Source organism: Agrobacterium sp. CNPSo 2736, assembly GCF_004005385.1.
GTDB classification, from domain to species: Bacteria; Pseudomonadota; Alphaproteobacteria; order Rhizobiales; family Rhizobiaceae; genus Agrobacterium; species Agrobacterium leguminum.
Genome location: NZ_RZTX01000005.1, coordinates 283416 through 370034, shown reverse-complemented (window position 1 = coordinate 370034; position 86619 = coordinate 283416). Strand labels below are relative to the sequence as shown.

Here is an 86619-nt window from a genome sequence, read left to right as displayed (position 1 = left end):
CCCCGGGCTCTCCGGCCTCCGCAGCGTCAAAAAGATCGAGACCCTTATCAAGGGCAAAATCGAGGGCGATGACGCCACCCAGTATTCTTTGCGAACGCGACAAACCGAGAGTGCCTATCGTGTATCGGCGGCTTCCAACCTCAATCCGGTTGCCGAGAAGAAAATTGTTGGTTTGCTTGTAGGTGAGGCCGCCCCTGAGCGTCGTGATCGAGTCCTTGTCTCGCCGGATAACGCGATCGATGCCAAATCCAATCTGACCGGAATCACCCGAAGTTTCGATCGGCCCGAAATTGCCGGGAATAGTGCTGTCATATTCGTACCAGGAACCGTTCGCCGAAAATGTCCAGTAGCCATAGGGTATACTTGTATTGACCGAATAACTGTTACTGCGCCCGCGACCCTCATCATCCCAGGGGTAGTCCGGGCCGCTACGCCCATAAGATAGCCCCAACTGATCATTGAGACCCAAGAGGTCATCGAAACCCAAGGAAATATTGCTTTGGGAGTAGCCGGTGCTTTGCTGGCCGAGACTATTATTGGAAATGCTCACGTACCAAGGTTTGCCCGGCTTGTTCTCGACGTTGAGAATGGATGTACCATCCGTTTTTCCCGGCAACATCGAAGTCTTGGCGTTATTGGACGACAGACGGTTGATCTGGTCCAGCCCCTGCTCAACATCGCGAATATTAGCAACCTTTCCTTTCATGCCGGGAAAGGCCGTAGCGAATGAACCGTTCTGCTCGGCCGGTTGACCATTGAAGTAGATATCCTCGATCGTGCCTTCGACAACGACCAATCTCAGCAATCCTGTTCCGGCAATATCCTGCGGCGGAACATAGGCGCGTGACGTCACGAATCCCTTGTCTAGATAGATGTCGGTGATGGCCTTGAGGAGAGACGTGATATCGGCAACGCCGACGCAACGATCGTTAAAAGGCCGCGTCAGTGTTCCAAGCGTAGCGGCAGAAAGGTTCGCCGCACCTTCGATCTCCACACGGGAGATATCGAAGCATAAATCATCGGGCTTCGCGTCGCCTCGCGGTGCCCCGCCCTCACGGCCAGTGACACTATCAGGGGTTATCTGTTTCAGGTTTTCAAGCCGCTGCAACTGCTGTTGCTGATCCTGTTGGCGCGAAAAATCATCGGCGGGCGACTGAGCATTTGCCGGCTCTGCCGCGAGCAGGCCCGCCAAAAGCAGGGTGGTGACGGCCCATTTGGAACTGTTAGGCGCGGCCCTCGAATTACCCAAGGTATTCCGCTCTGCCTGGATAGCGATCGGGGAATAAGCGGAAACTCGAACCGCCGTCACAATTGCGAGACAAAAATCAGGAGGAAGTGGCGATCGGAAACCAGGAATGAAAGCAGCGAGGGACATGTTTAGGAGGCCTGCATTTGAAGCGAAGTTGGTCGCGGCAATGCCGCTCATGCTTCACTCTGCAGCTGTCCTTGCTGTCGATCCCTACCGGGTTAATAGATCAGATCATCCGATCCAAGAAGCGTTAAAGTAGTATATTTTATTACGAAACGATAGTCGCAAGTCATTTACTCAAAAGAACGCGGTAGCTAAAAAATCACGTAACACCCAATCTTACCAATGCCATGGCGAGATTATTATTTTTCATCCGTGAGTTTTAAGCGTGACCCCGCCTATTTCTAGCCCTTCGGCTCTTCGAATAAAACAACAACTAGAAGTTACCGCAATACGCATATCCCCGCAAGACCTTGATGAGGACCAAAGTTAAGAACAAACTAAAATTGTTTCTCGGATTAGGCATAGTCAGGCGACCAAGATCATCCAATCTTGTCTCACGGATTTCCAAATTCGTCGGTGATCGGATACGAAACTACGCGAGTTTCCAGGCTGACAACGCCCCTTGACGCCAAATCTCGTTGGAAAGGTCGCTGGAGCGGGTGAAGGGAATCGAACCCTCGTATTCAGCTTGGGAAGCTGCTGCTCTACCATTGAGCTACACCCGCGCCGCGCATAAGACATCGGATAGTTCGCAGCGGGTGTCAAGCACCCGCCGGGTAGGTTATTCGGCGCGAAAATGCTTGGAGAGCTTCAGCCCCTGCGCCTGATAATTCGAGCCGAGACCGGTGCCATAGAGGCCTTCCGGTTTCTGCAGCATATGCTCGTAAACCAGCCGGCCGACGATCTGGCCGTGTTCCAGGATGAATGGAACCTCATGGCTGCGGACTTCGAGCACGGCGCGGCTGCCTGTGCCGCCGGCCTGCGCATGACCGAAGCCGGGATCGAAGAAGCCGGCGTAGTGCACGCGGAATTCGCCCACCAGCGGGTCGAAGGGGGTCATTTCAGCCGCATAGAGCGGTGGAACGTGGACGGCTTCGCGCGAGACGAGAATATAGAATTCATCCGGGTCGAGGATCAGTTCGGCACGGCCGCGCGCGTAGAGCGGCTCCCAGAAATCGAGAACGTCGTGCTGGGCCTTCTTGTCGACATCCACCACCGCCGTATGATGTTTGCCGCGATAACCGATCAACCCGTTTTCGCCGAAACCCTTGAGGTCGATCGAGAGCGCGATGCCGCCGCCGGTCACGTTGGGCGTGTCGCTGGCAACCAGCGTTTCCGTCTCGTGCAGCTTCAGCAATTCACTTTCGTTGAGCAGCGAATGGCCGATGCGGAAGCGAATCTGCGACAGGCGCGAGCCGCGTCGGACCACGATGGGGAAGGTGCGCGGGCTGATTTCCAGATAGAGCGGGCCGGCATAACCCGCCGGTATCTTGTCGAATTCCTGCGCGCTGTCAGTCATGACGCGGGTGAAGATATCGAGACGGCCGGTCGAGCTTTTCGGATTGGCCGAGGCCGACATGTCCACCGGCAGCGCAAGGCTTTCCATCAAGGGAACGATATAGACACAACCGGTTTCCAGCACCGCGCCCTGGGTAAGGTCGATCTCGTGCAGGCTGAGACGATTGAGCTTGTCGATGACGCGGTTTCCCGGGCCGGGCATGAAGCTGGCGCGCACGCGATAGGCCTTCGAGCCGAGCCTGAGATCAAGGCTGGCGGGCTGCACCTGGTCAGCATCGAGGTCGGCCTCGCTCTTCAGCTTGCCGCCCGCAAACAGCGCCTTGATCGCGCCATCCGCCAAAATGCCCGTGGTTCTGGTCATGGTCATCATTCCTTTTTACGGCGACAAAACCAAAAGGAAAGCATTGACGCAAGCCGGTAACGGCAGTATGGCAAGCTTATCCCGTGGTGATTTGGCCGGTCGGCTTGCAGCCACGTTAAACAAGTGGCTAAAAAGACCGGGTGCTAGGAACCGGTCTGCTTTTGCGGCCGGTTTTTTGTTTTGAAGGTGATCACATGAGCAATAAATGGCGCCCGGCAACCCAGCTCGTTCACGGCGGTACGCTACGCTCCCCTTACGGTGAAACGTCGGAAGCGATCTATCTGACCCAGGGTTTCGTCTACGAAAACTCCGAAGCCGCCGAAGCGCGCTTCAAGGGTGAAACGGATGGGTTCATCTACGCCCGCTATGCGAGCCCCACCAATGACATGTTCGAAAAGCGCATGTGCCTGCTGGAAGGCGCTGAAGACGCCCGCGCACTTGCGTCGGGCATGGCCGCCGTCACCGCCGCCATCATGTGCCAGCTGCGCGCCGGCGACCATATCGTTGCCGCACGCGCCCTCTTCGGCTCCTGCCGCTGGGTGGTCGAAACGCTTGCGCCGAAATACGGCATCGAATGCACGCTGATCGACGGTCGCGATCTCGGCAACTGGGAAAAGGCGATCCAGCCGAACACCAGGCTGTTCTTCCTCGAAAGCCCGACCAATCCGACGCTCGAAGTGGTGGATATTGCCGGCGTGGCGAAGCTCGCCAACCAGATCGGTGCGAAAGTGGTGGTCGACAACGTCTTTGCCACACCGCTTTTCCAGAAGCCGCTCGAACTCGGCGCGCATATCGTCGTTTATTCGGCCACCAAACATATTGACGGCCAGGGCCGCTGCCTTGGCGGCGTGATCCTTTCCGACAAGAAGTGGATCGAGGAAGAACTGCAGGACTATTTCCGCCATACCGGCCCGGCCATGTCGCCTTTCAATGCCTGGACGCTTCTGAAAGGCATCGAGACCCTGCCGCTGCGCGTCAAACAACAGACGGCCAATGCCGGCAAAATCGCCGATTTTCTCGCCGATAGCGCCAAGGTCGCCAAGGTCATCTATCCCGGCCGCGCCGACCACCCGCAGGCGGACATCATCGCCCGGCAGATGTCCGGCGGCTCGACGCTCGTGGCTTTCGAACTGAAGGGCGGCAAGGAAGCGGCCTTCAAGCTGCAGAACGCGCTTGAGATCGTCAAGATTTCCAACAATCTCGGCGACGCCAAGAGCCTCATCACCCACCCCGGCACGACGACGCACAAGAACCTCACCGACGAGGCGCGTGCCGAACTCGGTATTTCCGGCGGCACCCTGCGCCTTTCCTGCGGCATCGAGGATACCGACGATCTGCTGGAAGATCTGGCAAAGGGTCTGGCGGCCGTTTCGGCCTGAAAATTCAATCGGCAAATTGCCATGGCCTGACCGCGTGTCGGGCCGTGGTTCGCCTGCACGGTTCGAAAAGACCGCTTCAGGCAACCAATATTTACCTTTCCCGTTATCCCTAACGGTGGAAAACAGCGCAACAGGAGACGCCTCCTGCCCGTCAAGTCATTCATTTTCTTGACGATAGCCAGAGCCTATAGTGTAGGATGCGACGGCAGGCATAATATCGAGGTGTGGCGCGTATGTATCGTGCTCTGACAAGGGATATCGAGGTAACGGTCGATCCGTATTATCTCGAGGAACAATCCGACCCGGATGACGATCGTTACGTCTGGGGCTACAAAGTCGTGATCGCGAACAATTCAGATATTCCGGTTACCCTCGTCAATCGCTATTGGCACATCACCGATCAGAACGGACAGGTGGATGAGGTCTATGGGCCAGGCGTCGTGGGTGAGAAGCCGCATCTGAAACCCGGCGACAGCTACGAATATTCCTCCGGCTGCCCGCTGGATACACCTTCCGGCCTGATGTTTGGCCATTATGAAATGGAAACGGAAAATGGCGAGGTGTTCAACGTCACCATCCCCGCTTTTTCGCTGGATTCACCCGGCCTGATGCGGGTCCTGAACTGACACTCATCCTGCAAGGAAAAAGCCGCGCCCTTCAGGACGCGGCTTTCATTCAGGCATTTTCAAATTCGCTGACATCGTAGCGATAGGTCGTGGAGCAGAACTCGCAGGTCACGGCAATGGCGCCGTCTTCCTCGCTCGCCTCGATCTCCTCGGCGGTGAAACCGGACAGCACGCCCTTGATCTTGTCCCGCGAGCAGCTGCAACGGTCGAAAACCGCCTGCGGCTCATAGATGCGCACACCGCTCTCATGGAAAAGCCGGAAGAGAAGACGTTCCACCGGCACCTGCGGATCGGTCAGCTCGTCGGTATCAACCGTGTTCAGCAGCGTGACGGCTTCGGTCCAGGCATCGTCTTCTTGCACCTCGTGACCGCCCTCATCGCCATCGCCGCCATGCAGGTCGCGCATGCGCAGCCGCTCGGGCGCCTGCGGCAGGAACTGCGCAATAACGCCCCCCGCACGCCAGCCATGGCGCGGCTTGCCTTCGCCATCACGGTCGAAGAATTCGGCAACGCCCAGCCGCACGCGGGTGGGAAGCTGTTCCGACTGGCGGAAATAAACCCCGGCAATGTCTTCCAGCGAGGAGCCATCGAGCGGCACGATACCCTGATAAGGCTGCATGCCCGCCCCCTGATCGATCGTGAAGGCCAGAATGCCGTTGCCGAGCAATTGCTCCGGCGAGGTCGCCCCGGCCGCAATCGCCTCCGCCAGCCGCTCCTCATCGAAACGGGCATAGGCGCGCATGCTTTCCGGCGCGGTGAAATCCGCAACCAGAAGGTCGACCGGGCCGTCACCCTTGGTCTGGACGGTCAGCTTGCCGGAAAACTTGAGCGACGTGCCGATCAGCGCCGTCAGAACGGTCGCTTCCGCCAGCAGGCGGGCGACCGCCGGGGGATAGTCATGCCGCTCGAGAATGGCATTCAGCAGCGGACCCACCTGCACGGCGCGGCCGCGCACATCCAGACCTTCGACCTGAAAGGGCACAACCTTGTCGTCGCCAGCAAAATCGAGATCGTCCAGTTCAACCGTTACATCTGCCATGTCATACTCCCTGGCGCAGCCGTGGCGCCGCTACCGTCCAAAAGTCCGGCTTTTAAAATGTGCTTTTTTCGCTTGTCGCACAGAGACCCGGGAAGAGAAACCGCTTCCGGGGAAAAACGTGCAAATCGTGACAATGGCCCGCCAGCAAAACCGACGAGCCTCTTCGAAGTCCCACAGATGGTAATCTATGCGGTCAAGTTCAAGCACCCGGCGTGACGCGTGTCAGGCCGGGCGATTGCTCAGATGACGCCCATGCACCATGCGATGATCGACTTCTGCGCGTGGAGGCGGTTTTCCGCCTCGTCGAAGACGACGGATTGCGGGCCGTCGATCACGGCATCCGTCACTTCCTCACCGCGGTGGGCCGGCAGGCAATGCATGAACAGCGCGTCTTTTTCCGCCTTGGCCATCAGGGCTTCATTCACCTGATAGGGCTGGAAGATGTTGTGGCCGCGCGCCTTGTGTTCCTGGTTCATGGACACCCAGGTATCGGTGACGACACAGTCCGCACCCACAACAGCCTTGTCGGCGTCGTGGCACAGCATGATTTCGCCGCCATTGTTGCGCGCCCAGTTCAGGAACTTGTCATGCGGTTCGGAGCCCATGGGCACGGCCATCGTCATGCGGTAACCGAAGCGCGCCGAGCCTTCGACGAAGGAATGCAGGACGTTATTGCCGTCACCCGTCCAGGCAATGGTCTTGCCTTTGACCGGACCGCGATGTTCTTCGAAGGTCATGATATCCGCCATGATCTGGCAGGGATGCGTGTCATCCGTCAGGGCGTTGATGACCGGCACCGTCGCGTGTTCGGCAAGCTCCAGCAGGCGCGAATGATCCGTCGTGCGGATCATGATGGCGTCGACGTAACGCGACAGCACCTTGGCCGTATCGCCGATCGTTTCGGCGCGACCGAGCTGCATTTCCGTACCGGAGAGGAAAAGCGTCTCGCCACCGAGCTGGCGCATGCCGACATCGAAGGAGACGCGGGTGCGGGTGGAAGGCTTTTCGAAGATCATAGCCAGCATCTTGCCGGCAAGCGGCTTTTCCGCCGTTCCGGCCTTGGTAGCAGCCTTGCGTGCGCGGGCATCGTCGAGAATTGCCCGCAGGTCCTGCGAGCTGACGGCCGACAGGTCGAGAAAATGTTTAGGTGAAGCCATTTCAAACTGTCCCATGCTCGCGAGCCTCGGGGAAGAGGCCCGCCCTTTATTGTTTCCTCAGGCGATTTTTGCCTGTTTCGCTGTCAGGGAAGCGGCAGCCGCTTCCACGCGTGACAGACCATCACGAGCCTCTTCCGCCGTGGTGACGAGCGGCGGCAGGAGACGGATGACGTTGTCGCCCGCCGGCACGCCAAGCAGATGCTCGGCGCGCATGGCCTGCAGCAGCTCGCCCGATGGAACCTTGGCCTTGATGCCGAGAAGCAGGCCTTCGCCACGGATTTCCTCGATAACGTCAGGATAACGATCCTTCAGCGAAGCAAGACCCTGGCGGAAGACCAGCGCGACATCACGGACCTTTTCCAAGAAGCCCTCGGAGAGGACGACATCGAGCACGGCATTGCCTACAGCCATGGCCAGCGGGTTGCCGCCATAGGTGGTGCCATGCACGCCCGCCGTCATGCCGGAAGCGGCATCCGCCGTCGCAAGGCAGGCACCTAGCGGGAAACCGCCGCCGATACCCTTTGCAACCGCCATGATATCCGGCGCAACGTTCGTCTGCTCATAGGCAAAGAGCTTGCCCGTACGGCCAACGCCGGTCTGGACCTCATCGAAAATCAGCAGCATGCCGTGCTCATCGCAGAGCGACCGCAGCAGCTGCAGGAATTCCTTGCTGGGTGCGCGAATGCCGCCCTCACCCTGAATGGGCTCGATCAGAAGCGCGGCCGTCTCGGCCGTGATGGCGGCTTTCAGCGCATCGACGTCACCGAACGGCACCTGGTCGAAACCTTCGACCTTGGGACCGAAGCCTTCGAGATATTTCTGCTGGCCGCCGGCGGCAATCGTCGCCAGCGTGCGGCCATGGAAGGCGCCTTCGAAAGTGATAATCCGGAACTTTTCCGGATGCCCCTTGGAATAATGATAACGGCGCGCGGTCTTGATCGCGCATTCCAGCGCTTCCGCGCCGGAATTGGTGAAGAAGACCTTGTCTGCGAATGTCGCTTCCGTCAGGCGCTTTGCAAGCTTTTCCTGGCCCGGCACTTCATAAAGGTTCGAGACGTGCCAGACCTTCTCGGCCTGGGTCTTGATCGCTTCCACGAGGTGCGGATGGGCATGGCCCAGCGAGTTGACCGCGACGCCGGCTGCAAAATCCAGATATCGTTCGCCGCTTTCCGTGAACAGCCAGACGCCCTCGCCTCGCTCGAAGCGCAGGGGGGCTCTTGCAAACGTATCGAACAATGGCGCGGCGGCTTCGGCCATGGCTGTATCACTCCTTGCGCGGATGCGCTGTCAGACGGTTGTCAATAGGCTTTCGGGGTTATCCCTTGCCTGAAAATCAAAAATGCCGCCTCGCGGCGGCAGGGGCACTATTGTCACTTCGCCTGCCGATGTCAACAAAAGTCCGCGTTTCCCGGGCTTCTCAAGCCCTAGTAGGTGGCGGCGGATGAGGCCCAAGGTGTTGCCTTTCAGACTCAACTCGCCAGCAAGTTGGGGAAAACCGGAAAATCGATTCGAGATGATTCCCGCGACTCTTGCCACGGAGTCTGCGTGGCACTAGGTTAATCGCTAATTACTAGACTGCATTGCGGCGGAACTAGTCACCAAAAATCAGGCAGAAACCACGCTCGCGGCACGCCCGCGAGGCGGAGAAGGATTCTGCCGACATTATACGCGACGAGCGGAGAAGCGGCATGAACTGGACAGACGAACGGGTCGAAAAACTCAAGAAATTGTGGTCCGAGGGGCTTAGCGCCAGCCAGATAGCAGCACAGCTGGGCGGCGTGAGCCGCAATGCCGTCATTGGCAAGGTCCATCGCCTCAACCTGCCGGGACGCGTGAAGGCCGGCGGCCCGGTTACTTCGGCGCGTTCCGCGCCCAAGCGCACTGCCGCCCCTGCCCCGCGCGCGACGAATTTCGCGGCCCGCGTCAGCGCAGCACCTGCACGCGCCCTGAACCGCTCGAGCGCGGCAACGGCGCTGCACGAGGAGATCGATATCGAGACCGCCGAAGTTCTCGATTACGTTCCGTCCAAAAATGTCGTGACACCGATTTCCCGCCGCCTGACGCTGACGGAACTGACGGAGCGCACCTGCAAATGGCCGGTCGGCGATCCGCTCAAGGATGATTTCCATTTCTGCGGTTGTGAAGCACTGGAATCTTCGCCCTATTGCAAGTTCCATGCAAAGCTTGCCTACCAGCCGGTAAGCGAGCGTCGCAAGGCTTGAGTGTTGCGGCACGCATTCGACACTCAAAAACTACGGGCCTTCGGGCCCGTTTTTTTATGGCAAAATCCAAGGTGGTTCTGGAATAGAGCGCACGCTGTCCAAGAGGCGCTCCCAATCCCTGTTCTTGGGCATTCTCCGGATGTAAAACCGCGATGCGCCTCGCGGCAAATGCTCTGAATTCGTCGGCGACGTGCCGCGCCCTTCCTACTGTCAGGTTTCACCGCGCAATCCGGCGTTTGCGGAAGGTTCAAAATCGAAAGGCCCGACACCGTTCCGGTCTCGGGCCTTCTGATTTTGGGGGAACTTATCCCGGGTGAAACCATCGGTTTCGGTTTTCTCAGGCTTCCATTGAATATCCAGCGCCGCGCACGGTGCGGATGACATCCTGCATATGCGAAAAATTGAGCGCCTTGCGCAGACGTCCGACATGCACGTCGACGGTACGTTCATCCACATAGATATCGTGACCCCAGACGCCATCCAGCAATTGCGAGCGGGAAAACACCCGGCCGGGAGAGGTCATCAGGAATTCCAGCAGGCGGAACTCCGTCGGGCCGAGGCGCACTTCGCGGCTTTTGCGGTGAACGCGATGGGTCTCGCGATCCAGTTCGATATCCCCGCATTTCAGCACCGAAGACAGAACCTCGGGGCGGGCGCGGCGCAGCATGGCCTTGACGCGGGCCATGAGTTCCGGCGTCGAGAACGGCTTGACGACATAGTCGTCGGCGCCGGTGGCAAGACCGCGAACCCGTTCGCTTTCCTCGCCGCGCGCCGTCAGCATGATGATGGGCAGGCGTTCGGTTTCCGGCCGCATTCTGAGCCGACGGCACAGTTCGATACCGGAAACGCCGGGAAGCATCCAGTCCAGGATAAGAAGGTCCGGAATACGTTCCTGCAGCCTGATTTCTGCCTCGTCGCCACGGGGTATCGTGTCGACGTCATATCCCTCAGCCTCGAGATTGTACCGAAGCAGGACGCTCAACGCTTCCTCGTCTTCCACAACTGCAATCTTGGGCACCATATACTAACTCCGCAAGCCGCTGCCTGTCTGTTACTCGGTCACCGAACCGAGGGTGTTGGAACTGTCGTCCTTCGGACGCTCGCCCTCCGGCTGGCTGCCGGTGGTCATGTAATAGATCGTCTCGGCGATATTGGTGGCGTGGTCGCCGATACGCTCGATGTTCTTGGCGCAGAACAGAAGATGCGTGCAGGTGGTGATATTGCGCGGATCTTCCATCATGTAGGTCAAAAGCTCACGGAAGAGCGACGTGTACATGGCGTCGATTTCCTCGTCGCGCTCGCGAATGGCATTGGCCTTCTCGGCGGAACGCGTGGAATAGACGTCCAGCACTTCCTTGAGCTGTACCAGCGCCAGTTCCGACAGGTGCTCGATGCCACGGGCAAGCTTGCGCGGCACGCCGGTGCCGGCAACCGCAATCACACGCTTGGCGGTGTTCTTGCCAAGGTCGCCGACGCGCTCAAGGTCAGCTGCAATTCGCAGGGTGCCGATGATCTCGCGAAGGTCTGCCGCCATCGGCTGGCGTTTGGCGATGGTGACGATGGCCTTGTCGCCGATCTCGCGTTCGGCGTGGTCGAGGATCGCATCGTCGGAAATGACCTTCTGAGCGAGCGCGGCATCGGAATTGACGAGCGCACGCACGGCGTCGGCGCACATCTGCTCCGCAAGACCGCCCATTTCGGCGATGCGGCGCGTCAGAAACTTCAATTCATCGTCATAAACGGAAACGATGTGCGAATGGGTCGTTGTCTGTGTCATGGTCTAGTCCTCCGGCTTGGCCTGCATGCGCGTACCCGGAAGCGGGTACGGCAGAAGCACCAGTCTTGTTCGGTTTCGATAAAGCGCCGGCCGGGATCAGCCGAAGCGGCCCATGATGTAATCCTGCGTGCGCTGGTCGTCCGGATTGGTGAACATCTTGTCAGTTTCGTTTTCCTCGACAAGATGACCAAGATGGAACATGGCCGTGCGCTGGGAAACACGCGCCGCCTGCTGCATGGAGTGCGTGACGATGACGATGGTGTAATTGGTGCGCAGCTCGTGGATCAGTTCCTCGACCTTTGCGGTCGCGATAGGGTCGAGAGCCGAGCAGGGCTCGTCCATCAGGATCACTTCCGGGCTGACGGCAACTGCGCGTGCGATGCAAAGACGCTGCTGCTGACCGCCGGAAAGACCGGTGCCGGATTCGTGCAGACGATCCTTCACCTCGTTCCAGAGACCCGCCTTCTGCAGGCTCTGCTCGACGATCTGGTCCATATCCGCCTTGTTGCGGGCGAGACCATGGATGCGCGGGCCATAGGAAATGTTTTCGTAGATCGACTTCGGGAAGGGGTTCGGCTTCTGGAACACCATGCCGACGCGGGCGCGCAATTCCACGACGTCAATCGCCTGGTCGTAGATATCGTCGGTGTCGAGCGTGATCTTGCCGGTGACCCGGCAACCGTCGATCGTGTCGTTCATACGGTTCAGGGTACGCAGGAAGGTGGATTTGCCGCAGCCGGACGGACCGATAAGCGCGGTCACCGTATTTTCCCGAACGTTGAGGTTCACGTCGTAAAGCGCGCGCTTTTCGCCGTAATAAACTGAAACGTCCTTGCCGATCATCTTGTATGAGACTTCATTCATTTTCTTGTCCAGCGCCTTTTCAACTGCTGCTTCCGACAACATGTTCATTGCTCAAGCTCCCTCTACCAGCGCCGTTCGAAGCGGCGACGCAACAGGATTGCGCCAACATTCATGACGATGAGGAACAGAAGCAGGATGATGATAGCGCCGGATGTCCTTTCGACAAAGGCGCGCTCGGCTTCGTTCGCCCACATGTAAATCTGCACCGGCAGGGCCGTGGACGGATCCATCGGCGTTGTCGGATAATTCGCAACGAATGCCACCATGCCGATCAAAAGCAGCGGCGCCGTTTCGCCCAGCGCGTGGGCGAGACCGATGATAGTGCCGGTCAGAATGCCGGGCATGGCGAGCGGCAGCACATGGTGGAAGATCGTCTGCATCTTGGAAGCGCCGAGGCCGAGGGCGGCGGCGCGGATAGACGGCGGCACGGCTTTGAGGGCAGCGCGCGTCGCGATGATGATCGTCGGCAGGGTCATCAGCGTCAGGACGAGGCCGCCGACCAGCGAGGCCGAGCGCGGAAAACCCATGAAGTTGATGAAGACCGAAAGGCCGAGCAGACCGTAAACAATCGAGGGAACGGCCGCGAGATTGTTGATATTCACCTCGATAAGATCCGTCAGACGGTTCTTCGGGGCGAATTCCTCGAGATAGATGGAGGCCGCGACACCAATCGGCAATGACAGCACGAGCACGATCAGCATCATGTAGAAGGAGCCGATCAGCGCCACACCCACACCCGCCGCTTCCGGACGGCTCGACGCGCCGTTGACGAAGATGCCGGTATTGAAATGTTTGCCGAGCTGGCCGCTTTCGGCGAGCTGGTTCATCCAGCCGAGCTGCTGGTTCGAGATACGGCGATTGGCTTCATCCGCCGTCAGGTCGACCTGGCCCTTGAAGGCGCTGTCGACATCGCCCGACGCCAGAAGCGTGACGGTGCGCGTGGTGCCGATGACGGCGGGATCGGCGACGACGATGTCGCGAAGCTGCGTGCGCACGCTGTCGGAGATCAGCAGGTTGACGGCGCGAAGGCCGGCGCGGTCAGTCGGCGCAACGCCAAGGACCTTGGCGACCGCATCGCGGGCGATGACGGGATAATTGGCCGTCATCAGCTTTGCCGGATTGGTGGCGCGCTCATTCTTCGGATCGATGATCTGTTCGGAGAACTCGACCGGAACGGTTATCATCGTCTGCTGAAAAGCGGTGTAGCCCTTGGAGACAACCGAGAAAAGCAGCAGGAAGAGGAAGATGAGGCCGAAGGAAATCGCTGCCATGCCGTAGGCACGGAAGCGACGTTCGGCGGCATAGCGGCGTTTGATGCCGATATCACGGCGCGTGGCCTTGTTGACGGCGCTCGCGCCGGCTGCGGGAGAGACGATGTCGGTCATTCATATTGCTCCCGGTATTTGCGCACGATGTAAAGCGCGTAGATATTCAGGCAAAGCGTGATGGCGAAAAGCGTGATGCCGAGCGCAAAGGCAACCAGCGTCTGCGGCGAGGTGAATTCAAGGTCGCCGGTGAGCTGGCTGACGATCTTGACCGTCACCGTGGTCATGGGCTCGAAGGGATTGAGCTGCAGACGGGCAGCAACACCGGCCGCAAGAACCACGATCATGGTTTCGCCGATGGCGCGCGAAGCCGTCATCAGCACGGCGCCGACGATACCGGGAAGAGCGGCCGGAATAATGACCCTCTTGATCGTCTCGGAACGCGTGGCGCCAAGGCCGAGCGAACCGTCACGCAGCGAGCGCGGCACAGCGGTGATGATGTCATCCGACAGCGACGACACATAGGGGATCAGCATGATGCCCATGACGAAACCGGCGGTGATGACGCTCTGCGCCTGGATGAAGTTGGCGTAGTTGCCCGTCGCCAGACCGTTGATCTGCGTGGAAATGTCTCTGAGGAAAGGACCGACCGTCGTGAGCGCGAAGAAGCCGTAGACGATGGTGGGAATGCCGGCGAGCACTTCAAGCAGCGGCTTTGCCATGGAGCGGAAGCGCGGCGAGGCATATTCCGCCATGTAGATCGCCGAGAAGAGACCGACCGGAACCGCAACCAGCATGGCGACCAGGCCGATATAAAGCGTGCCGGCGAGCAGCGGGATAAGGCCGAACTGGCCGGAGGAGTCGGTGGCGCCTGCCGCCGCAAAACGCGGATCCCAGACCGTTCCGAAGAAGAACTGGTGCGCCGGAACCATGGTGAAAAACTGGATCGCCTCGGTCAGCATCGAAAGGACGATGCCGATGGTCGTGAGGATGGCGATGGACGAGGCGACGAGCAGGGCCGCCAGAATGACTTTCTCAACCTGGTTGCGCGCCCGGAAACGCGGCGCGATTGCACGCAGCGCATAGGCGCCGCCGCCGAGCGCGGCCAGCAGCACGACGGCGATCATCGCGATACGGCTGGTGGAGGTCATGCTGTTGAGCGTGTGGGCGGCATCGACCATGAACCGCTCGGGATCGCCGGCGATTGCAACACCCTTCGATGCCAGAAGCGGCCGGACCGCAGCCGTATCGGCCTCAACCTGCGCGGTTTCCTCCGGCGTCAGCCGCTGGAGGCCACGGGCGATGGAGGTCACCATACCGTAGGTCAGGCTCTGCTGCGCTTCGGATTGCGCCCGGACATCCTCGGGGAAACTACCGCGCACCGCCGAGGTAACGAGCAATGGGCTGACAATGAGCCAGGCACAGAGAATGAACGCCGCGGGCAGCACCGCCCAGACGACCGCGTAGGAACCGTGATAACCGGCACGGGAATGCATGCTGGAGGGGCGACCGCCAGACAGGGCGACGGCACGGCGACTGCCGAGCAGATAGCTGCCGATGCCGATGAGCGCCAGTATCAGCAAAAGGATCGATGTGTTCATTAGAGTTCCCTCGGCGTGCCTCAAGAGCACGGTGCGATATCGGGCAAATCAAAAAGTCATCAAAACGAGACCGCTGGACCATCCCATGATGCCTGCCGCCTGACTGTATCATAGTCTGGCAAGCGTCAAGGTTGATACATCCTATCCATCTGTAATCCATCGACAATCATGTGGATGGCGATGGTTAGGAACTGTCAACCGCGGACGACGGCCCAAGCGAAGCCGAATGAGGGGTACGGCAAAGCCGCACCCCTCCTTCTTCATTACATCGTGGAGCCGGCCGAGAACTTCGAGCGGATCTCTTCGCGCTCTGCGTCCGGAGCGGCAACCAGGCCGTAGTTGGCGAGCGGGGAATCCGGGCCGATCATCTCGTCGGAAACGAAGAACTCGACATATTCCTTAAGGCCCGGGATAACGCCCAGGTGAGCCTTCTTCACGTAGAAGAAAAGCGGGCGGGAAACCGGGTACTTGCCGCTGGCAACGGTTTCGGTGGACGGAACGACGCCCGAAACGGTGGCGACCTTCAGACGGTCAGCGTTGTTTTCATAGAAAGCGAGGCCGAAAACGCCGAGGCCGGTCTTGTTGGCGTCGATGCGAGCAAGCGTTTCGGTGTAGTCGCCGTCGATGTCGACTGCAGCGCCGTCCTTACGGACTGCAACGCACTTGGCAGCAGCCTGCTTGGCGTCGGTGATGAGCGTCTTGATGGCGTCGGTCGCCTTAGCTTCCTTGCAGCCGTCAGCCATGATCTTCTCTTCGAAGACTTCACGCGTGCCGTGCTTGGAGCCCGGGATGTAAGCGGCGATCGCGACGTCCGGCAGTTCCTTGTTGATTTCCGACCACTTCTTGTAGGGGTTGGCAACGAGCTTGCCGTCCTTGACGATTTCAGCGGCGAGAGCGAGGTAAAGGTCCTTCGGCTCGAGCTTGATGTCCTTGTTGGACGAGTCCATTGCGAAGACGATACCGTCGTAACCGATCTTCACTTCCTGAACGTCGGCAACGCCAGCAGCCTTACAGGCGGCCAGTTCGTCGCTCTTGATCTTGCGCGAAGCGTTGGCAATGTCGATGGTGCCTTCGCCAACGCCCGAGCAGAATGCCTTCAGACCGCCGCCCGTGCCGCCGGACTCAACAACCGGAGCCTTGAAGTTCGGGAAGGTTTCGGCAAAGGTCTCGGCAACGATCTTGGCGTAGGGCAGAACCGTGGAGGAACCGGCAACCTGGATCTGATCGCGAGCAGCGGCGGCGCCAGCGAAGGCGACAGAAGCCACCAGAGCTGCTGCGGAAAATTTAACGATGTTCATTTGTCTCTCCCGTCGTGGGCTTTGTTGTGGACGCAGCCGATAGCGACACTCGCTCTTAGCTTGCGCTCGGCGACCTTTTCTTAACCACCGTAGCCCCATCCTTTTATGTCACTTTGACGAAAGATTTGTGACAATCTAAATTATTGATTTTATTTATAAATATCCACGACATTAAAAGCAGATGCATATTTTATGTCAGAATCTCACGGTGAAGTCCGTGCCGCTGCCCAATTCCGATTTAATGATGAGGCGGGCGCGGTGGCGGGTGAGGATGTGCTTGACGATGGCAAGCCCGAGACCCGTGCCCTTTTTCGAGCGGCTGTCGGCGACGCTGACACGATAAAAACGCTCCGTCAGACGCGGCACGTGTTCGGCGGGAATGCCCGGCCCCTTGTCGATGACGCTCACCTCCACCGGCTTGCCGGGTTCGGCCCGCAGCCAGACATCCACGACCTTGCCTTCCTGGCCATATTTGCAAGCATTTTCAACGAGGTTCTGGAATACCTGCACCAGTTCGTCGCGGTCTCCCTGCACCTCTGCCGGCCGGTCGGGCAGGTGCAGCGTGATGGTCACATCCAGCTCATCGGCAAGCGGCAGCAGGGTATCGCGCACGTGGCCGATGACGGGAACGAGATCGACCTTCTGGTCGGGTGCAATGTTTGCGCGCAATTCCAGCCGCGAAAGGGACATGAGATCGTCCACCAGCCTGCTCATGCGGGTTGCCTGATCCAGCATGATGGCAAGGAACCGTTCCTGCGCCTTCGGGTCGTTGCGTGCCGGCCCCTGCATGGTTTCGATGAAACCGCGCAGCGAGGCGAGCGGCGTGCGCAATTCGTGGCTGGCATTGGCGACGAAGTCGCTGCGCATGCGGTCGATGCGGCGAAGCTCCGAAACGTCGCGGAACGACAGGATGTAGAATGGCGGACCTGCCCCCTCCCCTACATCCGCACGGGCGATGCGGACGATGAAGACCCGTTCGGAAGGGAAGCGCTCCGAATGTTCGACCTGGTTGGGCTGGCCGGTGGTGATTGTTTCGCGAATGACATCCAGGAGGCCGGGAGAGCGCAGCCGGGCGGAAATATGCGCTCCGGCGGGCAACTGGCCGAAGGCGCGCTCGGCCGCGCCGTTCTGAAACAGCAGGCTGGCGTTCCTGTCCAGAATGAAAACGGGGGTATCCAGAACCGCGAGTCCCGCCCTTACGCCTGAAATGACGTTTTCACCGGGCGCTTCCGGCTCTTCCGTTTCCGGAGCAAGGTTCCCCCCGTCTTTTGCCGAAATCACCGCCGGCCCGTCCCGAACGGCAAGAATGGCAATGACGGCGCAAAGCCACAGGGCGACGGGCATGTAGGGCGTGTTGAGTTCGACAACGGCCACGATGGCGAGCATGCTGACGATGAGAATAGGCAACCAGTTCCGGCCAAGCTTCCTTCCCAAACGTCTTAATCCACCATCGCCTTCCTTGACTGCCATTTCAGCCTGCTCTTTCCATTCTCATCTTACAGCGCATCGAAATCTCATAGGCCAGCTTCATGACAGAGATTCATCATCGCGCATTTTCCACAACGTATATGCGCAAAATCGACGCCGCAATCGCTCCCGCCGCCGCACCCCGGTCAACCAGTCCTGTTTCACTTGAAATCTGGCAATGGATGTGAACTCATTGGCGGCGAGTTGCCTTTACACAACAACAGCCGGAGGAAAACATGGACGAAGAAACGAAGAAGCGGACGGTCGATATCACCATTGGCGGCAAGCTGCGCAGCTTCGACATCGACGATCCGGTTCTTCCTGACTGGGTCGAGGAAAAGGAACTTTCCGCCGGCAATTTTCCCTACGACAAGAAGATGAAGCGGGAGGATTATGACGCCACTCTCGAGGTGCTTCAGGTGGAACTGGTCAAGGTGCAGTTCTGGCTACAGGCCACCGGCAAAAGGGTCATGGCGGTTTTCGAGGGCCGCGATGCGGCGGGCAAGGGCGGCGCAATCTTCGCGGCCCGGGCCTATCTCAACCCTCGTTATGCCCGCGTGGTGGCGCTGACCAAACCGACGGAAACCGAGCGTGGCCAATGGTATTTCCAGCGCTACATCTCGCATTTTCCGACCGCCGGCGAATTCGTTCTCTTCGACCGCTCGTGGTATAACCGCGCCGGGGTCGAGCCGGTCATGGGTTTCTGCACGCCGGAAGAACACAAGCTCTTCCTCAAGGAAACGCCGCGTCTGGAAAAGATGCTTGCCCATGAAGACATCCATCTTTTCAAATTCTGGCTCGACATCGGCCGCGAAACGCAGATCGGGCGCTTTCACGACCGCCGCCACAGCCCGCTGAAATGCTGGAAGCTTTCGGATATGGACATAGCCGCGCTGACGAAATGGGACGACTACACGCAAAAGCGCGACGAAATGCTGGAAAAGACCCACACCGATGCCGCCCCCTGGACGGTGGTTCGCGCCAACGACAAGCGCCGCGCGCGGGTAAATCTCATCCGCCACATTCTTCTTGCGCTCGACTATGAGGGCAAGGACAAAAAGGCAATCGGCGGGATCGACGACAAGATTTTGGGATCGGGGCCGGATTTTCTCAAATAGGACCGTAAGATGCTGACAGGCGCCTCCATTCGAGACGCCTGTTTTCCTTACTGGCCCGGCAGAATGCGCACGGAATAAAGATTGACCGGGCGGCCGCTGCCATCGATATCGCTGTTGATGAAGATCCTGCCCGGCGCATTGGGGGCGAGAGATCGTTCGAATTTCGTGTTCAGCAGCATGTCCGCGCGCTCGGCCGTGGCGGTGAAGCGGTGGCGGGAGCAATCGCCCAATGTCGCGAAATCGCAGGCGACGGACACCTGGGTCTGCCGGTCGCTAGAGGATTGCAGCGTGATCGAAATGGTCGAGGACTTGCCCGCCATATCCCGCATCACCTCCACCGGAACCTCGACGCTGACCGCGCCATCCTGCGAAACGCTTCTCGAGGTCACCTTTATAGCCTTGCCAGCGGGTGTGGCGATGTTTTCGACACTGGCGCGCGGGCCGGCCGAAACACCGGAACTGCCACGCTCCGCATTGAAGACCTCCACCCAGTCATCGGAAAAACCACGGCCGGCGGAAAGGCTCGGCGCGGGCTCCGTCCCGTTGAAATCCTCCGCCTGCACCTGCGCCGGCGGATTGGGCACGCTGGTATCGCGCTGCTCCGGCGAGAGCAGGAGGCCTGAGGAATAGACCCACCAGGCGCCGAAACCGATAAAGGCCAGAAGCGTCACGTAGATGAAAAGCCGGGCGAAAAGACCCCGGCGCTTGCGGCGGCCAACCGCTCCCTCCGGACGGAAGGCAAGCGAGGAGTCGCCCGCGCGGGAACCTCTCTTCGGCGGCTTGCCATTGCGCTGCCCCGCACTCAGCGGCTCCGGAGCAGCGGCGGCCCCCGGCCGCACATCGCGCGTTTCGCCACGCAGCTCCGGCTCAACACCCATATCACCGCGGTGGGGCGTCTGCGAAACGGGATCGACCGAGTGATCATCCTGCGTCGGACTTTCCGGCGCTACTGGGCGCAATTGCTGCTCCACCCTGTCCAGAAGACTGTTGCGCTCCTCATTCTCGATCTGATGGATCAGGCCTTCAAGCCGCTGGCGCTGCTGGGAGACAACCTGCGGATCGTCTATGCCCTGCTTGCGCAGGCCCGCTTCCAGTGCCTGACGGGAGGATTGATAAATCCGTGCACGAACTTCGGCGTTCGATCTGTCCGATTTTTCCAGAGCATTTCTGATTGCCGTTTCCAGTCCGCTCACGACCGATCCTTGTTCTATTGCGCTTTGCAAAAAATATGCGGCGCTGCGCCATGGGTTCACGATTCGGTAACGGCTATACCGCCCCTCCGCAAGCATCGTTTACGATAAAGACCGGATTGCCTTGGGGAAAATCAATTCATTGTGGCACTACGAACGCAGATTCGAGAGGCGAATGCCACGCTGTTTTCGCTTTCAATCTGCTGCTGAACGCGATATTGACTTACGTGCGCGTAAACGTAATTCGTGGGAGGAGACATGCTACCGTCCGTGCTGAAAGACAATCTGCGTCTTCCGGTCATAGCATCACCGCTATTCATCATTTCACATCCGCAGCTGACACTGGCGCAGTGCAAGGCCGGCGTCATCGGCGCTTTCCCGGCGCTCAATGCGCGGCCCGAAAGCCAGCTCGACGAGTGGCTGGCAATGATCACCGAGGAGCTTGACGCTCACAACCGGGCCAATCCCGAGCGCCCGGCGGCGCCCTTCGCGGTCAACCAGATCGTGCACATGTCCAACCGGCGGCTGGAGCACGATCTCGGCCTTTGCGTGAAATACAAGGTGCCGGTGGTGATCTCGTCGCTTGGCGCGGTGCCGGAGGTCAATGCGGCCGTGCATTCCTATGGCGGTATCGTGCTGCATGACGTCATCAACGACCGCCATGCCCGCTCCGCCATCCGCAAGGGCGCGGATGGGCTTATCGCGGTGGCGACGGGTGCCGGCGGACATGCGGGCACGCTTTCGCCCTTCGCCCTCGTTCAGGAAATCCGCGAATGGTTCGACGGCCCGCTGCTGCTGGCCGGCGCCATCGCCAATGGCGGCTCCATTCTCGCGGCGCAGGCCATGGGCGCGGATATGGCCTATATCGGCTCCCCTTTCATCGCCACCGAGGAAGCGCGCGCTTCCGAAGGCTACAAGCAGGCGATTGTGGACGCGCAGGCCAAGGATATCGTCTATTCGAACTATTTCACGGGCGTACACGGAAACTACCTGAAAAGCTCGATCGTCGCCTCCGGCATGGACCCCGACAATCTGCCCGAAGCCGATCCTTCGAAAATGGACTTTGAAACAGTCTCCGGCGGCGCCAAGGCCTGGAAAGACATATGGGGCGCGGGGCAAGGAATCGGCGCCGTCAAGGCGGTGGAACCGGTGGCGGCACTCGTCGATCGTCTGGCAAATGAATATGAAACGGCCAAAAAGCGCATCTGCGGGAAAGGCTGACGTCTGCGGCAAACAATGGACAGGCAAAGCTTTTTGCGGAAATTTCAAAACCAGCACATTCAAGGCTTGAAATCCGTCAGCATTGCCTGTATCAGCCCGCCATGAAGCTGATCCGCAACAAACGGGTCACAATCGGGCCGCTTTAGCTCAGTTGGTAGAGCACGTCATTCGTAATGACGGGGTCACGTGTTCGAGTCACGTAAGCGGCACCATTTTCCCAAATCCCAATCAACTTCAAAATTGCCAATCATTGCCTTGGACGGCCTTGCTCTGCGCTGCATGGAGCGCCGTCGCAACGTGATGGCCCTCGATATGACATCTCTATCTTGCCACTGAATTGAACCGCCGGTTGCCTGTTCAGGTCCGGTTAAGAGCGCTTGCCTCAGGGTATTCGCCAATGGAACCGTGGACTTCATCACGCGTTTGAATCCGTTATTGGGAGCAGAAATCATGAAAATATTGAGCGCAGCAATTTGTCTGGTGTCGCTGGGCGTTCTGACCGGATGCGTCGATGATCCCGGCTATCGCACCGGGGGCTACTATACGACCGGTGTGTACTATCGATCCTATGATCGCGACCGCTACTACCGGGACTACGACCGCCGTTACTGGGGAGAACGAAGAGAGTGGCGGGATCGACGCGACAGGGACCGGGGTCAGGACCGGAGCGCAAGCGAATGGCGCAATCGGCCACAGCCCCGGACGGAGCCTAGCAGCGGAGGTCGCCGCGATGTACGCAACGCACCTGTCATATTGCCGAATGGTCGGGCAATTTATCCGGACTGACCAAAGCGATCGGCTTTCTCAGCCCTATCACAGATTTCAATAGTCTGTGTCTTCCCTTGTATTATCAAGGCGGCGGTGTTTTTGCGGCTATGGCAAACTCACCGCCCAGGCTTTTGCGGCTTCCGAAAATTAAACCCGACGCCTGTTAATCGCCGTAAAAGGCGGTCACTTGAAACCAAACCGTCCACCACACGTTCTCCGGCAGGTCGTAAACAACTAGAAAGCCTGTCACCGTGGACGTCATTCGTATTCTGATCGCCATCATTCTCCCGCCCGTCGGTGTGTTTCTTCAGGTCGGACTCGGCCTGCATTTCTGGCTGAATATTCTCCTGACGCTGTGCGGTTATGTTCCCGGCATCATCCACGCCATCTGGGTGATCCTGCGCAGGTGACATTCGCCTTTTATCAACGATGAAGCGTCCGCAACATTTTAGTACGTGATTAAATTCTCATTGGCTGTTGGAACCTCATCTTCTCCCTCACGTTATGGTGATGACATCAGCCAAGGAGAAAATCATGAATCAGATCATCTACATCGTCGGCCTCGTCGTCATCGTTCTGGCGATCCTGTCGTTTTTCGGCTTCCGCTGATCCCCGTTGTCAATTCGATCGCTTGCGCATATCCTAAGCGGCAGTGACACACGACTGCGTTCATGGGTTGCTTCGCTGTCGGGTGTATTTCGGGATCGCGTTGCTCTGGGAGGTGCACGATGAAGAACGAGAGATGGACAGAACCTGTCGAGGTCAATCTCGAGGCGAATGGCAAGAGTGTCATCGCCGGCCCCTTCGAAGCTTTGACATTATTGACCGAAGGCTGGCCCAAAATTGGCGGATTGAGCTTCGTGAGAGCGAGAAGCGCCTGCCGCGCCGCCCTTGACGGACGTAAATCGCCCGAGGAAGCACGAAAGTGCTTCACAGACGCGGTTTCCGAGATGCAGAAAAACCCGCATTGACGCCCCCAAAAGAAAACGGCTCCTGAAAAGGAGCCGTTCTTTTATTTGCCACGCTTTCGGTGATCAAACAGCCGGAAGCGCTTTTTCCCTGGGCCTTACATCCAATAGGGTGCAACGCCGTAATAATCATAGACCTTGCGGTCCTTGGCGTTCAGCAGGTCGTTATCATCCAGATTGGCGAAGTGCGGCGCGTTTTCGATCTCTTCCTTGGTGAGATCGATGCGGTAGCCGTCGAGTTCTTCGTCGTAATGCAGCTTTTCCCAAGGCAGCGGATAATAGTCGTCACCGATGCCGAGGAAGCCGCCAAAGCTCAAGACCGCATAGGCCACGCGCCCGCCGCGCTTTTCCAGAATGATGCGCTGGATCGAGCCGATATGCTTGCTGTCGGCGCCGTAAACACGGGTGCCTTCCACCTTGTCGCTGGCGATCAGGCTCGGCGTATCCTTGACATAGGGGTCCTGTCCGGCGCGGGGTTCCTGATGCATCATGTGCCTTTCCTCCTTGATTTTCCTCGTTTGTGTCACGTCTGGTAAACCCCTCGACGGACAATTCGTTCCGCGGCGTTTCAGGCGCCGCGGCGGGAATTTTTTTGAAGGAGAATGGAACGAAAAGGCGCCTTTATTGGCGGATTTTCTGCCAGACAGAGGGAGAAACACCGACCATCTTGCGAAAGACACGGGAGAAATGCGCCTGATCCGAAAAACCGGCGGCAATGGCGATGTCGGTCAGCGCCATGTCGGTCCGCATCATCAGTTCCTTGACGCGATCGATGCGCGCCTGCATCTGCCATTGGTGCGGCGGCACGCCGGTTGAGGCCTTGAAGGCATGGCTGAAATGCGATTGCGACAGGTTGGTGAGTTCCGCAAGTTCCTCCAGCCGGATCGACCGCAGGCAATGTTCGCGAATGTAATCCGTGGCCGCCCTCAACTGCCAGGCGGCGAGCTTGCTGCGTTTTTTGACCGGCTCCCGCTTCACTTTCAGGAAATCCGTCAATAGCGCCAGCACGAGGCTTTCGCCATAAAGGTCATGCAGCGGATCGGGATTATCGCATTCGGCGGCAATCAGTCGCGCCAGCGCCAGCAGGCGCTCATCCTCGAACATCAGATGCGGATCGAGCAGGCTGTGCGGATCGAATCCCTGCACCAGGCGGGCACCCAGCAATCCCGCATCGAAATGCAGATCGAGGTGGCGCACGAAGGAGACGTTGCTGAGTTCGGCATGCACATCCAGATCGGCGGGCACGAAGGAAATACGGTTCGCCTTGGACGAGCCGTAATTATCGCGGCGGCAGCGGTTCATCATGAACCGGCCGTCATCCGTCCCGTCCATATCCAGCAGGAAAACGAAACGCGGATCCTTGCCGACATAACGGCCGCCCGCCTTCGGGGCGCAACGCACATCCCAGAGATCGGCGACGATGCCGTTCCACACACGCGAGCGCGGGCCGCCGATGACGGCAAAGCCCTCGATCTCATTTTCCATCCGCACGCGGAAAGCCATGGCCTCTCGATCCCGCAGGGCGCCATGGCGCCACTATAAACATGATAAATCTATTCATGTTTATAGTGGCAAACTGCTTTCCCCGCAACCGCCAGCCTTCGGCCAAGTCTTACCACTTCTTTGAAAGCTTGAAGGTGATGGTGCGGCTATCGCCCCAGCCGCAGACGGAGACGCCGGCGCAGCTCTTCACATATTCCTTGTCGAAGACATTGGCGACGTTGATCGATGCGGTCCAGTCGTTCTTCTCATAGCGGATTGCGGCGTCGAAGACGGCGGCATCCGGAACGCGCAGCGTATTTGCCTCATCCGCCCAGGATTTGCCCTGATACCGTACGCCGCCGCCGAGGCTGAGGCCTTCCAGCGCGTCTGTGGTGAAGGCATAGTCCAGCCACAGCGAGGCGGTGTGGGCGGGCACGATCCATGGCGATTTGCCAATCAGATTGGGATTGGCATCGCGGGTAATCTCCAGATCCGTATAGGAATAGGAGGCGAGCGCCTTCCAGTTCTCGCTGAGATTGGCCTTGGCCTCCAGCTCGAAGCCGGTGGATTCCACCTGCCCGAACTGACCGCTCGTGGTCACACCACCGGCCGTATAGGAAACGATGGCATTGTCCTTGACCAGCTTGAAGACGGAGGCCGTGATGCTGCCGTCGAAGAAGGTCGGCTCATATTTGATGCCGGCCTCGAACTGGTGTCCCTCTTCCGGCGAAGCAGGAGTGCCATCCGCAAGCGTATCGATGAGCGGATTGAAGAAAGTGGCGGCCGAGACATAGGGTGTCAGGCCATTGTCGAATTCATAGGCGAGACCGGCGCGGCCGCTCAGCGCATCGTCATTCGAGCGGCGGGAGAGGCCGGCAGGGAGCCTATTGTTCAGTTCCGTATCGACATAGTCGTAACGGCCATTCAGCGTCACCAGCCAGCCATCACCGAAGCGCAGCTGGTCCTGCGCATAGATGCCGATCTGCTGCTGGGTCACGATATTGTCGGCATAAACGAAATTCGTTCCCTGCGTCGAGCCATAGATCGGGTTGAGCGCACCGATCGCATTCGATCCGCAGCAGGCCTGCACCTGGTCCAGCCGGTAATATTTATAGTCGAGACCGAAGAGCAGCGAATGATTGACCGCGCCTGTATCGAACTGGCCTTCAACCCGGTTATCGACGCCGAAACTGTCGACTTTCGACACGCCATCGTAACCGAAGCGGGTCAGCATATAGTCGTTGGTGGTGGCATCGAGGATCGGCTGGCCGTTTGCATCGGTATTGGCCCAACCGCCGGCATAGGGTCCGGTCTCGTGCTTGTAGAGGTGACCATAACGGGCGTTCTGGCTAATCTTCCAGCCATTGTCGAATTCATGACTGACCTCGTAACCCACCATGGACTGGTAGACGCGGCCATTGTCGATATCCGGCTCGCCATAAAAGGCCTTGCGGTCAAGCTTGCCGAAGGGCGCGTCGACCACCGTGCCGACATAGGGCAGGAAGCCGTTGCCGATATGAACCTGATCGAGCGCCGAGAAATAGCCGTAGAGCGTGGCGCTTGTCTGCGCGTCCGGCTCGAAGGTGATCTGCGGCATGATGAAGCCGCGCAAATCCTCGGAATAATCGGTGTAATTGTCGCCGCCGGAGACCTTGCCGGTGACGCGGTATTTCCACACCCCTTCACCATCCACCTTGTCGCCGAGATCGAAACCGAAGAAGGCATTGCCGAAATTATTGATGCCGATTTCCGTTTCGCGCACCGGCTCATCCTGCGTGCGCTTGCGGACCATCTGCACGATACCGCCGGGATTGGCGCCGCCATAAAGCACCGAGGCCGGACCTTTCAGAACTTCCACACGCTCCAGACCGTAGGCATCCATCTGGAAACCGCCGAAACCGTAGCTGAACAGGTTCAAACCATCCAGAAACACGCCGGTCTGGGTGGCCTGAAAACCGCGAATATAAATCCAGTCCGTATCCGGGTCCGTGCCGAAGGGCTCCGCCGTCACACCGGGGGTGTAACGCAGCACCTCGTCGATTTTCGTCACTGCGCCGCGGTCATCCATTTCCTGGCGGCCGACGACCGACACGGATTGCGGAATATCCTTCGTTTCCGTCTCGGTTTTCGAACCCGTCGCGCTTTTCTTCGCGACATAACCCCGGACCGGACCCGTTGCGTTTTCCGCGCCCTGCCCTTCGACGGTAATCTGCTGCAGAACGGTCGTGTCCTGCGCGTGGCCCATCGCTGGCGCCAGCAAAACAGCGGCGGCCGTGCCCAAAGCCAGACGGCTCAAAAACATCCCATGCAAATTTTTCAAGATATGCCCCGAAACAGATCGCGGCCGATGTCCAAATCCGACAGGCCGCGGCACCTCAATTAAGCTGAGTATTTACATCAGGATTAAGGCAGGATGCTTGTCGTTTTCGGGGCGGATTTGAAGCTTATTGGCCTCTCGCACAGTTTTGCGCCCGTCATTTATCGGACAGGGCTCCGATATCAGCCCTTGCGCCGGCCGATCCTTGCAAGCTGCATGACCGGAAGCATGCCGATAACGACGATTGCCAGCGCTGCGATTGCCGCCTCCTCATAGGTGCCGCGCGCCGCTTCGCCATAAAGATGGGTAGCGAAGGTTTCGAAATTCAGCGGCCTCAACAAAAGCGTGGCGGGAAGCTCCTTGACGCAATCGACGAAGATCAGCAGCGCCGCTGCCGCCAGCGACGCCCTGGAAAGCGGCAGATGAATCTGGCGGAATGTCTGCGTCGCGGATCGCCCGAGCGTTCGCGAGGCGTGATCGAAGGATTGCGGGATGCGGCTGAGGCCGGCATCCACACCGCCCGCCGCAATGGTGAGGAAACGCGCCGAATAGGCATAGATCAGCGCCGCGCCGCTGCCGATGAAAATGAGGCCGGTAGAGATGCCGAACCAGTCACGCATGGTCTGGTCGACAAACCGGTCGAAGCCGCCAAGCGCGATCAGCACGCCGATGGCGATGACCGTGCCGGGGGCCGCATAGCCGACCGTCGAAAGCCGGTAGGACCAGAGCGATAGACGTCCCGGTGCAAGGCGCATGGCGTAAGCAACCGCAAGGCCGAGGATAAGGGTGATAACCGTCGCCAGCCCGGCAAAGACGATCGTGTTCAGAGCCTCCTCGGCAAAGCGGGCGGAGAGGCCGCTGAAACGGAACCGTTTCCATGCCTCGATGACGAGATAGCTGGCCGGCGCCACAAAGCCGATCAGGACCGGCAAACCGCCGAGCACGAAGGCGAACCAGCCCTTCAGGCCGTTAAGCCGTAGCGGCTCCAGTTCCCTGCTTTTCTGCGCCGAAACGGCATAACGCTGCTTGCGCCGCGCCCAGCGCTCGAGCGCCACGAGAGCGACAACGATGAACAGCATGGAGAGCGCAATCTGCGCCGCACCCGGCAGGTCGGATTTCGTGACCCAGGTGGTGTAGACGGAAACGGTGAGCGTGCGGACGCCGAGGAATTCCGACGCGCCTATATCATTCAGCGCCTCCATCAGGGCAAGGCTGATGCCGACCGCAATCGCCGGGCGCGCCAGCGGCACCGCGACCTTGAAGAAAGCCGCGCGTCTGGAAACGCCGAGCGTGCGTGCCGCTTCCAGCAGGTTACCCGCCTGCGTCAGGAACATGGCGCGGACAGGGATGTAGACATAGGGAAACAGCACGAAGCCGAGAAGGACGATGCAGCCCGTCATGGACCTGATGTCCGGCAGGCGAAATTCGCGCGGGCTGGAATAACCGAGCAGCCAGCGGATCGCGCCCTGCACCGGTCCGATGGGATGCAGAATATCCAGATAGGCGTAAGCAACGATATAGGTGGGCATGGCCAGCGGCAGCAGCAGCGCCCATTCCAGCAGTCTGCGCCCGGGAAAATCATAGGCGGTGACCAGCCAGGCGGCATAGGTTCCAACGACACCGGCGAGCAGCCCGACCCCGGCGAGAAGGATCACCGTATCCGGAAGCGCCGTCCAGAGCACGGTCGAGCCGAGATGCGCCCATAGGCCTTCAGAACCCTGCAACGCCTGTGAGACAAGCGCCAGAACCGGCACCATGGCGCCACAGACCGCCAGCACGGAAAGGCACAGCCACCAGAAGGAGGATGAAAACCTGGCTCGGGCACGTGGTGTCAATGGCTGGATGGCGTCTGGATTCATGTGCTTTTGGAAAATACGCGGAAAGGCGCCCGCAGATGCGAACGCCTTCCACCATGTTATCGATAGAGCGTCGGATAGAAACGGAATCGTATCCGACGCTCTATCTTTTTGTTTAAGCGTCGGATTTTCCGAAAACCGCGTATAGTTTTCGGTCCGATGCTCTCAATGGCCTTTACTTGTCGAAACCGACCTTGTCGACCAGCTCGCTCGCCTGCTTGCGATGCGAGACGATTTCCGTCAGCGGCTTGTTGTCGATCTTCAGCGTACCGAAGGAAGCGACGATCTCGTTGAGAGCAGCACCCTGCTTGACCGGATATTCGTAATTGGCTTCGGCATAGATCTTCTGGGCTTCGTCAGAGACGAGATATTCCAGCAGCTTGACGGCTTCCGCCTTGTTCGGAGCATTCTTGGCCACGGCCGCGCCGCTGATATTGACCTGCGTGCCGCCATTCTTGAAGGTCGGCAGAACCACCTTGATGGCGTCGCCCCACTTCACCTGCTCCTCGCCGCCCTTGCCCGAGCGCATCAGGCCGACATAATAGGAGTTGGCGATGCCGATATCGCAAATGCCGCCGAGGATATCCTTGGCGACATCGCGGTCGCCGCCGCCTGCCTTGCGGGCCAGGTTTTCCTTGACGCCGGCAAGCCACTTCTCGGTGTCCGCAGCGCCGTAATGGGCGATGTAGTCGGCAAAGAGCGCCGTGTTATAGGGGTGCTGGCCGGCGCGAATGCAGACCTTGCCCTTCCACTTCGCATCCGCCAGATCTTCATAATTGAAGGAAGCGAGATCGACATCCTTCGCCGCATAAAGAACGCGGGCGCGCATGGAGAGCGCGAACCAATGGCCCTTGGCGTCGCGAAGTTCAGCCGGGATAGCCTTGGTCAGGGTTTCGGATTCGACCGCCTGGGTGACGCCCTTTTCAGCGAGATCGACTAGGTTGCCGGCATCCACCGTCATCAGAACGTCGGCCGGCGAGCTTGCGCCCTCGCTCAGAACGCGCTCCGCAAGACCGTCCTTCAGGAACACGGTGTTGACCTTGACGCCGCTTGAAGCGGTGAAGGAGTCCAGCAGCGGCTGGATCAGGCCGGGTTCGCGGGTGGTGTAGATGTTGAGCTCCGCGGCGCCGGCCGTTCCGGCCGCAAAGGCAACCGTGCTGGCAAGCAGGGCAAATCTGGTAAATTTCGTCATGTTTAGTCTCCCTCTCCGATAGCGGCATATAGAGGGAGCAGACATCATACATGATGACCCAAATCAAGTTTTATTTCTCTGTTTTTCAGGCGGATTCGATCACCAAGAGTTGAAAATGGAGCGGAAATAAACATGCAAATCCGCTCACTCAACTTGCAGTAAATATCAGCACTCCCTTGGGATCGATACCGAAGCGCACCGCCGTCGTCCGGGCGGGTGTGCGCTGCATTGTCCTGACACGCAGATCGGCCGACAATCCGGGTACGGCTATGCCCAGCTGCTCGATCTCCCCGAGGAAGACACGGCTCGATATTTCGCCGGCAATTCCTTCTTTCGCGGCGCCGTCCTCGATGATCGAAATCGCATTTGGGCGAACATAGGCGACGGCGGCGAGGCCGTCAGGCAGATCTGACGCATCGCCCAGAAGCCCGAGCGGCGTTTCGACCCGGCCCTGTCTCACCCGGCCTTCGATCTTGTTGAAGGCGCAGAAAAAATCGGCGGCATAACGGGTTTTGGGATAATCGTGGATTTCGTAACCCGTGCCGCTCTGCACGATGCGCCCGCGCTGCATCAGAACCACACGGTCGCCTGCAGAAAGCGCCTCTTCCGGATCATGGGTCACCATGATCGCCGTCGTGCCCAGTTGCCGCAACAGGCCAAGCGTTTCCTCGCGCACGCTGTCGCGCAGTCCCCTGTCCAGATTGGAAAAGGGCTCGTCCATCAGGAGCAGGCCGGGCTGCGGGGCAAGCGCGCGGGCAAGCGCCACACGCTGCTGCTCGCCGCCCGAAAGCGTATGCGGATAACGTTTCGCCAATTCCTGCAGGTGAACATGTTCGATCATCTCTGCGGCGCGGCGGCGGGCTTCCACCTTCGGCAAAGACCGAAGACCGAACATGACATTCTGCTCGACGGTCAGATGCGGAAACAGTGCATAATCCTGAAAGACAAAACCGATATTGCGCTTTTCCGGCTCGACGAAAACAGCGGGACCGGCAACGACAGCGCCGTTCAGGGAAACGCTGCCATGGTCCGGTGTCTCCACGCCCGCCACGATGCGCAGCAGGGTCGATTTTCCACAGCCGGAGCGTCCCACCAGACAAATGATTTCGCCGCGTTCGACGGAAAGATCGATATCGGACAGCACTTCCGTATCGCCGAATCTCTTCCCGACCGATTTCAGTTCAAGCGCTGCCCTGCCTGCCATTTCCAATCCTGCCCTGCTTTGCGAATTATGTTGATCGCTCAAATCAGGATTAAAGTCAAAAAAGCCGCGAAAAATGCTCTTGCCTTCACGAGTTGGCGAGATGTGCGGCAGCAATATTGACGTTTACGTTAGAGTTAAATAGGCTTTGCCGACGAGATGGACGTCAAGGGATTACGCGTCTATCATTCGTCACCGGGGAGCGAGAGGAGCGGTCGATCCGGTGACGCCACATGGGGTTCCCTCAACCCGGCCGATTGGGCCGGCTGAATGCGGGAGCTTCGTGAACATCAGGCAGCCGAAAGCGCCCTTCACGCGTTTCAAAAAATGCGCGGCGCGACAAAGACTCTGGGAGGAGAAGCATGAGTGAACTGTCCCTGGGACACCCGGAAAACGTCAGCGCAGAGAAGCGCTGGCTGGCATCCTATCCGCCGGGCGTACCTTCCGAAATCCCCGCATCCGCCCATGCCTCCCTTGTCGAACTTCTCGAAAAGAGCTGTGCGCAATTTGCCGACCGCAAGGCCTTTTCCAGCATGGGAAAGTCCCTGACCTATCGGGAACTGGACGCTGAAACCCGCGCGGTCGCTGCCTGGCTGCAATCCAGGGGGCTGGAAAAAGGCGACCGGGTTGCCGTGATGATGCCGAATATCCTGCAAAATCCCGTCGCCGTATACGGGATCCTGCGGGCGGGCATGATCGTGGTCAACGTCAATCCGCTCTATACCCCGCGCGAACTGGAACATCAGCTCAAGGATTCCGGCGCAAAGGCGATCTTCGTTCTGGAAAACTTCGCCCATGTGGCCCAGCAGGCGGTGCCTAAAACCGCGGTGCGGCATGTGGTCGTCGCGGCGATGGGCGATCTCCTCGGCTTCAAGGGACATATCGTCAATCTGGTGGTTCGCAAGGTCAAGAAACTGGTGCCCGCCTACACCATTCCCGGTTCCATCAGCTTCAAGGCCATGCTGAAGGAAGGTCAGGGATTTTCGCTGAAGCCGGTCAGCCTCACGGCGCAGGACATCGCCTTCCTGCAATATACCGGCGGCACGACGGGCGTATCCAAGGGTGCGGTTCTCACCCACGCCAATCTTCTGGCCAACAAGCTTCAGATCAGCCTGTGGCTGGACGCGGCCTTCAATGGCAAAAAAGACCGCCCGGAGGTTCTCAACTTCATCTGCGCGCTGCCGCTCTGCCACATCTTCGCCTTGACGGTGAATTCGCTGATGGGCATTGCGCTCGGCGGTCATAATCTGCTGATCGCCAATCCGCGCGACATTCCCGGCTTCGTGAAGGAGCTGGCGCATTATCAGCCGCATGTCTTCCCCGGTATCAACACGCTTTTCAACGCGATGATGAACAACGAGGATTTCCGCAAGCTTGATCTGTCGTCGCTTATTCTGGTTCTCGGCGGCGGCATGGCGGTGCAAAGGCCCGTTGCGGAGCGCTGGCTTTCCATCGTCGGTTGCCCGATTGCCGAAGGCTACGGTCTCTCCGAGACATCCCCGGTCGCCACCGTCAACCGCCTCGATTCCACGGAATTCAGCGGCACCATCGGCCTGCCCATCTCCTCGACCGAAATCGATATTCGCGACGAGGACGGCAACAGCCTGCCGACAGGCGAAGTCGGCGAGATCTGCATTCGCGGGCCGCAGGTCATGGCCGGCTATTGGCAGCGGCCGGATGAAACCGCAAAAGCCATGACCGCCGACGGCTTCTTCCGTTCCGGCGACATGGGTTTCATGGACGAACGCGGTTACACCAAGATCGTCGACCGCAAGAAGGACATGATCCTCGTTTCCGGTTTCAACGTCTATCCGAACGAGGTGGAAGAAGTGGCCGCCAGCCATCCCGGCGTGCTGGAATGCGCCGCCATCGGTGTTCCGGATGAACATTCCGGCGAAACCGTCAAACTTTTCGTCGTCAAGAAAGACCAGTCGCTCACGGAAGCGGAGCTCAAGGCCTTCTGCGCCAAGAACCTGACGAATTACAAAAGGCCGAAAATCATCGAGTTCCGCACCGAGTTGCCGAAATCGAATGTCGGCAAAATCTTGCGGCGCGAATTGCGCAATCTGAACTGATTGTCTCGTGCAATGGGGAGAGCCGGGCGACCGGCTCTTTCCTTCATCCCGGCCCTTTTCTTTTATCAAAGTCGCCTTGATTTGGCCGCCTGAAAAAGAATAGTTTCCTCATCCTTCCACGGAAGCCGAGGAGCACAAGATGCAGGCCACCATCGAAAAACTGAAAGCAACGGCGAGCAGCACAGCCGCAACCGATCTTCGTGCCGCCTTTGCGGCAGACGACAAGAGATTCAGCCGTTTCAGCGCCAAATTCGATGACCTGCTGATGGACTATTCCAAATGCGCCGTGAACGAAGAGATCGTCACGCTTCTCGAACAGCTCGCGCGCGAAGGCGGCGTCGAGGCCAAGCGCGAGGAGATGTTCTCCGGAAAGGTTATCAACTTCACCGAAGACCGCGCCGTGCTGCATACCGCGCTGCGCAATCGCTCCAACACGCCGGTTCTGGTTGACGGCAAGGACGTGATGCCTGACGTGAACGCCGTTCTCACCGCCATGGGCAAGTTTGCCGATGCTATTCGTTCCGGTTCGCTGAAGGGCGCGACTGGCAAGAAGATTACCGATGTCATCAATATCGGCATCGGCGGTTCCGATCTCGGTCCCGTGATGGCGACGCTGGCGCTCGCGCCTTTCCATGACGGCCCGCGCGCGCATTTCGTTTCCAACATCGATGGCGCGCATATTGCCGATACGCTGAAGCTCATCGATCCCGAGACCTCGCTTTTCATCGTCGCCTCCAAGACTTTCACCACCATCGAGACGATGACGAACGCCGCGACCGCGCGCCGTTTCATCGCCGAGAAGCTGGGCGAGGCTGCCGTCAAGCATCACTTCGCCGCCGTTTCGACCGCACTGGAAAAGGTGGCCGCCTTCGGTATCGAAAGCGACCGCATCTTCGGTTTCTGGGACTGGGTGGGCGGACGTTATTCGATCTGGTCGGCCATCGGCCTGCCGCTGATGATCGCCATCGGGCCGGATAATTTCGGCAAGTTCCTGGATGGCGCACATGCCATGGACAGGCACTTCCGCGAGGCGCCGATCCGTGAAAACCTGCCGATGCTGCTCGGCCTCATCGGTTTTTATAACCGCAACGTGCTGAATTATCCGACCCGGGCGATCCTGCCCTATGACCAGCGGCTCTCGCGTTTCCCCGCCTATCTGCAGCAGCTCGACATGGAATCGAACGGCAAGGGTGTGACCATCGACGGCACGCCCGTCGAAGGCCAGTCCGGCCCGGTCGTCTGGGGCGAGCCCGGCACCAATGGCCAGCACGCCTTCTACCAGCTGATCCACCAGGGCACGAGCGTCATTCCGGCGGAATTCATGATCGCCGCCAACGGTTTCGAGCCCGAACTGCGCCACCAGCACCAGCTTCTCATCGCCAATTGCCTGGCACAATCGGAAGCGCTGATGAAGGGCCGCACGCTCGCCGAAGCGAAAGCTCAGCTCACCTCCAAGGGCATGGAAGACAGCCAAGCCGATTTCATCGCGCCGCATCGCGTCTTCACCGGCAACCGCCCCTCCATCACCTTCGTCTACGACAAGCTGACACCCTTTGCGCTTGGCCGCCTGATCGCGCTCTACGAGCACCGCGTTTTCGTCGAAGGCGTGTTGTTCCGCATCAACTCCTTCGACCAGTGGGGCGTGGAGCTTGGCAAGGAACTGGCGACCGGGCTGCTTCCCGTGGTTGAAGGCAAGGAAAGTGCGGCCGGCCATGACAGCTCAACCCAGGGGCTGGTGAAAGCGCTGGCGGGACTGGCGGGCTGAGGGTCGTTACGACCTCGATCTAAAAAGCCGGAGACACCTCCGGCTTTTTTAATGTGGCCGCTCAAATATAAAGCGCCGCCATCTTGCGCCACGCGCCCGCCCGGTGGGCGCGACCATCCCAGACATGCATCCGATGCCCCACCTGCTTCTCCGACAGAACCCGGCTGAGGTGATGGTTGTTGTCCAGAAACGGATCGGCATCGCCGATGGTGAAGACCATGTCGATACGCCGCAGGCTATCGAGCCGCCATGGGCAGGCAAGGCCCGGCAGGAAATGGCTCGGCATGTGGAAATAGACATCGTCGTCGTAATAGCCATCGAACAGGTCGCCGAAGGATTCCACCTTCATCGTCAGGTCATAACGGCCGGAAAAGGCGACGAGCTTGCGAAAAAGATGCGGGTGGCGAAAGACGAGGCTGGCGGCCTGAAACGCACCCAGGCTGCAGCCCTGCACGATCGTATCACTATTCGGATTTTTCTCGGCCATTAGCGGCAGCACTTCGTTCAGAATATACTCTTCGAAGGCTGCATGGCGGCGAATACGATCGGCGGGATGATGCCCGGCAGCATAGAAGGTCTCTCTGGCCAGCCCCTCTATACAATAGAGCTGAAGGTGGCCCGCCTCCAGCTTGTCAGCCAGACTGCCGACAAGACCAAGTTCCTCATATTCGAAGAAACGCCCGTCGCGGGTGGGAAACATCAGCACCTTGGCGCCGGAATGTCCGAATATTAACAACTCCATGTCGCGATGGAGCCTTTGACTATACCAGCGGAGATATTCGCGTTTCATGGCACCTTGAAAAACCGTCTGACCTTGTCCTTATGGACCGCATCTTGCGATGCGCTGTCAGGGTAATCGAAATGCCCGGCGTCGAGGATGAATATTTCATTAAATTTTGATTGTGGCAGCGCATTGGCCACCGCGAACTGGCAGGGCGGCGCGACCGCAGGGTCGAAAAGTGCGGGCGCGACCAGCATCGGCACTTTTATGCGGGTGGCGGCACTGGCGGCATCGAACAGGCGCAGCGTCTCAAGCAGGTTGGCATGGGTTTTCTGATAGGTCTGAACCGCATCCGCGCTGCCGACGGTCGGCAGCGTCAGCCAGAACGGCCGGTGTCCGAATGTGGGCACGACAAGATGGCCGCGGTCTATGCGCTCGTCGAAAGGGATGGCCAGGGCACCGATGCCGCCGCCGAAACTGATGCCGCTGTAACCCACCTGCCCTTCCAGCCACGGATAGAGGCTGATGAGCGTGGAAACGGCAACCCACAGATCGTCGACGCAGCCGCCGATGATGTAATCGTCTTTCCTGTCGATATTATAGAGAACATGAAGGGCGGGGTCGGACGAAATCGGCGGACAGGCGCTCAGCGAAAGCCCGCGAAAACAGGGAAACAGCACGACTGTTTCTTCCACCGGCACGTCGAAATCGGGCTCCCCTCGCCCACCATAACCATGGCCGACAACGAGGCCACGGCGCACCTGCCCTTCGCGCGGCAAAAGCAGCCACCCGCCGATGCGAAAACCGCCGGTGGAGGTGTAGGTCATATCGAGGACATGCCAGCGGGGGTCGCTGAGCCTGCTCTTGCGCAGCACCGGTCGGGGATCCGTGGCGAGGGCGCGGCGATAGCGCTTTTTCCAGAAATCATCGAAGCCCGGCGGCGCTTCGGGCGGGGTGATGGCCAGCAGCTGCTCGCGCTGCATGCCATAGGTCGGGTCGAAATCGAAAGGATGGGACTTGGGAACGCTCATGCGATGCTTGTTTCGTGAAAAAACAGCGGACACAAGCTTCATAATATCGAAATAACGGTTTTTTACGGTTTTAAAGCCGGGAAGAGTGTTGAACCACCTTTTCAAAATGGTTCAACCGCGCTCATCACAAACCGATTTCATGCGCAAAGGGCGGGTTCGCGCCAGCCCGCGAAACGGTGACAGCGGCCGCTTTCGCGCCCAGCGCCAAAGCCTTCCTGATCTGTTCTTCCGTCAGCGAGGCAACCTGCGCCTTGGTCAGAAGGCCCTGCATTTTCAGCGAAGCAAGAATGCCGGCATCGAAGGTATCACCCGCGCCGACAGTGTCGACCACTTCCACCCGCTCAGAAGCCACTTCAACCTTGAGATTGGCGCTATACCCCACCGCGCCCTTGGCGCCACGGGTGACGACGACGAGTTTCGCACCATGGTGCAGCCAGTGGCGGGCAAGCGTGTCCTCATCGCCTTCCAGACCGAACCAGGCAAGGTCTTCATCCGAGAATTTCACGATATCCGACATCGCCGCCATGCGGCGAATGCGGGCCATATGGGACTGCTTGTCCTTGATGAAGCCGGGGCGGATATTCGGATCGAGCGAGATGACGCGGCTTTTGTGCTCGCGCGTCATCAACGCCTCATAGGTGCTGCCGCAGGGCTCCGGGATGAGGCTGATCGCACCGAAATGCAGCGCCTCGCAATCCGCGCCCAGTGCCGGAAGCTCCGCCTCGGTAATCATGCGGCCGGCGGTGTTTTCGTCGTAGAAGGCATAGGTCGCATGGCCATCCACCAGCTTCACGAAGGCGATGGTGGTCGGGCGCGAAAGGGTGGCGCAATAGCTGAAGTCGACATTGCTGGCGCGCAGGGTTTCCCGCAGGATATCGCCCATCATGTCATCGGAAAGACCGGTGAAGAAGGCGGATGGAACGCCAAGACGCCCCAGCGCAATCGCCGTGTTGAAGACCGCTCCGCCTGCATAGGGGGCAAAACCCGCCTCACCCAGCGTCGTCTGCCGGGGCAGCATGTCGATCAGGGCTTCACCACAACACAGGATCATTACGGTCCTCCTCAAAACAGCAAATCAAATGGACTTAAATCGATTTAGACGAAGATCGATCGGAAGGCCAGCCGCAAAACCGGGCTGGCCGCATCCGAAATTAAGATTGCGGCAATTCGCTGACACCGCCGCGTTTTGCCGACCATGGCAGCGGGTTATCGAGGAAGGCTTCGACCTCGGAGAGAGTCTTTTCGTCGAACAGTTTTTCCGCCCGGGCAACGGCCAGAACATCGCGCCAGGTGGTCAGGTAATGCAGCTTGACATTACCATTGGCGAAGCGCGCTTCAGCCTCTTCGAAGATGCCGTAATAAAACAGCGCGATGCCGTGATCGACAATGCCGCCCGCCGCACGGATGGCGTCGATGAAGGTGAACATCGAGCCGCCGGCCGTCGTCAGATCCTCGATGACGAGAACGCGTGCGCCTTCCGGCATATGGCCTTCGATCTGGGCGTTGCGGCCATGGCCTTTCGGCTTCTTGCGGCAATAGATCATCGGCAGGCCGAGGCGCTCGGCAAGGAAAGCAGCGAAGGGAATGCCCGCCGTTTCACCGCCTGCCACGCAGTCGAACTTCTCGAAACCGGCCTCGCGCATCACCGCCGCCGCCGCAAAATCCATTGCCGCCGAGCGGATACGCGGGAAGGAGATGAGCTTGCGCATGTCGATGTAAACCGGGCTCTTCATACCCGAAGCGAAGGTATAGGGGCTTTCGGAATTGAAGTGGACCGCCTTGATTTCCCACAACATCTTCGCAACCAATTCCGCAACGACGGCGCGGTCAGTGAATGTGAAATGGTTCATAGGCGTTCTCCTTTTCGGCCTTGGTTTATCGCTCCGAAAACCCGGATCGGTTTTCGGAAAGCACAACATCTCGGTTCAGCATTGCAGGCATCCGCAGGCGGCGCCGAAGGGCGAATGCCTGGGGACCATAACAAAACCGCCGGCAGTGCCGGCGGTTACTAAAAAATCAACTCACATCCCAATGGAGCGGGAACATCGGATCGAACACGGTGACCGGCCCGGCGCCCGTCTCGATTTTTTCAGGAAAGGCCACCGCTTCCTCGCGCTTGACCAGCGTGATGGTCTCCTCGTTCGGGGCGAGCCCATACCAGGCCGGGCCGTTGAGCGAGGCGAAGGCTTCCAGCCTGTCGAGGGCGTTTTCATCCTCGAAGACGTGGGCGAGACAGCTCATGGTGTTGATCGAGGTATAGATGCCGGCGCAGCCGCAGGCGCATTCCTTCAGCGGGTCCACATGCGGCGCGGAATCCGTGCCGAGGAAGAAGCGTGCATCGCCCGAAGTCGCGGCAGCCCGCAGCGCCAGCCGGTGCTCTTCGCGCTTGGCGACGGGCAAGCAATAATAATGCGGCTTGATACCGCCGACCAGGATGGCGTTACGGTTGATGATGAGATGGTGGGTGGTGATGGAGCCGGCGATGTTGGCCTTGGACGACTTGATATAGTCCACGCCGTCGCGGGTGGTGATGTGCTCCATCGTCACCTTGAGTTCCGGCAGGCGCTGGCGCAGCGGCTCCAGAACCGTATCGATGAACACCTTCTCGCGGTCGAAAATATCGACTTCCGGCGTCGTTACCTCGCCATGCACGCAAAGCGGCAGGCCAATCTTCGCCATGCGCTCCAGAACCGGCATGGCCTTGTTGAAATCGCGCACACCGCCGTGGGAATTGGTCGTCGCACCAGCCGGATAGAGCTTTACGGCAGTGATGAGGCCGCTTTTTTTGCCCTCTTCCACATCGTCGGCCTGCGTGTCCTCGGTCAGATAGAGGGTCATCAGCGGCTCGAAACGGTCACCCGCGGGAATGGCCTTGACGATGCGTTCGCGATAGGCGCGGGCATCGGCCGTGGTGACGACCGGCGGCACCAGGTTCGGCATGATGATGGCGCGGGCGAAATGGCGGCTCGTATCCCCGATCACCCCTTCCAGCATTGCTCCATCACGCAGGTGCAGGTGCCAGTCATCAGGGCGGCGCAGGGTGAGCGACTTCATCGGGATACCTCGGAGCATGACGGAATTGGCGCCCGCTTAGCATCTTTTGCCGCGGGAAAACAGCCGCCAAAGTCCATCGGGCGGCTGTAAATGTCATTTTTTTAAAACGTGCCTCAGATGTTGCCCGCTTCCGGGCCCCAGACATCGGTCATGGCGAAACCATCGGCCAGTGGATCAAACGGATCGAGACCCACCTGATGCAGGCCGAAGGTGAAGCCGCGCCCGGCAATGGTGGGGATGACAGCCGGGCGGCCGGCCACCTCCGTGACGGCGGAAAGGCCGACATCGAATTCCGAACCGATGATCGAGCGGGATTTATACTCGTCTCCGACCTTCACCTTGCCGCGCGCATAAAGCGTGGCGAGATTGGCGGAGTTTCCGGTTCCGCAGGGCGAGCGATCCGCCCGGCCCGGCCACATGGTGGTACAGGTGCGGATGGAGCCATCCGCATCCACATCGCGGAACATGACATAGGCAACGCCGGAAATGGCCGGGATTTCCGGATGAACGACGGTCATTTCTCGGTTGACCAGATCTTTCAGGATCATGCCGGCCGCAACCAGCTTCGCGGCATTGGCCTTTTCGATGGTGAGGCCGATCTGGCGGACATCGACCAGCGCATAAAAAATACCGCCATAGGAGATATCCATCGTCACCCTGCCCCATTCGGGCGTGTCGATGCTGACATCCAGCTCATGCACGAAGGATGGCACCATGGTCAGCTTGACCTTTTCGCAACGACCGTCGCGGCAGGTGGCCGTGGCCTTGACCAGACCGGCGGCCGTTTCGAGGATGATGACGGTTTCCGGCTCCTGCATTTCCACCATGCCGCTTTCCAGAAGCGCCGTCGTCGCGCAGATGGAATTCGAGCCCGAGCTGGCATGCGCCTGATCCGGCTGGAGAATGACGAAGGCGGCGTGCGCATCCGGGTGCTTTGGCGGCAGGAGAAGATTGACCGATCCCATCGGTGTGCCGCGCGGCTCCAGCGTCAGAAAGCGACGAAGCGCCTCACCCTGCGGATCGGTATTCATCCAGTGAAGCTGTTCGGCCACCGTGTCGCCGGGAATTTTCGGCGCGCCGCCGGTGACGACACGGCCGATTTCGCCTTCGCAATGAACATCGAGAAGCTGGAGGGTGCGTTTCCAACGCATGGGGTCTACTCCGGAAGTTGGCTTGTTGACCCGACCATACAGATAAAAATACAAGCTGTATACAAATCTGCGAGGGCGAGATGGTGAAAATCGCTTACGGTTTCACCATCTCGCTCTTGATCTTTGATCTATCGGTTACGGCACTCTGCCCGGTTTCGATTGGCGGCCGCCTCGCAATTCACTCTCGACGACTGAACAGCCTGATCGTCCACCACGGAACCGGCGGTATCGCCCACCGATCCGACGGTATTTTCCACGGAGCGGCCGAGCCGTTCCACCTGCCTGCCGTAATTTTCACGCGTGCGCGGATCGAAGACCGCAATCGGCGCGCTGACCACGACGCTCGCCGCCGTTCCGACGGTTTGCGCAGCGCCGATGCTGACCGCACCCAGCGCCTCACCCAGACCGACATCGGAATCCGTTACCGTCTGCCCGGCGATAAGGCGGTCGCCGATAAGCCGAACAACTTCAGGGCTTTCGGCAAATTTGCCATGGTTCAGGCGGTCGCCGGATTGCAGCTTGGTCAAATCCAGAACGGTGATGCCGGCTTTTTCAAGCTCGCTGCGATAGGGTTCAACCGATGGGTCGATCTGGCCGAGACGATCGACATTGCCGGAAATGCGGCGTGACAGGCTGAGCGCCCTATCATCCTGCGAAACGAACAGAGTGAATTTCGGCGGCGTTTTGCCGAGGCTTGCGAATTGCCGGCTGAACACGTCCACATCCAGATCCGGCGCGGCGAGAATGACATTGCCGATCTTCGGATCGACCCGGCCATTGCGGATGGCCATCTGGCGCAGCGCCTCCACCGCAAGCCAGGTGCCCATGGAATGGGCCATGACCGTGACCTCGCCGATGGACTTGTCCTTGGCGAGTCGCGTCAGCATCTCCTCCAGCGCATCGCGAGAGTAGTTGGTGCTTTCCTTGTCGTAATTATAGTCGAAAATGCTCGCCCGCGAGGGCCAGGTGAAGACCACCGGCACCACGTCCGTGCCGGAATCATGGACGATCTGGGCGAAGCGATAAACGGATTCTTCGTAACGATTATTGAAACCGTGCACGAAGACCAGCACGCGGCGGTCCTTCTGGATATGTCTGCTGATCCAGCTTCTGGTCTCCGCTTCGGAGCGAATTGGCTCCACCGCCACCGTGGTGAAATCCTTCAGCGGGTTCGGCGGCAGTTTCTTCGGCCATTGCACCTGCCCGACCTTGCGGTTGGCATTGGGCGGAATGGAGACCGTCACCGCATCCACCTTCAGACCCGTTCCACGCTCGCCGCCAAAAAGCACGGCGGCGTTATCCGATGGCGCGCGGGTGGTGGCGACAAGAAGGTTGACCGGTGTGGTTCCCGCCACGGTCTGCCCCGTGGGCGTCATGACCCCGATCGGACGCCCTCCACAGCCGGCGAGCAGGGCGACAATGGCGATCATGGCCACGAAGCGAATGGGCATCACGTTACTCTCCTACAACCCAGAGGCAGCCGGACAGCAGCCGGGGGAGAGGATTTTCTACCGGAGGCGGAACAGACGCGCCAGCAACCACGGCACAGAAGCGGACAATTTCCGCCCCGGTGTGTCCAAACGGACCCAATTGCTCGGCTGTCGCACCGGCAACGACGCGGCCTCGTAAAACGCAGGCCTATTTCTGCGGCAGCATCGTGCCCCTTTCGCGTAGAGCCGCATGCCAGGATAGCGCTTCTTCGATGAGATGCGGCGTATGTCCACCCCGCGCCGCCGCCCGCTGGTAATAATCCATCAGCTGATCACGATAATCAGGATGCACGCAGTTCGCGATGATGACCGCCGCGCGCTCGCGAGGCGCCAGCCCACGCAGATCGGCGAGCCCGGTTTCGGTGACGAGAATATCGACATCATGTTCGGTATGATCGACATGGCTGACCATCGGCACGACGCTTGAAATGGCCCCGCCCTTGGCAATCGATTTGGTGACGAAGATGGACATATAGGCGTTGCGGGCGAAATCCCCCGAGCCGCCGATGCCGTTCATCATGTGCGTTCCGCCGACATGGGTGGAATTGACGTTTCCGTAGATATCGAATTCCAGCGCCGTGTTGATGCCGATAATGCCAAGGCGGCGGATGACTTCCGGATGGTTGCTGACTTCCTGCGGCCGCAGGATAAGCCTGCTCTTATATTCCGCCAGTCGTGGCATCACCTGCTCGTTCATGGCGGAAGACAGCGTGATCGACGAGCCGGAGGCGAAAGTCAGCTTGCCCGCATCAAACAGTTCGAAAGTCGAATCCTGCAGGACCTCCGAATACATTTTGAGATCGTGAAACGGCGTATCGATGAAACCGTGCATCACGGCATTGGCAATGGTGCCGATGCCGGCCTGGAGCGGCTGGAGTTCATGGGTCATGCGCCCGTGACGCACCTCGTTCAACAGGAACTCGGTGAGATGGCCGGCAATGGCCTTGGTCTCGTCATCCGGCGGCAGCACCGTCGAAAAACTGTCGCTCTTGTCACTCAGCACGATGGCGGCGATCTTTTCCGGCGGCACCGGAATGAACGGCAGGCCGACACGGCTATCCGTTGCCACAACCGGAATAGGCATGCGGGTCGGGCGTTTGGCGGGAATGAAAATATCGTGCAACCCCTCCAGCACCTCGGGCTGCGAGAGGTTGATTTCGACGATGACCTTATCGGCCAGAATGGCGAAGCTCGCGGAATTGCCGACGGAGGTGGTGGGCACGATGCCGCCTTCCGCCGTGATCGCCACCGCCTCGACAATGGCGATATCGACCCCGTGGATTTGGCCGCCGCGCAATTGCTCGACCGTTTCGGAAAGGTGCTGATCGATGAACATCACCTTGCCGTCATTGATCGCCCTGCGCAAAGCCGGATCGGACTGGAACGGCATGCGGCGCGCCAGCATGCCCGCCTCCACCATGGTCTTGTCGAGATCGTTGCCGAGTGAGGCGCCGGTCATCAGGGTGATTTTCATGGGGTTCGTCTTGGCGCGCTCGGCCAGCGCCAGCGGCACCGCCTTCGCTTCGCCGGCGCGCGTAAAGCCGCTCATGCCCACCGTCATGCCGTCCTGAATGAGACTGGCGGCCTCTTCGGCGCTGACGATCCTGTTCAAGAGGGACGCGTTGCGGATACGCTTTTCAAGCATGCAATTCTCCATAATCTGTCATCACGATGGCACGGCATTCGGCTGGCCACCTTTCGGCGACTATGGCGTGCAGTTTCATCGATGAAACTGACATAGATCAAGGGTGCGCACGGAACCATGGTTTCGACGCATCACATCCCGTTCAACAAACCTCAAGTGACGCATCGGCGCGACAGGCCACGGAGGTCTTCTCACCACCGCAGCCCTGCAATCGCCAAAACCCCTCCCTCACCACCGGCAACAGGCGACGAGGCGAAGGTCATCTCCGTGCAACACGGAAACGTCCGGTGTCAGGGGCCTTCGCAAACAGGCGCCTGAACGAGCACGACCTGCCCCACTTCCGCATCATAGGCGCGCAGGCCAAATGTACCGAGGCTTATGACCCGGTAACAGGGATTGCCGCCCGTCCACAGCGGATCGACAGCATCGATATCGGTGATGAAACGGTGCGCGCAGGCCTGACCGGAACTGTAGGCGATGCCTTCGGCGGTCGTGCCTGCCATCGGCACATGGATATGGCCAAAAATGATATGACGTATACCGGCCGGATGAGCGGCGAGACGGCGCATGACAGCTCCGTCATCATGCATGCCGATATGTTCGAAATGGCGGATGCCGCAATCCATCGGCGGGTGATGAATGAATACCGTCACCGGCAGGTCGTCCGCGCTTTCCAGCGCACTCTCCAGCCATGCCAGACGATCCGCATCATACATGCCGCCGATCACATCGGCCTCGTGGCTGTCGAGAAACAGCAGCCGACCGAATTCGGTATCGATGAAAGACTGGATATAGCCGTTATCGTCGCGCGGCTGTTCCGGAAAGGCGGCCACGAATTCCGGGCGGCGGTCGTGATTGCCGAGCATCAACCGCACGGGGATCGAGACGGGCGCGAGGATATCGCGAAGCAGCTCATAGGCTTCCGGCTCGCCGTAATTGCAGAGATCACCCGTCATCACAAGAAGATCGGCGTCGGCATGTTTTTCGACAATATCGGCCACCGCCGCGCGCAGCTGCTTTTCCGGGTCGACGCCGTTTACAGCAATGCCGGGGGGTACGAGATGGGTGTCGGTGATCTGAATGATCTTCATAACAGGTCTTTCTGCGCAAAATGGCTGCGGGAACGGATTTCCCCGCAGCCTTTTCGATGGTTTTGCTTATTTCAGCAGGGCGTTGGTCTGCTCGACAATCTGCTTGAGACCGGCCTCCGGCGTCACCTCACCGCGCATGACGGTGCCGATGATGTCGCGCTGGGTGCGCCAGATGCGGACGGAATCGCCACCCGGATAACCGGCCCAGGGCAGAGAGCGGTCAGCCTGAAGCGAAGCGGTCTTCACATTCGGGTTCTCTACATAATAAGGAGCGAGGAAGTCCGGGCCGGTGGCCAGCTTGTTGGTCGGCAGGTAACCGGTGATGCGAACGATGGTGTTCTGCGCTTCCGGACCGGTGATCCACTTCAGGTACTTCCAGGCGGCGTCCTGCTTGGCCTTTTCCTGTGTCAGGATAACAGCCGAGTTGCCGCCGGTCGGAACGCCGCCCTTTTCCTTGTTGTCGAGCGGGAAGGTCGCGGTCTTCAGCTTGAAGCGGTCGCCGACCAGGCCCTGGATCGTCTGAACATGGGCAGGCGTCGAGAAGATGAAGCCGGTGAGGCCTGCACCGAACTGCTGGCGCGACTGATCCCAGTCGAGCAGGTTCTGGCCGCCTTCGGTGACGAACTGACGGGTCATCTTCAGGGCGTTGAGGCCGATCTCGTTATCGAAGCCAACGGTCTTGGCCTTCTCGTCAACGAGCTTGCCGCCCTGTTCGACGATGAGCGCCTGCCACAACCAGTCATCCGGCCAACCGTTGATGTCGTAGCTCATGCCGGCGAACTTCGGGTCGAGAGCCTTGATCTTCTTTGCGAGAGCAATGAGTTCCGCAAAGGTCGTCGGCATCTTGTCCGGATCGCCGCCAGCCTTGGTGACGAGTTCGGAGTTGATGTAGATGATCGGCGAGGACGCGTTGACCGGCAGGCCGTACTGCTTGCCGTCGATCTGGCCGAGGGCGGCCATCTTCGGGCTGTAGTTCTTGTCGAGGAAGGCCTGACCGCCTTCAGCCTGAATGAACGGGCCGAGATCGGTGATCTGGTTGCGCGGTGCAAGCGTGTGAACGAGTTCCGCCGTCAGGTTGTAACCCGAGAAATAAACATCCGGCAGATTGCCCGTTACGGCGGAGCGCAGAACCTGCTGCTGGCCTTCATTATAACCGGCGGCCGGAGCGAGGAAGTTGATCTTCACGTCCGGGTTCTTCTTCATGAATTCATCGGCCAGCGGCTGATGGAACTTGGTGAAGCCCGGCAGGTTGTAAAGAACGTTGAGCGTGATTTCATTGGCCAGAACCGGCTGAGCGAGGCCCGCAAAAGCCATGCCGAGAGCCAGACCGCCCATCACAGCGCGTCGGTTGAGTTTCATGTCAGTCTCCAGAGAGGTTGGGAGGAGGAAATCTGAACGGCGTCACTTGACGCCGGTCATGGTAATACCGGCGATGAAGTGCCGCCGTGCGAGGAGGAAGCACAGCACCATCGGCGCGGTAATCAGTGTGGCGCCCGCCATCAGCGCACCGTAATTCGCGCCGGATTCGACATCGGCGAAGAGCATCATGCCAAGTGGCGGCGGGGCGAGATTGGTGTCAGAGACCACGATCATCGGCCAATAAAGGTCGTTCCAGTGGGCAACGAGCGAGAAGATCGAGAAAGCGGCGAGCGAAGGCAGCGATCCGCGAAGGACCAGTCCCCAGCAAATCTCCATTTCCGAGAACCCGTCCATGCGGGCAGCCTCGATGATCTCATTCGGATAGCTGCGGAAGGACTGGTTGAACAGGAAGATGGCGAAGACCGAAAGGAAGAACGGCATCATCATCGCGAAATATGTGTTCAGAAGCTCCGTCTTGGCGAGACCGACAAAAAGCGGCAATGCGAGCGCCTGAATGGGAACGCAGAGCGCCGCAATGACGAGGCCCAGCAGCAGCTTGCGGCCCGGGAACCGGAGTTTCGCCAGCGCATAGGCAGCCGGAACCGACGTCAGGATCTGCACGACGAGAATGCCCACGCAGACGATGACGCCGTTCAGCATGAAACGCGCCATCGGCACCTGACCCGCCGCCCGGGCGTAATTATCGGCCGCGTCGAATTTCTGCGGGATCGGCCAGAGCGAGACATCGAAAATCTCTGCCGGTGAGCGGATCGAGGTCAACACCATCCAGTAGAACGGCAGGAGCATCACGAAAGCGCCAAGGGCAAGCACGAGATGCGGGAGATATTTGCGGAGTGCGGCCATTAGTAATGCACCTTCCGGTCCATGTGCAGCGTCTGGCCGATAGACAGGACCAGCACGATCGCGAGGAAGATAATCGTCAGCGCGGCGGCATAACCGGTGTTCGAATATTCGAAACCTTCCAGATAGAGATCGAACAGCAGGGTTTCCGATCCGAAGCGGCCCTTGGTGAGCACAGCCACCGTCTCGAACACCTTGAAGGCCGAGATGGAGGTGGTGACCACCACGAACATGGTCGTCGGCCCAAGCATCGGCCAGGTCACGGTCAGGAAGCGGTCGATCGGGTTCTTGGCGCCATCCAGCCGCGCCGCCTCGTGCAGATCCTTCGAAATGGCGGTGAGGCCCGCGAGGAACAGCACCATGTTGAAACCCAGGATCTGCCAGACGCCCATCAGAGCCATGGTGGGAATGAGGAGGACGGGATTGGAGAGGAAGGCGACCGGCTCGAAGCCCAGCCATTTGATCGCCGCATTCACCGGACCGAGCGAGGGATGCAGCAGGAACTGCCACACGGTCGCCATGGCGACGAGGGTTGCTGTGACGGGGAGGAAATAAGCCACTTCCCAGAAAGCCCGGCTGCGCTTGCGGTTATAAACGAGCAAAGCCACGCCGAGCGCCAGAAACACACCGAAGGGAATGACGATGAGCGCATAGATGGCGGTATTGGCCAGAGAGCGCAGGAAGACCGGATCCTGAAATGCCTTGACGAAGTTTCCAAGGCCGACAAAACGGGTGGAGAGCGAACCGAGCTGGTAATCGGTGACGGAAAAACCGGCCAGAACGAGCATCGGAACGATATAGATCGCCAGAAGCAGCAGGCTTGCGGGGGCAGCGAACATCAGGCCGCGCCAGATCATCCGCCGGTCCGCCTTTGACAGCCGCGGGCGAGCCTTCGCGCGCGCGGGCGTGGAAAAATCGACCGCCGTCATGCCGGCACCCGTTCGCGCACCGTCACCTTGCGACGCAGGCCATCGGCCGCGAAAAGATGCGCGCGTTCCGGCGCAAAGCCGAGATTCATCACTCCATTCATATCCGCGCCCACGGCATCGCCGGCGCCCTGACGCAGGGTGATGGCGACCGTCTCGTCGCTCAGCAGGCGGCAGCTCACGAAGCGGTCGGCCCCGTGGGTTTCGCTGCGCACCACGCGCACGGCAAAACCTTCTTCGCCCGGGCGCAAATCTTCGGCACGAAGGCCGAGCGTCGCCGGGCCGGCATCGCGGCCCACACCCTCGATGCCAAGATCGCGTCCAAAGGCCGTGACTTTACCCTGCGCGTCGATTTCGACCGGCAGCAGGTTGATGGATGGCGTGCCGATGAAACGCGCGACCGTCAGCGTCGCGGGCTTGCGGTAAAGCTCGTCCGGCGTGCCCAGCTGCTCGATGCGGCCTTCCGACATCAAGGCGATGCGGTCGGACATGGTCATGGCTTCGATCTGGTCGTGGGTGACATAGATGAAGGTCGCCCCCAGCCGACGGTGCAGTCCGGCCAGTTCCTCACGCATATGGGCGCGAAGCTTCGCATCGAGGTTGGAGAGCGGTTCGTCCATCAGGAAGGCGGCGGGCGAACGCACCAGCGCCCGGGCAAGCGCCACACGCTGACGCTGGCCGCCGGAAAGCTGCGCCGGCTTGCGATCCAGCAGATGCGCGATCTGCAGGGTTTCGGCCGCCTGTTCGACGGCGGCGTCGATCTGGCCCAGCGTTTCCGCCGGGGCCGCAAACCGTCCGACCAGCGGCAGACGCGCGGCAAAGGGCAGACGCCGCATCCTGAGCGGTGTGGCAATGTTCTGGCGCACGCTCATATGCGGATAAAGGGCATAGGACTGGAAAACCATCGCCAGATTTCGATCGCTCGGATCAACCTCAGTCACATCCTGATCGCCGATGGAGACCGAACCGCGATCCGGTGTTTCCAGCCCCGCAATGATACGCAGAAGCGTGGACTTGCCGCAGCCCGACATGCCGACGAGAGACAAAAACTCTCCGGGACGAATGGAGAGATCGATCTCTTTCAGAACATCGTCAGCCCCGAAGCCTTTGCCGATGCCCGAAAGTTCAAGTGATTGTGGCGTCATTCTGCGCTCCTTTTCTGGAGCGCATATGCTTATATTGTATGACAATATGACGAAGGTTTGCGGAAAGTTCGATGACACGCGAAAGCCCGATAATCTCGAACTATCGGAAAACCCGGTGGTACAGGCCTCCACCCAAAACCACTAATATTTAGGGGTATCGCTCAAATATTCCCCGTTCGCATTTATAGGCTGAGAACCAGTTCAGCAGCGCCGGTTTAAACGGCGGCGAGAATCACATGCGCCTGAATTTTGGCGGCAACCGCGCCACCGCCATGCCGCGCTTCAATCGCCGCGGCTGCGCAATCTGTCGCGGTGTCGAGCCCTCCCGGTGCTCTCGCCTCAATTTCCGTCCGAAGCACGGTTCCCTGACAATAAGCCATGGCCGGAATGCGTGGCGAAGAGGCGCGGCTCTGCGCGGTCACCGTCTCAATCGTCACGCGGGAAAAGCCGGCCTCCTCCAGCTCGCGGCGAATGAGTGCCGTGTCATGATAACCGTGCGGGGTACGGGCCATGAAGCGCGGCGGATCATCGGGGAACAGGCGCGCCAGGGCGTTCGTCACATCATCCGCGAAGTGATTTTCCTCAATGCGGTCCCATACATTGAATAAATAATGCCCGCCGGGCTTCAATACCCGCTTTGCCTCGCGATAGGCCGACAAGCGGTCATTAAAGAACATCGCGCCGAACTGGCAGAAAACGAGATCGAACACAGCGTTTTCAAAAGGCAATGTCTGAGCATCTACCTGCTGCCATTTTATGCGGCGATCCGGCGCCTGTTGCGACGCCGCAAAATCGAGCATCGGCTGGTTGAGATCGGTCACCACATAGTTTGCCGCGGGCAATAATCGGCGGGCCAATTCGCGCGTGACGACGCCGGTGCCTGCGGCGATTTCCAGAATATCAATCGGCATCAAGGCAGCCGCCCGGCGCGCCAGATCGGCGGCGAATGGCGCAAAAATCAGCGGCACCATATAGCGGTCGTAATTTTCCGGGATCGAACCCGCAAACACCTTGTCCGCTTCCAACATGGCTTTCACCCCGGGAACAGCTGATGATCGGGTGATTTTAACATATCTTCGGGACGTTCGGAATTCACTCGGTCCTGCGGAGCGTCGAAGCATCCGCCTGAACGGACTTACCGACATCAGCCATATCGCACGCGGGGGGCGATTGTCTCAGTATCTAATTTTATGGGAAGAGAAATGGCGCACCCGAAGAGATTCGAACTCCTGACCCCCAGATTCGTAGTCTGGTGCTCTATCCAGCTGAGCTACGGGTGCGTGCCGTTCCGGTCGTTTCCGGTGGCGTGGCGATCCTCTAAAACGTCCTCATTCCGAATGCAAGCGATTTCGCTTCGAAATTGTCATTTTTCCGCAGCAATTCATTTATCTCCTTGATTATATTAGAAATTCCATGCGGATCATTTTCCACGAGCCAGATACCGTGTCCGTTTGAGCGGGGAGAATGATTGCGCGAACCGGCTGCGGAGCAGGTTTTTCAGGCGGTTCTGGCCGCCTGTACGGAAGCGGCGCGGTCGGCGATCTCGATGCGGAACTGCGTGCCGGGACCGGGCTTTTCGACGAGTGCGATGGTGCCGCCATGGGCAAGCACGAGTTCGCGGGCAATGACTAGCCCGAGGCCCGTGCCGCCGGAGCGGGCCGAACCCCTGAACGCGGAGAACAGGTTCTCCTTGGCCTTGCGCGGCATGCCCGGCCCATTGTCGTCGATGACGATGCTGACGACGCTGCCGGCTCTCTGGGCCGAGATGGAAAGATGCCGAAGTCCGGCATTCGCGGTATCGGATTGCAGGGCCTGAACGGCATTGCGACAGAGATTGTGGATGACCCGGAAAAGCTGCTCGGAATCCGCATCCACCGTGAGGTCGGGGGGGACGCTGTCCTGAAATTCTATACCGCTGTCCGGATCGAGCGCCAGAATATCGCGCACATCCCGCACCAGAAGGCTCAACTGCACCATCTTGCGTTTCGGTGCGCCTTCGGTCGCCTGGCCATAGGCCAGAACCTCGCCGGTATAAGCCACGGCGCGGTCGATGGTGCGCAGCAGTTTCGGCGCGAAGCTCCTGACCATCGGATCCTTGGCATCCACCAGACGGTCCGACATGAGCTGCGCGGAGGACAGGATGTTGCGCATGTCGTGATTGATCTTCGAGACCGCGAGGCCGAGATCCACGAGGTTCTTCTGCTGGCGCAGGGTTTTCTGCAGTTCTGTCTGCATGTCGGCAAGGTGGCGGCCCGCAACCGCCAGTTCGTCTGCCCCCTGCTCGGGCACGAAAATCCGCTCGGGATTGCCCGGATCCTCGGAAAAGTTCTGCATGCCGAGCGTCAGCCGGCGTATGGGCCGGATCATGATGCGATTGATGGAGATGAAGATCAGGCCTGCGGTGATCAGCGACAGGACGATGGAAATCAGGAAAACGTTGCGGGCATAGGCAAGCATTGCCGCCCGCAGCTTGTTTTCGCCGAGCACCAGTTCGATGATCGTGTCGCTGTCGCCGACGACATCGAAAACGCGGATGACGCGGTTGCCGCCGAACAGCAGGGTGGAAAAGGCGTCCCGCACCGCAGCCACCTGCGAAACGTCGGAAAGATCATATTGCTCATCGACACCCGGCGGCGTTTCCGCCACGGCGAGCAGGCGTGAGGTGCCGTCCTTGCGCAGCGCGATAAGCTTCGCCCCGGTTGCCATCAGCGTGTCGTTCTGCACGCTTCGCGGCAGTTCGGCCTGCAGGCCGTCGATGACAGCGCCAGCGGCCGCAGCCGTATTCAGACGGTCGCGCAACCATGAAAGACGCATATTGGCGACGGAAGGCACGAAGATCAGCACTTCGGCGATCATCACGAAGATGACCGTGAGCAGCAGCAGCCGTCCCGAAAGACCGGCGGTCAATCCCGGCATGCAATGCACCGGATCGTCTTGCGTGCGGTCCAAGCTGTCTACGCCTTTAGAAAACACCGGGCCATGATCCTGTATGCGCGCCGCTGCTTGCGTGGAACGGCTCGGTTTATATGCAGCGATGATAATAGGACCTAATGGATATTTTTCCAATGCGCTGCAAAATAAAGGTTTTCATTGCCGGAAAAACAAACGCCGCCCGGCAGGGGCGGCGTTCGAAGGTAAGCCGGTTTTGAAGCAACCCGCCGGTCGCCTAGAACTCCTGCCAGTCGCCATGGGCGGATGCCGCCGCGGGCTGGGCATTGAGCGCGCGGCTGACGCTGTTCATCAATTTGCGGGCCGGAGACGCCACCGCCGGCGTCCTGCCGGAGACCGCCACCGGTCCGGCGGAAACCGTCATCGGCCTCGCGGGCTGCTCGATGCGGGGGCTGCGCTGCACATTCTCGGCGCCGACGTTGAAGCGCGCCACGAGCGTCACGAGATGGTCGGCCTCGCTGCTCAGCTTGTGGGTTGCGGCCGAAGTCTCCTCCACCATGGCGGCGTTGCGCTGCGTTACCTGATCCATCTGGTTGATGGCGGTATTCACTTCATGCAGGCCGGTAGACTGTTCCCTGGCGGCCGTGGCGATCGAATGGATGTGCTCATTGATTGCCAGAACGCGTGTTTCGATTTCGCTCAGTGCGCCGCCGGTTCTCTGCACCAGCGATACGCCACGCCCGACCTCTTCGCCGGATTTGGTGATCAGCGCCTTGATGTCCTTCGCCGCCGTTGCGGATCGTTGCGCAAGCTCCCGCACTTCCTGAGCGACGACGGCAAAGCCCTTGCCGGCTTCACCCGCACGCGCGGCTTCCACGCCGGCATTCAGCGCCAGCAGGTTGGTTTGGAAGGCGATTTCGTCGATGACGTTGATGATCTGGCTGATTTCGCGCGAGGCGTGCTCGATGCGATCCATGGCGGACACGGCATCGCGCACGACATTGGCGGACTCTTCCGTCTTCTGCTTCGTTTCGGCAACCATGGCGCTGGCTTCCTGCGCACGGTCGGTCGAATTGCGGACGACGGCGGTGATCTCATCCAGAGCGGCGGAGGTTTCCTCCAGCGCCGCGGCCTGCTGCTCGGTCCGCTTCGACAGGTCGTCGGCCGCCGAGCGCAATTCGTTCGCGTTGCCGCTGATGCCTTCCGTGCTGCCGCGCACTTCCCGCATCGTCTCGCGCAGCTTGGTCAGCGTCTGGTTGACGTTCTCCTGAAGTTCGGCGAAGACGCCGCGGAACTCGCCATCCATTCTCTCCGTCAGATCGCCCCGCGCAAGGCCTTCGATGACGCGGCTGGTCTCGGATACGCCATTATGGACGCCGGTGAGGAGCGAATTGATTGTCGCGGCGAAACGATTGAGGTTGTCGTCGCCATAATCCTTGTTGATGCGGCGGCTGAAATCGCCCTGGGCCGCAGCGTCGACGACGACGGCCATGCCGGCCTGCAGATCGTCGCTCTTGGCGCGCATGGCGGCTTCCTGGGCATTCATGCGGCGCACTTCGCTGCCGTTTTTCTTGAAGACCTCGACGGCCGCAGCCATTTCGCCGATTTCGTCGTTGCGGCCGAGATAGGGGACGTCCGCGTCGAGATTTCCATCGGCCACGGCATTCATCACCTGCGAAACCCTGCGGATGGGCGCGCTGAGCTGCCGCGTTCCGATGTAGAGGCCGAAGGCGGCTCCCGCGCCGACACCGGCAACCGTCACCGCGACGATCACCCAGAATATGGCGGTGCTGAAAGAATCGACTCCTGCCTTCACGACTTCGAGTTCTGCCAGGTCGTTTTTCACGACGCTGTCGATCTCCGCCTGATAGGCCTTGCGGTTGGCGCGGTTCGCCTCGTTATTGCCCTGCTGGCTGGCGGCCTGCGGCCCGTTTTCCTTCGCCAGTCGCACGGTCTCCAGACGGAAGGTGCGGAATTCCTTGGACCGGCCGACAAGCTTGTCGAAACTCGCCTGTTGTTCCGCCGGCACGAGCGGCGCCCAGCTGGCAATGAGCTTTTCCATGGCGTCGAGGTTTTTGACCATGCCGTCGGCGAAGGGGGTGGCTGCCGCCACATCGGCTGCCGCGTAGACACCGCGCGCCTCCATGACGACTGCCGTTACCAGGCGGTTGAGCGCCTCGCCCTTGTAGGCCCTTTCGGCCGCTTCCTCGAAGTGATGCGACCGAACCCAGAATTCGTTGATCGCATAGATGGACAGCCCGCCAATGGTACAGGCCACAAGGCTCATCAGCCCGACAAGTAGATTGATACGACCGCGAATTCTCAACTTCGTTCCCCCAACAAAAACCAGCCGCGCGATGAAAATGGGAAGCTGGCATAACTTTTCGCGTCACAAGATTTATCAATGCTGCGTTAAGAAAGAATTTCAGATTTTATCGATTGCGCGCCGGAATCGGCCCCTATCGGCAGTCGGCGAAGGAGACGACGGTGCGTTTTCCGCAAAAGGTGAAGCGCGAAAACCCCTTCGGCAATTGACTTTGCTCGGCCTATGCCCTTATAAGCCGCGCACGCTCGGCCATTGAAAGCTCGCCCAGGCGGGGTTAGCCGTGCAAAAAACGAAACGCTCTTGCAAATTATTGCAAATTCAAGAAGGGCCGCACACCGCGGTATTAAATAAATGTCGAAGCGTACTTACCAACCGTCCAAGCTTGTCCGCAAGCGTCGCCATGGCTTCCGCGCCCGTATGGCTACCGCTGGCGGCCGCAAGGTTCTCGCAGCCCGCCGTGCGCGCGGCCGCGCTCGTCTTTCGGCTTAATTGCCGCCTCTGTGACCCGGTGAAAGTCGCGGGCACATGAGTAAGACAGGAAAACTGCCCGGCCGGCTTAAAAACCGGTCGGATTTCCTTGCCGTTCAGGCAGGAGAAAAACGGCGGGGAGGCACCTTTCTTCTGGAAGTGCTTGACCGGAAAGCCCCGGAAACCGAGCCTCGCGTCGGTTTTACCGTAACGAAAAGACAAGGCAACGCGGTCGAGCGAAATCGCATGCGCCGCCGTCTCAAGGAAGCCGTCAGGCTTTCTGCCGGATTCGCAATGAAGCCCGGTCATGACTATGTGATTGTCGCCCGCAGGGACGTGCTCGATACGGCCTTCCCGAAACTTCAGTCTCTCCTTAACGAGCGAATTGAAGGAACGGCGAAACCGAAACGGTCCCAGGAGACCCGCTCCAGGAAAGAATGATGGAAAAGAACCGTAATTACTTCATCGCGATAGCCCTTTCGGTTGTCATCGTCCTCGCCTGGCAATTCCTTTACATGAATCCGCGTATCGAGCAGCAGCGCCGCGCCGAAGAGGCCCGCCAGGCGCAGCAGCAGCAGCAGCAGACGACGCAGCAACAGCAGCCGGCGCCGGGTGCAGCACCAGGCGCCGCCGTTGAAGGCGCACCGCCCGCCTCCTCACCGCAGACTGCCGCCACGGCGACCCGCGAAGAGTCGATTGCAAGAACCCAGCGCGTGGCCATCGAGACCAACGCCATCGCCGGCTCGATCAACCTTACCGGCGCCCGCTTCGATGACATCCGGCTCAAGGACTACCATGAGACCGTCGATGACTCGAGCCCGATCATCACGCTGTTCTCGCCCTCCGACACCAAGGACGGCTACTTCACCGAACTCGGTTACGTTGCGGCACAGGAAGTCGGCGGCGTTCCCGGTCCGACCACCGTCTGGACGCTGGCAAGCGGCGACAAGCTGACGGAAACCACCCCGGTCACCCTCACCTACACCAATTCCAAGGGTGTGGTTTTCTCCCGTACGGTTTCGATCGACGAGCATTACATGATCTCGGTCGCCGACAAGGTCGAGAACCCCGGACAGGCTGCGGTCTCCTTCGCCACCTATGGCCGCGTGACGCGTAACAACAAGCCAGCGATCCCGCCCGTCTTCGTCATCCATGAAGGCTTTCTTGGCGTTTCGGGCAAAGACGGCAGCCTGACGGAAGAAAAATACAAGGATGTTGAAGAAGCACCGGTAACTATTGCCAAGGCAACCGGCGGCTGGCTCGGCATCACCGACAAATATTGGGCTGCTGCCATCGTTCCGCCGCAGACGACGCCGTTCGAAACCCGCTTTTCGCATATCACCGGCAATCAGCCGAGCTATCAGGCCGATTTCAAGAGCGACACGATGACGGTCGAGCCCGGCCAGTCGATCGAGCTGAAGAGCCTCGTTTTCGCTGGCGCCAAGGAAGTGCCGCTGGTCGACCGTTACGAGACGACCTACGCCATTCCGAAGTTCGACCTTCTGATCGACTGGGGCTGGTTCTACTTCATCACCAAGCCGATGTTCAAACTGATGGATTTCTTCTTCCGTTATTTTGGCAATTTCGGCGTGGCGATCCTGCTTACCACCATCGTCGTCAAGGCGCTCTTCTTCCCGCTCGCCAGCAAGCAATATGCTTCCATGGCGAACATGAAGCGCGTGCAGCCGAAGATGGAAGAGCTGAAGGCCAAGCATGGCGATGACCGCATGGCCATGCAGCAGGCGATGATGCAGCTCTACAAGGAAGAGAAGATCAACCCGGTTGCCGGCTGCTGGCCGATGCTGCTGCAGATCCCGGTCTTCTTCGCGCTCTACAAGGTCATCTACGTCACCATCGAAATGCGGCATGCGCCGTTCTTCGGCTGGATTCACGACCTTTCCGCGCCCGATCCGACGTCGCTGTTCAACCTCTTCGGCCTTCTGCCCTATGATGTGCCGCACTTCCTGATGATCGGTGTCTGGCCACTTGTCATGGGCATCACCATGTTCCTGCAGATGCGCATGAACCCGACTCCGCCCGATCCGACGCAGGCGATGATCTTCAACTGGATGCCGCTGATCTTCACCTTCATGCTGGCCTCCTTCCCGGCCGGTCTGGTCATCTACTGGGCATGGAACAATACGCTGTCCATCACCCAGCAGGCCGTCATCATGAAGCGCCAGGGCGCCAAGATCGAGCTGTTCGACAACATCAAGGGGCTGTTCAAGCGAAAGCCGGTGCAATCGAAATGAGTGAGACCGGCACGGCAACCGAAAAGCCCCTGTTCGGGCGACCCTGGATCTTCATTCGCGGCGTTCCCGCAATGAAATTCCTGCCGCCCGAAGGCCCGCCGGAGATTGCCTTCGCCGGTCGTTCGAATGTCGGCAAGTCCTCGCTCATCAATGCGCTGGTGGGCCATAAGGGGCTCGCCCGCACATCCAATACGCCCGGACGCACGCAGGAACTCAACTATTTCGTTCCGGATGGTTATTCCGGCGAAGCGGGCGATCTGCCTCCGATGGCGCTGGTCGACATGCCCGGTTATGGTTATGCGCAGGCCCCCAAGGATCAGGTCGACGCCTGGACCAAGCTCGTCTTCGATTATCTGCGCGGCCGTGCGACCCTGAAGCGCGTTTACGTGCTGATCGATTCCCGCCACGGCGTGAAAAAGAATGACGAGGAGGTTCTGAACCTGCTCGACAAGGCGGCCGTTTCCTACCAGATCGTGCTGACGAAGACGGACAAGATCAAGGATGCCGGCGTTCCGCGTCTGATCGGCGAAACGCTGGAGAAAATCCGCAAGCGTCCCGCCGCCTATCCGGAAGTCCTCGCCACATCCTCGGAAAAATCATTCGGGCTGGATAGCCTGCGGGCCGAGATCGTCAGAACGATCTCTCTTTGAGAGGCACGCCTCTCAGGCGATGGTGAAAAGCAGAACGGCGGTCCAGAGCGTCGACGTCAACGCCAGAAGGCGCCAGAAGCGCACGGAATGCCAGACCTCCGAAAGCATGGCTGCGAACATGCTGCCACCCCGCAGCGGCTGGCCCCTGAACGGCAGGCCGGAGCGGCTTGGGTCCCGCTCCAGCAGCGCGGCGACGGTCGCGTTTTCGCGATATTCGGTTTCCGCCAGATTGTCCCGCCAGCGCCTGACCATGGCCGCGAACTGGCGGTCGCGTTTGACGCGCTTGGCAAGCTCCGCCATGCTTTCCGGCGGCAGGGCACCCAGCACATATTCGCCCGCAAGGACTTCATCCCGCAAACCGCTTTGCTTGTCTCGATCGGGTGCCGTCATGTGGTCTCTCGCTCCTCGGTCGTTCAGGTCAGCATCGCTTCCGCGGCGCGCGACATCCCATATCGCCCTGAATTAACCCCTCCCCTTTCCCCTGCAAGGCTGGTCCCATTGGGCCTTTATGTCAATCGCATTACAGCGCTGGGACAGCCAAAAAAAAGAAATTTGACCGCTGCCGACACAATAAGGCCAGGAGGTTATTTCATCCGTCAAAGACTTGCTTTAGAGCGGTGACAGGCTTTCAACGGCCGCAACCACAGACCGAGGTTTTTAGATGACGTCTTCCGAAAGCGAAACTCAGGCGCGGCTGCTCGCACAGGCTCTGCCTTTCATGCAGAAATACGAGAACAAGACCATCGTGGTGAAATATGGCGGCCACGCCATGGGGGATTCCACGCTCGGCAAGGCTTTCGCGGAAGACATCGCCCTTTTGAAGCAATCGGGCATTAACCCCATCGTCGTGCATGGCGGCGGCCCGCAGATCGGCGCGATGCTGACCAAGATGGGCATCGAATCGAAATTCGAGGGCGGCCTGCGCGTCACTGACGCCAAGACGGTCGAGATCGTCGAAATGGTTCTGGCCGGCTCGATCAACAAGGAAATCGTCGCCCTCATCAACCAGACGGGCGAATGGGCCATCGGCCTGTGCGGCAAGGACGGCAACATGGTCTTCGCCGAAAAGGCGAAAAAGACCGTCATCGATCCCGACAGCAATATCGAACGTGTGCTCGATCTCGGCTTCGTCGGCGAAGTCACCGAAGTCGACCGCACCCTGCTCGACCTGCTCGCCAAGTCGGAAATGATCCCGGTCATCGCCCCGGTCGCACCTGGCCGCGATGGCGCCACCTACAATATCAACGCCGATACCTTCGCCGGCGCGATTGCGGGTGCGCTTCACGCCTCGCGTCTGCTGTTTCTCACCGACGTTCCCGGCGTTCTCGACAAGAACAAGGAACTCATCAAGGAACTTACCGTCTCGCAGGCGCGTGCGCTCATCAAGGACGGCACGATTTCCGGTGGTATGATCCCGAAGGTCGAGACCTGCATCGACGCTATCAAGGCCGGTGTTCAGGGCGTGGTGATCCTCAACGGCAAGACGCCCCACTCCGTCCTTCTGGAAATCTTCACGGAAGGCGCCGGCACGCTCATCGTGCCCTGATAGGCTTCATGTGGCGGACGGCAAGCCTGTCCGCCACGACAGGCATTCAGCCGAATGCCAGCAGCGACAGCACACCCACGACAATCAGCAGGCAGCCGGACAGTTCGAGCCGGTTGATCTTCTCCTTGAAGAAAAGCACGGTCGAGGCGAAGGCGAAAAGCATCTCAACCTGCGCCAATGCCTTCACCACGGCGGCCTGCTGCAGGGTCATCGCCGTGAACCAGCCGAACGAGGCCGTAGCGCCCACGAAACCGACCGCAAGCGACGGTTTCCACACCCTGGCGATGCGCCGCAACTCTTCCCGCTCGCGCCAGACGATCCACAGGAACATCGAAACCGTCTGCATGACGATGACGACAACGAGGGTAAAACCTGCCTGCATCATCGCGTCCGGAGCGGGAAGGCTCGGCGCAAGCGCAAGCGACGCCGATCGATAGGCGACCGACGACAGGCCGAAGAAAGCGCCCGAGGCAAGGCCGATACCCGCCGTCCGGCTGAAGATCGAGGTGAAGAAGGAAGCGGGCGTGACTTCCGTGCGCGCCACCGAAATCAGCATGACGCCGGCGACCGAGATGGCGATGGCCGCCAATGTGCCGCCATTGACGCTTTCCCCGATGAAGATAAGCGCGAACAGTGCCGCCTGCGCCGGTTCTGTGCGGGAATAGGCCGTTCCAACCGCGAAGTTGCGAAACGAGAACAGGTGCACCAGCAGGAAGGTGGCGGCAATCTGCGCCATGGCGCCGACCGTCGCCCACACGGCAAAGGACGTGTTGGGCACCGGCAGTGGGCGACCGAGCCCGAAATGCAGGAAAGCAAGATAGGCGAGAGCGAAAGGCATGCCGAACACGAAGCGCACGAAGGTCGCGCCCGTGGTGCCCATCATGCCCTTGAGGTGCTTCTGCAGGGTCGAGCGCAGGTTCTGCAAGAACGCGCTTGCGAAAGTGATGCCTATCCAGAGTTCCATGGCTTTGGCGGTATCATGGGCCGGAGGCCGCAGCCAAGCCCGATTTTCTGATCAATCGTCGTCTTTTCGATTTTCTTCGGCCTTCGAAACGGGCATAAAGCAGGCCATGGACACAAAGCCGAAAAACCTGCCAGAAGCCGCCGATTTCGACCATGTGAGCGAATGGGTCTTCGATCTCGACAACACGCTCTATCCGCATCACATCAACCTGTTTTCGCAGATCGACCGTAACATGACGGCTTATGTGGCGGAGCTTCTGAAGCTCGATCCCGACGAGGCCCGGGCACTGCAGAAGCGCTATTATCATGACCACGGCACGACGCTTCAGGGGCTGATGATCCATTACGGCATCAGCCCGGACGAGTTTCTGGAACGCGCCCATGCCATCGATTATTCGGCGCTGAAACCGCATCCGGAACTCGGTGAGGCAATCAAGGCTTTGCCGGGCCGCAAATTCATCCTTACCAACGGCAGCGTCAAACATGCGCAGGCCGCCGCCGGTGCGCTCGGCATTCTCGATCATTTCGAGGATATTTTCGATATCGTCGCCGCAGGCTATCTGCCGAAACCGGCCAGCGCGACCTATGAGAAGTTCGCGGCGCTTGCGAAGCTCGACACGCAAAAGGCCGCCATGTTCGAGGATTTACCGCGCAATCTGGCGGCGCCCAAGGCGCTCGGCATGAAGACCGTTCTGCTCGTCCCCGCCAATCTCGAGGGCATCATCATGGAGCGCTGGGAAATCCCCGCCGCGACGGATGAGCATATCGACTACATCACCGACGACCTGGCCGGCTTCCTGACGAAAACCGTCGCAGGCTGAGCAGCGAACATTACCGAAGCTTCATCCACCTTACGGATGTTTAAGTGGTCGGGCTTGCTGGACGTCACTATCTTCTCTTCAGGGACACCAAAGAAAGGTAATGACGATGACCACACGAAAAATCGCCCTGTCTGCTCTTGGCGCAGCCCTTTTGATCGGCACGGCCGCGACGGCAAGCTTTGCCGCCCCGCCCGCTCCGGGCAAAGGCCATGGCGAGCGCATGCCGATCCGCCAGGAAGCGGCCTTCGTTCACCTGCTGAAGGTGGCTGACACCAACAAGGACGGCAAGGTTTCCAAGGAGGAATTCGCCGCCCGTCAGGACACGCTCTTCACCGAGATCGACAAGGACAAGGACGGCTCGATCACGCCGAAGGAAATGCGTGAGTATCGCCAGGCGAAGATGGAAGCTTTCCGCGCCGCCAATCCGCGCCCCGAGCGTGAGGACGCCAAAGCCGAAGACGGCAAGGGCCCCGAGGGCAAGCGCGCCGAAAGACATGCCGAGCGCGAACATGGCGGCCGTTTCGGCCATCAGGGCTGGGGCAAGCATGGCGGCAAGGGTGCAGGTTTCGCGCTGATCCGCTGGGCCGATACCGACGAGAACGGTCAGGTCAGCAAGGCCGAATTCACCGCCGCCGGCGAAAAGATGTTTGAACGGCTGGACAAGAACAAGGACGGCGTCATCTCCATCGACGACATGCCGGACCGCCCGTTCCTTTAACCCGCTCAAGAAAAAGCCCGCTCAAAAGCGGGCTTTTTTCTTCAATGCAGGCTGACGGTCTGGAGATCGTCTTCGGCAGCCTTGAAAAACGTACTGGACCGGTTGTCCGTCAGGAGGATCGGCGTACCATCTGCACCGAACAGCGCCCAAAGGTCCAATTGCGGATCGAGATCGGGCGCTTCCGGGAAACAGCGGCTGACGTCTTCCGCGCGGATCTTGCGGATATATCCCACTTCTCCTTCGCCGATATGGGCGAGCTGGGATTGGGTGAGACGCGCATGCGCTTCTTTCAACAGCATATTTCAGCCTCCTTCTTCACGCCGAGCGATTCGTGTCGGATTCCGGCGTTCACGTTCTACTCTGAGACGGAAATATTAATTTTCTTCACCACGTTTGAAATTTCCGGCCGGACCAGATCGATGGAAAGAAGGCCGTTGCGCAGGCGCGCTTCCCTGACCTGCATGCCATCGGCAAGCACGAAAACCCGCTGGAACTGGCGCGCCGCGATGCCGCGATAGAGAAAATCGCGTTTCTCCTGTTCCTGCTGGCGTCCGCGAATGACGAGCTGATTATCGGCCGTCGTCACATCCAGATCGTCCTGCGAAAAACCGGCAACCGCGATGGTGATGCGCAGGCGTTCCGGCACGTCTTCCCCACCGGGCAGGCGCTCAATGTTGTAGGGAGGATAGCCGTCATTGGCCTTCGCCATGCGCTCCAGCGTTTTTTCCATGGCATCAAAACCCAGCAGAAGCGGGTGGGTGAATGGCGTCATGCGGCTCATGTCTCTTTTGTCCTTGCAACCAAGCGACGTTTCGCGGTCCCGCTTCCGGCAACCTCGCCGGTCAATCGCACCGGCCCCTGCAATATGGGAAGCACAACCGCAATACGCAAGGCGCGGCGACGAGCAAAGGGGACACCGGGGAATGAGGCTTGACAAGTGAGCATCCGCCGCTCGAAAAAAAGCGCTCATCTCAACGGCGGGCAAGACATGGCAGAACGCAGAAAAATCATTATCGACACCGATCCGGGCCAGGACGACGCGGCGGCAATCATGCTCGCCTTCGCAAGCCCGGAGGAAATCGACATTCTCGGATTGTGCGCCGTCGCCGGCAACGTTCCGCTGAAGCTGACCAGCCGCAACATCCGCATCATCAGCGAATTGTGCGGCCGCACCGATATTCCCGTCTATGAGGGCGCCGAGAAGCCGCTGGTGCGCAAGCCCATCACCGCCGAGCACGTTCACGGCAGCACCGGCCTCGACGGCCCGGTTCTCGATGAGCCGACCATGGAAGCGCAAAAGCAGCACGCGGTCGATTTCATCATCGAAACGCTGATGCGGGAACCCGCCGGCACCGTAACGCTCTGCACGCTCGGCGCGCTGACCAATGTGGCGCTGGCGCTCCTGAAGGCGCCTGAGATCGCCGACCGCGTCAAGGAACTGGTGATGATGGGCGGCGGCTTCTTCGAGGGCGGCAACATCACGCCCGCGGCGGAATTCAACATCTATGTCGATCCGCAGGCCGCCGATATCGTCTTCCGCTCTGGCATGCCGATCGTCATGATGCCGCTCGACGTTACCCATCAGTTGCTGACGACCAAGGCTCGGGTCAGCCGCATTCGCGACATTGGCACACGGCCGGCCATCGCCATGGCGGAAATGCTGGAATTCTTCGAGCGTTTCGACATCGAAAAATATGGCTCGGATGGCGGCCCGCTGCATGATCCGACCGTCATTGCCTATCTCGTCAAACCCGAACTGTTTCAGGGTCGCGAGTGCAATGTCGAAATCGAGGTCCATTCGGAACTCACCATGGGCATGACCGTGGTGGACTGGTGGAATGTTACCGAACGGCCCGCCAATGCCCGCGTGATGCGCAATGTGGATGCCGACGGTTTCTTCGAATTGCTGACGGAACGTTTCGCCCGTCTGTGAAGGAAGCGGACATGAAAAGGGGCCGCTGGCGATACCAGCGGCCCTTTTCATTTGAGGCGGAAATGGCGCGTCAGAACTCCGTCCAGTCATCCTGCGCCAAAGCGTTTGCACCGTTGGCTCTCGGGCGGGCGCGGGGCGCGGCCGGGCGGCCCGACGCCTGCGCCGGAGCGGCGGGTGCACGCATTGCCGCCGCCGTGGCGCGAAGTTGCTGGCTGGAATGGCCGCCGGAAACGGAGAAACCGGCAACGAGCGACTTCAGCGTTTCGGCCTCGCTGTTCAGCGTCACACTCGCAGCGGTAGTTTCTTCCACCATTGCCGCATTCTGCTGGGTCACCTGATCCATTTGGGTGACGGCGGAATTGATCTCCTTGAGGCCGACTGCCTGCTCGCTGGCGGAAGCGGAAATCTGCCGTATCAGCTGGTTGATCTGCAGAACCTGATCGGCGATCTTTTTCATCGTCTCACCGGCCTTGCCGACCAGCTGGACGCCCTCGCCCACCTGCATGGCCGAGGTGTTGATGAGACCCTTGATCTCCTTGGCGGCAGTGGCGGACCGCTGCGCCAGTTCGCGGACTTCCTGTGCGACGACGGCAAAGCCCTTGCCGGCGTCACCGGCGCGGGCGGCTTCCACGCCGGCATTCAGCGCCAGAAGATTGGTCTGGAAGGCGATCTCGTCGATAACCCCGATGATGCGGGAGATTTCGGCCGAGGATTGCGCGATGCCTTCCATGGAATTTACGGCCTGCTGCACGACCTCACCCGACTTGCCCGCATCGTCGCACGCATGGCTGACGGCTCCGGCCGCCTCTGCGGCGTTTTCCGCACTGGAATTGACCTGCGCGGTCAGCTCATTGAGGGCGGCAGCGGTTTCTTCCAGGCTTGCGGCCTGCTGTTCCGTGCGGTGCGAAAGATCGCTGGCGGCGCGGGTGATTTCGCCCGTGCCATTACCGATGCTGACGACGGTTGCATTGACGGTGGAAACGGTTTCCTCGAGGCTCGCAAGCGCCGAGTTGAAGTCTTCGCGCAGCTTCGCATATTCGCCGGGGAACTCGTCCTCGATACGGTAGGTGAGATTGCCCTGCGAAAGCGCATTGAGGCCGGCACCCAGCACGCCGACAATGTGCTGCTGCATGCGGCTGTTTTCAGTCCGCTCGGATTCCGAGCGCTGGCGCGCCGTTTCCGCGTGACCACGCTGGGCCTCGGCTTCGGCCTCCATCTCGCGGATGCCGGCAAGCTTCGCGCGGAAACCTTCCAGTGCGGTAGCCACCGCACCCGTCTCATCCCGACGTTCCTGTCCGGAAACCGGCACATCGTAGTGACCGTCGCTCAGCGTCCTGACGTCGGAAACCAGCGAGGCAAGCGGATTGCGGACGAAATGGCGCACGGCGAAATAAAGCGCGGTGATGACGGCGGCGAGAATGACGATCGCGCCGATGATCATCATGTAGGTCTGTTCCTGAACCGGTGCGTTCAGGGCCTGATGGGGAATATCCACCAGCACCACCCAGGTCGCGTTGAGACCCGGAACGGCGAAGGGATAAACGAGACGATTATAGGGCGCGTCCGTATCGAGGCCGAGATTTTCGATGAGGCCCTGCTTGCCGGAGGTGATCGCCGCCTGAACGGTGCTCGCACCGTCTCCGTCATAGGCTTTCATGTTCTGCGCGGGCGTCGGCGGCACCAGCCACTGGCCGCCCTGCGAAACGAGCGTTACACGGCCGGTCTCGAAAGGATGCAGCGCCTGCAGCTTCTGCGACAGCGAGGCCAGCGAGATATCGACACCCGCCACGCCGATCATCTTGCCGTCCGACATGACCGGATAGGCAAGCGAGGTCATGGTTGTGGGTACTTCCGTGCCTTCGGCGAGATAGGGCTGGGTGATGGCGCCCTTGCCGGATTTGGAGGCGAGCGCATACCATTCCGCCTGATAATCATTCTTGAAGGTCGAGAACTGGATGTCGCCCTTCTGGGTCTTCGACCAATAGGGCGCAAACGCGCCGTTTTCATTGGTGCCGAGATCGAGCCTGCCCGCAATCTCCTTGCTCTGCCCGTCAAAGAGACCGAGCTGCTCGCAGAACCAGCTTCCGAAAGCAAAGGCATTCTGCTCGACATTGGCCTTGAGGATGTTGACGATGCCGGGGCGATCCATCGATTTCGCCTGATGCGCACGGCCGATGACGCCGGCCATGGAGCGCGCGGCGCTGCCGAGTTCACCGACATCGGCGGCGATGACGTTGGCGATGGCGCGCGCTTCGGTATTGGCCTGATCCATGGTCAGCGCGTGCACGCGCTCACTCGTCTGGGAAATGAGGAAGGAATTCGATGCAACGAGAACCGTGGTGATGGCGCAGCCGGTTACGAGGATCAGCTTGGTCGCAAGCGACTTCACTTGGAAATTGAACATTTTGGCCTCGATCAAATCGCCCGCCCGAAAAGGCTGACGTCAACGGATGATAAATCTCCGTCATGGAGGCCCGTCCCCAGGGGACAGTGCGCTGCAGCGCGACGGGGCAAAATTAGAAGAAGATTGCTAATTAAGCCCTAAAATTACTTCGTCGCGCCAAGCATAATCAGTGTTCGTAGTGGGCCGAGATGATTTTCCATGCATCGTCGGCCGTTTCGGCGAAATGCAGAAGATTCATATCTTCAGGCGCGATGGTGCCGAAATCCGCCAGGAATTCGAAATTGATCACCGATCGCCAGAATTTCTCGCCGAACAGGATGAGCGGAATGGGCTCCATGCGCTTCGTCTGGATGAGCGTCAAGGCCTCGAACAATTCGTCCAGCGTGCCGAAACCGCCGGGAAAGATCACCACCGCCTTCGCCCGCATCAGGAAATGCATCTTGCGAATGGCGAAATAGTGGAAGTTGAAGCTCAGCTCCGGCGTGACATAGGGGTTCGGCGCCTGCTCGTGCGGCAGGACGATGTTGAGGCCGATGGACGGGCCGCCGGCATCGGCAGCGCCGCGATTGCCCGCTTCCATGACACCGGGACCGCCGCCAGTGACCACGACATATTCGAGGTGATCGGATTTCGCGGCATAGTCGGTGCAGAGGCGGGCGAATTTACGCGCCTCCTCGTAATAGACCGAGGATTGCTCCAGATTGCGTTTCTGCGTCTCGTTGCGCGCCGCCCAGGCCTCGCCGCCGGGTTCGGGAATGCGGGCGCCGCCGAACATGACGACGGTGGATTTGATGCCGCGCTCGGTCAGCGCCATTTCCGTCTTCAGGAGTTCCAGCTGCAGCCTGACGGGGCGCAATTCCTCACGGCAGAGGAAATCCATGTCCACATAGGCGAGGCGATAGGACGGGGAATCCGACTGCGGTGTTTTTTGAACGACCTCGGCCTGCTGCTTGTCCACGGCACTGCGTTTCAAGGGGTCCCATACCCCGTCCTTGCGCCGCAACTTGCCGTTTTTCAGTCGTGTCATTTCCATGCCTTTCGTCTGACGCGCCAAATCACCCAAATCACATTGACGCCTTTCCAACACTCCCTTAGATCAAATGACCAAAGCCTTCCAGCGGCGCGGGACCATCCGTGACCACGAACACCACGCGACTTTAAGGAATTTTCCATGAGCCTTACGGATCTCACCTCCCTCGAAACCATCATCGAAACCGCCTTCGACAACCGCGATGGTGTGAACGTATCGACGAAGGGCGAGGTTCGCGACGCCGTGGACACATCTCTTCAACTTCTCGATAGCGGCAAGGCACGCGTGGCCGAAAAGCAGGCTGACGGAAACTGGAAGGTGAACCAGTGGCTGAAAAAGGCCGTGCTGCTCTCCTTCCGCCTGAACGACATGGAAATCGTCACCGGCGGACCGGGCGAATCCACCTGGTGGGACAAGGTGCCGTCGAAGTTCGAAAACTGGGGTGAAAACCAGTTCCGCGCCGCCGGTTTCCGCGCCGTGCCGAACGCCGTGGTGCGCCGCTCCGCCTATGTCGCCAAGAACGTCGTGTTGATGCCCTCCTTCGTCAATCTCGGCGCCTATGTCGATGAAGGCACGATGGTCGACACCTGGGCGACTGTCGGCTCCTGCGCACAGATCGGCAAGAATGTGCACCTCTCCGGCGGCGTCGGCATCGGCGGCGTTCTGGAGCCCTTGCAGGCGGGCCCGACGATCATCGAGGACAATTGCTTCATCGGCGCCCGTTCGGAAGTCGTCGAAGGCTGCATCGTGCGTGAAGGCGCGGTTCTCGGCATGGGCGTCTTCATCGGCAAGTCCACCAAGATCGTCGACCGCGCCACCGGCGAGATCACCTATGGCGAAGTGCCGCCCTATTCCGTCGTCGTTGCCGGCACCATGCCGGGCAAGCCTTTCCCGAATGGCGAACCGGGCCCGAGCCTCTATTGCGCCGTCATCGTCAAGCGCGTCGATGAAAAGACCCGCTCCAAGACCGGCATCAATGAGCTTCTGCGCGACTGATATAAAGCGACTGCCATGACCACGACCGATCCCGTTGCCAATCTCGCCGCCCTCATCCGTTGCCCTTCGGTGACGCCTGCGGAAGGCGGCGCGCTTTCCCTGCTCGACACCCTGCTTTCGCCGCTTGGTTTCCAGGTGGACAGGATGGTGGCGAGCGAGGCGGGAACGCCTGACGTGGAGAACCTTTACGCCCGTCTCGGCACCGAGGGTCCGCATCTGATGTTTGCGGGCCATACGGATGTCGTTCCGGTGGGCGATGAGGCCGCATGGAGCCATCCGCCCTTTGCGGCCGAAATCGCCGGCGGCGAAATGTTCGGTCGCGGTGCAGTGGACATGAAGGGCGGCATCGCCTGTTTCGTTGCCGCCATTGCCCGCCATATCGAAAAACACGGCAAGCCGCAGGGCTCCGTCTCTTTCCTGATTACAGGCGATGAGGAAGGCCCGTCGATCAACGGCACCTCCAAGCTGCTGGAATGGGCGGCCGCCAAGGGCGAGACATGGGACGCCTGCGTGGTTGGCGAGCCGACCAATCCCGACCAGCTTGGCGACATGATCAAGATCGGCCGCCGGGGATCGCTTTCCGGCCGCATCACGGTCCATGGCGTGCAGGGACATGCCGCCTATCCGCATCTCGCCGACAATCCCATTCGCGGTCTGCTGCAATTGACCCATGCGCTGATGCATCCACCCTTCGATCATGGCACCGACAATTTCCAGCCCTCCAATCTGGAAGTAACGACCGTCGATACCGGCAATGCCGCCACCAATGTGATCCCGGCGCGGGCGACGGCCTCCTTCAACATCCGTTTCAACGATACGTGGACTGCAGAGAGCCTGCGCGCGGAAATCATCCGCCGCCTCGATGCCGCCGCGGCGGAAGGCGAACTTCGCCCCGACCGTGCACCGGTGAAATATGATATCGTCTGGGCCGACCGCCCGGCTCATGTCTTTCTTACCCGGAACAATGCCCTCATCTCGTCGCTTTCCGGCGCGGTGGAGGCCGTGACGGGTAAGGAACCGAAGCTTTCGACCACCGGCGGCACCTCGGATGCGCGTTTCATAAAGGATTATTGCCCGGTGGTGGAATTCGGCCTCGTCGGGCAAACCATGCATATGGTCGATGAGCGTGTGGCCGTTGCCGATCTCGAGACGCTGACGCGCATTTACGAGACCTTTATCGAACGCTGGTTCGCCCATGCCGACGGCAAGTGAAATAAGGCTTTATCTGACGGGCCTTTGGCTTCTGCTGCTCGGCGACCATAATGGCGCGCGTTATCTGGACCTCTCCGAACGCGGCATGTGGCGGTCCTTCTATTCCGCCCTCTGGTGCCTGCCGGCCATGCTGGTTTCATGGCTGTGGCTGCGCGCCGCCTTCCTCGCCAGCTATCCGCCCGGCACCGGAACCGGCTTCATCTTCTTCTTCCGTCTGGCGATGGTCGAGGCCATCTGCTGGATCGTGCCGCTGCTGTTGATCGGCATGCTGCTGTTTGCCTTCGGCGCACGGGAAAAATTCGCGCCGCTCGTCACCACCATGAACTGGCTGTCGCTGCCATTTTCCTATGCCTATGCGGTTCTGATCCTGATCGCATTCTTCCTGCCGCCCTTGCAGGGGCTGATCGCCATTCTCTGGCTGGCGCTGCTTCTGTCGCTGGTCTTCGCTTTCTCGCGAATTGTGCGGTTCTTCATCCGCGACCAGTCGCTGCTCGTCTCGGCCATCGTCATGACGCTGCTGGTGCCCGGCATGCTTCTGTCGGAAGCGCTGCAGCGTTTTCTCGGCGTTTACCCAGCCTGAGAACCGGCGTGGGTTTTCGCGGTCAGTCCGCGTCCTCAGCCATATCGGCTTCAGGGTACCTGCGACGCGGCGGAATGACGTCGGGATAATCGACCTGCATGAAATAGAGACCGTCCGGCGGCGCGACCGGGCCGCAGGCCTTGCGATCCCGCGCCTCCAGTGCGGCGCGCACATCCTCGGGCGTCATCGTGCCTTCGCCCGCCAGTTTCAGCGTACCCGCGAAAGAACGGATTTGGTTATGCAGGAAGCTCTGCGCCGTCGCACGTATCTCGATGAGATCGCCGGTGCGCGTCACATCCAGCCGGTCGAGCGTGCGCACGGGGCTGTTCGCCTGACAATGCACGGAGCGGAAGGTGGTGAAATCATGCCGGCCGACAAGCATCTGGGCCGCTTCATGCATGCGCTCATGGTCCATGTCCTTCGACACCCACCATGCCCGCTTGTGCTCCAGCGCCAGCCGGGCCTTGCGGCAGATGATGCGGTAAAGGTAGTGCCGACGAAGGGCGGAAAACCGGGCGTCGAAATCCTCGGTCACGGAAGCGGCATCGAGGACGGCCACAGCTTCGCCCGCCATGGCGAGATGCGCATTGAGCGCGTTGCGAAGCTTGTAGGGTTCCCAGTCTCGAGAAAGATCGACGTGGACGACCTGCCCGACGGCATGCACGCCGGAATCGGTACGGCCGGCGCCGCGAATGGAGACGCTCTCTCCCGTCAACGAGCGAACCGCAGCCTCCAGCGCCCCCTGAACCGAGGGGCCGTTATCCTGTCTCTGCCAGCCGTAATAAGGCGTGCCGTCATATTCGACGGTCATGCGGAAACGTGGCATCAGCCGAGCCTCGTTGTGGTCGGAACCGGTGTGCCGCGCACGAAATCAGCCGCCGACATCGGCTTGCCGCCCGCCTTCTGCAAACGAGTTAGCCGCACGGCGCCGCTGCCGCAGGCAATGGTGAGGGCGTCATCGAGCGCCGCGCCCGCCTCTCCCATGCCGCTTGCCAGTTCGGAGGCCAGAACCTTCACACGCTCCGCCTTGCCGCCGATGTCCATTTCCAGCCAAGCGCCTGGAAAAGGTGAAAGGCCGCGAATGTGATTGTGCACGTCCTGCGCCGGCCTCGAAAAATCGATGCGGGTCTCGCCCTTGTCGATCTTCGCGGCATAGAGAACGCCTTCTTCCGCCTGCGTGACGAGCGGCAGGTCGCCGGATTCCAGCTTGTCCATAGCCTGCCGCATCAGCCGCGCGCCGGCCAGCATCAGGCTGTCGTGCAATTCTCCGGCGGTCATGTTCTCATCGATCGCGACCTTTGCGGTCAGCGCGACGGGGCCGGTATCTAGCCCCTTCTCCATTTTCATGACCATCATGCCCGTTTCGGCATCGCCGGCCATGATCGCGCGCTGGATGGGGGCAGCGCCGCGCCAGCGCGGCAGCAGCGAGGCGTGACCATTATAACAGCCAAGGCGCGTGCCGCTGAGGATCGCTTCCGGCAGCAGCAGCCCGTAAGCCACGACGACCGCCACATCGGCATTGAAATCCCGAAACTTCTGGCGATCTTCCTCTGCCTTGAAGTTCACCGGCGTCAGTACGGGCAGGCCCAGCAGTTCGGCGGCCTGATGCACCGGGGACTTCTGCAGATCGAGGCCACGACGGCCGCCGGGACGCGGCGGCTGGGTGTAGACCGCAACGATCTCGTGGCCGGCCTCCACCAGTGCACGCAGGGTGGGAACGGAAAATTCCGGCGTACCCATAAAAATGATGCGAAGAGCCATCGTCGCCCCCTGCCCTGTCGTCCATTCCGGTCCAGAGAGGACGGATCAGATCTTTGCGCGGGCCGCTTTCGTGAATTTCTTGATGACCATGTCGCGCTTCAGCCGCGAAATATGGTCGATGAAGAGAACGCCGTTCAGGTGATCGATCTCGTGCTGCAGGCAGGTGGCGAGCAGACCATCCGCCTCCACCGTCTGCTGCTTGCCGTCACGGCCGACATATTGCACCGTGAGCGACGCGGGACGCTCCACCTCGGCGTAATAATCAGGGATGGAGAGGCAGCCTTCCTCATAGGTCGAGACATCGTCCGACACCTTGAGGATTTCCGGATTGATGAAGACGATCGGGGTCTTTTCCTCGCCCTCGCGCGCAACGTCGATCACCAGCATGCGGCGCGCCACGCCGATCTGAATGGCGGCGAGGCCGATACCCGGCGCATCATACATGGTTTCCAGCATGTCGTCGGCAAGACGCAGCACCTCGGCATCCACCTTTTCGATGGGTTTCGATTGCTGGCGCAGCACGGGATCGGGCAAAATGATAAGCGGTTTGATGGTCATGGCTTCCCATAACGTATCTCTTGCGCGGAGGAAATAAAAAACACGAGGTTCAAACCGCCTCCGGCATCCGCCCCGCCCGACTCAATTCCGCCGCAGGAATGTTCTTGTTTTGATCTTCCGAATCACAAGAAACCTGCTAGATTTAATCATGAGCATAGATTTCTCCGTTCTCCTCGATCCCGCGCTGCGGGCCGGCTCCGTCGACATCAGCTTCGGCGCGCTGCTCGCGGCTCTGGTTTTCGGTCTGGTCGCCACCTGGCTGGTGACGGCGAGCCGTGGGAAAAAAGCGGGAGCCGATGGCGAAATCTCCGACCTCCTGAAAACACAGTCCGAGCTGCATGGCCGCATCGCCGCCATGGCGGAAACGCTCGGCACCCGCCAGACCGAGATGAGCCAGACGCTGAACCAGCGCCTCGACGGCATGTCGCAGCGCCTTGGCGAAACACTGACGGAGCAGACCCGGTCGACGCATGAGAATCTGAGCCGCCTGCAGGAGCGCCTCGCGGTCATCGACGCCGCGCAGGGCAATATTCAGGATCTGGCCAAGGACGTCGTCGGGCTGCAGGCCATTCTTTCCAACAAGCAGACGCGCGGCGCCTTCGGACAGGCGCGCATGGAGACGCTGATTGCCGATGCGCTTCCGGCCGGGGCCTTCCAGTTGCAGCCGACGCTTTCGAACGGTTACCGGCCGGACTGCACCATCAAGATGCCCAACAATGCCCCGCCGCTCGTCATCGACGCCAAGTTTCCGCTGGAGGCATGGAACGCCATCAAGGCGGACGAGACGCCCGAAACCAAACGCGCCGCCGTGCAGCAGTTCCGCCGCGATATGGAAGTGCATATTCGCGATGTGGCCGAGAAATACCTCATCCGCGGCGAGACGCAGGATACCGCCTTCATCTTCGTGCCGTCCGAATCGATCTTCGCCGATATCCACCAGCATTTCGAATATCTGGTGCAACGCGCTCACCGCGCCCGTGTCGTCATCGTTTCGCCATCGCTCTTGATGCTGTCGGTACAGGTCATCCAGTCCGTGCTCAAGGATCAGCGCATGCGCGAGCAGGCACATCTCATTCAGGGCGAAGTCGCCCTTCTCATGGACGATGTGCGGCGGCTGGACGACCGGACGCGCAAGCTGCAGGCCCATTTTGGATTGGCCCAAAAAGATATCGACATGATGCTGATCTCCTCCGACAAGGTGCTGGCGCGCGGCCAGAAAATCGAGGGCCTCGATTTTTCGCCGACGGAAAAAGAGACTTCGCATGGGGAAATCGAGCAGGCTCGACGCTTTGCCGAGAACAGGGCGGGAACGGCAAAGTTGCGGGTGGTTGACGACGAGTGATCCGCTCGGGCAAAGTCGCCGCCTTGCTTGAATTCTATACGGATACGCCCTCCATGATTACTGTTTTCGGCTCCATCAACATGGACCTCGTCGCCACCGCCAAACGCCTGCCCAAGCCCGGTGAGACCGTGACGGGCGAGACCTTCTCCACGGCCGCCGGCGGCAAGGGAGCCAACCAGGCGCTGGCCGCACGGCGTGCGGGCGCCACGGTCAAGATGGCAGGGGCTGCGGGCGATGACACCTTTGCCGCGCCGGCGCTGACATTGCTGCGCGACGCCGGCACCGATCTCTCACTGGTGAAGACCACGCCCGGCCCTACGGGGACGGCAGTGATCCTTATCGGCGAAGGCGGGGAAAACATGATCTCGGTCATTCCCGCCGCCAATGGTGAAGTCTCCGCATCCGACGCCGCGAAAGCCCTGGCGGAAATGTCGGCGGGCGATATTTTGATGCTGCAGTTCGAGATACCCGCGTCCGCTATCGAAGCGGCGCTGACGGCTGCGAAGGCAAAGCGCGTCACCACCGTCATCAATACCGCGCCACTGACCGCCGATGGGCCGCGCCTTGCGGGCCTTGCCGATATCGTCATAGCCAACGAAACCGAGTTCGAATTGTTGCTCGGAAAGAACGGCCTTTCCGGTTCTGAGCGGGAAAACGAACTGAAAGCCCTGCATGACAGGACCGGCCAGACATTGATCGTGACGCTTGGCGCCGATGGTGTGATCGCGATGCGCAACGGCAAGGTTTTCCGGGCTTCCGGCCTCAAGATCGAGCCGGTCGATACGGTCGGTGCGGGCGACACCTTCTGCGGCTATCTTGCCGCCAGCCTCGATCAGGGAATGGATTTCGAGAAGGCGCTGAAGCGCGCCGCCGTCGCAGGTTCGCTAGCCTGCACCCGCGCCGGCGCCCAGCCTTCCATTCCGCTTGCAGCGGAAGTGGATGCGGCCCTCTGAGGGATCAGCCGCTCAACGGCGAATGAAGGTGAGATAGGCCGAGCTGCGGCCTTCTCTTTTCGCCTTGTTCTCATAACGCGTGCCCGGCCAGTTGGCGTAGGGCGTGCGCCAGTCATCAGCGCTCGCCGCCGTCCATTCGAAGCCGCCATGGCGGGCGCAATGCTGCAGCGTCCAGTTGACGTAGGTATCGATATCGGAAGCGAAGCAGAACTTTCCGCCGGGTTTCAGCACACGATGGAAGCGGGCAAGGTTGACGTCCGAAACGAAACGACGCTTCCAGTGCTTCTTCTTCGGCCACGGGTCAGGATAGAGAAGATCGATATGATCGATCGATCCCTCGGGCAGCCAGTCCAGCAATTGCGTCGCATCATCGTCGTAAAGGCGGATATTCATCAACTCGCGTTCGCGCACGGTGGCCAGCAGCTTGGCCATGGAATTGACGAAGGGCTCCACGCCGATGAAACCCGTCTCCGGGTTTTCAACCGCGCGGTGGGCGAGATGCTCGCCGCCGCCAAAACCGATCTCCAGACGGATCGATCGCACATCCGCGGGAAAAAGAGCGGCGAGATTTTGCGGCGGGGCGCTTTCCAGATCGATTTTCAGCAAAGGCAACAGGTTCTCGATTGTATCGACCTGCTGATTGCGCAGGGGCTTGCCCTTGCGTCGGCCAAAAAAAGCTTCCGTCGCGCGCGAACGCCGTTCTTCCGTCATCTCATACTCTCAAGAACAAATAGACTTAACCCGCACAGCGCCACATGAGGCGCTGTGCGGGTTACAAAAGTTGGTGACGGTATCTCTCAATCGCCGTCAAATAACAAGCGCGATATCTGGTTGACGCATTTTCCGGACGTAAAACCGCTACGCAATTTTACTGGAAATGCTTCAAGCGCTCAAAGCTTCCTTGAGCGGCTTCACCAGATCGAGCTTCTCCCATGAGAAGGAGCCGTCACGGCCAGCCTTGCGGCCGAAATGGCCGTAGGAAGACGTCTTGGCGTAGATCGGCTTGTTGAGATCGAGATGACGGCGAATGCCCGACGGCGAAAGGTCCATGACCTTACGGATCGCGGCCTCGACCTGATCTTCGCTGACCTTGCCGGTGCCATGCAGATCGACATAGATCGACAGCGGCTGGGCGATGCCGATTGCGTAGGAAATCTGGATCGTGCAGCGCTCGGCAAGGCCGGCAGCCACGACGTTCTTGGCGAGATAACGGGCGGCATAGGCGGCGGAACGGTCGACCTTGGTCGTGTCCTTGCCGGAGAATGCACCGCCGCCATGGGGCGCAGCGCCGCCATAGGTGTCGACGATGATCTTGCGACCCGTTAGGCCGGCGTCACCATCGGGACCGCCGATGACGAACTTGCCGGTCGGGTTGATATACCACTGGCAATCGTCAGCGATCTTCAGGTCGCCCAGAGCTTCGCGGATATAGGGCTCGACAACGGCGCGAACCTTCTTCGAATCCCAGCTTGCATCGAGATGCTGCGTGGACAGAACGATGGATACGGCTTCCGCCGCCTTGCCGTCGACGTAACGAACCGTGACCTGGCTCTTGGCGTCGGGGCCGAGCTTTGCCGCTTCGCCTTCGCCGCTTTTACGGGCGGTGGCGAGCAGCTGCAGGATACGGTGGGAATAATAGATCGGAGCCGGCATGAGGTCCGGCGTTTCCTTGCAGGCGTAACCGAACATGATGCCCTGGTCGCCGGCCCCCTCGTCGCCCTGCTTGTCGGAGGCGTTGTCCACGCCCTGCGCGATATCAGCCGACTGCGGATGCAGGAGAACGTCGATCTTGGCGGTCTTCCAGTGGAAACCATCCTGCTCGTAGCCGATGTCGCGGATCGCCTTGCGGGCGGCGGACTTGAACTTCGAGGGGTTGATGACCGGATGGCCAGCGGCGTCCTTGAGAACCTTGCCGTCCTTGTCCTTCTTCAGAAGCGTATCGGGAACCCGAACCTCACCGGCGATAACGACGCGGTTGGTCGTCGCAAGCGTTTCGCATGCGATGCGCACGGTCCACGGGTCAACGCCCGTCTTGGACGCTTCACGATAGATGAGATCCACAATTTCATCGGAAATACGGTCACAAACCTTGTCCGGATGACCCTCGGCCACGGACTCGCTGGTGAACAGATAATTGGCACGCATGCGGGATTCCCCTCAAAGAACGGTCTTGGAGTTTGTTAGTCATTTCGGCCGTGAAAAACAAGGACACAACCACATAAATATATCTTTATGTGAGAATTCCTTTCTAATCGCGCACAAAAAAACGGTCCTTGCGGACCGTTGAGTGCCCGGCATCCCGAGCCGGAAATTTTCTGCGTCGCGCGGGTTGCGCTTACTCAGCGTCACCCTCGGCGGCGAGCGCCTTGACGAGATCGACGAGGCGTCGGCGAACTTTCGGGTCGGCGATCTTCACGAAGGCGCGGTTCAGTTGCAGACCTTCAGCCGAGGACAGAAAGTCGACCACGTAATTGGAGCTCGACGCTTCCGCCATGCCGGTCGTACCGCCGACCTGATCGCCGGGTGCATCTTCGAAGAAAAAAGAAACGGGCACATTGAGGATCGCGGAAATATTCTGGAGGCGGCTGGCGCCAACGCGGTTCGTGCCTTTTTCATATTTCTGGATTTGCTGAAAGGTAATTCCGAGACTTTCACCCAGCTTCTCCTGGCTCATTCCGAGCATGGTTCGGCGAAGGCGAATTCGGCTTCCGACATGAATGTCGATGGGGTTAGGCTTTTTCTTATTCTCGGTCATCATGCGGTCCTGACACTCGGAAAGGGTTGATATCTCGCTTCATTACTATTCGAAGAAATGAGTCGGCAATTCGACAGCGTCTAAACTTGTTTTACGACTGACGTATTCACTATGCAATTACAGGGGTTCCCGGTCAATTCTGGCGCCGAGCGAAACTCAAGGCGGGAAATACCGCAACGATCATCAAGATAGAAAAAATCAACCAGAAATACGTCCGATGTGTGTCGTAAGTAAATGCGTCGTTTGACCCACCACTCAAAGTGGCGTCAACAATTCCCACCCGACCGTAATCGAGCCCCGCAATAATGCGGCCATAGGGATCTATGACGGCGGAAATTCCGGTATTGGCGCCGCGAATCACCGGCACGCCCGTCTCAACGGCCCGGACCCTCGCCTGCAGAAAATGCTGATAGGGGCCGGGCGTGTCGCCGAACCAGCCATCATTGGTCACATTCAGGATAGCGGCCGAGCCGGCCAGCCCCGGCGTCATCTCACCCGGAAAAATGATCTCGTAACAGATGAGAGGATAAAAGGTCTTGCCCGAAGGGAGCGTGAGCGGCGTGCGCGAGGAAGCGGCGGAAAAGCCCCCCGGCAGGGCGATGACATTGTCGATGCCGAATTCCCGCAGGATACCTTCAAAGGGAACATATTCACCAAAGGGGGTCAGATGCACCTTGTCGGTCGCGCCGATGATCTCGCCCTGGCTGTCGATCGCATAGACCGAATTGTAATAACGCGGCGGGCGGCCTGCCCCCTGATCTTCCATTCTGACGGCGCCGGTGAACAGCACCTGCCCATCCTCCAGGGTTTTGGCGATTTCCGCCAGAGCATCCGGGTTTTGCGTCAGAATGAACGGCACGGAGGTTTCGGGCCAGACGATGATATCGGGGCGCTTTTTCCCTTCGCCCGGCGGCAGGGCCGAGAGCCGCAGATGCTCACCAAAAATCTCCGCCCTGTCCGCGTTCAGCATCTTGCGTGACTGATCGATGGAAGGCTGCACGATCCGAACGGTCAGTGCGTCCGCTGGCACCTCCGCCGGCGTCTGGAGACGGTAAAAGCCATAGCCGAAATGGCCGGCCAGCAGCAGCCCCGCCACGGCGAGACCCGGCCACATGCCTTTTTTCGTGCCTGTCAGCGCGGGCGAGGCGAAGATGAAAACCGCAAGCGTCGTTATGCTGAAAAGGCCAAGCAGATGTGCCGATTGCATCATGATCGGGATAGGCATGATGCCGTAGCCGATAGCGTTCCACGGAAAGCCGGTGGCCAGGAAGCTGCGCAGCCATTCCGAAAAGCCGAATGCGGCAGCAAGTGCAGCGATACGGCCGAGGCCCTCCGACCAGAGGAGATTGGCTGCGGCAACCGCAAAACCGTAGAACAACGCCAGAAAAGCGGGAAGGCCAAGAATAGCGAGCGGCAGCGCCCAGGCGAATTCATCGGCCTCCAGCAGGAGAGCATTGCCGAGCCACCACAGGCCCGCGACGAAGTAACCGAGCCCGAAACACCAGCCGATGCCGAAAGCCGGCAGGATGCGGCTGAAGAGGCCGCCGCCCGGCTTACCGGTGCAGCCATCCACGAGCCAGACAAGCAGGGTGAAAGAGAAAAACAGCGCCGCGAAAAAGCCGAATGGAGGCAAAGCGAGCGCCCCGACCGCACCTGCGGCAATCGCCATAACTGCGCGGCTCATGCCGCCGGCCAGCATTACCCTGCCTGCAAGACGCTCCATGCCATCTCCGTTTATGCGCGTCCGGAAAAGCCCGCAGCCGACAAGGTCGCGCCACGGAATTTCCCCTCAGACCCGACGTAAAGGAAAAAAGATTCGCAGTCCACAGGAGGCATGGCGACCGAGGCACCATGTGTTCTTTTCGACGCCGAACACGGGCATTCATACCTGTCGGATTGATATGTCGAAAGGTGGAAGCGACGGGGAAAAACCCCGTCGACCTTCCTTAATCGGCGTTCTGCTGGTGCGTGATAAGGCGAACATCCGGCGCAGGCAGCGCAATCACCTCATTGGCGCCCGCTTCACCCGGAGCGCGATCATCCTCACCTTCGGAGCCGTGATCACGGACGATACGAACGCCCTTGATACGCCTGCTATCCGCATCGAGAATCTGGAACTCGAAGCCGGGCACGGCCCTGACCACCTCGCCCTTGGCCGGAATGCGGCCGAGCGCGAAGAAGATGAGACCGCCGAGCGTATCGATTTCCTCCAGATGTTCGCGAACATCGAATTCCGGCCCGATCACCTCGGCAAGTTCGGTGAGTTCCGCACGTGCATCCGCGACAAGCACATCGGCGGAAAGACGCGAAAACATCGCCTCGTCCTTGTCATGCTCGTCATCGATGTCACCCACGACCATCTCGACGATATCCTCGTGGCTGACGAGACCGTCGGTGCCGCCATATTCATCGATCACCAGCGCAAGCTGAGTTCTCTGGGCCTGCATCGTCTTCAAAAGGTCGGACGCGAGCATCGAGGGCGGTGCGAAAAGAATTTTGCGCACCAGCCCCGCAGCGGCGACCGTCTGCTCCAGATCGACACGTGCCAGGTCGAAATTCGGCCGCGGTGAACGAGGCGCCTTCACCTCACCGTAGGCGACGCTTCGCGAACCGGCCCGGCGTTTATTGCGGGCCTGCTTGGCGACATAGGCCAGCAGATCGCGAATGTGGATCATGCCCTTCGGATTATCCAGCGTCTCGTCATAGACCGGCATGCGGGAACGCCCGGTTTCCTCGAAGAGGATCAGCGCATCGCCGATCGTCATATTCTCATCGAGACCGTCGATGTCCACACGCGGGATCATGATATCTTCGACCCGAACCTCGCGGAAACGCAGGATATTGTTCAGCATCGCCCGTTCTTCGGGCGAAAAGGCCGCACCGATTTCGGTGTCGTCCATCAGCGCGTCGGTCAAATCCTCGCGCAGGCGCTCGCCCTGGGATGGTTTCAGCAACCGTGCGATGCGTGACCAGATGGTCGATTTCGGCTTGGCGTTGTAGTCGTGACGTAAGTGACTACTGCCCTCCTCCGAAGAGGACTGCTCGCCGTTTTCTCTGCCCTCATTGGCAGGTCGTGCAGAATGTTCGTTCATGGCTCCAGACAATATTCAAAGCGGTTCCTGACCCGCGTATGGATCAGATAGGCCAAGCACCGCCAAAATGCGAGTCTCAAGCGACTCCATTTCTTCCGCTTCTTCCTCGTCCATGTGGTCATAACCAAATAAATGCAGGAACCCATGAACGAGCAGATGGGTCAGATGATCCCCGAAACTCTTCTCAAGTTCAAGGGCCTCGCGTTCAACCGTCTCGCGCGCGATGACGATATCGCCCAGCATCGGGCCCGGCATTCCGCCCGGCTCCAGCGAAAAAGCGGGGAAAGACAGGACATTGGTCGCCTTGTCCTTGTCGCGCCATTCGGCGTTGATTTCCCGAATATTTTCATCGTCGGTAAAGACCAGCGACAGCTCCACCGGCATTTTCGGGAACGGTTGGCCCTCTTCACGCTTCAGAAAATCGACCGCCGCGTCCAGCACCCTGGTAGCAAAGGCCAGCAGATCCTCTTCCGAGGACCAACCTTCGGCCTCGACGCTGATTTGAATATCCAGAGCTGTCATTGTCTTTACGTCAGTTGCCCTTCACAAGGCTTTCATCCGGCACCGCCGTGTGGGATTCGTAAGCCCGGACAATGCGCGCCACCATCGGATGACGCACGACATCGACATCCTTGAAGCGCACGACCGACACGCCTTCCACATCGCCAAGGATTTGCAGGGCCTCGACAAGACCGGATTTCACGCCGCGTGGCAAATCCACCTGGCTCGGGTCACCCGTCACGATCATGCGGCCGTTCTCGCCAAGGCGGGTCAGGAACATCTTCATCTGCATGGTCGTGGTATTCTGGGCTTCGTCCAGAATAACGGCGGCATTGGCAAGTGTGCGACCGCGCATGAAGGCCAGTGGCGCGATTTCGATGACGCCCGCCTGAATGGCGCGCTCCACCTTGTCGCCCGGCATCATGTCGTAAAGCGCGTCATAAAGCGGGCGCAGATAAGGATCGACCTTTTCCTTCATGTCGCCCGGCAGAAAGCCCAGACGTTCGCCCGCCTCGACGGCAGGACGCGACAGGATGATGCGGTCAACCGCGCCGCGCTCCAGAAGCTGCGCCGCATGAGCGACGGCAAGATAGGTCTTGCCGGTGCCGGCGGGGCCGACGCCGAAAACCAGTTCGGATTGCTCCAGTGCCCGCATGTAGACGTCCTGTGTCGGCGTGCGGGCAGCGATGGTCTTCTTGCGGGTGGAAATCTGCGCCATGGAAATCTTCGCCTTGCGTTCCATCGTCGGCAAGGTCAGCTGGTCGTCTGCGGCCATCGCCATGCGGATCGCGCCTTCGACATCGGAGACCTCGGCGGTTCCGCCCTTGAGCAGACGTTCATAAAGGAAATCCAGCGCCCGACGAGCCTGATTGGTGGCAACGACATCGCCGGTGATGGCGACGGAATTGCCGCGCGGGCGAGCGTCGATATTGAGGCGCTGTTCCAGAAGCTTCAGGTTCTGATCGAACTGACCGAATAGCTCTCCCGCTATCCTGTTATTCTCGAACGTGAGGACGAAGTGATTGGCGTCGGTCGCGGCTTGGCGTGGCTGGCGCGATGAATTTGATACCAATTCGTGTGCGTTCAAGCGGTCAGGCTCCTGTCCCAATCAGTGTCGGCTCCTCACTCTAACTCCCTGCCACCTCGGCAAACAAGCTGTTTGGACCCGTTGCGGTGATTCGTACATTAACAATGTCACCGATTTTCAAAGTCTTTGCATCAAGATTCACGGATTGCAGCCACGGAGAGCGACCTATCAACTGCTCAGGCATGCGGCCGGGCTTTTCCAGCAGCACATCCATGGTTTTTCCGACCAGCGATTCCGCAAATTCCTTCTGCTGCCGCAGCAACAGGGCCTGCAATCTTTCCAGTCGCTCGGCCTTCACCTCTTCCGCAACCTGATCGGTGAGATCGGCTCCCGGCGTGCCGGGGCGGGTGGAATATTTGAACGAGAAGGCCTGCGCATATTTCACCGTCTCGACCATCGCCATCGTATCTTCGAAATCGCGATCCGTCTCACCGGGGAAACCGACAATAAAGTCTCCCGACATGGCAATATCAGGGCGGGCGGCGCGGATTTTTTCGATAAGCTGGATATATTCCTCACCCGTATGGCGACGGTTCATCGCTTTCAGAATGCGATCCGACCCGGACTGCACCGGCAGATGCAGATAGGGCATGAGAATACGCAGATCGCGATGCGCGCCGATCAGGCGTTCGTCCATGTCGCGCGGATGGCTGGTGGTGTAGCGAAGCCGTGCAAGGCCCGGAATTTCCGCCAGCCGGTAAAGCAGTTCGGCAAGGCCCCATTTTTCGCCCTTCGGACCTTCGCCCTGCCAGGCATTGACGTTCTGGCCAAGCAGCGTGATCTCGCGCACGCCGGCATCGACGAGCTTCATCGCCTCATCGACGATCTGGCGCACGGGGCGGGAGACTTCCGAACCGCGCGTATAGGGCACGACACAGAAGGTACAGAACTTGTCGCAACCTTCCTGCACCGTCAGAAACGCTGTTACGCCGCGCGTGCGCAGCGTCGCCTTTTCGGCCACCGGCAGATGCTCGAACTTATCCTCGACCGCATATTCGGTCTCGATGACGCGCTCGCCGCCGCGCACCCGCTTCAGGGCGTCCGGCAGGCGATGATAGGTCTGCGGGCCGATGACGACATCGACGGCGGGCGCACGGCGAAGGATTTCCTCGCCTTCCGCCTGCGCCACGCAGCCGGCAACGCCGATCATGAATTCGCGGCCCTGCTCTTCGCGCGATTTTTTCATGTCGCGCAGGCGGCCGAGCGCTGAATAGACCTTTTCAGCCGCCTTTTCGCGGATATGACAGGTGTTCAGCAGCACCAGATCCGCCTCGCCCATATCTTCTGTCTGAACGTAACCGTCCTTCGCCAGCGCATCGCTCATACGGACGGAATCGTAGACGTTCATCTGACAGCCATAGGTCTTGATGAAGACCTTTCTGCTGTTTGCCCCATCGCGCGCGATGGATGCGGGCTGGCTGTTCGAACCCTCGCGGGCGATCATGGGTGGGGCGTCAAGGCCAAGCGTTTCCTGGGTCATGGCGGCTATCTAGTGTTTTTCACGGCCAGATTAAACAGAAAAATGCCGGAAAAGCTACGATCTCGCTATTTCCGCCAGCCGCCGCGCAGGCTGAAGGCCAGCATGGAGCGGATGGAGGCGGCGATATCGGTCGCCAGGCGCTTGCGGTTATCCGTGCTGTGAAACGGAACGCTGTCACCGAATGTCACGTCGACATCGATGGCGCCGGCCCTGATGATGCCGAGCAGATGCGGCACCAGCGTGATGCTGCCCGGCCAGGCGGCGATGACGCGATGGTAACGCCCCATGGCCATGCCCTGCACCCTTGTATAGGCGATGGCGACCGGCTGCACATAAACCAGCTTGCCCGGAACCTGTTCAGCGGCGGTGGAGGCCGCACCGAACAGCGAGGATTTGACGGCAAGCATGCGGTTGCCGTCCGAGGTGGTGCCTTCAGGAAACAAAACGACGATCTCGCCATCGGCCATGCGGCTGGCGATCTCGCTCACCTGCGCGCCGGTGCTGCGTTTCTGCTCACGCTGAACGAAGATGCTTTTCTGCAAGCGGGCAAGCCAGCCGAACACCGGCCAGTCCCGCACTTCCGTCTTGGCGATGAACACCACGTCGGCAATGCTGCCCAAAACGAGAATGTCCTTCCACGAGGCGTGATTGACCGCCAGCATCAGCGGTTTCGCCCGCTCCACATCGCCGTGCACATGCACGCGGATGCCGAGAACATGGCAGGCGATACGGTGCCAGAGGCGCGGAATGCGACGGCGAAGCCGCCAGTCGAAGGCAAGGCCCAGCAGTTGAAGCGGCAGCAAGACGAGCGTGACGATCAGGAGAACGACCGCAATATAGGCTGTCCGCAGCCACATCATGATGGGAAAGACCGCTTGTTCACCGGCGTCTCAGTGTTCGCCGGGCTTCAACGGCACGCCGTAAAGTTCCAGCCGGTGATCCACGAGCTTGAAGCCGTGTTCCCGGGCGATCTTTTCCTGAAGGGCCTCGATCTCGGCCGAATGAAATTCGATGACCACCCCGTTCTTCAGGTCGATCAGGTGATCGTGATGTTCCTCGGGCACGGTCTCATAACGCGAACGGCCGTCGCGAAAATCGTGACGCTCGATGATGCCGGCATCCTCGAACAGCTTCACCGTTCTGTAGACGGTGGAAATCGAGATGCGCGGATCCACGGCGGAGGAACGGCGGTAAAGCTCCTCGACATCGGGATGGTCGGCTGACTCCTGAAGGACGCGGGCGATGACACGGCGTTGGTCGGTCATCCGCATGCCGCGTTCGGCACAAAGCTCCTCCAGCGTTTTCGAAAGGTCTGTCACGTCTTCTGGCCTTTTGAGAATTCCGGTTTGCGGCTTTCGCCGAAAAAATGCCTGTCGCAGGGAACTAGCGAAGATCGCGGCGCATGACAAGCGCCGTCGACTTCGTTCCATCCTTTGCGGTGTAATAGGCCTTGCGTTCCGCGACGGTTTTGAAGCCGAGCTTCCTGTAAAGCCCCAGCGCAGAGGCATTATTGTTATCCACCTCAAGGAACATGGTTTCGGCGCCGCGCATCATCGCCTCGCGGATGGCCGACTGCATCAGACGCCAGCCGAGACCGACGCGTGCGAATTTGTCGGCCACGGCAACGGTCAGAATTTCCGCCTCGCCCGCCACTTCCCGCGCCAGCACGAAACCACCGAGCGGCTTGCTGAAAAAGGCGTTGGTCTGGCGTGCGACAGCACCGAAAACCGACCCTTGCGTCAACAGCCCGGAAAACTCCCCGTCGTTCCAAGGGCGCGGAAAGCGCAGCGCATGCAGCTCCGCCACCGCGGCGCAATCCTCATGCTGCATCGGCACGATCTCGAAATAGGGCTTCCAGGTCAGATAGTCGTCAAACATAACAGGAATCGGGCATCACAGGAATCATTCGCACATGTCGAGGAATGCCCTATCAGGCAACGCCCTGACGTGCCAGCGCAAAACCGGTCTGCGGCCGGGCATCCGGCCCGCGCAGATAAAGCGGCGCGGGTTTCGGCTGACCAGCCGGCTTGCGCGCAGCAGCACGCGCGACCGAGGCAATCGGGAAGTGATCCGGTCCCGAACCCGCCTCAAACCCCGCCAAAAGCGGCGCGGCTGAACCGATAACGACGCCATCGAAACCGGTAATAACCGTTTTGGCGTCGTCCAGAGACAGAAGCGCGGCATCGCGCAGCGGCGATCCATCCGCACCGAATATCTGGAGATAGGCTTCGCCGCGTTTGGCATCCAGCCCGACGGCCACGGGCCGGCCGGGATTTGCAAGCAGATGATGAAGCGCCAGTGTTTCAAGCGTGGTGACGCCCACGGCCTCGACGCCGAGCGACAGGGCAAAGCCGCGCGCGGCAGCGACCCCGACGCGGATACCGGTGAAAGACCCCGGCCCGATGGTCACGGCGATGCGTCCGACATTCCGGAGCGACAGTTGCGCCTGCTCCAGAGCACCGTCGATCACCGCCATCAACCTTTCGGCATGGCCCTTGCCGATCGTTTCGCATACCTCGCCGAGCACCCTGTCGGAGGCGCTGTCATAAACGCAGGCGGAACAATCCACACCTGAGGTGTCGAGTGCGAGAACAATCATGATGGCCTGGCTTGCGCTTTTATACCGCTTCGACTTCGCGCACTTCCGGCACGAAATGGCGAAGCAGATTCTGAACGCCATGCTTCAGCGTGGCGGTGGAGGACGGGCAACCCGAGCAGGCGCCCTTCATGTTCAGGAACACGGTACCATCGCGGAAACCGCGGAAGGTGATGTCGCCGCCATCCTGCGCCACGGCGGGGCGGACACGGGTTTCCAGCAGTTCCTTGATGGTGGCGACGATGGTTTCGTC

At 59.9% G+C, this 86619-nt stretch carries 79 protein-coding genes, 3 tRNA genes and 1 riboswitch (1 of these 83 cut by a window edge); of the genes, 23 read left to right on the top strand and 59 right to left on the bottom strand.

Annotated features, from left to right (window positions below; all coding sequences use genetic code 11):
* The 3 genes from EM858_RS11980 to EM858_RS11970 form a co-directional block, all read right to left on the bottom strand.
* Positions 1–1426: ShlB/FhaC/HecB family hemolysin secretion/activation protein (locus EM858_RS11980; RefSeq protein ID WP_164865410.1), on the bottom strand; the 1426-nt coding region annotated here is incomplete at its 3' end.
* Between the two features lie 477 nt (positions 1427–1903).
* Positions 1904–1977, bottom strand: a tRNA-Gly gene (locus EM858_RS11975).
* A 56-nt stretch (positions 1978–2033) separates the two neighbouring features.
* The gene (locus EM858_RS11970; RefSeq protein WP_127756811.1) at positions 2034–3131 is read right to left on the bottom strand and encodes a 2'-deoxycytidine 5'-triphosphate deaminase; all 1098 of its coding nucleotides are present in this window, start codon (positions 3129–3131) and stop codon (positions 2034–2036) included.
* Positions 3132–3204: 73 nt separating this feature from the next.
* Positions 3205–3283: riboswitch (SAM riboswitch) on the top strand.
* Positions 3284–3325: 42 nt separating this feature from the next.
* Here EM858_RS11970 and EM858_RS11965 point away from each other — a divergent pair.
* Complete coding sequence (locus tag EM858_RS11965; RefSeq protein ID WP_127756810.1) at positions 3326–4510, top strand: O-succinylhomoserine sulfhydrylase; 1185 nt, start codon at positions 3326–3328, stop codon at positions 4508–4510.
* A 233-nt stretch (positions 4511–4743) separates the two neighbouring features.
* On the top strand, positions 4744–5136 hold the full coding sequence (gene apaG, locus EM858_RS11960) for a Co2+/Mg2+ efflux protein ApaG (RefSeq protein WP_003503545.1): 393 nt from the start codon (positions 4744–4746) through the stop codon (positions 5134–5136).
* 49 nt (positions 5137–5185) lie between these two features.
* On the opposite strand, the gene EM858_RS11955 is transcribed toward apaG, so the two are convergent.
* From EM858_RS11955 to EM858_RS11945, 3 genes are all read right to left on the bottom strand, one after another.
* A complete protein-coding gene (locus EM858_RS11955; RefSeq protein ID WP_080817974.1) occupies positions 5186–6175 on the bottom strand; it encodes an Hsp33 family molecular chaperone in 990 nt (329 codons plus the stop codon).
* 239 nt (positions 6176–6414) lie between these two features.
* Positions 6415–7332, bottom strand: coding sequence for an ornithine carbamoyltransferase (gene argF, locus EM858_RS11950; RefSeq protein WP_127756809.1), 918 nt, complete (start codon positions 7330–7332; stop codon positions 6415–6417).
* A 57-nt stretch (positions 7333–7389) separates the two neighbouring features.
* On the bottom strand, positions 7390–8589 hold the full coding sequence (locus EM858_RS11945; RefSeq protein WP_127756808.1) for an aspartate aminotransferase family protein: 1200 nt from the start codon (positions 8587–8589) through the stop codon (positions 7390–7392).
* A 431-nt stretch (positions 8590–9020) separates the two neighbouring features.
* Between EM858_RS11945 and EM858_RS11935 the strand changes: the two genes are divergently transcribed.
* Positions 9021–9554, top strand: a complete 534-nt coding sequence (locus EM858_RS11935; RefSeq protein ID WP_078051295.1) for a GcrA family cell cycle regulator — start codon at positions 9021–9023, stop codon at positions 9552–9554.
* Between the two features lie 337 nt (positions 9555–9891).
* Here EM858_RS11935 and phoB read toward each other — a convergent pair whose 3' ends face one another.
* From phoB to phoR, 7 genes are all read right to left on the bottom strand, one after another.
* A complete protein-coding gene (phoB, locus tag EM858_RS11930) occupies positions 9892–10575 on the bottom strand; it encodes a phosphate regulon transcriptional regulator PhoB (protein WP_003493692.1) in 684 nt (227 codons plus the stop codon).
* 30 nt (positions 10576–10605) lie between these two features.
* Positions 10606–11331 carry a phosphate signaling complex protein PhoU gene (phoU, locus tag EM858_RS11925; protein WP_003519985.1) on the bottom strand — a complete coding sequence of 242 codons (726 nt, stop codon included), beginning with the start codon at positions 11329–11331 and terminating at the stop codon, positions 10606–10608.
* A gap of 96 nt (positions 11332–11427) precedes the next feature.
* A complete protein-coding gene (pstB, locus tag EM858_RS11920) occupies positions 11428–12243 on the bottom strand; it encodes a phosphate ABC transporter ATP-binding protein PstB (RefSeq protein WP_003519986.1) in 816 nt (271 codons plus the stop codon).
* Between the two features lie 14 nt (positions 12244–12257).
* Positions 12258–13580, bottom strand: coding sequence for a phosphate ABC transporter permease PstA (gene pstA, locus EM858_RS11915; protein ID WP_127756807.1), 1323 nt, complete (start codon positions 13578–13580; stop codon positions 12258–12260).
* Positions 13577–15061, bottom strand: a complete 1485-nt coding sequence (gene pstC / locus EM858_RS11910; protein WP_003519988.1) for a phosphate ABC transporter permease subunit PstC — start codon at positions 15059–15061, stop codon at positions 13577–13579. Before pstC ends, pstA begins: the two co-directional genes overlap by 4 nt.
* Positions 15062–15324: 263 nt before the next feature.
* Positions 15325–16359: a substrate-binding domain-containing protein gene (locus tag EM858_RS11905; RefSeq protein ID WP_080817989.1), complete on the bottom strand. Its 1035-nt coding sequence runs from the start codon at positions 16357–16359 to the stop codon at positions 15325–15327.
* 195 nt (positions 16360–16554) lie between these two features.
* Positions 16555–17829, bottom strand: coding sequence for a phosphate regulon sensor histidine kinase PhoR (phoR, locus tag EM858_RS11900; RefSeq protein WP_127756806.1), 1275 nt, complete (start codon positions 17827–17829; stop codon positions 16555–16557).
* Positions 17830–18062: 233 nt separating this feature from the next.
* On the opposite strand from phoR, the gene ppk2 reads away from it, so the two are divergent.
* Positions 18063–18944 (top strand): polyphosphate kinase 2, encoded by an 882-nt coding sequence (ppk2, locus tag EM858_RS11895; protein ID WP_127756805.1) that lies wholly within the window; start codon positions 18063–18065, stop codon positions 18942–18944.
* A gap of 47 nt (positions 18945–18991) precedes the next feature.
* On the opposite strand, the gene EM858_RS11890 is transcribed toward ppk2, so the two are convergent.
* A complete protein-coding gene (locus EM858_RS11890; RefSeq protein ID WP_127756804.1) occupies positions 18992–20137 on the bottom strand; it encodes a hypothetical protein in 1146 nt (381 codons plus the stop codon).
* A 255-nt stretch (positions 20138–20392) separates the two neighbouring features.
* Between EM858_RS11890 and EM858_RS11885 the strand changes: the two genes are divergently transcribed.
* The 4 genes from EM858_RS11885 (at position 20393) to EM858_RS11865 (ending at position 23094) form a co-directional block, all read left to right on the top strand.
* Complete coding sequence (locus EM858_RS11885; protein WP_020811427.1) at positions 20393–21355, top strand: nitronate monooxygenase family protein; 963 nt, start codon at positions 20393–20395, stop codon at positions 21353–21355.
* Between the two features lie 136 nt (positions 21356–21491).
* Positions 21492–21567 (top strand) — tRNA-Thr (locus tag EM858_RS11880).
* An 807-nt stretch (positions 21568–22374) separates the two neighbouring features.
* Complete coding sequence (locus EM858_RS11870; RefSeq protein ID WP_020811433.1) at positions 22375–22533, top strand: YqaE/Pmp3 family membrane protein; 159 nt, start codon at positions 22375–22377, stop codon at positions 22531–22533.
* A gap of 318 nt (positions 22534–22851) precedes the next feature.
* Complete coding sequence (locus EM858_RS11865) at positions 22852–23094, top strand: DUF982 domain-containing protein (RefSeq protein WP_003519998.1); 243 nt, start codon at positions 22852–22854, stop codon at positions 23092–23094.
* A 95-nt stretch (positions 23095–23189) separates the two neighbouring features.
* On the opposite strand, the gene EM858_RS11860 is transcribed toward EM858_RS11865, so the two are convergent.
* The 6 genes from EM858_RS11860 to EM858_RS11835 form a co-directional block, all read right to left on the bottom strand.
* Positions 23190–23582 (bottom strand): PRC-barrel domain-containing protein, encoded by a 393-nt coding sequence (locus EM858_RS11860; protein WP_020810556.1) that lies wholly within the window; start codon positions 23580–23582, stop codon positions 23190–23192.
* A 130-nt stretch (positions 23583–23712) separates the two neighbouring features.
* A complete protein-coding gene (locus EM858_RS11855) occupies positions 23713–24594 on the bottom strand; it encodes an AraC family transcriptional regulator (protein WP_020810555.1) in 882 nt (293 codons plus the stop codon).
* 109 nt (positions 24595–24703) lie between these two features.
* A complete protein-coding gene (locus tag EM858_RS11850; RefSeq protein WP_127756803.1) occupies positions 24704–26893 on the bottom strand; it encodes a TonB-dependent siderophore receptor in 2190 nt (729 codons plus the stop codon).
* Between the two features lie 179 nt (positions 26894–27072).
* Positions 27073–28749 carry an iron ABC transporter permease gene (locus EM858_RS11845; RefSeq protein WP_127756802.1) on the bottom strand — a complete coding sequence of 559 codons (1677 nt, stop codon included), beginning with the start codon at positions 28747–28749 and terminating at the stop codon, positions 27073–27075.
* Between the two features lie 172 nt (positions 28750–28921).
* The gene (locus EM858_RS11840; RefSeq protein ID WP_127756801.1) at positions 28922–29938 is read right to left on the bottom strand and encodes a Fe(3+) ABC transporter substrate-binding protein; all 1017 of its coding nucleotides are present in this window, start codon (positions 29936–29938) and stop codon (positions 28922–28924) included.
* 148 nt (positions 29939–30086) lie between these two features.
* Positions 30087–31142, bottom strand: coding sequence for an ABC transporter ATP-binding protein (locus EM858_RS11835; protein WP_127756800.1), 1056 nt, complete (start codon positions 31140–31142; stop codon positions 30087–30089).
* A gap of 359 nt (positions 31143–31501) precedes the next feature.
* On the opposite strand from EM858_RS11835, the gene EM858_RS11830 reads away from it, so the two are divergent.
* Both EM858_RS11830 and pgi read left to right on the top strand, forming a co-directional pair.
* On the top strand, positions 31502–33214 hold the full coding sequence (locus EM858_RS11830) for a long-chain fatty acid--CoA ligase (protein WP_127756799.1): 1713 nt from the start codon (positions 31502–31504) through the stop codon (positions 33212–33214).
* Positions 33215–33353: 139 nt separating this feature from the next.
* Positions 33354–34979: a glucose-6-phosphate isomerase gene (gene pgi, locus EM858_RS11825; RefSeq protein WP_127756798.1), complete on the top strand. Its 1626-nt coding sequence runs from the start codon at positions 33354–33356 to the stop codon at positions 34977–34979.
* 61 nt (positions 34980–35040) lie between these two features.
* On the opposite strand, the gene EM858_RS11820 is transcribed toward pgi, so the two are convergent.
* The 17 genes from EM858_RS11820 to EM858_RS11735 all read right to left on the bottom strand — a co-directional run bounded on the left by EM858_RS11820 (position 35041) and on the right by EM858_RS11735 (position 54668).
* On the bottom strand, positions 35041–35769 hold the full coding sequence (locus tag EM858_RS11820; protein WP_127756797.1) for an alpha/beta hydrolase-fold protein: 729 nt from the start codon (positions 35767–35769) through the stop codon (positions 35041–35043).
* Entirely contained in the window at positions 35766–36731 is a 966-nt protein-coding gene (locus tag EM858_RS11815; protein WP_127756796.1) for an acetylxylan esterase, read from the bottom strand. Before EM858_RS11815 ends, EM858_RS11820 begins: the two co-directional genes overlap by 4 nt.
* A 124-nt stretch (positions 36732–36855) precedes the next feature.
* Positions 36856–37782 carry a carbohydrate kinase gene (locus EM858_RS11810; protein WP_127756795.1) on the bottom strand — a complete coding sequence of 309 codons (927 nt, stop codon included), beginning with the start codon at positions 37780–37782 and terminating at the stop codon, positions 36856–36858.
* Positions 37783–37882: 100 nt separating this feature from the next.
* A complete protein-coding gene (locus tag EM858_RS11805; protein ID WP_003520012.1) occupies positions 37883–38581 on the bottom strand; it encodes an orotate phosphoribosyltransferase in 699 nt (232 codons plus the stop codon).
* Positions 38582–38747: 166 nt separating this feature from the next.
* The gene (pyrC, locus tag EM858_RS11800; RefSeq protein WP_059759511.1) at positions 38748–39785 is read right to left on the bottom strand and encodes a dihydroorotase; all 1038 of its coding nucleotides are present in this window, start codon (positions 39783–39785) and stop codon (positions 38748–38750) included.
* A gap of 113 nt (positions 39786–39898) precedes the next feature.
* Positions 39899–40936, bottom strand: coding sequence for a 4-hydroxyproline epimerase (locus tag EM858_RS11795; protein ID WP_127756794.1), 1038 nt, complete (start codon positions 40934–40936; stop codon positions 39899–39901).
* Between the two features lie 128 nt (positions 40937–41064).
* A complete protein-coding gene (locus tag EM858_RS11790) occupies positions 41065–42387 on the bottom strand; it encodes an alpha/beta hydrolase (RefSeq protein ID WP_127756830.1) in 1323 nt (440 codons plus the stop codon).
* A gap of 187 nt (positions 42388–42574) precedes the next feature.
* Positions 42575–44071: an acetyl-CoA hydrolase/transferase family protein gene (locus EM858_RS11785; protein ID WP_127756793.1), complete on the bottom strand. Its 1497-nt coding sequence runs from the start codon at positions 44069–44071 to the stop codon at positions 42575–42577.
* A 290-nt stretch (positions 44072–44361) separates the two neighbouring features.
* Positions 44362–45162, bottom strand: a complete 801-nt coding sequence (locus EM858_RS11780) for a phosphodiesterase (RefSeq protein WP_127756792.1) — start codon at positions 45160–45162, stop codon at positions 44362–44364.
* A gap of 66 nt (positions 45163–45228) precedes the next feature.
* Positions 45229–46521, bottom strand: a complete 1293-nt coding sequence (locus EM858_RS11775; protein WP_127756791.1) for an ABC transporter substrate-binding protein — start codon at positions 46519–46521, stop codon at positions 45229–45231.
* Between the two features lie 42 nt (positions 46522–46563).
* Positions 46564–47385: a carbohydrate ABC transporter permease gene (locus EM858_RS11770; RefSeq protein WP_127756790.1), complete on the bottom strand. Its 822-nt coding sequence runs from the start codon at positions 47383–47385 to the stop codon at positions 46564–46566.
* Complete coding sequence (locus EM858_RS11765; RefSeq protein WP_127756789.1) at positions 47385–48311, bottom strand: sugar ABC transporter permease; 927 nt, start codon at positions 48309–48311, stop codon at positions 47385–47387. The genes EM858_RS11770 and EM858_RS11765 overlap by 1 nt, the downstream gene beginning before the upstream one ends.
* Positions 48308–49453 carry an ABC transporter ATP-binding protein gene (locus EM858_RS11760; protein ID WP_164865409.1) on the bottom strand — a complete coding sequence of 382 codons (1146 nt, stop codon included), beginning with the start codon at positions 49451–49453 and terminating at the stop codon, positions 48308–48310. Before EM858_RS11760 ends, EM858_RS11765 begins: the two co-directional genes overlap by 4 nt.
* 215 nt (positions 49454–49668) lie before the next feature.
* The gene (locus tag EM858_RS11755; protein WP_127756828.1) at positions 49669–50481 is read right to left on the bottom strand and encodes a class I SAM-dependent methyltransferase; all 813 of its coding nucleotides are present in this window, start codon (positions 50479–50481) and stop codon (positions 49669–49671) included.
* A gap of 175 nt (positions 50482–50656) precedes the next feature.
* Positions 50657–50733: transfer RNA gene (locus tag EM858_RS11750), tRNA-Arg, on the bottom strand.
* Positions 50734–50950: 217 nt separating this feature from the next.
* The gene (locus EM858_RS11740; protein WP_164865413.1) at positions 50951–52369 is read right to left on the bottom strand and encodes a HAMP domain-containing sensor histidine kinase; all 1419 of its coding nucleotides are present in this window, start codon (positions 52367–52369) and stop codon (positions 50951–50953) included.
* A 250-nt stretch (positions 52370–52619) separates the two neighbouring features.
* Entirely contained in the window at positions 52620–54668 is a 2049-nt protein-coding gene (locus EM858_RS11735; protein WP_127756786.1) for a methyl-accepting chemotaxis protein, read from the bottom strand.
* A 351-nt stretch (positions 54669–55019) separates the two neighbouring features.
* Here EM858_RS11735 and rpmH point away from each other — a divergent pair, with 351 nt between their 5' ends.
* The 4 genes from rpmH to yihA are packed head-to-tail and all read left to right on the top strand — an operon-like array spanning position 55020 to position 58038.
* A complete protein-coding gene (rpmH, locus tag EM858_RS11730; protein ID WP_003493611.1) occupies positions 55020–55157 on the top strand; it encodes a 50S ribosomal protein L34 in 138 nt (45 codons plus the stop codon).
* 36 nt (positions 55158–55193) lie between these two features.
* Positions 55194–55577: a ribonuclease P protein component gene (rnpA, locus tag EM858_RS11725; protein ID WP_003520031.1), complete on the top strand. Its 384-nt coding sequence runs from the start codon at positions 55194–55196 to the stop codon at positions 55575–55577.
* Complete coding sequence (gene yidC / locus EM858_RS11720; RefSeq protein WP_127756785.1) at positions 55577–57388, top strand: membrane protein insertase YidC; 1812 nt, start codon at positions 55577–55579, stop codon at positions 57386–57388. Before rnpA ends, yidC begins: the two co-directional genes overlap by 1 nt.
* Positions 57385–58038: a ribosome biogenesis GTP-binding protein YihA/YsxC gene (gene yihA, locus EM858_RS11715; protein WP_127756784.1), complete on the top strand. Its 654-nt coding sequence runs from the start codon at positions 57385–57387 to the stop codon at positions 58036–58038. The genes yidC and yihA overlap by 4 nt, the downstream gene beginning before the upstream one ends.
* Before the next feature lie 12 nt (positions 58039–58050).
* Here yihA and EM858_RS11710 read toward each other — a convergent pair whose 3' ends face one another.
* Positions 58051–58428, bottom strand: a complete 378-nt coding sequence (locus EM858_RS11710; protein WP_127756783.1) for a hypothetical protein — start codon at positions 58426–58428, stop codon at positions 58051–58053.
* Positions 58429–58699: 271 nt separating this feature from the next.
* Here EM858_RS11710 and argB point away from each other — a divergent pair, with 271 nt between their 5' ends.
* A complete protein-coding gene (argB, locus tag EM858_RS11705) occupies positions 58700–59584 on the top strand; it encodes an acetylglutamate kinase (protein ID WP_003503698.1) in 885 nt (294 codons plus the stop codon).
* Positions 59585–59630: 46 nt separating this feature from the next.
* On the opposite strand, the gene EM858_RS11700 is transcribed toward argB, so the two are convergent.
* On the bottom strand, positions 59631–60548 hold the full coding sequence (locus EM858_RS11700; RefSeq protein ID WP_031234346.1) for a DMT family transporter: 918 nt from the start codon (positions 60546–60548) through the stop codon (positions 59631–59633).
* A 106-nt stretch (positions 60549–60654) separates the two neighbouring features.
* Between EM858_RS11700 and EM858_RS11695 the strand changes: the two genes are divergently transcribed.
* Entirely contained in the window at positions 60655–61368 is a 714-nt protein-coding gene (locus EM858_RS11695) for a pyrimidine 5'-nucleotidase (RefSeq protein ID WP_127756782.1), read from the top strand.
* A gap of 100 nt (positions 61369–61468) precedes the next feature.
* Positions 61469–62086: an EF-hand domain-containing protein gene (locus EM858_RS11690; protein ID WP_127756781.1), complete on the top strand. Its 618-nt coding sequence runs from the start codon at positions 61469–61471 to the stop codon at positions 62084–62086.
* A 41-nt stretch (positions 62087–62127) separates the two neighbouring features.
* On the opposite strand, the gene EM858_RS11685 is transcribed toward EM858_RS11690, so the two are convergent.
* Positions 62128–62385 carry a DUF1150 family protein gene (locus EM858_RS11685; protein WP_003520040.1) on the bottom strand — a complete coding sequence of 86 codons (258 nt, stop codon included), beginning with the start codon at positions 62383–62385 and terminating at the stop codon, positions 62128–62130.
* Positions 62386–62441: 56 nt separating this feature from the next.
* Positions 62442–62867, bottom strand: coding sequence for an Hsp20 family protein (locus EM858_RS11680; RefSeq protein ID WP_010970852.1), 426 nt, complete (start codon positions 62865–62867; stop codon positions 62442–62444).
* A gap of 207 nt (positions 62868–63074) precedes the next feature.
* Between EM858_RS11680 and EM858_RS11675 the strand changes: the two genes are divergently transcribed.
* Positions 63075–64019 carry a nucleoside hydrolase gene (locus EM858_RS11675; protein WP_065654563.1) on the top strand — a complete coding sequence of 315 codons (945 nt, stop codon included), beginning with the start codon at positions 63075–63077 and terminating at the stop codon, positions 64017–64019.
* A 70-nt stretch (positions 64020–64089) separates the two neighbouring features.
* Here EM858_RS11675 and EM858_RS11670 read toward each other — a convergent pair whose 3' ends face one another.
* Both EM858_RS11670 and EM858_RS11665 read right to left on the bottom strand, forming a co-directional pair.
* Complete coding sequence (locus tag EM858_RS11670) at positions 64090–66423, bottom strand: methyl-accepting chemotaxis protein (RefSeq protein ID WP_127756780.1); 2334 nt, start codon at positions 66421–66423, stop codon at positions 64090–64092.
* 166 nt (positions 66424–66589) lie between these two features.
* On the bottom strand, positions 66590–67450 hold the full coding sequence (locus EM858_RS11665) for an LOG family protein (RefSeq protein ID WP_035236622.1): 861 nt from the start codon (positions 67448–67450) through the stop codon (positions 66590–66592).
* 144 nt (positions 67451–67594) lie between these two features.
* Between EM858_RS11665 and dapD the strand changes: the two genes are divergently transcribed.
* From dapD to EM858_RS11650, 3 genes are read left to right on the top strand one after another with little or no spacing between them, the layout of a single operon-like run.
* A complete protein-coding gene (gene dapD / locus EM858_RS11660) occupies positions 67595–68449 on the top strand; it encodes a 2,3,4,5-tetrahydropyridine-2,6-dicarboxylate N-succinyltransferase (RefSeq protein WP_059759385.1) in 855 nt (284 codons plus the stop codon).
* A 15-nt stretch (positions 68450–68464) separates the two neighbouring features.
* Positions 68465–69661, top strand: coding sequence for a succinyl-diaminopimelate desuccinylase (gene dapE, locus EM858_RS11655; RefSeq protein WP_127756779.1), 1197 nt, complete (start codon positions 68465–68467; stop codon positions 69659–69661).
* The gene (locus EM858_RS11650; RefSeq protein WP_003520047.1) at positions 69645–70241 is read left to right on the top strand and encodes a hypothetical protein; all 597 of its coding nucleotides are present in this window, start codon (positions 69645–69647) and stop codon (positions 70239–70241) included. The genes dapE and EM858_RS11650 overlap by 17 nt, the downstream gene beginning before the upstream one ends.
* Positions 70242–70263: 22 nt before the next feature.
* Here the strand turns inward: EM858_RS11650 and truA are convergent, their stop codons facing one another.
* Genes truA through def form a run of 3 tightly spaced genes read right to left on the bottom strand, consistent with a single transcriptional unit; the run spans position 70264 to position 72560 of the window.
* On the bottom strand, positions 70264–71067 hold the full coding sequence (gene truA / locus EM858_RS11645; protein WP_127756778.1) for a tRNA pseudouridine(38-40) synthase TruA: 804 nt from the start codon (positions 71065–71067) through the stop codon (positions 70264–70266).
* The gene (gene fmt, locus EM858_RS11640) at positions 71067–72002 is read right to left on the bottom strand and encodes a methionyl-tRNA formyltransferase (protein ID WP_127756777.1); all 936 of its coding nucleotides are present in this window, start codon (positions 72000–72002) and stop codon (positions 71067–71069) included. Before fmt ends, truA begins: the two co-directional genes overlap by 1 nt.
* A 45-nt stretch (positions 72003–72047) precedes the next feature.
* Positions 72048–72560 carry a peptide deformylase gene (gene def / locus EM858_RS11635; RefSeq protein WP_003503724.1) on the bottom strand — a complete coding sequence of 171 codons (513 nt, stop codon included), beginning with the start codon at positions 72558–72560 and terminating at the stop codon, positions 72048–72050.
* 148 nt (positions 72561–72708) lie between these two features.
* Between def and EM858_RS11630 the strand changes: the two genes are divergently transcribed.
* Both EM858_RS11630 and EM858_RS11625 read left to right on the top strand, forming a co-directional pair.
* Positions 72709–73902, top strand: coding sequence for a DNA recombination protein RmuC (locus EM858_RS11630; RefSeq protein WP_162936737.1), 1194 nt, complete (start codon positions 72709–72711; stop codon positions 73900–73902).
* Positions 73903–73955: 53 nt separating this feature from the next.
* Positions 73956–74855 carry a ribokinase gene (locus tag EM858_RS11625; protein WP_127756776.1) on the top strand — a complete coding sequence of 300 codons (900 nt, stop codon included), beginning with the start codon at positions 73956–73958 and terminating at the stop codon, positions 74853–74855.
* Positions 74856–74867: 12 nt separating this feature from the next.
* On the opposite strand, the gene trmB is transcribed toward EM858_RS11625, so the two are convergent.
* The 13 genes from trmB to EM858_RS11560 form a co-directional block, all read right to left on the bottom strand.
* Positions 74868–75566, bottom strand: coding sequence for a tRNA (guanosine(46)-N7)-methyltransferase TrmB (trmB, locus tag EM858_RS11620; RefSeq protein WP_127756775.1), 699 nt, complete (start codon positions 75564–75566; stop codon positions 74868–74870).
* 171 nt (positions 75567–75737) lie between these two features.
* Positions 75738–77000 carry a methionine adenosyltransferase gene (gene metK, locus EM858_RS11615; RefSeq protein ID WP_003520054.1) on the bottom strand — a complete coding sequence of 421 codons (1263 nt, stop codon included), beginning with the start codon at positions 76998–77000 and terminating at the stop codon, positions 75738–75740.
* Positions 77001–77190: 190 nt separating this feature from the next.
* Complete coding sequence (locus EM858_RS11610; RefSeq protein ID WP_026363797.1) at positions 77191–77610, bottom strand: helix-turn-helix domain-containing protein; 420 nt, start codon at positions 77608–77610, stop codon at positions 77191–77193.
* A gap of 133 nt (positions 77611–77743) precedes the next feature.
* The gene (gene lnt, locus EM858_RS11605) at positions 77744–79333 is read right to left on the bottom strand and encodes an apolipoprotein N-acyltransferase (protein ID WP_080818052.1); all 1590 of its coding nucleotides are present in this window, start codon (positions 79331–79333) and stop codon (positions 77744–77746) included.
* Between the two features lie 223 nt (positions 79334–79556).
* On the bottom strand, positions 79557–80702 hold the full coding sequence (locus EM858_RS11600; RefSeq protein ID WP_080818054.1) for a hemolysin family protein: 1146 nt from the start codon (positions 80700–80702) through the stop codon (positions 79557–79559).
* Positions 80703–80717: 15 nt separating this feature from the next.
* Positions 80718–81224 carry an rRNA maturation RNase YbeY gene (gene ybeY / locus EM858_RS11595; protein WP_127756774.1) on the bottom strand — a complete coding sequence of 169 codons (507 nt, stop codon included), beginning with the start codon at positions 81222–81224 and terminating at the stop codon, positions 80718–80720.
* 10 nt (positions 81225–81234) lie between these two features.
* Positions 81235–82290, bottom strand: a complete 1056-nt coding sequence (locus tag EM858_RS11590) for a PhoH family protein (RefSeq protein ID WP_080818056.1) — start codon at positions 82288–82290, stop codon at positions 81235–81237.
* 40 nt (positions 82291–82330) lie between these two features.
* Positions 82331–83770 carry a tRNA (N6-isopentenyl adenosine(37)-C2)-methylthiotransferase MiaB gene (gene miaB, locus EM858_RS11585; protein ID WP_162936738.1) on the bottom strand — a complete coding sequence of 480 codons (1440 nt, stop codon included), beginning with the start codon at positions 83768–83770 and terminating at the stop codon, positions 82331–82333.
* Between the two features lie 65 nt (positions 83771–83835).
* On the bottom strand, positions 83836–84630 hold the full coding sequence (locus EM858_RS11580) for a lysophospholipid acyltransferase family protein (protein ID WP_080818058.1): 795 nt from the start codon (positions 84628–84630) through the stop codon (positions 83836–83838).
* A gap of 30 nt (positions 84631–84660) precedes the next feature.
* A complete protein-coding gene (locus EM858_RS11575) occupies positions 84661–85089 on the bottom strand; it encodes a Fur family transcriptional regulator (RefSeq protein WP_003503749.1) in 429 nt (142 codons plus the stop codon).
* A gap of 64 nt (positions 85090–85153) precedes the next feature.
* Positions 85154–85648 (bottom strand): N-acetyltransferase, encoded by a 495-nt coding sequence (locus EM858_RS11570; protein ID WP_127756773.1) that lies wholly within the window; start codon positions 85646–85648, stop codon positions 85154–85156.
* Between the two features lie 52 nt (positions 85649–85700).
* Positions 85701–86369: a tRNA (adenosine(37)-N6)-threonylcarbamoyltransferase complex dimerization subunit type 1 TsaB gene (gene tsaB / locus EM858_RS11565; protein WP_127756772.1), complete on the bottom strand. Its 669-nt coding sequence runs from the start codon at positions 86367–86369 to the stop codon at positions 85701–85703.
* 19 nt (positions 86370–86388) lie between these two features.
* Positions 86389–86619, bottom strand: the final stretch of a protein-coding gene (locus tag EM858_RS11560) for a NifU family protein (RefSeq protein WP_059759355.1). The gene runs 333 nt beyond the window's last position; only the last 231 of its 564 coding nucleotides appear in the window; the start codon falls outside the window, past its right edge; its stop codon occupies positions 86389–86391.

Excerpts from the sequence above, each read along its gene's own strand:
- tsaB (WP_127756772.1), bottom strand. The coding sequence starts at position 86,369 with ATGATTGTTCTCGCACTCGACACCTCAGGTGTGGATTGTTCCGCCTGC.
- argB (WP_003503698.1), top strand. The coding sequence starts at position 58,700 with ATGACGTCTTCCGAAAGCGAAACTCAGGCGCGGCTGCTCGCACAGGCT.
- pgi (WP_127756798.1), top strand. The coding sequence starts at position 33,354 with ATGCAGGCCACCATCGAAAAACTGAAAGCAACGGCGAGCAGCACAGCC.
- EM858_RS11830 (WP_127756799.1), top strand. The coding sequence starts at position 31,502 with ATGAGTGAACTGTCCCTGGGACACCCGGAAAACGTCAGCGCAGAGAAG.
- def (WP_003503724.1), bottom strand. The coding sequence starts at position 72,560 with ATGACCATCAAACCGCTTATCATTTTGCCCGATCCCGTGCTGCGCCAG.
- EM858_RS11610 (WP_026363797.1), bottom strand. The coding sequence starts at position 77,610 with ATGACCGAGAATAAGAAAAAGCCTAACCCCATCGACATTCATGTCGGA.
- EM858_RS11785 (WP_127756793.1), bottom strand. The coding sequence starts at position 44,071 with ATGCTTGAAAAGCGTATCCGCAACGCGTCCCTCTTGAACAGGATCGTC.
- EM858_RS11955 (WP_080817974.1), bottom strand. The coding sequence starts at position 6,175 with ATGGCAGATGTAACGGTTGAACTGGACGATCTCGATTTTGCTGGCGAC.
- fmt (WP_127756777.1), bottom strand. The coding sequence starts at position 72,002 with ATGGCTCTTCGCATCATTTTTATGGGTACGCCGGAATTTTCCGTTCCC.
- EM858_RS11755 (WP_127756828.1), bottom strand. The coding sequence starts at position 50,481 with ATGTTGGAAGCGGACAAGGTGTTTGCGGGTTCGATCCCGGAAAATTAC.
- argF (WP_127756809.1), bottom strand. The coding sequence starts at position 7,332 with ATGGCTTCACCTAAACATTTTCTCGACCTGTCGGCCGTCAGCTCGCAG.
- EM858_RS11665 (WP_035236622.1), bottom strand. The coding sequence starts at position 67,450 with ATGACACGACTGAAAAACGGCAAGTTGCGGCGCAAGGACGGGGTATGG.
- EM858_RS11570 (WP_127756773.1), bottom strand. The coding sequence starts at position 85,648 with ATGTTTGACGACTATCTGACCTGGAAGCCCTATTTCGAGATCGTGCCG.
- phoR (WP_127756806.1), bottom strand. The coding sequence starts at position 17,829 with ATGGCAGTCAAGGAAGGCGATGGTGGATTAAGACGTTTGGGAAGGAAG.
- phoU (WP_003519985.1), bottom strand. The coding sequence starts at position 11,331 with ATGACACAGACAACGACCCATTCGCACATCGTTTCCGTTTATGACGAT.
- EM858_RS11965 (WP_127756810.1), top strand. The coding sequence starts at position 3,326 with ATGAGCAATAAATGGCGCCCGGCAACCCAGCTCGTTCACGGCGGTACG.
- EM858_RS11860 (WP_020810556.1), bottom strand. The coding sequence starts at position 23,582 with ATGATGCATCAGGAACCCCGCGCCGGACAGGACCCCTATGTCAAGGAT.
- miaB (WP_162936738.1), bottom strand. The coding sequence starts at position 83,770 with ATGACCCAGGAAACGCTTGGCCTTGACGCCCCACCCATGATCGCCCGC.
- metK (WP_003520054.1), bottom strand. The coding sequence starts at position 77,000 with ATGCGTGCCAATTATCTGTTCACCAGCGAGTCCGTGGCCGAGGGTCAT.
- ppk2 (WP_127756805.1), top strand. The coding sequence starts at position 18,063 with ATGGACGAAGAAACGAAGAAGCGGACGGTCGATATCACCATTGGCGGC.
- ybeY (WP_127756774.1), bottom strand. The coding sequence starts at position 81,224 with ATGACAGCTCTGGATATTCAAATCAGCGTCGAGGCCGAAGGTTGGTCC.
- EM858_RS11765 (WP_127756789.1), bottom strand. The coding sequence starts at position 48,311 with ATGACGGCGGTCGATTTTTCCACGCCCGCGCGCGCGAAGGCTCGCCCG.
- EM858_RS11835 (WP_127756800.1), bottom strand. The coding sequence starts at position 31,142 with ATGGCAGGCAGGGCAGCGCTTGAACTGAAATCGGTCGGGAAGAGATTC.
- EM858_RS11670 (WP_127756780.1), bottom strand. The coding sequence starts at position 66,423 with ATGTTCAATTTCCAAGTGAAGTCGCTTGCGACCAAGCTGATCCTCGTA.
- yidC (WP_127756785.1), top strand. The coding sequence starts at position 55,577 with ATGGAAAAGAACCGTAATTACTTCATCGCGATAGCCCTTTCGGTTGTC.
- EM858_RS11820 (WP_127756797.1), bottom strand. The coding sequence starts at position 35,769 with ATGAAACGCGAATATCTCCGCTGGTATAGTCAAAGGCTCCATCGCGAC.
- EM858_RS11935 (WP_078051295.1), top strand. The coding sequence starts at position 9,021 with ATGAACTGGACAGACGAACGGGTCGAAAAACTCAAGAAATTGTGGTCC.
- EM858_RS11740 (WP_164865413.1), bottom strand. The coding sequence starts at position 52,369 with ATGCCGGGATTGACCGCCGGTCTTTCGGGACGGCTGCTGCTGCTCACG.
- EM858_RS11685 (WP_003520040.1), bottom strand. The coding sequence starts at position 62,385 with ATGCTGTTGAAAGAAGCGCATGCGCGTCTCACCCAATCCCAGCTCGCC.
- EM858_RS11790 (WP_127756830.1), bottom strand. The coding sequence starts at position 42,387 with ATGCCCATTCGCTTCGTGGCCATGATCGCCATTGTCGCCCTGCTCGCC.
- EM858_RS11680 (WP_010970852.1), bottom strand. The coding sequence starts at position 62,867 with ATGAGCCGCATGACGCCATTCACCCACCCGCTTCTGCTGGGTTTTGAT.
- EM858_RS11805 (WP_003520012.1), bottom strand. The coding sequence starts at position 38,581 with ATGAACCATTTCACATTCACTGACCGCGCCGTCGTTGCGGAATTGGTT.
- dapD (WP_059759385.1), top strand. The coding sequence starts at position 67,595 with ATGAGCCTTACGGATCTCACCTCCCTCGAAACCATCATCGAAACCGCC.
- rpmH (WP_003493611.1), top strand. The coding sequence starts at position 55,020 with ATGTCGAAGCGTACTTACCAACCGTCCAAGCTTGTCCGCAAGCGTCGC.
- pstC (WP_003519988.1), bottom strand. The coding sequence starts at position 15,061 with ATGAACACATCGATCCTTTTGCTGATACTGGCGCTCATCGGCATCGGC.
- EM858_RS11690 (WP_127756781.1), top strand. The coding sequence starts at position 61,469 with ATGACGATGACCACACGAAAAATCGCCCTGTCTGCTCTTGGCGCAGCC.
- yihA (WP_127756784.1), top strand. The coding sequence starts at position 57,385 with ATGAGTGAGACCGGCACGGCAACCGAAAAGCCCCTGTTCGGGCGACCC.
- EM858_RS11580 (WP_080818058.1), bottom strand. The coding sequence starts at position 84,630 with ATGATGTGGCTGCGGACAGCCTATATTGCGGTCGTTCTCCTGATCGTC.
- pstA (WP_127756807.1), bottom strand. The coding sequence starts at position 13,580 with ATGACCGACATCGTCTCTCCCGCAGCCGGCGCGAGCGCCGTCAACAAG.
- EM858_RS11865 (WP_003519998.1), top strand. The coding sequence starts at position 22,852 with ATGAAGAACGAGAGATGGACAGAACCTGTCGAGGTCAATCTCGAGGCG.
- EM858_RS11625 (WP_127756776.1), top strand. The coding sequence starts at position 73,956 with ATGATTACTGTTTTCGGCTCCATCAACATGGACCTCGTCGCCACCGCC.
- EM858_RS11700 (WP_031234346.1), bottom strand. The coding sequence starts at position 60,548 with ATGGAACTCTGGATAGGCATCACTTTCGCAAGCGCGTTCTTGCAGAAC.
- EM858_RS11945 (WP_127756808.1), bottom strand. The coding sequence starts at position 8,589 with ATGGCCGAAGCCGCCGCGCCATTGTTCGATACGTTTGCAAGAGCCCCC.
- EM858_RS11810 (WP_127756795.1), bottom strand. The coding sequence starts at position 37,782 with ATGATCCTGTGTTGTGGTGAAGCCCTGATCGACATGCTGCCCCGGCAG.
- dapE (WP_127756779.1), top strand. The coding sequence starts at position 68,465 with ATGACCACGACCGATCCCGTTGCCAATCTCGCCGCCCTCATCCGTTGC.
- EM858_RS11760 (WP_164865409.1), bottom strand. The coding sequence starts at position 49,453 with ATGACGCCACAATCACTTGAACTTTCGGGCATCGGCAAAGGCTTCGGG.
- EM858_RS11815 (WP_127756796.1), bottom strand. The coding sequence starts at position 36,731 with ATGAGCGTTCCCAAGTCCCATCCTTTCGATTTCGACCCGACCTATGGC.
- EM858_RS11600 (WP_080818054.1), bottom strand. The coding sequence starts at position 80,702 with ATGAACGAACATTCTGCACGACCTGCCAATGAGGGCAGAGAAAACGGC.
- EM858_RS11885 (WP_020811427.1), top strand. The coding sequence starts at position 20,393 with ATGCTACCGTCCGTGCTGAAAGACAATCTGCGTCTTCCGGTCATAGCA.
- EM858_RS11710 (WP_127756783.1), bottom strand. The coding sequence starts at position 58,428 with ATGACGGCACCCGATCGAGACAAGCAAAGCGGTTTGCGGGATGAAGTC.
- EM858_RS11905 (WP_080817989.1), bottom strand. The coding sequence starts at position 16,359 with ATGAACATCGTTAAATTTTCCGCAGCAGCTCTGGTGGCTTCTGTCGCC.
- pyrC (WP_059759511.1), bottom strand. The coding sequence starts at position 39,785 with ATGAAGTCGCTCACCCTGCGCCGCCCTGATGACTGGCACCTGCACCTG.
- EM858_RS11840 (WP_127756801.1), bottom strand. The coding sequence starts at position 29,938 with ATGACGAAATTTACCAGATTTGCCCTGCTTGCCAGCACGGTTGCCTTT.
- truA (WP_127756778.1), bottom strand. The coding sequence starts at position 71,067 with ATGCCACGTTTCCGCATGACCGTCGAATATGACGGCACGCCTTATTAC.
- EM858_RS11695 (WP_127756782.1), top strand. The coding sequence starts at position 60,655 with ATGGACACAAAGCCGAAAAACCTGCCAGAAGCCGCCGATTTCGACCAT.
- trmB (WP_127756775.1), bottom strand. The coding sequence starts at position 75,566 with ATGACGGAAGAACGGCGTTCGCGCGCGACGGAAGCTTTTTTTGGCCGA.
- phoB (WP_003493692.1), bottom strand. The coding sequence starts at position 10,575 with ATGGTGCCCAAGATTGCAGTTGTGGAAGACGAGGAAGCGTTGAGCGTC.
- EM858_RS11845 (WP_127756802.1), bottom strand. The coding sequence starts at position 28,749 with ATGAATCCAGACGCCATCCAGCCATTGACACCACGTGCCCGAGCCAGG.
- EM858_RS11770 (WP_127756790.1), bottom strand. The coding sequence starts at position 47,385 with ATGGCCGCACTCCGCAAATATCTCCCGCATCTCGTGCTTGCCCTTGGC.
- EM858_RS11630 (WP_162936737.1), top strand. The coding sequence starts at position 72,709 with ATGAGCATAGATTTCTCCGTTCTCCTCGATCCCGCGCTGCGGGCCGGC.
- EM858_RS11970 (WP_127756811.1), bottom strand. The coding sequence starts at position 3,131 with ATGACCAGAACCACGGGCATTTTGGCGGATGGCGCGATCAAGGCGCTG.
- lnt (WP_080818052.1), bottom strand. The coding sequence starts at position 79,333 with ATGGAGCGTCTTGCAGGCAGGGTAATGCTGGCCGGCGGCATGAGCCGC.
- pstB (WP_003519986.1), bottom strand. The coding sequence starts at position 12,243 with ATGAACATGTTGTCGGAAGCAGCAGTTGAAAAGGCGCTGGACAAGAAA.
- EM858_RS11855 (WP_020810555.1), bottom strand. The coding sequence starts at position 24,594 with ATGGCTTTCCGCGTGCGGATGGAAAATGAGATCGAGGGCTTTGCCGTC.
- EM858_RS11650 (WP_003520047.1), top strand. The coding sequence starts at position 69,645 with ATGCCGACGGCAAGTGAAATAAGGCTTTATCTGACGGGCCTTTGGCTT.
- EM858_RS11775 (WP_127756791.1), bottom strand. The coding sequence starts at position 46,521 with ATGAAACTCAACCGACGCGCTGTGATGGGCGGTCTGGCTCTCGGCATG.
- apaG (WP_003503545.1), top strand. The coding sequence starts at position 4,744 with ATGTATCGTGCTCTGACAAGGGATATCGAGGTAACGGTCGATCCGTAT.
- EM858_RS11795 (WP_127756794.1), bottom strand. The coding sequence starts at position 40,936 with ATGCGTTGGAAACGCACCCTCCAGCTTCTCGATGTTCATTGCGAAGGC.
- EM858_RS11675 (WP_065654563.1), top strand. The coding sequence starts at position 63,075 with ATGGCAGAACGCAGAAAAATCATTATCGACACCGATCCGGGCCAGGAC.
- rnpA (WP_003520031.1), top strand. The coding sequence starts at position 55,194 with ATGAGTAAGACAGGAAAACTGCCCGGCCGGCTTAAAAACCGGTCGGAT.
- EM858_RS11780 (WP_127756792.1), bottom strand. The coding sequence starts at position 45,162 with ATGAAGATCATTCAGATCACCGACACCCATCTCGTACCCCCCGGCATT.